Genomic DNA, 111,490 nt, shown 5'->3' on the forward strand with positions numbered 1-111,490 from the left:
GCGGCGGCCGGACGCGGGCCGTGCGCGGCGAACAGCTGCATCGAGGTCCCGGCGACGCGGACGACCTGCCCCGGCTCGAACGACTCGCCGTGCTCGAGCGGCACCGCCTCCTCGCTGCTCCAGAGCCGGGTGTACCCGGTGACCCCCTCGCTCTCGGCGAGGACCACCGAGGTGTCCGCCTCGACGCCGTGCACGATCAGCAGCACGCGGTCGAACTCCTCCGTCTCGGGAGTCGACGCCGCCAGGTACTGCAGCGTGCGGTTCTCCGCCGAGGTCCAGTCGTGCTCGGACATCGTCCGCCCGTGCGCGTCGAACCACTGCATGCTCGTCGCACCCGGCGTCACCGCACCGCCGCGCCCGTAGTGCGAGGGCCGCAGCGCCGGGTGCTCGCGGCGCAGGCGGATGAGCGTCCGCGCGTGCTCCCGCAGCTCGAGCTGCCAATCGCTGCGCCCGTCCCAGCGCAGCCAGGTGAGGTCCGAGTCCTGGCAGTAGGCGTTGTTGTTGCCGCGCTGACTGCGGCCGAACTCGTCGCCGGCCGTGATCATCGGCACACCGGCCGAGAGCAGGAGCGTCCCGAGCAGGTTCCGCATCGCCTTCCGCCGGCCCCGGTTGACGCCGTCGTCGGTGGTCGGGCCCTCGAAGCCGTGGTTGAAGGAGCGGTTGGTGTCGGCGCCGTCGCGGTTCGACTCGCCGTTGCCGATGTTGTGCTTGACGTTGTAGGAGACCAGATCGGCGAGCGTGAAGCCGTCGTGCGCCGTGACGAAGTTCACGGAGGCGAGCGGTCCGCGCTCGAGCGAGAACGTGTTCGACGAGCCGGAGAGCCGGGTCGCGAAGCCGCCGATGCCCACCGGCGCCGTTCCCGCGCGCCGGGCGTAGTCGATGTCGGAGAGCCAGAAGTTGCGCGCGCGGTCGCGGTAGCGGTCGTTCCACTCCGACCAGCCGTCGGGGAAGTTGCCGGTCTGCCAGCCGCCCATGCCGACGTCCCAGGGCTCGGCGATCATCTTCACGTCGGCGAGCGACGGATCCTCGACGGCCGCGCGCAGCAGCGGGTGGTCGCGCTGGAAGTGCGCGATCTCGTCGCGCCCCAGTGTCGCCGCGAGGTCGAGCCGGAAGCCGTCGACCCCGACCTCGTCGGACCAGTAGCGGAGCGAGTCGAGCACCAGGCGCTGCGCGACCGGCCGGCCGAAGTCGATCGTGTTGCCGCAGCCGGTCACGTCGATGTAGTGGCCCTCGTCGGTCTGGCGGTAGTACGCCCGGTCGTCGATCCCGCGCAGACTCGAGCGCGGACCCTGCGGTCCCTCCTCGGCGGTGTGGTTGTAGACCACGTCGAGGATCACCTCGAGCCCGGCCTCGTGCAGCAGCTTGACCATGCCCTTGAACTCGCGCAGCACCGCGGTCGGGCCGCCGCGCTGGGCGGCGGGGGAGGCGTAGGCGGCGTGCGGGCTGAAGAAGTTGAGGGTGTTGTATCCCCAGTAGTTGGTGAGCCCCTGGCGCAGCAGACGCTGCTCCGAGACGAACGCGTGCACGGGGAGGAGCTCGACGGCGGTGACCCCGAGGTCGAGGAGCGACGAGACGGTGGACTCGTGCGCGAGGCCGGCGTAGCTGCCGCGCAGCTCGACGGGCAGCGCCGGGTTGAGCTTGGTCAGGCCCTTCACGTGCGCCTCGTAGAGCACGGTGCGGTCCAGCGGCGTGCGCGGCTTCTCGGAGGAGCCCCAGTCGAAGGAGTCGTCCACGACGACGGAGCGCCACTCGTTCTCGGCGACCCGGTGCAGCCCGCGGGAGTAGGGCTCGAGCAGGGGGACCCGCGGGTCGAAGCGGCCGGGGACGCCCGAGGGCCCGTCCACCTTGATCGCGTAGCGGCGGCCGACGGTCAGCTGCGCGGCCCGGGCCGACCAGACGTCGTCCTCCCCGCGCACCAGCGGGACGGTGCGGGTGACCCAGCTCGGGTCCTTCTCGTCGTAGAGCAGCAGATCGATGGCGGTCGCGTGCTCCGACCAGACCCGCAGCTCACCGCCCTCCGCGTCCACGACGACTCCGAGGCGGGCCAGGGAGTCGCGTGTCTGCATGCGACCTACAGTAGTGAGGGGCCGGAGACCTGCTCCGCACCCCGGACGCGGGACGGAGGGCGCCATGATCTATCTCGACCATGCCGCGACCACCCCGCTCCGGGCCTCGGCGCTCGCCGCCTTCGCCGAGGCGTCCGCGCAGCCCGGCAACCCCTCGTCGGTGCACGGCTCGGGCCAGGAGGCGCGCCGCCGGCTCGAGGACGCCCGCTCGGCGATCGCCGTCGCGCTCGGCTGCGAGCCGATCGAGGTGATCCTCACCGCGGGCGGCACCGAGGCGATCAACCTGGCGCTCAAGGGCCTCTACTGGCAGCGCGTCGCGGAGTCCCCGGCGCGCACGCGCATCCTCTTGCCCGGCGGCGAGCACCACGCCACGATCGACAGCGTCGAGTGGCTGGCCGCGCACGAGGGCGCCCGGGTCGAATGGCTCGAGCTCGACGCCGAGGGGGCCCTGCGGCCCGAGACGCTGGCGGCGGCGCTCGCCGCGGACCCCGGCTCGGTCGCTCTGGTCTCCGCGCTCTGGGTGAACAACGAGATCGGCACGATCGCGCCGGTCGCCGAGCTGGCCGCGGTCTGCGCGCGGGCCGGCGTGCCGCTGCACCTCGACGCGGTCGCGGCGCTCGGCCACGTGCCGCTCGAGATCGCGGCGGTGCGGCGCGCCTCCGGCTCCCGCGACGGCGCGGGCCTCGTCGCGGTCAGTGTCTCGGGGCACAAGGTCGGCGGGCCGATCGCGACCGGCGCCCTCGTCCTGGCGCGCGACGCCCGGGTCGTGCCGGTCCTGCACGGCGGCGGTCAGCAGCGCGGGGTCCGCTCGGGCACCCAGGACGTCCCCGGGGCGGCGGCGTTCGCGGCGGCCGTGACGGAGGCGGTCGCGGAGCTGCCCGAGGAGGCGCTGCGACTGGCGGCTCTGCGCGACCGGCTCGTCGCGGGGATCCTCGAGGCCGTCCCCGGAGCGACGCTGACCGGGCCGGCCGTCGACTCCGGCCGGCGGGTCGCGAGCAACGCGCACGTCGCCTTCCCCGGCGCGCAGGGCGACTCGCTCCTCTTCCTCCTGGACATGGCGGGCGTCTCGGTGTCGACCGGATCGGCCTGCACGGCGGGCATCCCCGAGCCCTCGCATGTGGTGCTGGCGCTCGGCCGCAGCGAGGACGAGGCGCGCGGCGTGCTCCGGATGACGCTGGGCTGGACCACGACGGACGCCGACGTCGAAGCGCTGCTCGCGGCGCTGCCGGACGCGTACGCGCGGGCGGCCCGCGCCGGCCTGTCCCGCCGCGCCGTGCTCCCCGCCTGACGCCGCCTCCGCGCGGTGCCCACTCGTTGTGCAGGCGCTCGTCCGTTGTGCAGGCGTCCGGCGCGAGTCGCCCGATCCTCCGTGCAGGTCTGCGCCGAACGCACGCGATCGCCTGCAGATCGGACGCGACCGGGGACGGACCGCCGCGAATCGCGCACACCGCACGGCCGCCGCCCGCTCGTAGACTCGGACGGTGAAGGTTCTTGCGGCGATGAGCGGTGGAGTGGACTCGGCGGTGGCCGCGGCCCGCGCGGTGGAGGCGGGGCACGAGGTGGTTGGCGTGCATCTCGCGCTGAGCCGGATGCCCGGCACGCTGCGCACCGGCAGCCGCGGCTGCTGCACCATCGAGGACTCGATGGACGCCCAGCGCGCCGCGAACGTCCTCGGCATCCCCTACTACGTGTGGGACTTCTCCGAGCGGTTCAAGCTCGACGTGGTCGACGACTTCGTGGCCGAGTACGCCGCCGGCCGCACCCCCAACCCGTGCATGCGCTGCAACGAGCGGATCAAGTTCGCGGCCCTGCTCGAGAAGGCGCTCGACCTCGGCTTCGACGCCGTCTGCACCGGCCACTACGCCTCCCTCGAGACGGCGGCGGACGGCAGTCCCGAGCTGCACCGCGCGAGCGACGAGGCGAAGGACCAGTCCTACGTCCTCGGCGTGCTCACCACCGCGCAGCTGGAGCACTCGATGTTCCCGCTCGGCTCGACGCCGTCGAAGGCGGTCGTCCGCGCGGAGGCGGCCCGCCGCGGGCTGAGCGTCGCGAACAAGCCGGACAGCTACGACATCTGCTTCATCCCCGACGGCGACACCCGCGGCTGGCTCTCGGAGCGCGTCGCTCCCGAGACCGGCGCGATCGTCGACCGCGACGGCGCGGTGGTCGGCGCGCACGAGGGGGCCCACGGCTACACGGTCGGCCAGCGCCGGGGCCTGCACCTCGGCGTGCCCGCGCCGGACGGCCGCCCGCGCTTCGTGCTCGAGGTGCGGCCGAAGACCAACGAGGTCGTCGTCGGCCCGCGGGAGGCGCTGCGCATCGGCGAGATCGCCGGCTCGCGCTTCACCTGGGCCGGCGCGGCTCCGGAGGACGCGTCGACGCCGTTCCGCTGCGACGTGCAGATCCGCGCGCACGCCGATCCGGTCCCGGCGATCGCGGTCGTGTCGGAGGTGGATGGGAAGGTGGAGCTCGTGATCACTCCCGACTCGCCGCTCGACGGCGTCGCCCCCGGCCAGACGGCCGTCGTCTACCTCGGCACCCGCGTGCTCGGCCAGTGCACGATCGACCGCACGGTCGCGGCCGACCTCGTCGGTGCCTCCGCGAGCGGGGCGGTGCTCTGATGGCCGCGAAGTCCGAGGCGGGCGCGACGCCGGCGGCGGACCTCGATCCGGCGCAGCGCGTCGACGAGCTGCGTGCGCGGATCCGCTCCGCGAGCGAGGACTACTACGCGGCCGACGCCTCGCCGCTCGCCGACGCCGAGTACGACGCGCTGGTCCGCGAGCTCGCCGAGCTCGAGACGGCGCACCCCGAGCTGGCCACCGAGGACTCGCCGACGCAGACGGTGGGGGGAGTGGTCGCCGCCGGACTCGACCCGATCGACCACGCCGAGCGGATGCTCTCGCTCGACAACGTGTTCTCGGCCGAGGAGCTGCGCGAGTGGTGCGACAAGACCGTCGCCTCCGCCGCCCGCCCGGTCGCCTGGCTGACCGAGCTCAAGATCGACGGCCTCGCCATCTCGCTGCACTACGAGAACGGCCGCCTCGTCACCGCCGCCACCCGCGGCGACGGGCGCACCGGCGAGGACGTCACCGTCAACGCTCTGCGCGTGGCCGGCATCCCGCAGCAGCTGGCGGGCGAGGGGCACCCCGCTCTGGTCGAGGTCCGCGGCGAGGTCTTCATCCCCGTCGCCGAGTTCGCGGCGCTGAACGCCCTGCAGGAGACCCTGCGGGACGAGGCCGTCGAGGAGGCGCGCGAGCGCTGGTCGGCCCGGCCGAGCGCCACCCGCAAGCCCTTCGACGAGGAGCGGGTCCGCGACAGCGCCCTGCGCCGCTTCCCCACCTTCGCCAACCCGCGGAACGCCGCGAGCGGCGGGCTCCGCCAGCAGCTCGACAAGAAGTCGGGCCTCGACCTCCGCGCCGGCGAGGCGCGGGTCGGCTCGCTCGCGCTCTACGTGCACGGCATCGGCGCCTGGCCCGACCCGCCGGTGCAGAGCCAGTCCGAGGTCTACGGCCTGCTCGCCTCCTGGGGGCTGCCGGTCAGCGCGCACAACCGGGTGTCGGAGTCGGTCGACGAGGTCCTCGCCTTCGTCGAGCAGTACGGCCGCGAGCGACACTCGGTCGAGCACGAGATCGACGGCGTCGTCGTCAAGGTCGACGAGCTGGAGCTGCACGACGAGCTCGGCGCCACCAGCCGCGCCCCGCGCTGGGCCATCGCCTACAAGTACCCGCCCGAGGAGGTGCACACCAAGCTCCTCGACATCGTCGTCAGCGTCGGCCGTACCGGCCGGGCCACCCCGTTCGCGCAGATGGAGAAGGTCAAGGTCGCCGGCTCCGAGGTGCGCCAGGCCACGCTGCACAACGCGGACGTGGTGAAGGCCAAGGGGGTGCTGATCGGCGACACCGTCGTCCTGCGCAAGGCCGGCGACGTCATCCCCGAGGTGCTCGGCCCGGTGATCGAGCTGCGCGACGGCAGCGAGCGCGAGTTCGTGATGCCGACGCAGTGCCCCGAGTGCGGCACGACCCTCGCTCCCGCCAAGGAGGGCGACGTCGATCTGCGCTGCCCGAACGCCCGCTCCTGCCCCGCGCAGGTGCGCGGCCGCGTCGAGCACATCGGCAGCCGCGGCGCGCTCGACATCGAGGTGCTCGGCGAGGTGACCGCCGCGGCGCTGACCCAGCCGTTCGTGCCCGCGGAGCCGCCGCTCGTCACCGAGGCGGGCCTCTTCGAGCTGCGGATCGAGGACGTCTTCCCGATCGAGGTCGTCGTGCGCGACAGCGAGACCGGCCTGCAGAAGCTCGACGACCGGGGCGAGGCGAAGGTCGTCCGCCCCTTCAAGCGCAAGCGGCAGAAGCGCGACGGCGCCTTTGACCCGTCGGCGGAGGTGTTCGGCGGCGACGCCGAGTACGTGCCGTCGACGACCGGTCTCGCGCTGATCGCCAACATCGAGAAGGCGAAGACCTCGCCGCTCTGGCGCTTCCTGGTGTCGCTCAGCATCCGGCACGTCGGCCCGGTCGCCGCGCGCGCCCTGGCCGGGCACTTCGGCTCGCTCGACGCGATCCGCGCGGCCAGCCGCGAGGAGCTCGCCGCGGTCGACGGCGTCGGCGGCATCATCGGCGACGCGGTGCTCGCCTGGTTCGAGGTCGACTGGCACGCCGAGATCGTGGACCGCTGGGCGAAGGCGGGCGTGCAGTTCACCACGCCCGGCCACCCCGGCCCGGGTGCGGCCGATGCGGCGGGCGGTGTGCTCGCCGGGCTCACCGTCGTCGCGACCGGCTCGCTCGAGGGCTACAGCCGCGAGGGGGCGCAGGAGGCGATCCTCGCCGCGGGCGGCAAGGCCGGCTCGAGCGTCTCCAAGAAGACGCACTACGTCGCCGCAGGGCCCGGCGCCGGCAGCAAGCTCGGCAAGGCGGAGGCGCTCGGCGTGCGGATCATCACCGCCGCGGAGTTCCACCTGCTCGTGACCGAGGGGCCGGCCGCGATCGCGCTGCCCGAGGAAGCGGCCTCGGAGGACGCGGCCGGGGACGCGCCCGTGGCCGACGCACCCGCGGCCGACGGCACCGACCCGGTCGCCGCCGAGGCGCCGGCCGACGAGACCGCCGATGCGCCGACCGCCGATGCGCCCGCCGCCGAGGAGACCCCCGACGCGGATGCCTGACCGGCCTGGCGAGGAGCGGCGGGCCTTCCTCCGCCGCTCCTTCGCCGAGGCCGCCTCGACCGCGCTGGACGCCGCCGCCCGCGCCGTGCCGCTGACGCCGCGCGAGCGCGACGCCGCCGCCGCGCTGGCCCGGATCGATCACCTCGTCGTCCTGTCCTTCGCCGGCCGGCCGCGCGCCCAGGTCTTCGGTGCCCTCGACGGCGAGCCGGGCTCCGACTTCGCCGGCGGCACCGACGAGGTGCTGACCGCCCCCGGCCCCGGAACCGCGGGCGATCGGTTCGCCCCCGCGATGCTCCCCGTGCACACGCTGCTCGCCCGCTCGTTCGCGCGCGCCGACCACTGGCGCGCGGACGGCCGTGACCCGCTCCGGTCGCTGCTCGACTCGGCCCGGCACGCCGGAACCCCCTGGTCCCTGGTCGTCGACGATCGGCAGGGCGTCTCGACCACCCTCCTCGCCGATGCCGACCGGATGCACCGCGATCCCTCGGCGATCGCCGCAGCCGGAGGGACACTCCTCCCGCTCTCCGGTCTTGCGGCGGCGGCCGCCGCGGGCGCCCTGCCGCCGGTCGTCCTGGTCGAGCCCCGCTCGCTCGTCGACCCGGCCGACTTCGCCGCCGCCGCCGACCCGAGCGCCTCGCGCTCCGCGGACGCGCGCGCCGCCGAGCGGCTCCTGCACGAGACCGTCGACGCGGCCAGGGCGGCGGAGTCGGCCGGGCGCCGGGTGCTGCTGCTCGTCACCGCGCGGGGGCAGGCCGATCGCCCCGGCGACGTCCCGGCCCTCCTCGTCGCCTCGAGCGCGCGGCCGGGCGCGCGGCTGAGCGCCGCACTCGCTCCGACCACCCCCGCCCTCCTGCACCGCGCCCGCTTCGCCGCCGACCGCCGGGCGCTGGCCGACGCCGGCGTGCTCGCCGTCGCCGAGGCGCTGTCCGGACCCGCCCGGCCGCTGTCGCGCTACCCGCGCACGGCACCCGCCTTCGCGCCGGAGGGCCGGGAGCACTCGATCGGGCCGGCCCTGGCCGCAGCCATCGCCGCGGCGGGCGTCACCGCCGAGCCCGGCGACGTCGAACAGGCCCTCATGATGCTCCGAGCCGCCGCCCCGGGCGCGTCGCTACACTCCCCGGAGGCACGGATCCGCGGCACGCGGGAAGGGCGGAGCGCATGAGCGGCACCGACGGCGGCGGCGACCGCACCCCGCGAGACGACGCCCCCCGCTCCCGCTCCCGCCGCCGCTTCCTGGCCGGCAGCGCCGTGGCCGGCACCGCCGCCGCCGCGGGCCTCACCGGCGGAGCGATCGGCGCGGCCGTCGCCTCCGGCCGCGACCGCGAGGCCGAGTCGCCCCTGCCCGAGCGCAGCGAGCCCGGCTTCGACCACGTCGTCGTCGTGATGTTCGAGAACCGCTCCTTCGACAACATCCTCGGCCAGCTCTACGCGGCCGACGGCCCGCCCGCGGGCGAGACCTTCGAGGGCCTGCAGACCGGCGAGCACTCCAACACCACCGCCGCGGGCGACACCGTCGCCGCGCACGTCTACCAGGGCGCGACCGACACCGTCATGCGCCAGCCCGATCCCGACCCGGGCGAGGAGTACCCGCACGTCAACACCCAGCTCTTCGGCACGATCGACCCGCCGTCCAACGCCGGGGCGTCCGTCGGCGCGATGACGGCCCCCTTCAACGCGCCCGCCGACGCCTCCGCCCCGACGATGAGCGGGTTCCTCGAGGACTACGTGCAGAACCTCCGCCACCTGAAGAAGGGCGAGGAGCCCACCCGCGAGGAGTACAGCACGATCATGGGCGGCTTCTCGCCCGACATGCTCCCCGTCTTCTCGATCCTGGCCCGCGAGTTCGCCGTCTTCGACCACTGGTTCTGCGCCGTCCCCTCGCAGACCTTCTGCAACCGCTCCTTCTTCCACGCCTCGACCTCGCACGGCTTCGTCACCAACAAGCACGGCGGCGGCTACGAGAAGTGGCTCGCCGACGACCTCGCCGATGCGCCGACGGTGTTCAACCGCCTCGAGGAGGCCGGGAAGAGCTGGCGGGTCTACTTCGACGCGCTCCAGGTCGTCTCCTACACCGGGTTCCTGCACGCGCCGGTGCTCGAGAAGTACTGGAAGACCAACTTCGCCCCGATGGAGCAGTTCTACGCGGACGTCGCGAGCGGCGAGCTGCCCGACTACGCCTTCGTGGAGCCGCGGCTCGTCTTCGACCACAACGACATGCACCCGCCGACCGGCGTCCTGCACGAGGACGAGGTCGACGGGCAGCCGCTCTACGACAGCGCGCTGTCCGACGTGCGCGCGGGGGAGCTGCTGCTGCACGAGATCTACTCGGCGATCCGCGAGAGCGCGTCGACGACGGGCTCGAACGCGATCAACACCCTGCTGCTGGCCACCTTCGACGAGCACGGCGGGCTCTACGACCACGTGCCACCGCCTGCCGCGACCCCGCCCGGCGACGGCCGCGAGGGCGAGATGGGCTTCGGCTTCGACCGCCTCGGCTGCCGCGTGCCCGCCATCGCGATCTCCGCCTACACCCGGGCGGGCACGGTCCTGCACGACGAGATGCACCACGGCGCCCTGATCCGCACCCTCAGCCGCCTGCACGGGCTCGAGCCGCTCACCGCGCGCGACGCGGACGCGCCCGACCTCTTCGGCGTCGTCACGCTCGACACCCCGCGGCAGATCGACGACTGGCCGACCACCGTGCCGCAGTACCTGCCGCCGAACCCGGAGGCGACCCCGCCGCACCCGGCCAACGCGAACAGGGACAAGCCGCTCAGCCCACCGGCCCTCGGGCTGATGGGCCTGCTGCTCGCCCGCTACGGCGAGCCGGGCGACGACCTGCCGACCACGTACCAGGGCGCCTACGAGGCGCTGCTGAAGCACGGCACGAGCCTCTTCGGCACCGGCACGGTCACCGCGTCGCCCACCCCATCGCCCGGGGCCTGAGCGGAGGGAGCGTCGGTGCCCCTGGCTAGACTGGACGCCGATTCCCACGAACCACCCGACGGAGACGCATGTCCGAGATCACGGCCGACACGGTCGCCCATCTGGCCTCGCTGGCCAGGATCGACCTCACCACCGAGGAGATCGAGAACCTCACCCGGGAGCTCGGTCAGATCGTCGACTCGGTGACGGCGATCCAGGCCGTCGCCACGCCCGACGTCCCGGCCACCAGCCACCCCATCCCGCTCGAGAACGTGTTCCGCCCCGACGTCGTGGGCGAGACGCTGACCCTCGAGCAGGCGCTCTCCGGGGCTCCCGAGCACGACGGCAGCCGCTTCCAGGTCTCCGCGATCCTGGGGGAGGAGCAGTGAGCGCCCACGGCGACGAGCTCGTCCGCCTCAGCGCGTCCGCCCTCGCCTCGCGCCTCGCCGACGGCTCCGTCTCCTCGCGCGAGGCGACGCAGGCGCACCTCGACCGCATCGCCGCGGTCGACGGCGCCGTGCACGCCTTCCTGCACGTCGCGGGCGACGCCGCGACCGCGACGGCCGACGCGATCGACCGCCGCCGCGCGGAGGGCGAGTCGCTGCACCCGCTCGCCGGCGTCCCGCTCGCGGTCAAGGACGTCATCGTCACGAACGACATGCCGACCACCGCGGGCTCGCGCATCCTCGAGGGCTGGCGCCCGCCGTACGACGCGACCGTGATGCAGAAGGTCCGCGCGGCCGGCCTCGTGCCGATCGGCAAGACCAACATGGACGAGTTCGCGATGGGCTCGACCACCGAGCGCTCCGCCTACGGTCCCACCCACAACCCGTGGGACCTCGACCGCATCCCCGGCGGCTCCGGCGGCGGCTCGGCCGCGGCCGTCGCGAGCTACGAGGCGCCGCTGGCACTCGGCTCCGACACCGGCGGCTCGATCCGCCAGCCCGCGCACGTCACCGGCACCGTCGGCGTCAAGCCGACCTACGGCGGGGTCTCCCGCTACGGCGCCGTCGCGCTGGCCTCGAGCCTCGACCAGATCGGCCCGGTCTCGCGCACGGTCCTGGACTCGGCGCTCCTGCACGACGTCATCGCCGGGCACGACCCGCGCGACTCGACCTCGCTCCGCGACGAGTGGCCCTCCTTCGCCGATGCGGTCCGCCGCGCCGACGTGAAGGGCCTGCGGATCGGCGTGCTCAAGGAGCTCGACGGGGGAGAGGGCTTCCAGCCCGGTGTCCTGGCCCGCTTCCACGAGGCCCTCGCGGTGCTGGAGAAGGCCGGCGCCGAGATCGTCGAGGTCAGCGCGCCGAGCATCGAGCACGCCGTCGCCGCGTACTACCTGATCCTCCCCGCGGAGGCGTCGAGCAACCTCGCGAAGTTCGACTCCGTCCGCTTCGGCCTGCGGGTCACCCCGCAGGGCGGCGGCACCGTCGAGCAGGTCATGGCCGCGACCCGCGAGCAGGGCTTCGGCCCCGAGGTGAAGCGGCGGATCATCCTCGGCACCTACGCGCTCTCGGCCGGCTACTACGACGCCTACTACGGCAGCGCGCAGAAGGTGCGGACCCTCGTCCAGCGCGACTTCGACGCCGCCTTCGCCTCGGTCGACGTCATCGCCTCGCCGACCGCGCCGACCACCGCCTACCGGCTCGGCGAGAAGCTCGACGACCCGCTGGCGATGTACCGCGGCGACATCGCAACCATCCCGGCGAACCTCGCCGGGATCCCCGGCATCTCCGTCCCCGCCGGTCTCGCCGACGAGGACGTCCTCCCGGTCGGCGTCCAGTTCCTGGCCCCCGCCCGCCAGGACGTCCGGCTCTACACCGTCGGCGGCGCGCTCGAGGCGCTCCTGGAGGAGCAGTGGGGCCACCCGCTGCTCTCGCAGGCGCCCGATCTCGCCGCCGCCCAGCTCTCCGCCCCCCAGGAAGGTGCCGTCTGATGGCCTCCGCGCACGCGTCCGCCCCCGAGCTGATGGACTACGACGAGGTCTTCGAGCGCTTCGAGCCGGTCCTCGGCTTCGAGGTGCACATCGAGCTCAACACGAAGACGAAGATGTTCTCGGACGCCCCGAACATCGCCGGCTCCGAGCCGAACACCAACACGACGCCCGTGTGCCTGGGCCTGCCCGGCTCGCTGCCGGTCGTCAACGAGCAGGCCGTCCGCTACTCGATCAGCCTCGGCCTCGCGCTCGGCTGCTCGATCGCGCCGTCCAGCCGCTTCGCTCGGAAGAACTACTTCTACCCGGACATGGCGAAGAACTACCAGATCTCGCAGTTCGACGAGCCGATCGCGTTCGAGGGCTCGGTCGAGGTCGAGCTCGCCGACGGCAGCGTCGTGCACATCCCGATCGAGCGCGCGCACATGGAGGAGGACGCGGGCAAGCTGACCCACATCGGCGGCTCCACCGGCCGCATCCAGGGCGCGGAGTACTCCCTGGTCGACTACAACCGCGCCGGCGTCCCGCTGGTCGAGATCGTCACGAAGCCGATCCACGGCGCGGGCAAGAGCGCTCCGGAGTACGCCAAGGCCTACGTCGCCACCATCCGCGACATCGTCCTCGCGCTCGGCATCTCCGACGCGAAGATGGAGCGCGGCAACCTCCGCTGCGACGCGAACGTCTCGCTCAAGCCGATCGGCCAGGAGAAGCTCGGCACCCGCACCGAGACCAAGAACGTCAACTCGCTCCGCTCGGTCGAGCGCGCCGTGCGCTACGAGATCCAGCGCCAGGGCGCGATCCTCGCCGCCGGCGGCACGATCACGCAGGAGACGCGGCACTGGCACGAGGACACCGGCCGCACCTCGGCCGGGCGCCCGAAGAGCGACGCCGACGACTACCGCTACTTCCCCGAGCCCGACCTCCTGCCCGTGGTGCCGAGCCCCGAGCTGATCGAGGAGCTGCGCGCCGCGCTGCCCGAGAAGCCCGCCGCCCGCCGCCGCCGGCTGAAGGCCGACTGGGGCTTCACCGACCTCGAGTTCCAGGACGTCGCGAACAGCGGTCTCCTGGTCGAGATCAGCGAGACCGTCGCCGCCGGCGCCACGCCGCAGGCCGCTCGCAAGTGGTGGACCGGCGAGGTCGCCCGGCTCGCCAACGCGGCAGGGCAGGATCCGGCCGAGCTGGTGTCGCCCGAGCAGGTCGCCGAGCTCGCCGGGCTGATCGACGCGGGCACCCTCACCGACCGCCTCGCCCGTGAGGTGCTCCAGGGCGTCATCGCCGGCGAGGGCACCCCGCAGGAGGTCGTCGACGCCCGCGGGCTCGCGGTCGTCTCGGACGACGGCGCCCTCATCGAGGCGATCGACGCCGCCCTGGCCTCGCAGCCCGACGTGCTCGCGAAGATCCGGGACGGCAAGGTCCAGGCCGCCGGCGCGGTCATCGGCGCGGTGATGAAGGCGATGAAGGGCCAGGCCGACGCGGCCCGCGTCCGCGAGCTCGTCCTCGAGCGCGCGGCCGGCTGAGTCGATGCGCGGGGAACGGACGGCGGCGTGAGTACCCTGCCCGGCGACGCGTCCGTCCCCGCTCGGCTCGATCTGCCGGGCGGGGCGTTCCTCCGCCCGCTCGTGACGAGCGACGCGGATCTGCTGCACCCGGTGATCGGGCAGCGCCGCGGCTGGCTCGCCGCGCTGCTGCCGGAGGGCGACCCGAGCGGCCTGCCCTCCGCTTCCCCGGGTGACGACCTGCGCGCGCTCCGGCTGCTCGAGACCGCCGCGCGCGATCGGCGCCTCTTCGCCTACCTCCTGGTCGGCGCGGACTGGACCGAGGTCCTCGGTGCCCTGAGCGTCCGGCCCGTCGGCGACGACCACGCCGAAGCGTCCTGGTGGGTGGTGCCGAGCCTCGTCGGGTCCCGCCTCGAGGAGGAGCTCGATGCCTACGCGCGACGCTGGCTGCTGCTGCGCTGGCCGTTCGAGCGCGTCGAGACCCCCGACAACCACCCCGAGGAGCCGGCCGCCCTGGCCGGGGCCAACCTGCTCCCGCTGCTCCCCGACACTCCGGCGCGCACCCCGCTGCCCGAGCCGGACCTCGCGGCGGCGGAAGCGCTCTGGGCCGCCTACCGGGCCCAGGACCCGACCGCGCCCGAGGAACCGCCCCTCGTCGAGTCGTTCGGCGATTCGGTCGAGCTCGCGGACGAGCTGCTCGCCCTGGTGCGGCGCGGCGTCAAGACCGCGACGGCCTCGCTCGTCGGCGACGAGCCCGTGCCCCGCGTCGGCGACCACTGGATCGTCTGCGACGGCGCCGGTGTCGCCCGCGTCGTGCTGCGGACCGTCGAGATCCGTCTCGGTCCGCTCGACAGCGTGGACGACGCCTTCGCCTGGGACGAGGGCGAGAACGACCGCTCGCGGGAGTCCTGGCTCGCCGGGCACCGTCGCTACTTCGAGCGCGAGTCGCCGGGGGGCATCGGCACCGTCGTCTTCGAGCGCTTCCGCCTCGTCTGGCCGGAGGAGGACGCGCGGGCCGCAGCCGGCTTCTCCCGGCGGATCGCCTCCGAGCGGCCGGGCGGCACCCCCTAGCCCGGTTCGGGGGGTTCCCCTGATGCTCCACTCAGCGGCCCTGCGCCAGAGTGGAGGCATGGCTACTCTCGTGCGCCCCCGTCGGGGCAAGATCATCGCCGGCGTCTGCGCCGGCCTCGCTAACCGCTTCGGCTGGAGCCCCTTCCTGGTCCGGCTGCTCTTCGTGCTCTCCTGCCTGCTCCCCGGGCCGCAGATCATCGCGTACCTCGTGATGTGGGTGGTCGTCCCGAAGCAGAAGTGATCCCGGCGCTCCTCCGCCCGTCCGCCTCCCTCGGGAGCGGTGGCGGGGGAGCGTCTCTCTTCGCGTGGTGAACGTTCACGGCGACGTTCCGCGACACGCTTGACCCGCCTCCTCCCGCCGCCCTAGCGTGATGCGTGAACGTTCACGTCGACGACGCCGCGAAAGGGCCACGCATGACCGACTCCACCCCGACCACCGCCACCGCACCCGGCTGGGCGGTGCTCGGCCCCGGCAGCATCGCGCGCCGGTTCCTCTCCCAGCTCCCCGCGAGCAGCCGCGGCGCCCGACTCGTCGCGGCGGGCAGCTCCGATCAGGGGCGCGCCGCCGCCTTCGCCGCCGAAGCGGTCGAGCACGGCTTCCCGGACGCGACCGCGGGCGACTACGCCGCGGTCCTCGCCGATCCGCAGGTCACCGCGGTCTACATCTCCACCGTGCACACCGGCCACGCGGCGCTCGTCCTCCAGGCGCTCGAGGCCGGCAAGGCCGTGCTCTGCGAGAAGCCGCTCGCCGTCAACCACGGCACCGCGATGGCCCTCGTCGACGCCGCCCGCAGCGCCGGGCTGCCGCTGGTCGAGGCGTACATGTACCGCTTCCACCCGCAGACCGCCGCGCTGCTCGACCTCGTCCGCGACGGCGTGATCGGCGACGTCGTGCACATCGACGCCTCCTTCTCCTTCCGCACCGGGTCCCGCGAGGGCCGCCTCTACGACCTCGCGACGGCCGGCGGCGGCATCCTCGACGTCGGCGGCTACACCGTCACCGCCGCGGCGGCCGTGGTCCAGGCCGCGACCGGCGTCGCCGTCGCCGAGCCCGTCGAGTTCGACGCGCAGGGCACGCTCGGCCCGACCGGCGTCGACGAGTGGAGCGTCGCCCGCGCCACCTACCGCGGCGGCATCACCGCGGCCCTCCGCACCGGAGTGGCGCTGGACGACGTGAACGCCCTGACCGTCCACGGCACCCGCGGCCGTCTGCACGTGGCCGACCCGTGGTTCGGCGCCGCGGAGACGGGTATCGAGATCAGCGTCGTGGGCGAGGAGCCCCGCATCGTGGCCTTCGAGGGGGAGAGCCCCTACGCGCTCGAGGCGGACGCGACGACCGACGCCCTCGCCGCCGGCGCCGTCGAGGTGCCGCAGATGACCCTCGACGAGACTCTCGCCACCGCCCGCACGCTCGACCGCTGGCGCGCCGCGGTCGGCCTGCGCTTCCCCTTCGAGGCCGAGACCGCGGACATCCCGACCGTCTCCGGCCGTCCGCTGCGCGTCGCCGCGGACGCGCCGATGCTCTCCGGCGAGATCCCGGGCGTCGGCAAGCGGATGTCGCGGCTCGTGATGGGCGTCGACAACCAGCCCGACCTCGCGCACGCCTCGGCGATCTTCGACGCCTTCGTCGAGCAGGGTGGCACCGCCTTCGACACCGGCTACATCTACGGCGGCGGCGTGCTCGAGGGCCGTCTCGGGCAGTGGATCCGGAACCGCGGCATCCGCGAGGACGTCGTCGTGATCACCAAGGGCGCGCACACCCCGCACTGCGACCCGGAGTCGCTCACCCGCCAGCTGCTCGAGAGCCTCGAGCGCCAGGGCACCGACTACGCCGACATCTACCTGATGCACCGCGACAACCTCGAGGTGCCGGTGGGCGAGTTCGTCGACGTGATGGACGAGCACCAGCGCGCCGGGCGGATCCGCGCCTACGGCGTCTCGAACTGGACGCCCGCGCGCTTCGACGAGGCGCAGGAGTACGCCCGGGCCAACGGCCGGGCCGGCTTCCAGGCGCTGAGCAACCACTTCGGCCTGGCCGAGGCGTACGACGTGCCGTGGGACGGCTGCGTGCACGTCACCGACCGGGCCTCGAAGGAGTGGCTGGTCGAGCGGCAGATCCCGCTGCTGCCGTGGTCCTCGCAGGCCCGCGGCTTCTTCACCGGCCGCGCCCGCCCGGACGACACCAGCGACGCCGAGCTGGTGCGCTGCTACTACGGGCCGGACAACTTCGAGCGGCTCCGCCGGGCCGAGCAGCTGGCGGCCGAGCACGGCGTCGGAGCGACGGCGATCGCCCTGGCCTACGTGCTCGCGCAGCCGTTCCCGACCTTCCCGCTCTTCGGACCGCGCACGATCACCGAGCTGCGCTCGTCGATGCGGGGCCTGTCGATCGAGCTGACTCCGGAGCAGACGGCGTGGCTCGACCTCCGCGCCTGAGCGGTGCCGAGGCCGGCGGCCGCGCGACGATCCACGACGTCGCGGCGGCCGCCGGGGTCTCCCGCCAGACCGTCACCCGGGCGATGAACGGCATGCCGGGCATCAGCGAGGAGACGAAGCAGCGGGTCCTCGAGGCGGCGGAGCAGCTGTCGTACCGGCCGTCGCGCTTCGGCCGCGGCCTGGTGACGGGTGGCGAGCACCAGCTCGGGCTCGTCGTCGACGACCTGCGGAACCCGTGGTCGCCGGAGCTCGCCTCCGCCGTCGTCCGGGTCGCCGCGGCGCGGGGCTGGAACGTGTCGCTCGCGGACGTCGGCCTCGCCGCCGACTCCGACCGGATGATCCAGGCGCTCGGCGCGCAGACGGATGCGGTGATCGGCACCTTCGGCGATCGGGCCGCGGAGTGGATCGAGCGGCTCGGCTCCGTGCCCGTGGTGGAGCTCGATCCCACCGGCGACCCGCTGCGGGCCGCGGTCGTGCTCGACCACTCCGACGCGGTCGAGGCGCTGGCCGAGCACCTGGCCGGAGCGGGCGTGCGGCGTCCGGTGATCGTCGACGTCTCGGGGGACGCGCGGCCGAGCAGGCGGGCCCAGCTGCTGCTGGGCGCCTTCGCCGCGCACGGCCTCGAGCCCTCGGTCGTCCGCGCCGACGGCCCGACCGCGCAGGCCGCGGCGGAGGCGACCGAGCGGATCGTCGCGCGGCCGCGGGTCGCGGATGCGATCGTCGCCTTCAACGACCTCTGCGCGCTCGGCGTGCTCTCCGCCTGTCGTCGAGCCGGGGTCGACGTGCCCGGCGACGTCCGGGTGGTCGGCATCGACGGCCTCTCGATCGGCCGGCTGCTCGCGCCCACGCTGACGACCCTCGCCGTCGACCTCGACGAGCTCGCCCGGCACGCCCTCGACCTCGCCGTCGCCATGATCGCCGGCGAGCTCCCGAAGGGCGGCCCGTCGGTGCACCGCACCGTCCGCCACCAGTTCGTCCTCCGCGAGTCCGCCTGACCCCGCCGAGGAGGACTCGCGCCCCGCGCACCGCTCGCCGAAGAGGACTCGCGTGCCGCGAGCTGCGCTCCCCGTCGAGGTCTCGCGTGCCGCGAGCCGCGCCCTCATGCTGGTCGAGTAGCCCCGGAGGGGCGTATCGAGACCCGCCGTCGTCAGCAGTGCGGGACTGCAGACTCTTCTTCTGACGCTGGTGGATCTCGATACGCCCGCTGCGCGGGCTACTCGATCAGCATGAAAGGCGGGCATTCGTCTGAGGTGGCGCCCTCATGCTGGTCGAGTGGCCCCGGAGGGGCGTACCGAGACCCGCGCTCGCCCGCGATCCTCTGCGCTGGGCTCGCTCTGAGTGAACCCTCAGCGATCACCGCGGAGGGAGGCATAGCGTTGCGCTGTGCGTGGGCATCCTGCCGCGCCGAGGAGGAGATCATGGGATTCCTGGACCGACTGCTGGGCCGCGAAGAGCGACCCGAGGAGCGCCGCCCCGCCGCGGGCTACCCGGCCCCTGCGGCCGCGGAGCGCCGCGCCGACGCCCCGTCCTACGGCACCCCGCCCGCGCAGTCCGCGCGCAGCAAGGACGAGATCGCGATCGAGCGCTACCGCTACCTCCTCCGCACTGCGCCGCCCGAGGCGATCGAGCAGGTGCACCGCGAGGCGTTCGAGCAGCTCACGCCGGAGCAGCGCCAGCAGGTCTTCCGCGAGCTCAGCGAGGGCGCGCCCGCGGGCGACGCCCCGCGCGCCGACGACGCGCAGTCGCTCGCCCAGTCCGCGACCCGCAGCGAGCTGCGCCAGCCCGGCTTCATGGAGCGGCGCTTCTCCGGTGGCGGCGCCGGCGGCATGGGCTTCGGCGGCGTTCTCGCCTCGTCGATGCTCGGCACCATCGCCGGCTTCGTGATCGGCTCCGCCATCGCCGACGCGTTCATCCCCGACGGGGTCGGCGAGTCGGTCCAGGCCGAGGGCGCCGACGGTGGAGACGGCGGAGACGCGGGAGCGGACGGCGGCGACGCCGGTGCCGGCGACGCAGGAGGCGACTACGGCGGGGGCGACTACGGCGGGGGAGACTTCGGCGGCGGAGGCGACATCGGCGGTGGCGGCGACTTCGGCGGCGGCGACTTCGGCGGGTTCGACTTCTGACCCCCGCGAGTCCTGAGGCCGGCGGGGGACCGCCCGGCCTCAGGACTCGTCGAGCAGCAGCGCCTTCACCTCGCGGCGCAGCACCTTCCCGATCATGCTCCGTGGCAGCTCGTCGACGACGACGATCCGCTTGGGCACCTTGTAGGGCGTGAGCGCCTCGCGCACGGTGCGGCGCGCCTCCTCCTGATCGAGGTGGGCACCCGGCTCGAGGACGACCGCGGCAGCGACCTGCTCGCCGCTCCGGGCGTCCGGCAGGCCGACGACGGCCACGTCGCGGACGGCGGGCAGCCGGCGCAGCACCTCCTCGACCTCCGACGGCGAGACGTTGAAGCCGCCGGTGATGATCAGCTCCTTGATCCGGTCGACGATGGTGACGAAGCCGTCCTCGTCGATCGTCGCGATGTCGCCGGTGCGGAACCAGCCCTCGGCGGTGAACACCGCTGCGGTCTCGTCGGGCTTGCGGTGGTAGCCGCGGAACACCTGCGGGCCGCGCACGACCAGCTCGCCCTGGCCGCCGGCCTCGACCTCGGTCTCCGGGTCCTCCGGATCGACGATCCGCACGTCCGTCCACGGCAGCGGCAGCCCCACGGTGCCGGCCCGGCGCGCGGTGCTGACCGGGTTCGCCATCAGCACCGGCGAGGTCTCCGACAGCCCGTAGCCCTCGACGAGCGTGCCGCCGGTCAGCGCCTCGAACGACTCGACCAGGTCGGGATCGAGCGGCATGGCGCCCGAGATCGCGATCTCGATGCCCTGCAGCGAGACGCCCTTCTCCTTCGCGCGCAGCGCGAGCCGCTCGGCGATCGGCGGGACCGCGGGCAGGAACGTCGCCGGGTGCTTTCGGACCACCTTGAGGACCAGGTCCGGGTCGAACTTGGGGAACAGCACGAGACGTGCGCCCATGCTCATCGCGAAGGTGAGGCAGAGGGTCAGCCCGTAGGCGTGGAACATCGGCAGCACCGCGTAGACGACGCAGTCGCCGCGACGGACCGTCGGCACCCAGGCGCGGGACTGCGCGGCGTTGGCGGTGAGGTTGAGGTGCGTCAACTCGGCGCCCTTCGGGGTGCCGGTCGTGCCGCTGGTGTACTGGATGACCGCGAGGTCCTCCGCCGTCGGCCGCGGGTGCGCCGGGTCGAGCCGGCGGCGCAGCAGCGAGTCCCACTCGATCGCGCCGCGGACCTTCCCGGTCAGCGCGGCGCGCGACTCGCGTGCCTTGCGGATCGGCAGCCGGAGCGCCGCGCGCATCGGCGCGGGCATCGCCCGGGTCAGGTCGACGGAGACGATCGTCTCGACGCCGAGGTCCTCGGGGAGGTCCTGGACGAGCGGCACCACGCGGTCCCAGGCGATCGCGACCCGCGCGCCGTGGTCCTCGAACTGGTGCCGCAGCTCGCGCGGCGTGTAGAGCGGGTTGTGCTCGACGACGACCGCGCCGAGACGCAGGACCGCGTAGAAGGCGACCACGTGCTGCGGGCAGTTCGGCAGGATCAGAGCGACCGAGTCGCCGGACCGGACGCCGAGCCGGCGCAGGCCCTCCGCAGCCCTCTCCACGTCTTCCGCGAGCTGGGCGTAGCTGGTCGAGCGGCCGAAGAACTCGAGCGCGACCTGGTGCGGATAGAGCCGCGCGGACTCGGTGACGATGTCGACGAGCGAGCCGGTCGGGAGCTCCAGCTCCTCCGGCACTCCCTCGGCGTAGCTGCGGATCCAGGGGCGGGGCGGGTGAGTGCTCACCCGCCCCACTCTAGGTGCAGGGCTCCCGGCGCCCGACGGGCCGGTGAGCGCTCAGGCGCCCTTCGCGACCGCGTCCTCGATGGCGACGTCGCCCGAGACGATCTCCCAGGTCCTCCCGATAGAGGAGGGATCGGCGAGCACCGCGATCACGGTGGCGGCGACGTCCTCGCGCGGGATGCTGCCCCGCTCGACGCTCTCGCCCAGCTCGATCCGGCCGGTGCCCTCGTCGTTGGTCAGACCGCCCGGGCGGAGGATCGTCCACTCGAGGTCGGTGCTGCGCAGCGCCGTGTCGGCGTCGCGCTTGGCCTCGACGTAGGCGCGCCAGCCCTCCTCGGTGTCGTCGTCGAGCGGGGCGTCGACGCCGATCGCGCTGATCTGCACGAAGCGGCGGATGCCGGCGATCGCGGCCGCCTCCTGGCTGAGGACGGAGGCGCCGAGGTCGACGGTGCGCTTGCGCTCGGGACCCGAGTCGGGTCCGGCGCCGGCGGTGAAGACCAGGGCGTCCACGCCCTCCAGTCGCCCGGCGAAGTCCTCGGCGGTCGAGTGCTCGAGGTCGTGGACGAGCGGCTCGCCGCCGAGGCGGACGATGTCCTCCGAGTGGTCGGGGTTGCGGACGACTCCGACCGCTTCGTGTCCGGCGTCGTAGAGCAGATGGAGGATCTGCTGGCCGACCTTGCCGTGTGCTCCGATGACGGCGACGCGTGTCATGGGTGTCCCTTCCTCGTCGGGGCGCTGGGCCCCTGGTGCCGTCCGCGCGGTGGGCGCGGACCTCCCCATCCTGCCGTCGGCAGCCTGGGGTCGTTCTCAGGTGGTGCGGCTCGTGCGGCGCCGCTCAGGTGCCGCGGCTCAGGCGGCGAGGCGGTCGTCGCGTCCGGTGACCGCCAGCAGCCGGCTCTGCAGCGGCGCGGTGGCGTCGATCGGCACGGGCGCCGCGAACAGCCCGCTCGCGCGCAGCGTCTCCTCCTGCGGGGCGAAGAGCTCCCACACGGCGGCGACGAGGCCCTCCTCCATCGCCTCCTCGCTGCCGGTGGCCCGCGCGAGATCCCAGGTGTGCACGGTGATGTCGGCGACCTGCTCCTGCAGCAGCTCCAGGGCGGTGACGGTGTCGCGGCCGAGGCGGAGCTCCGCGGCGGGGTCGACCTCGCGGGACACCGCGCGCAGCAGGGTCGTGACCCGGGTCCACTCGCTCCGCAGATCGGCGGCGACGGGCTCGAGCCGGATCGGCGACTCGTCGCCGCCGGAGAGCAGCGTGTGCGCGCGCTGCTGCTCGCGGACGACGTGCAGAACGAGCGCGCGGGTGTCCCACTCGGTGTCGGGGGTCGGCGCCGTCCAGTCGACGACAGCGTCGAGGCGGACCTCGAACGCGGCGTGCGCGCGGGCCTGCAGGTCGAGCCAGAGGCTCAGGTCGGAGTCGGGGGAGGCGGGCTCGTGCTCGTGCGTCATGTCTTCTCCGATGGAGTGATCGTGGGTGCTCGGGTCAACCGCCTGAGCGGCGCCGCCATTCCCACCGGGGCGGGTCCGCGCGAGGGCGGCCCGGTGTCGGTGGTGCGTGCGACCATGATCCTCGGAAGCACCGCCGTCAGGGGAGCGGTGCGCCACTCGAGCAGGGCGGAACGTGAGCAAGCAGGACGGCAGCGGGCGGCAGGTCACCACCGAGCCCTTCGACGACCCGCGCGCGAGCATCCTGCACGTCGACATGGATGCGTTCTTCGCCTCCGTCGAGCTGCTCGAGCACCCGGAGCTGCGCGGCAAGCCGGTCGTCGTCGGGCACATCGGCTCGCGCTCGGTGGTCACCGCCGCCACCTACGAGGCGCGCAAGTACGGCATCAACTCGGCCATGCCGATGGCCGTCGCCCTGCGACGCTGCCCGCACGCGATCATCCTCGAGCCGCACATGGACCGCTACCGCGAGGCCTCGCGCCGGGTGATGGCGATCTTCGACTCCTTCACCCCGCTCGTCGAGCGGCTCAGCATCGACGAGGCGTTCCTCGACGTCGCCGGCGCGCGGCGCATCTCCGGCTCGCCCTGGGCCATCGGCACCGAGATCCGCCGGAGGGTGCACGACGAGCTCGGTCTCACCTGCTCCGTCGGCATCGCCAGCACCAAGTTCGTCGCCAAGCTCGCCTCCGGCCGCTCCAAGCCCGACGGCCTGCTCGTCGTGCCGTCGGACGGCGTGCAGGCCTTCCTCGATCCGCTGCCGGTGAGCGCGCTCTGGGGCGTCGGGGCCAGCACGGAGGAGGCGCTGGTGCGCCGGGGCCTGCGGACCGTCGCCGACGTGGCGACCACGCCGCTCGCCTCCCTCGTCTCGGCGCTCGGCGAGGCCACCGGCCGCCGCCTGCACGCGCTGTCCAACGGCGTCGATCCCCGCCCGGTCGACACCCGGCAGATCGAGAAGAGCGCCGGCCACGAGATCACCTTCGCGGACGACGTCGCCGACCCCGAGCTGGTCCGCCGCGAGCTGCTGCGCCTCTGCGACAAGGTCGCCGTGCGGATGCGCCGCTCCGGAGTGCGCTGCCGCACCGTCGCCGTCAAGGTCCGATTCGGCGACTTCAGCACCCTGACCCGCTCGCGCACGCTGCCCGAGGCGACGGACGTGGCGCGCGTGCTCTACGACGCGTCGTCCGCGCTCCTCGAGGCGGCCAATCCGCTGCGCCGGCCCGTGCGCCTGATCGGCGTCCGCGGCGAGCAGCTCGTCGAGGGCGACGACGTCGCCTTCTCGCTCTGGAGCGACTCCGACGACTGGCGCGACGCCGAGCTGGCGGTCGACGGCGTCTCGGCGCGCTTCGGCACCGGGGCCGTCCGGCCTGCGTCGCTGCTCTCGCGCTCCGCTCCCGAGTCGGCCAAGGGCATCGACATCAGCGACACCCTCGCTACGCGGAACCGATCGTCAGACTGATCGGCCGGTGGTCCGAGCCGTTCGGCGGCAGGACCTCGAGGGTCGCGGCGGGCACCCCGTCCGCCAGAGCGTGATCGAGCGAGACCAGCGGCAGCAGAGCCGGCCAGGTCGCCGGGAAGCCGATGCCGGAGGTGCGGACCAGCGCCGCCTGGTCGAGGACCGGCGCGAGCAGGTGGTCGTCGGTCGCGGTGTTGAAGTCGCCGACCACGAGCGTGCGGTCCGACGCGTCGTCCGCGAGCGTCGAGGCGAGGCCGCCCAGCATCGTGTCGCGCTCGGCGTGATCGCCGAGGCGGAACGAGGCGAGGTGCACCACGAAGAGCCGCGTCGCCCCGAGCGGGGTGTCGACGTCGACCGCGAGGGCGCGGTTCCAGTCCAGCCCGAGGTCGAGCGGCTCGCCGTTCGAGAGCACCGTGCGGCTCCACAGCCCGACCGTGCCGACCACGTAGGAGTGCGGGTACGCGTCCGAGAGCTCCGCGTCGACCGCCTCGCGGTCCTCGCCCGCGAGCTCCTGGAAGGCGAGCACGTCCGGCTCCCTCGTCGCCAGCTCCGCTGCCAGCGCTCCGGCGTCGTCGCCGGTGCCGAGGTTCTGGCTGATCACGGTGAACGATCCGGAGCGGACCGCCGGTGCGGGCAGCGCCACCGGGAGCACGAGCACGCCGTAGACCATCACGAGCACGGTCACCGCCGCCCCGGCGCCGCGCGAGCGCAGAGCGACCGCGGCGGCCACGAGGAGGAGCACCGCGAGTCCGGACCACGGGATCGCGGTCTCGACCACCGACAGCCAGCCGGCCGCGTCCCACAGCACGCGGTGGAAGGCGAGGAACGCCGCCAGCAGCAGGCTCGCGACCGCGACGGTCGCGGCGCGACCTGGTCGGCGGCGGCGCGGGCGGGACGGCATCCGACGATCATCGCAGCAGACCTCGGGGAGGAGGTGGGGGAGTCCTGTGCGCGCCGGTGCGCCGCTTGTCGCCCGTTCGGCCCGCGGAGTAGCGTCGGGCCATGCCCAACATCGCTGTCTCCCTGGCCGACAAAGTGACCTCCGCGGGTGCCGCGACGAGCTACGGAGACCCGATCGAGGTCGACGGCGTCTCGCTCGTCCCCGTCTCGCTGCGCTGGTTCGGCTTCGGCGGCGGCAGCGGCTCCGAGGACGGCCAGGAGGGCGGCGGAGGCGGCGGCGGCGGTGCCGTGGTCCCGATCGGCGCCTACATCAAGGACGACCTGGGACTGCGCTTCCAGCCGAACATCGTCTCGGTCCTCGCCGTCGGCGTCCCGCTGGTCTGGGTCTCCGGCAAGGCGCTCGCGCGGATCATCCGCGCGCTCAAGAAGTAGCGGCCCGGGCGCGGTCTCAGCGCTGGGGCCTTGCAGCGAACCAGGTCTTCTTCGTCCGGCCGAAGCCGACGATCAGCCGCTCGGCGTCGTTCGGCCGCCGCGGGTCGTAGATGACGGCGACGGGCTCGCCCGCCATCCAGGCGTCGCCCCGCCGCTGCGGGGTCTTCACCAGGTGCCGCTCCTCGCCGTCGACGAGGCGGTAGGCGACGAGAAGACGCCCGAGATCGCGAGCCGCCGAGGCGTCTCCGCGGGACGGATCCTGCGCGACCACCCGACCGGACACCCGCGTGCCGTAGCTGAGCAGCTCGCGGCGGATCCGGAAGCGGCGCCGCCAGAGCAGCACCTGCAGGAGCACCACGAGGACCGCGGCGAGGACGAGCACCACCGACCACGACATGCTGTCTATGATTGCTGACGAACACGGGAGTCCGGTGCACCGGGCTGAGAGGAAGGCAGCAGCCTTCGACCGTCGAACCTGATCTGGGTCATGCCAGCGAAGGAACGTTTCGATCTCCTCTTCTTCGACCCGTGCCCCGTTTCGCTTCCACGAAAGGGCACGTCAGTGCAGAACAACGCAGCGCAGAACTCAGCAGCGCAGAAGTCCGCCCCCTCCTCCGCCGGCCGTCCCCGGGACCTCCGCTGGCGGGTCGTAGACATCGTCGTGGCCAGCGTCGTGGCCGTCGCCGCCGGCATCGTCTTCTGGGCGTGGGGCATCGCGACCAACGTCCTCGGCGTCGCCTTCGAGTTCCTCCCCGGCCTCGGCGGCCTCCTCGGCGGCGGCTGGCTCTTCGCCGGCGTGCTCGGCGGCCTGATCATCCGCAAGCCCGGCGCGGCGCTCTACACGGAGCTGCTCGCGGCGGTCGTCTCGGCGCTGATCGGCACGCAGTGGGGCTTCGCCGTCCTGCTCTCCGGCCTCGTCCAGGGCCTCGGCGCCGAGATCGTGCTCGCCCTCTTCCTCTACCGCAGCGGACGCCCGCTCGTGGCGATGCTCGCCGGAGCGGGCGCGGGCCTCGCCCTCGCCGTCAACGACCTGCTGGTCTACTACCCCGCCGTCGACGACCTGTTCCGCACGGTCTACGTCGTGTCGTCGCTCGTCTCCGGCGCCGTCCTCGCCGGGCTCCTGCCCTGGTTCGCGGTGCGCGGCCTCGCCGCCTCCGGGGCGCTGGACCGCTTCGTCTCCGGCCGGGAGGGCCGCGTGGTCGAGGGGGCGGGCGCGGGCGCTCGATGAGCGGCGCGTCGATCCGGGCCCGCGGCTGGAGCTGGCGGCACGCAGGCCGGTCGACCGCGGCCGTCACGGGGCTCGACCTCGACGTGCGGCCGGGCGAGCGCGTCCTGCTCCTCGGCCCGTCCGGCGCGGGCAAGAGCACCCTCCTGCACGCGCTGGCCGGGGTGCTCGGCGGCGAGGAGGACGGCGCCGACGAGGGCGAGCTGAGCATCGACGGCGCCTCGCCTGCGGAGCGCCGCGGAGTGGCCGGACTCGTCCTCCAGGACCCGGACACCCAGGCCGTGCTGGCCCGCGTCGGCGACGACGTCGGCTTCGCCTGCGAGAACCTCGGTGTGCCGCGCGGGGAGATCCCGGCGCGGGTCCGGCGCGCGCTCGACGACGTCGGTCTCGACGTCGCCCTCGACCGATCGACCTCCGCGCTCTCGGGCGGGCAGAAGCAGCGGCTCGCCCTCGCCGGCGTCCTCGCGATGCAGCCCCGCCTCCTGCTGCTCGACGAGCCGACCGCGAACCTCGATCCGCTCGGCGTCGAGGAGGTGCGCTCCGCGGTCGAGCGGACCACGGCGCGCACCGGCGCCACCCTGATCGTCGTCGAGCACCGCGTCGACGTCTGGATCGACCTCGTCGACCGGATCGTCGTGCTCGGCGCCGACGGCACGGTCGTCGCCGACGGCGAACCCCGTCCGGTGATCGAGCGCGCCCGCGGCGTCCTCGTCGCAGCCGGCGTCTGGCTCCCGGGTGAGCACCCGGAGCGACGCGACGCGGCGACCGGACCGGCGTCCACGGCGCTGACCGCCACTGCACTCGATCTCGCCCGGCCGGTCTTCGGCCGCCGCACGCCGCCCCTGATCGCCGCCGACCTCGACCTCACGATCGCCGCTGGTCGGGTGACCGCCGTCCTCGGCCCGAACGGCGCCGGCAAGTCGACGCTCGCCCTGACGCTGGCCGGCCTGCTCCCGCCGGCCGGGGGCGAGATCGTCGCCTCTCCCGCGGTGCGCGACGGAGCCTCGCCGCACCCGCACCGCTGGAGCTCCCGGCAGCTCGCCGACCGGGTCGCCATGGTCTTCCAGGAGCCGGAGCACCAGTTCCTCACGGCGCGGGTGCGCCAGGAGCTGCACCTCGGCGCACGCGACGAGGCGGAGCGGCGCCGCGCCGACGAACTGCTCGGGCGCCTCGGCCTCGCGCACCTCGCCGAGGCGAACCCCTTCACCCTCTCCGGCGGTGAGAAGCGGCGGCTCACCGTCGCCTCGGCGCTGGTCCGGCGTCCCGCCGTCGTCGTGCTCGACGAGCCGACCTTCGGCCAGGACCGGCGGACCTGGGACGTGGTCGTCGATCTCCTGGCCGAGCTGCGCGCGGACGGCCGCGCGGTGCTCGCCGTCACCCACGACGAGCACCTGGTGTCCGCCCTCGCCGACGCGGCGGTCCGCCTCGGCGAGCCGACGGCGGTGACCGGATGACGCTCCTGGACGCGATCCCGGCCCGCGGCCGCATCGCCCGTGCCAACCCCGTCGCGAAGCTCGTCGCGAGCCTCGTCATCGCCGTCGTCCTGATCCTGACGGTCGACGTCGTGTCCGCGGCGACCGCGCTCGCGCTCGAGCTGCTCGTGCTGCCCTTCGTCGGGCTGCGTCCCGGCGACCTGGTGCGCCGCACTGCTCCGGTCTGGATCGCGGCGCCGCTCGCGGGCATCACGACCGTGCTCTACGGGCGCGACAGCGGCGCCGTGCTGGGGCAGTTCCTCTTCGTCTCCGTCACGGAGGGCTCTGTCGCGCTCGGCGCCGCGATCGCCCTGCGCGTGCTCGCCATCGGCCTGCCGAGCGTCGTGCTGATCGCGACGACGGATCCGACCGATCTCGCGGACGGGCTCGCGCAGATCCTCCGACTCCCGGCGCGCTTCGTCCTGGGCGGCCTCGCCGGGATGCGGCTCGTCGGCCTGCTCACCGACGACTGGCGCACCCTCGCGATGGCGCGCCGGGCGCGGGGCGTGGCCGATGGTCGCGGGCCGATCGCGGCGCTCAAGAGCCTCGGCGCCCGCAGCTTCTCGCTGCTGGTGCTGGCGATCCGGCGCGGCAGCCGCCTGGCCACGGCGATGGAGGCGAAGGGCTTCGGCTCGGACACGCCGCGGACCTGGGCGCGGGAGTCGCGTCTGGGCGCGTTCGACGGGCTGCTGATGCTGGGCGGCGCGGCGATCGCGGCGGTCGCGGTGACCGCGGCCGTGCTGACCGGCGCCTGGAGCTTCGTGCTGAATGGCTGACGCGCGGCACCTCACCGGGGCGACCGCGCGGATGCTCGCCGCCGCCGTGATCGCCCGCCGGGCGCGCACGGTGGTGCTCGACGGCCCGAGCGGCTCGGGGAAGTCGACGTTCGCGCTGGCGCTGCTGGCGGAGCTGCGGCGGTCCGCCTGCGCTCCCGCAGCCGCGCTCGTGCGGATGGACGACGTCTACCCCGGCTGGTCGGGGCTCGACCGCTCGGTCGCGATCGCGGCGGACCGGATCGTCCGGCCGCACGCGCTCGGGCTCGGCGCGCGCTGGCAGGCCTGGAACTGGGCCGCCGCCACGACCGCCGGCCCGCGCAGCGCCGAGGCACCGCTCCTCCTGCTCGAGGGCTGCGGCGCCGCGGGGGAGCGGAGTCGGCGCTTCGCCGACCTCACCGTCTGGATCGAGGCGGACGAGGCGCAGCGGAAGCAGCGCGCCCTCGCCCGCGACGGCGCGCTCTTCGAGCCGCACTGGGACTCCTGGGACGAGCAGTTCCGGCGCTACTGCGCACGCGAGCGCCCCCGCGAGGGCGCCGACCTGGTGCTCGACTCGAGCGACCCGGAGGCCATCGCTCCAGGTTGACGGGTCAGGCCCAGCCGAGCTCGTGCAGGCGGTCGTCGTCGATGCCGTAGAAGTGCGCGATCTCGTGCACGAGGGTGACGTGGATCTCGTCGCGCAGCTCGTCGAGGGTCTCGCAGGCGGCGAGGTGCGGCTCGCGGTAGAGGATGATCCGGTCGGGCATCTCGCCGAAGCCGTAGCGCTCGCGCTCGGTCAGGGCGACGCCGTCGTAGAGGCCGAGCAGGTCGAGCGAGCCGTCCTCGGGGCGGTCCTCGACCACGAAGACGACGTTCTCGAGCCCGTCGACCATGTCGTCCGGGAGGGCGTCGAGCTCGGCGACGACCAGCGTCTCGAACTCGGCCTCGTCGAGGGTGAGCATCGCCTGGCCTCTCGTCGTCGATCGGGTAGGGGAGCGGACGGATCTCCGGCGGCAGAACGACGGAAGGCCCGGAGCCATCGACTCCGGGCCTTCCGAGCTAGTTCTCGTACAACTGGGGTGAGTAACGGGGCTCGAACCCGCGACCTCCTAGACCACAACCAGGCGCTCTGCCAACTGAGCTATACCCACCAGGACGGTGTTCCGCGGGGCGAACCCGCGAAGCAACTGTACGAGAGTACTACATCCGCGAGGCGAACTCGTCCACGACAGCGGCCGAGACGGCCTGCACCTCGGCGGAGGTGGGGCCCGGCTCGGGGACGAAGACGGCCCGGCGGTAGAAGCGGAGCTCGCGGATGCTCTCGAGGATGTCGGCGAGGGCGCGGTGGCCGCCGTGCTTGGCGGGGGCGTTGAAGTAGATGCGCGGGAACCAGCGGCGGGCCAGCTCCTTCACGGTCGAGACGTCGACGTTGCGGTAGTGCAGGTGCGCGTCGAGACGCGGCATGAACTTGACCAGGAACGCCCGGTCGGTCCCGATCGAGTTGCCGGCGAGCGGAGCCTGCTGCTCGGCGGGGACGTGCTTGAGCACGTACTCGAGGACCTCGTACTCGGCCTCGGCGACGCTCACGCCGTCCGGGATCTCCTTCAGGAGGCCCGACGTCTCGTGCATGTTCCGGACGAAGTCGCCCATGTTCTCCAGCGCTGACGCGTCGGGGCGGATGACGATCGACAGCCCCTCGTCGAGGGGTTCGAGATCGAAGTCGGTGACGATCACGGCGATCTCGACGAGCTCGTCGACGGCGAGGTCGAGTCCCGTCATCTCGCAGTCGATCCAGACAAGACGGTCGGGGGCGCTACTCATGCGCCGAAGTCTATCCGCGGCCACCGACACGACCGCGGCGGCGGGGGAGCGCCTCCTAGACTCGTTCTCCGTGATGATCCTCGTCTGCGTGCTGCTGATCGCCAACGCCGTCTGGAACGCCGTCGTCTGGCCGCCGTTCCTCCGCCGGGTGCGCAAGGACCCGCGGGCCCGCGACGCCTCCGGCCGCGCCACGACCTTCCTCCGCGTCCACACGATCCTGATCGGGATCTCGCTGCTGCTCGCCGTCGTCTCCCTGGTCGTCGGCGTGCTGGGTCTCGTGCAGGGCGCCTGACCCGGCCCTGCTGCCGGCGCCGTGGCGAGACCGCCTCGTGGAGGCGCCGTAGTAGCCTGGCGAGACGCCCCCGTAGCTCAGCGGATAGAGCAGCAGCCTTCTAATCTGAAGGTCGATCTTTCGCCCTGAGTACGGGCGCGGGCTCGAAGTCGAAGAACCAGCTCCGCGGAATGCCAGCCAGCAGCTCGATCGACTTTGCCAGCGTTCCGAGGTTCTTCATCCTTGGCGTCGTGCGGTCGGTCTCGTACGCCGCAAGAGTGCTCGCGGTGATGTTCACGCGCGCCGCGAAGTCGACCTGGCTCAGCCCAGTGAGCGTCCGCGCCTTGCGGATCTTGTCGCCGAAGGTCCATTGAGGGACGCGAAGGTTCTCTGCTGCCGCTGATTCCATGGTCAACAGTATGCAGACCTAGACAAAGGTACGCAAGCGCAGGATTCCTGCGCCCACTTTGCTCCGTAAGGTCGCAGGTTCGCCTAAGTATGCGTAGTATCGCTGACCATGGAACCTACGCATACTTCGTTAGACGACGTATTCGTCGGCGTGGGCGAGGCTGCCCGGATCGCTCAGCTCAGCCAGGCGACCATCCGACGGTACTCGAACAGCGGCAAGCTGGCGCACTCGCGCACGCCCGGCGGTCAGCGTCGATTTCGCATCGAGGACGTCCGCGCTATCAACTCGTCCTCTCCGGTCAGCGGCGCCGCTCGGGTCGCTCCTGCCGCTGCAGGAACCGGTGAGGATGCCGCCGACGAGAGTGGAGCAGCTCTCGTCGGCTCGAGCGGCGAGGCCATCCCCCAGGCCTCGCCGCTCACCTCCGTCGAGGAAGGTGCAGCGTGAGCGCCGACCGTCGCCCGATCACCACGGGCCGGCTCGTCGGTCAGGACTTCGACGTCGACGTCATCGTCCTCCGAGCGGACATCGAGGAGCTGCTCGGCGCTCGCCGTGTGCGCACGCTCTACTCGCTGGTCCAGGCGCTCGAGGACCTCGCGGATCGCTACTACGAGACGGCCGAGCCGCACGCTCGCGCTGCCACCTCGGCAATTACGCCGGCGCTTGCCGAGTCCTGGGCTCGGCACGAGATCGAACTACCGATCCTCGACTACTCGCCCATCGACTACCACCGTCTGCTGCTGTTCGCCGCGGATGGCAGCGATCGCGAGGCGACTGAGGGCGGCGACCTCGCTGTCGATCCTGCCGAGGTTGGGCTTGCTCGCGAAGAGCAGGCTGTGGATCCGGCTCTCGTGCTGCTCGATCAAGCGGATGACGTGCGCGGGGTCCCCTCCGTGGTCGACGACTCCGCCGGCCTGCTTCCCGTTCATGGGCATGATGCTTCCTCTCCGGTTGACGGCACGGTGCTGACTACACCTGCCGTTGCGAAGACCGTAGAGGACGGCGCCGACAGGGGGCTCTCTGGCCACGTCGGCGCGAGCGGCGAGGCGACCCCCGACGCCTCGCCGCTCACCCTCGCGCCCGGATCCGGCGCGTGATCGCCGTGGCCGCCGAGCAGCTCGACGTCCCCGCCGTCTACTCGTTCCGATGGGTCGGCCGCGGCGTCGACGTCCGTGTCCTCTGGCTCCACGACGAGCCGACCATCCCCGCCGTCGACATCCTCCGCGCCCTGCAGCAGGACACCGCTACCTACGCGACCGACCCCGCCGCGTCCGCCGGCGCCACCCGCGAGCAGCTCGCGCACTGCATCGCCTGGGACCTCGAGCAGCTGCGCCTCGTCGCCGGCGCCCTCGGTACCGACCGCGCCTCCGCCTTCATCGACTGGGCCGACAGGCAGGCCCGCACCGTCGCCCACATCGAAGCCGCTCGCACCGTCCCCGCCGGCAGCAACCTCATTACCGGCCCCTGGTCGCCCGGCGCCTCCCTCCCCGCGCACACCGAAGACCCCTGGTTCTCCGTCGCCCAGGCCGCCGCGATCCTCAACCGCGACCCCGCCATCGACACCAACCAGAAGACCCTCTTCGCCTGGATGCACCACTCCGGCTGGCTCGACCGACCCGGCAACTCCTGGGAACCCGTCCGCGAGCTCATCGTCCTCGGCTACCTCACCGTCGTCACCCGCCGCGTCCGCGGCCAAGCCGAGCTCTACCCCCAGGTCGGCATCACCCCGCTCGGCCTCCAGAAGCTCCACCAACGGCTCGGCGGCGAAGGCGCCCTCGACCTCACCCGGCAGCACCTCACCCTCACCGAAGAAGGCACCGATGACCACTCCTAACCAGCCCGCCACCCGCACCACCGGCCGCACCACCACCCTCCTCATCGCGATCGCGATCCTCCTCGTCGTCGTCGGCATCCCCGCCCTCGTCGCCGCCGGCCCCCTCGCCGTCATCCTCGGCGCCACCGCCATCACCATCGCCTACCTCCTCACCGGCCGATGGACACGCTGACCCTCCTCCAGCTCCGCGTCCTGCGCCTCATGCGCACACGCCCTGCCCGGCCCCGCCGAGCACACCGCCCGCGCTACCGCCGCACCAGCCGATGACCCGCCGCGACTGGCTCACGGCGCTCGCCGTAGCCGCGCTGCTCCTGGCGGCGCAGGCGCCGATGCTCACCCTCACCCCCTGACCTTCCGAGGATCACCATGATCACCACCCGCCCCGCGTGGACTGTGCACGGCTACCCCGCCGAGCCCACGCCGGCCGTCGACGAGGCGGCCCTCCGCGTCCGCCGGTCGCAGGCGCGCTGCTGCTGGCGCTGCGGCATCGACTTCGCCGGTCACGACCACCTGCCCGCGAACGCCCCGTGCGGCGACTGCCGCCTCGTCCTGCGCACCCTCGAAGGCGAGACGACCCGCTGGCGCGGTACGGCTTTCGCCGACGTCGAGCGCACCTTCGACCCCACTCGCGCCCTCGTGGCCGAGGAGGTCGCAGCGTGAGCCTCCACGATCAGCCCGACCACCTCCCGAAGCTGCGCTGGGCGCGCGCCTCCGACCGCCTCCACGTCACCCTCTTCGCCGGCATGTGGCGCGTCATGGTCCGCGCCGACAACGTCGCCCTCGAACCGTCTCGCCGCCGCGGCGGCCGCCCGATCGTCGCCCGCTGGTTCACGAGCCGCGTCGAGGCGTACAGCTACGCGCGCCGCTCAGTGGCGCTGTGGCGCCGTCAGCACCCGCAGGAGCACCGAGCCTTCGCCGCGAGCCAGCGCGCCGCAGAGAAGCGAGCGGGGGGCCAGCGATGAGCATCCAGCACCTCGAGGCAGCCGCCGAGACCGACCTCCCCGCGTCCAAGAAGCTCGTCCTCATGGCGCTCTGCGACGACGCCAACAAGATCACCCGCCGCACCTACCCCGGCCGCGAGAAGCTCATCCTCTGGTCCGGCGTGAAGGCCCGCCGCGTCCAGGACATCCTCGACGAGCTCGTCGCCGAGGGCTACATCGCCCGCCTGACCTACGCCCAGCCGGGCCGGAAGGCGGAGTTCCTCGTCTTCCCGAACGCCGCCGAGATCGCCGCTTCGGCCGGCGCCGACACCACTCCGAGAGCACCCGCCGGGCCTGTGGATAACTCCGGAAATGCAGGTGCACTGGAGTGCACCCATACGAGTAACGGGTGCACTTTCGGGCCGAATGGGTGCACTCCAGAGTGCACCCCTCCCGGTAGTAACTCCCGTGACTTAACACTTCAGTCCTCTACGGAACCTCACCTAGAGGCACCTGTGGAGAACGACTCGACCGACGGGATCTCTCCCACCAACAACCTCCCGCTGCGCCCCACCCCTCGCCGCTTCGCCGACCGCCACGCGATCGACCTGCCGAAGTTCAAGAACGCCGTCGGCTGGGCCTTCGTCGACTGCGAGCTCTCCGACGAGCTGCTCCACCACCTCGCCCTTGAGATCGTCTCGAAGTCCCGCAGCGCCGTCATCGACTTCACCGCCTACGCCATCAAGGCCGTCCTCAACGACGCCCCCGAGTGGCAGCGCCGCGGGTTCGAGCTCGTGGCCGAGTCCCGCCCCGACGACGCCCTCGACAACGGAGCGGACTTCTGATGGCCGGCATCAAGCACGTCCCGAACCTGACCGTCGAGCAGTACCACGCGCTGCGCGCCAAGGAGACGACCGAGGCCGGCCTGCAGCGCGAGGTCGAGGCGCGCGCCGCGATCCACGGATGGATGAGCTACCACACCCACGACTCCCGTCGCTCGAACCCCGGCTACCCCGACCTGCACCTCGTCCACGTCCGCGGCCGGCTCTCGCTGTTCCTCGAGCTCAAGACCCAGACCGGCCGGATCCGCCCCGAGCAGGACACCTGGATCGAGGCGCTCCGGTGGGCCGGCCACCGCGCCTACTTCGTCCGCCCGATCCAGCTGTTCGACGGCACCGTCGACCACCTCCTCGATCCCCGCAACGCCGCGACCTGGCCTGGAGAGACCGCATGAGCCTCGCTGGCCGCGGAATCCCGCTCTTCACCACGGACGGAGGCATCGCATGACCATCACCGCCGACACCCGCCACGGCCACCCGTCCGGCTACACCGACGGCTGCCGTAGCAACGCGACCTGCCCGAACGCCGGCACCGACCAGATGACCTGCAAGGACGCGAGTGTCCGCTACGCCGGCGACTGGGCCTACCACCGCGCCGTCGACAACGGCACCGCCACCACCGACCGCGAGAACTTCGGCAAGGCCAAGCCCGCCGCCGGCGTCACCGCCACCCCGATCCCGACCGGCCAGCTCACCGTCGCCGAGCAGCGCGCCGCCACCAAGGCCGAGCCGAAGCCCCGACCCGTCCCGAAGCCGACCGCCGTCCGGCCCTCGCCCGAAGCGATCGCCGCCGCCGACCTCCCCGTTGCCTTCTCTCCGTTCGACGCGATCCTGCCCCCGACCCTGCCCCCGACCCCGACCCCGACCCCGACCCCGACCCCGACCCCGCAGCTCGAAGCCGAGCTCGCAGCGACGCCGGCAGTCGAGCCCGTCGCCGAACCGGTGCCGGCTCCCGAGCGTCCGAAGGCACCGGTTGCGAAGACCGACCCCAACGCGCTCGTCCTCTGCCAGTGCTCCCTCTGCGAGACCCGCTTCGCGATCCTCGACACCCTCCGCCGCGAGCTCGCCCGCCGCAAGACCGGCATCTGCTGCCCGCGCGGCCACTGGAACGTCTTCCCCGCCGAGCCCTTCGCCACCCGCGACCCCTCCATCGAGATCGTCTTCCCCCGCCGCAAGACCACCTGACGCACCACCCGCACGCGCGACGCCGTCGGGCGCCGCACGCTCACCCTCACCGAAAGGCCCACCATGACCGACAGCCCCCACGCCGGCACCATCGTCCGCGTCGACCCCAAGCTCCTCATCACCGACGCCGGCAACGTCCGCCGCGACCTCCGCCTCGACCCGAAGTTCATCGACTCCTTCCGCGAGCACGGCGTCCTCCAGCCCATCGTCGTCCGACCCGCCGACCTCTACCTCGGCAGCTACGAAGTCGTCATGGGACACCGCCGCACCGCAGCGGCGCTCGCCGCAGGCCTCACCGAAGTCCCCGTCTACGTCCAGACCCGCCACGACGGCGACGAAGAGACCATCCGCATCACCACCCAGGTCGTCGAGAACCAGCACCGCGCCGCCCTCGACACCCTCGACGAGGCCACCGCCGTCCAGCAGCTGTCCCTCTTCGGCATGCCCGCCACCATGATCGCCAAGAGCCTCGCCACCCCGATCTCCCGCGTCGGCGACGCCATCAAGATCGCCCGCTCCACCGCCATCCCGCGCGACCGCGCCCTCACCTTCGAGCAGGCCGCCGCGATCGCCGAGTTCGAGACCAGCCCCGCCGCCGTCAAGCGCATCATCGACACGGTCACCAACAACCCCAACAGCCTCCCGCACGTCATCGACGACCTCCGCAAGAAGGCCGAACTCGCCGACCACATCGCCGAGCTCGCGGCCGCCATCGACGCCGCCGGCTACGTCCGCCTCCCCGACCAGCAGTACGCCGTCAGCTGGACCGCCGCCCACAGGGGACGCGAGACCCGCCCCCTCGGCGACGTCGCCCTAGCCGCCACCCCGCACGAGAAGCTCACCCTCGACACCGTCCCCGACACCGTCCAGGTCGCCGCCCAGATCCAGAACGAATGGGAGACCGCCGACGGCAAGTACCGCGCATGGGCCGCCACCCACTACGGCGTCATCGCCCGCACCGCCGGCGTCCCCCTCGCCGACGCCGGCCTCGTCACCTGGACCTCCGCCCGCACCGGCGAAGACACCGTCCGCGACGTCGCTCTCAAGGCCGAGATCGCCGAACGCCACGCCGAAGCCGCCCGCCGCGACGAGAACCTGGAAGCACTCTGGGCCGAGAACCGCGCCGCAGCCGCCATCCGCGTCGCCTGGCTCATCACCTTCCTCCAGCGAACCCGCCTCCCGGACCTGACGGCGCTCGCCGCGTACGCGCTCGTTCACCTCGAGCTGAACACGGAGGCGCCGGAGGTCTTCAACCTGCTCGGCCTCGAGTACGACGAGGAGGGCAATCCGTGGCTCGAGCTGGAGTCGGAGGTGTTGAACCCTCGGCGATCCGCCGCGGTCCTCGGCGCGATCATCTTCGCCGCGTTCGAGGAGCACCTCGACAGTAGATGGGGCAACTACCCGCACGCGCCCGCCTACCTCGCATCGCTGCGCGAGTGGGGGTACGGCCTTTCCGACTGGGAGCTCGCCCTCGTCGAGCCGCCGGCCGCCGAGCCGGAGGACGAGTCCTGATGGATCCCGCCGCTGTCCTGGTCCACGTCTTCATCGCGGCCTGCTACCTCGTCCTCGGCGTCGCGATCCTCGTCGCCAGCGTCGTCACCTACATCGCGGTCGAGTCCGTGATCGCTGCCATTACTCACCGGAGGAACCGATGACCATCCCCGCTCTCGACTGGGCCGAGCAGATCGCCGTCCAGATCCAGGCGATGCCGACCGCTACCCACGGATCCGAGGCTGAGCTGCAGGCTGCCCTCGCCGCGCACATCGACGGCATGGCCCGCGCGGCCGTGACCGACGATCCCGGCGTCGTCCGCGAGGTGCCGCTGTCCGACGGTCACTCGCGGATCGACCTGATGGTCTACCCGGCGATCACCGGCGGCCCGTTCATCGGCGTCGAGGTCAAGGTGAAGGGCGCGCCGGCCGATGTCTTCCGGCAGCTCGCGCGGTACGCGGAGTGCGAGGAGGTGCATGGCCTCGTCCTCGTGACGACGTCGTCTCGGCACCTGCGCATGCCGCGCACCTTCGACAACGGGAAGCCCCTCGTCGTCGCGATGCTGCTGGAGGGTGGCCTGTGACGGGGGAGGCCGGCCGTACCTACGGCCGCTACCACTTCCAGGCGCCGCCGTTCGGGTCCCGCTCGCGCGGCACGTGGCAGCTCGAGCTCGAACCGCAGGTCCGCACGCGCGCCCGCCGCATCTTCGGCCGCCTCGCCACGACCCGCACGACGGTCCTCGAGGTCGCGGCGACGCCCGAGGTCGCCCGCGACATCGAGTGGCTGATGGACCGGTGGCCGCTCGTCCCCGCGTCCGCCCGCGACCAGCGCTTCCTCGAGCACGCTGCGGAGGAGCATCGCGTCGTCGAGCAGCAGGTCGGCGCGATCCTCGACGGCCGCCTCGACTTCGCCGCCGGCCGCACCCCGTCGAAGGAGGCGCGCGAGTACCAGCAGGCCGCGATCGCGCTGCTGCGCACCCGCGGCCGCATGCTCCTCACCGACGAGGTCGGCCTCGGTAAGACCTTCACCGCGCTCCTCGCCCTCAGCTACGAGGACGCCCTGCCCGCCCTCGTCGTCCCGCCCACACACCTCCCGCCGCGGTGGATCGCCGAACTGCAGGACGCCTTCCCGTGGCTCGACTTCGAGCTCGCCCGGTCGAAGCAGCCGTCCATCCGCGCCCGCCAGCGCAACCTCCGCGACGTCACGATCGTCCCCTACTCGAAGCTCGACGGGTGGGGCGCCTACATGCAGGGCCAGGTCCGGACCGTCATCTTCGACGAGGTCCAGGAGCTGCGCAACGGCGTCAACACCGAGAAGGGCAAGGCCGCCGCCCTCGCCGCGCAGGACGCCCGCTACGTCCTCGGCCTCTCCGCCACCCCGATCTACAACTACGGCGGCGAGATCTGGAACATCCTCGACATCCTCGCGCCCGGCGAGCTCGGCACCCGCGAGGAGTTCGGCCGCGAGTGGGGAGGCCTCACCCACTCCACCGGCCAGCAGTCGGTCACCAACCCGGCAGCGCTCGGCGGCTACCTCCGCGAGAACGGCCTCATGCTCGGCCGCACCCGCAAGGACGTCGGCCGCGAGCTCCCCGACACCGTCAAGGTCTCGCAGCTCATCGACCACGACACCGCCGAGCTCGCCGCCGCCACCCGCGAGCTCGCCGAGATCGCCCGCCGCATCCTCGCCGACGACTCCTCCAACCAGGAGAAGTTCCTCGCCGGCGGCGAGATCGACATGAAGCTACGCCACGCCACCGGCATCGCGAAGGCCCACTACGTCGCCCACTTCTGCAAGATGCTCCTCGAGTCCGAGGACAAGATCGTCCTCTTCGGCTGGCACCGAGACGTGTGGGACATCTGGCAGGAGCAGCTCGCTGACTTCCAGCCCGCCATGTACACCGGCACCGAGAACGCCACCCAGAAGGCCGAAGCGATCGACGCCTTCGTGAACGGCGACTCCCGCGTCCTGATGATGTCCCTCCGCTCCGGCGCCGGCGTCGACGGCCTCCAGAAGGTCGCCCGCGTCGCCGTGTTCGGCGAACTCGACTGGTCCCCGGAAGTGCACGAGCAGGCCATCGGCCGCCTCCGCCGCGACGGCATGTCCGAAGACCCGCCCGTCGCCTACTTCCTCAACATCGCCGAGGGCTCCGACCCCGTCGTCCTCGAGCGCCTCCACCTCAAGCGCCAGCAGGCCGAGCCGCTGCTCTCCCGCGACGGCGAACTCCGACAGAACTCCACCCCCGACCCCCACCGCGCACGCCGCCTGGCCGAGCAGATCCTCGGCATCACCCGGAAGGACACCCCATGACCACCTCCGCCCAGATCCTCAACTACCGCCAGCCCGGCCTCGCCGACTACCTGCGCACCACCGCGCTGCGCGAGCTGTTCCAGACCGGCAAGACCACCATCACCGACGGAGAGCTCGCACCCGACACGTCCTTCGCTCTCGGCAAGAGCATCACCAAGCACGTCGCGAAGATCGCCGCCGAAGCCACCCACGACTACCAGACCGCCCGCGCCCAACTCGCGACCGCGATCGCCGGCTTCCCCGCCAACACCGACCGCCGCCCGCAGTGGACCCCGCGCGCCCTCGCCCAGTTCAACGCCCGCTACGCCTCCCGCACCATCGACCACAGCACCCCCGAAGGCATCGAAGAGCTTGCCGACGTCGCCCTCGCCCTGCAGGAGGCCGCCGACCTCGACCCCTTCGAAACGATCGGCCTCTTCACCCTCACCGACACCGTCCGCAACGACCTCGTCGTGACCCTCCACGCCCGCGCAATCGCGCAGACGAGCGGCGACACCATCCCGGAAGCAGGCACCCTCTGATGGTCATCGGCATCCCCATCCCGCACCGCATCCTCCTCGACGCCACCACCAGCCCCCACACCGTCCAGGCGATCCGCGACGTCGCCGACAAGATCGGCCGCACGGCCACCTCTCTCCACGCCGACTTCGACCTCGGCCGGCCTGACGGCACCGGACCCATGACCCTGCCCCTCGCCCCGGTCGACGAGGACGAGATCCTCACCGCCCGCGAGATCAGCCGAGAGTTCGCCCGCATCGCAGGCTTCGCCGACAGCGCTGCACCGATCGCCCGCAGCAGCTGGTCCTTCCAGATCCTCTCCGAACTCTTCGCCGCCCTCGCCGTCGACGACGAGAGCACCCTCCGCACCGCCCTCGTCACCGTCGCAGCCGACATCACCCGCTGGGCTGCCGCCATCGACCGCCGCCTCCTCTACGCCATCAACGACGACCGAGCCGACCGGGGGACCGACCGATGATCCGCCTCACCCTCGTCCTCCTCGCAGTCGCCGCACTCACCATCAACTGGCAGCACGGACCCGCCCGACTCGCCCGCAAGCTCTCACGGCGCTCGCCGAAGGCCCGCTCGAGCGCACCGACGCTGACGACGAGCTCGACGTCGATCGTCGCCGACGTGCGCACCCTCGCCGCCCTGACCGGCACCGGACCGCTCGTGCTCGCCTTCTCGCCGTACCAGCCGCGGGGGAGCGTCAAGCACGTCCCGGCGATCGGCTTCGGCCTGCCGGCCCTCGTCGTGCACCCCGATCACCGCGCCGAGATCTCTCGAGCGCACGAGTACGGGCAGCTGCCCGAGCGCCTCCGCGTCTACTGACCCGACACCCCTGCACCACCCGCACAGGAAGACACAGCGTGAGCACCTACCCCGACTTCGTCACCCCCACCCTCACCCCTGACGGGCACCCGCTCACCTTCTGCGCCCGCCCGCACCGTGGCACGTCGGGGGAGGAGCTGCGCATCCCGGTCGCGCCCGGCACCGAGCTGTGCGCCGGCTGTCACGCCTCCCTCAAGCGCACCCTCCTCGACGTCATGCAGGCGATCCCGCACGTCCAGCACTCCGTCCTCGTCTCCCGCGGCGCCCGCGACAACGACCGCGTCGCGACGTCCGGCCACGGCGACGTCTCCGCCCTCTGGAACCCGACCGCCACCGCCGCGCTGCAGGAGATCGCCGACTGGACGTCCTACATCGCACGCATCCTCATCACGCAGACCCCGTCGGATCTCGTCGGCGGGAAGCTCGACCTGATCTACGACGTCGGCTACGTCGGCATGTACCTCGAGCGCCAGCCCACCACCCGGATCCTTCAGCAGACCGGACGCGCCCTCGCCTACATCGCCCACCACCACGCGACCTGGCTCACCCACTACCCGACCATGGGCGCCTACTGGGTGACCGACGCCATCAACCTCCGCCGCTACGCGCAGCGCGCCGAGGGCGCCGGCGGAGTCACCCGCGTCACCCTCCGCGACGCCCGCTGCCAGGCCGAGGTCGCCGAGCTCGACGGGGGAGGCGTCCTCATCTGCGAAGGCCAGCTCGTCGGCATCATCACCGAACCCGGCTCCGCCCGCCCCTCACGCATCATGTGCGCCGCCGACCCCTCCCACCGCCAGACCGCGCAACGCGACTGGCTCTCACTCCAGCCCGCCACCCCCACCCGATAGGAGCTCACCGTGCTCACTGAACCGATCACCCCCGATGCCGTACGCGCCCTGATCGCCCGTCTCGAGCGGCGTGGCGCACCGCCCCTCATCGCGAGGATCGGCGGGCAGGGGCCCGTCCCGGAGCAACCCGACCGCGTGCTCTTCCGAGATGCCGCCGCCGCCCTGTCCGCGTCCCTCCCGCGGGAGGACCTGGACCTCGACGCTCTCGAGCCTTTCCTCGTGCACGTCATCCGCGACGACATGCGACTCACTCCGGCTGGCCGTGGCGGCGCGGTCCGCACCGATCCGGCGACGCCCGGCCGAGGTGCCCTCGGCCAGCCGGGCGACAACCTGGTGCACGACTACGACGCCGCGGTGCAGGCGCTGCTCGGCCGGGTGCGCGCCGCGGAAGCTGAGCGGGACGCCGCACGAGACGAGGCGGGCACTGCCTACGCTGCCGGCTTCCGGGATGGGAAGGCGCAACGATGAGCGACACAACGCCAGAGCCCCTCGACCTCGACGCGATCGAGGCGCGAGCGAACGCGGCCACGGTCGGTCCATGGCGGATCATCGTCCAGAACAGCAGGGCCGCCGTCATCGGTTACCACCCGCTGGACCCGCTCCTGCGAGTAGTCGACCCCGACGAGATCACAGTCGGCACCATCTCCCGCGGGGAGGGACGCGACAACGTTGACTTCATCCTGAGCGCCCGCGAGGACGTGCCCGCCCTCGTCGCCGAGGTCCGTCGCCTACGCGAGCAGCTCGCGGCCGCGAACTCGACGTCCAGCTGGGACGAGCACGAGTACGGCGTCCGAGCAACCGGCGGCCGCGGCTACCTCGGCGCCCGCTACTCGCTCGCCGGCGCCGAGAAGATGGTCGGTCTCGCCACCCCCGGACGCTTCGAGATGGTCCGACGCGCCCGCATGGTCACCCGCACCTCCACCCCGACCGGCTCGCACCGCACAGCAGGCGAGTGGGGCGCGTGGGAAGTAGTCGCACCGGCGCAAGCTGACGAACCCACCCCTGAAGGCCGGGAGCTCACCGACACTGTGGACGTCTGCTCGCGGCCAATCCGGGTCGACAACCGCAAGCACTCGTGGCGCTTCGACAGCGACGACCCTCGAATCCTCTGCCTCGGATGCGGCGAGATGAGGGACGCGATCAGCGGGCGCGTGCTCAGCGTCCCCAGCGCTCCCGCGGAGCCCGACACTGCCCGCGAGTGCGGCGACGACAACCACCACGGCTACGGCACCGGCGACTGCCCCGACTGCGCGCAGGAGGCAGGGCAGTGAGCGTCTACGTGGACGACATGGACCGCCGCGCGACCGTCCCGAACGGCGCCCGCACCGTCACCGGTGTCTGGTCGCACATGTACGCCGACACTCACGAGGAGCTCGAAGCGATGGCCCGCACCATCGGCCTGCGCCCCTCGTGGATCCAGCACCCCGGAACGCTGCGCGAGCACTACGACGTCACCGCACCCAGGAAGGCCGCCGCGATCGCCGCCGGCGCCATCCCCGTCACTTGGCGCGAAGCCTCCCGCTGGCGATCCGAACGACGCAAGGCGACGCGAGCACTCGTCGCCGAGCCACCCGCAACCGAGCAGCTCGGCGCCTCGATCACCGGCGTCTGGCACGACGAAGCCGAGCGCTTCAAGCAGACCGGTCGCCTCGACCAAGGCCCCTGCTGGTGCTCCGACTGCATCGCCAAGGAGCAGTTATGCCAGTAGGAGCAGAAGAGCGCCTCGAGATCGACTACTTCCGCGTCGACGCCGACCGCTCGATCACCGTCACCCGACCCGCACCCGACGGCAACCGCATCTGGATCACCGCCCGCCCAGGACGCCACCGACGCGCCACCTGGCGCACCGGCGACCAGTACGGCTCCGGAACCTTCACCCACGCCACCACCCGGGAGACCACCCATGCCTGAACCCATCACCCGCGACCAGTTCGTCGCCACCTTCGGCCGCACACCCGACGTCGGCCTCGAGCGCCTCCGCAACGGTGCCGTCGTCCTCCACTGCAGCTGCACCGACCCCCACTGCCGCGGATGGGCCATGGCCTCAACCGGCGACCTCGACGGCGGCTTCTTCCGCCCCACCACCGAAGAACTCCACGCCGCCACCGCCCACCGCACCAACTACCTCCACACCACCACCCAAGACCCGACGGCGCTCGCCGTAGACGGACCGATCCTGAACCCTGAGTGCATCGTCGGGAAGCACGGCAGCTGTCACGAGGACGCCTGGGACAACGTGAAGGACGAGCCGGCCGACTGCCAGTGCTCCTGCCACCGAGAGGACTTCGACAACCGTGGATGACACCCCTCGCGAGCAGCGGCCCATCACCGTGACCGCACCGGACCTCCCCGTCCTCCCGCCCGTGCGAGTCGCCATCGTCGAGGACGACACCCGTACCACCGCCATCCACCTCACCCGGGCCGAGGCGGAGACCCTCGTCGACGCGCTGCAGGACTATCTCTTCGAGCGGTGGCCCCGAAGCGACTGCGAGGCCGAGCTCTGGTCATGGGACTACTTCCGCCACGGCCAGACCGATCCGTACTGGATGAGATGCAACAGCACCTGGCCTCACGAGGACGACCACGAGAACAGCGACACCGGAGCCCACTGGCCCCTCACCGAGGCCGAGGTTGCCGCCGCACGAGCAGCTCTTGCCTGAGCCGGAGCGGTGGATCCGCATCGACGCGGCCGCGGCGGGTCTCGGCGTCTCGATCCGACAGGCCTACCTCATTGCCCAGACAGACTGCTGGGCGAAGACCGGAGGCAGGCCGGCCAAGTTCGCGCTCAGCGACGTCCGCGCCACCCACGCGCGCAGGAAGGCCGAGCGCGAGGCGAGGGGCGAAAGTGATGACGCCGACCCTGATCGCGCGGGAGAAGCCGACAGGAGACTTCTCGTGAGCGCTTGACAAGCCCGCGAGAAGCCATAACAATTCAGATCACTAGGTTTGGGGTGTTCGGCACCCTGGACGCAGACTTGAAGGCCTCGCAGAGATGCGGGGCCTTCGTCGTTCCCGCGGCCACTGGAGGGTGAGCGCGGGACGCCCGGTGCCGACGAAGCACCGAAGACCCGCACCCTCGGCCTCAGGCCGCGCAGGAGCGGAAGAGGCCTGACGCCCTGCCTCGTGCGAAGCGGTCACAGGGCGGGCATCGCGTGATGCGCACCATCGCGCCGCGGTGCCCGCCCTCCCATCAGCTGAGAGGGACTGGTAGCTCGATGGTGCGGAAGAACACGCGGCGGATGCACGACCTCCGCAAGGAGTTCTTCAAGGAGGGCAAGGCTCTCGCCGAGCAGGGTGATCCGCGAGCGAACTGCTGGCTCGGCCCGCTCTGCTACCTCGGCGACGTCCCGATCGACTACGACGTCCCGGCTGGCGAGACCCGCGAGTCGCACAACCTGGACCACTACATCACCGTCTCCGACGACGAGGACATGCAGGAGGAGTGGACCAACTTCCGCCACGCGCACCGGTACTGCAACGAGAAGCGCAAGACCAGCATCCCCAGCGGCGGCCTCGGCGAGGCCGTGCCCGACTGGTGGTAGCCGACCGACAGGAGCTCGACAATGGCGCTGACCCTCGCCTCCACCACAGTCACCCTGCTCGCCCGCATCGGAGACGACGAGCCGACCGAGATCGGGACCATCGAGCTCGAGACGGACCTCACCTTCGACCGCGAGACCGGCATCGCCGCCATCAAGTCCGAGCCGCTCGTCACGCAGCTCGCCTCGGCCTTCCGCGAGGTCGCCGAGCGACTCGATGAGGGCACCGACTGATGGTCGGCCGCGCTCATCAGCGTCCGCCTGCACGCCCGACGCTGCCGTCTGGCAAGGAGCTGCGAGCGGACTTCATCCGACGGCAGCTGGAGACGCTCGAAGCGAAGGTGATCCCTCGCCGCGTCGGATACACGGTGGAGGGTCCGGGGCTCTGGGATGCCTGGCGACCGACCGCCGGCCAGGCCGAGGCGTGCGCATTGGTGCGTCTTCGCCGGCACCGGCGTCGGCTCGAGCGCGAACTGCGGTCGGTGCTGGGCACTGAGGTCGTGCGCGAGTGAACGTCGATGAAGGCGCCGAGGCGGTCCTCCCGCTTGCTGGTCCGCCGAGCGACGTCAGCATGCGTCTCCTCCGCACAGCCGCCGTCCGGCTCGGCATCACGCCCGAGTGCCAGCCGATCACCAGCGACCTCGCCACCTTCGCGGACCACGACGCTCCCGAGCCTGAGGTCACCGGTTACCTACTCACCTGCGCGACGTGCGGCTCCGAGCTGATCGTCGACGCGCCGGCCGCGCTCACCCACCTCGACGACGGACACGAGGTCCGGCCCCTCGAGGCACCCCGCAGCGGCGCCACCGGCGCCTGACCACCCCCTGCGGCCTGCCTCGGGCCGATCCGCCAGAAGATCCAGCGCGACGACGAGGGGCGGACCACCACCGGGGTGGGTGTTCCTCCCTCCCCGGCTCGAAGGGTAGGGGGGGTCGCGCGCGCACAGAAGGGAGGTCGGGCATGCCGACCCGCCGCCAGCCCCGCAAGCCCGACGCCTTCCCGCAGCAGAGCGTCCACGCCGCCCTCAACTCCGCAGTCCGAGGCTCGACCCACCTGTCCGACGACCAGCGACCGGTCGTCGCACTCGGCCGAGTGCTCGCGAAGCGCGTCGACAAGCTCGCCGCCTCCGGCTTCGTCGTCGACGGCCGCTTCGACAACGTTTCCGCCGGCATGCTCCTCAAGGTCTTCGACTCCCTCGGCCTGACCGTGAAGGGTCCCCGCGCTGCCCGCGTCCCGACTCAGGAGGAGTCCCTCGTCCCGTCCTCGTCCCCCGGTGAGAAGCAGCAGAGCGAAGCCACCGTCACGAAGCTCGACGGCTTCCGGAAGCAGGGCACCGCGTAGCTGACGGAGGCGAGCTTGACCACTCCGCAGTACGGAAAGACCGAGCCTCGCCTCTTCACGACGCCCCTTCGCGACCTCACCCCCGAGACGTCACGCGGATTCGAGGTCATCGAGTTCGCCCGCGAGATCCTCCACGTCCGGCTCTTTCCCTGGCAGGAGTGGCTCCTCGTCCACCTGCTCGAGCTCAAGCCGGACGGGACGCTCCGCTTCAGCAAGGCCCTCGTCATCGTCGGCCGGCAGAACGGCAAGACCGCGATCGCCGCGGTCCTCGCCGCCTTCTGGCTCTACGTCGACGCGGCCCGCTGGCCCGAGCAGCTGCCCGAGCAGGACTTCATCGTGGTCGGCGCCGCCCAGAAGCTCGACATCGCCATGAAGCCGTGGCGCCAGGTCCGCCGCTGGGGCGCCCCGGACGACGTCAAGGCGGGCATCGCGCACGACCGCATCCCCGAGCTGCAGCGTTTCACCTACCCGCCCCGCACCACCAACGGCGAGACCGAGCTCAAGACCATCGGCGGCGGCGCCTACCTCCCGCGCACCTTCGACGGCGCCCGCGGACACAGCGCCGCCCGCCTCATCCTCGACGAGCTGCGCGAGCAGTACGACTACGAGGGCTGGTCCTCGATTGAGAAGTCCGCGAACGCGATGTTCGACTCGCTCCTCGTCGCCTTCTCCAACGCGGGCACGAAACGCTCCCGAGTCCTCCGCGACGTCCGCGCGATCGCCACCGAGAGCCGCGACGAGCACGACGCGCAGTGGTTTCTCGCCGAGTGGTCAGCCGAGCAGGACGCCCCGCTCGACCACGCGCCCTCCTTCGCCCAGGCCAACCCGAGCGCCGGCTACCTGCCCGGCATGACGATCCCCGCGCTGATGAAAGCGGCGGCCGACGCCAAGGAGAAGAACGTCGAGCGTATCGAGGTCCTCGGCCAATGGGTCACCGCGACCGTCGACAGCTTCATCCCGCTCGAGGACTGGAAGGACGGCTACCTCCCGCCAGCCGAGATCGCCGCCGCCATTCCTCGAGGAGGCCGCACCGTCTGGGCCGTCGACATGTCCTTCAACCGTGAGACGACGTGGATCGCCGCGGCCGTCAGCACCAGGAACGGCGAGCCCTTCGTCACCATCCGAGAGAAGCGGGACGGCTGGTCCTGGGTCATCCCGCGGCTGATCGAACTCGCCCAGCAATCCGGGAACGTCGAGGTCGCCGTGCAGTCCAAGGGCGTCCCCGCCGTCGACTTCCTCAAGCCATTGCAGGACGCCGAGTTCCTCCTGAACGGGCGCAAGACCAAGTTCACGGTGCACGCCATCGACTGGTCCAGCTTCGCCCTCGCAACCGGCCGCCTCAGCGATCGCGTCCGCGACCGCGAGCTCGTCCTCGTCGATCAGCCCGACATTGCCACCGCCGTCGAAGGCGGAGTCGTCCGCACCTACGCCGAGAACACCGGATGGTCGCGAGAGAAGTCAGCGCCCGTCGACATCGCCGGCCTCTGCGCCGAGACCATCGCGCTCTACGCCCTCGAGGCGCTCGAGCCTCCGCAGAAGAAAAAGACGCCGCCGGCGCCGCTGCCCGTCCTGATCTCCGAGGGCACCGCCACCGATTCGACCGGCGAGAACTTCGCGTCGATGCACTTCTGAAAGGGGCACTCATGGCCGACGAACTGGGCTACCAGAATGGCGCCCTGCCGTCCTGGGGCAACCTCTACGCCGACGCGTTCGAATCCAACCCCGACCTGGTCCACCCCAAGTCGATCGAGGTCTACGACCGGATGCGCAGCGAAGACGCGCAGGTCCAGTCCGTCCTCCGCGCCGTCACCTTCCCGATCCTCTCCGCTGAGTACCTCATCGACCCGGCCGGCGCCCGCGACGAGGTCGTCGACCTGATCGCAGCGGACTTCGGACTGCAGGTGAAGGGCCGCCCGCCGACCACTCCGCTGCGTACCAAGGGCCGCTTCTCCTGGACAGAGCACATGCGCCTCGCGCTGCTCGAGCTCGTCTACGGACACAGCGTCTTCGAGCAGGTGTACGACGTGACCTCGGGCCAGACCCGCCTCGCGAAGCTCGCCTGGCGGCCGCCGCGCACCATCGCGAAGATGTCGGTCGCCGCCGACGGCGGGCTCGAGTCCGTCACCCAGTACGGCAAGGCCGGCAGCGCCAGCATCCCGATCCCAATCGACTTCCTCGTCGTCTACTGCAACGACCGCGAGGGCGGCAACTGGCTCGGACGCTCGATGCTCCGCTCGGCCTACAAGTACTGGAAGCTCAAGGACGGCGGCCTGCGCGTGCAGGCGCAGACCCTCGAGCGCAACGGGCTCGGCGTGCCGACCTACACAGCACCCCCCGACCCGCCCGATCTTGAAGGCGCCGAGCTCGTCGCCTGGCGTCAGCGCCAGCAGGACATGGGTCTTGCAATCGCCAAGGCCTACCGCTCCGGCGAGCAAGCCGGCGTCTCGCTACCACACGGCGCGAAGCTCGAACTGCAGGGCGTCACCGGGACTCTCCCCGACAGCGACAAGCCGATCCGCTACTACGACGAGCAGATCGCCCGAGCCGTCCTGGCCCACGTGCTCAACCTCGGCGGCGACAACTCCACCGGCTCGTACGCGCTCGGAGACACCTTCGCCCGCATCTTCGCCGACTCCCTCAACGCCGTCGCCGACCACGTGCTCACCATCACCAACCAGCACGTCGTCGAGGACCTCGTCGACAAGAACTTCGGCCCGACCGAGCCCGCGCCCCGCATCGTCTGCAAGCCGATCGGCGCGCAGGCCCCGGTCACTGCCGAGGCCGTCAAGACCCTTCTCGAGTCCGGCGGTATCACCTCCGATGCTGACCTCGAGGCTTTCCTGCGCCAGACCTACGGCCTGCCCATCAAGGCCGAGGGCGGGGGTGCGACGAAGTCCGATGCCGACACGGCCCGCGCCGCGGCGGAAGTCATCCAGAAGTCCTACCTCGGCGTCGGCAAGGTCATCAACGCCGACGAGGCCCGCGACCTCGCGCGCCGCGCCGGCGCGATCCTCATCGGGGAAGCGCCCGCCCAGCCGGAGCAGACCGCGATCGGTACGCAGGTGACCGACTTCTTCCATCCGCGCACCACTGAGGAGCAGCCATGAACCGACACGCCCGCAGCGAGGAGCGCACGCGCTCCCGCCCCGACATGAAGGACGCGAACCGGTACTGGGGGAGCCGCGAGCTGCCCACAGCGAAGACCCAGTTCTTCGACGCGGTGACGGTGCCCGGCTCGACCGAGGGCGCGACCACCGCAACGATCCGCCTCTACGGCCCGATCGACTCGTGGGGCGGCTACTGGGGCGTGTCCGCGAAAGACGTCGGTGAGGTCCTCGACGCGCTGCCCGAGAGCGTCGAGCAGATCATCCTCCGCATCAACTCGCCCGGCGGCGAGGTGTTCGAGGCGTCGACGATTCTTAACATGTTCCGCGCTCACCGCGCCTCGGTCCTGGCCGTCGTCGACGGGCTCGCCGCGTCGGCTGCCTCGTTCCTCGCCGCGGGCTGCGACGAAGCGGTCATGTCGCCGGGAACGACGATGATGATCCACTCGCCGTCGACCTTCACCTGGGGCAACGCCCGCGACCTGCGCAAGGACGCCGAGTTCCTCGACACCATCGAACGCTCGATCATCGACGTCTACAGCGCGAAGGCCGGCGAGAAGGACTGGGCCGCGCTGCTCGAGGCGGACACGTGGCTCACCCCCGATGAGGCAGTCGAACTCGGTCTCGCCGACCGCGTCGCCGTCATCCCCGACGCGGGCGAGACCTCGACCGTCGGCGAGGAGGAGCTCGAGTTGGTCCTCGCACCGGCCGAGAGCGACCCCGAGGACGCGTACGCGCGTCTCAGCCGCTTCGCGGCACACGCCCGAGAGGGCGCCCTCACACCTCCCGTCTCGTCCGAGCCGGGTACCCCCAACCGGAAGGAGCCCATCGTGGGCGACAACCTCAAGGCTGGCCTCAGCGAGCGGCTCGGCACGACCGACGCCGCCCTCACCGACGAGCAGCTCCTGGCTCTCGTCGACGAGAAGCTCGCCGGCACCAGCAACGCCATCCCCGAGAACGCCATCGTCGTCGACCGCTCGTCCTTCGAGCAGCTGCAGTCGGACGCCGCCGCCGGCGCCCGCGCGCTGGCCAACCAGGACAAGGCCCGCCGCGACGGCATCGTGACCGCCGCGCTCACCAGCGGCCGCATCACGACCGCGTCGCAGCAGTCCTGGCGGGACGCGCTCGAGAAGGACGAGGAGGGGATCGCCAAGATCCTCGGCGCGCTCCCCGTGACCGTGCCCGTTCAGGAGATCGGCCACAGCGACGACACCAGCACCCCCGAGGACAGCGCCTACGGCCGCGTCTTCGGCGAGACCAAGGAGGCCTAGCCCATGGACTACCTGCCCCTCTACCGCCCCGGCCAGACCGTCACGTTCGCCGTGACCACCGCCGTCACCGCCGGCCAGGCCGTCGAAGTCGGCGCGACCGACTTCTCCGTCGCCCCCGCCGCCGCCGCGTCCTCGAAGTACGTCGGCGTGGCCGGCCACGCCGCGGCCGTCGGCGACAAGGTCACCGTCGAGATCGGCAAGGTCATCCACGAGCTGACCGCCACCGGCGCCGTCACCCGCGGTCAGCGCCTCGAGCTCGCCGCCGCCGGCCGGGTCCGCACCCTCGCCGCAGGAACCGCCGTGTTCCTCGCCCTCACGTCCGCCGCCGACGGGGCTCCCGTCAAGGCCCTGCAGCTCTAGGAGATCCGATGAACACCTACCCCTTCACCGCGAGCCAGGTGCAGAACGCCTCGGCCACGGACGTCCTCGCCTTCATCAAGTCGCCCACGCTCCTCGCGCGGCGCCTGGGCGAGATCCTCACCGCGCAGCAGTTCATCGGGAACTTCCTGTTCTCGGGCCGCTACGCGATCCAGGGCGGCGCGATCGCCGTCCCGTCGAACGAGAAGTTCCGCACGCAGCGGACCGCCGAGACGGTCAACGCGGGCGCCGAGTACAAGCTCACCCCGCTCTCCGCCGAGGAGTGGGAGATCTACACCTCCCAGAAGCGCGGCCTCGCGACCGAGGTCACCGACGAGGAGGTCACCCGCAGCCTGCGCCAGCCGCTGGACGACGCGCTGACCTTCCTGCAGACCGAGCTCGTCTTCGACGCGAACGACATCGCGCTCGGCGTCGCCCAGTCCGCGATCACCCAGTCGGTCCCCGGCGGCGCGTGGACGAACGGGAAGCAGATCCTCAAGGACGCCGAGCGGATCAAGGCCCGCGCGCGCGCCCTCAAGCTCGGCATCTCGATCGACACCGTGGTCCTCAGCGGCGAGCAGTACGCCGAGGTGCTCCCCGAGCTCCTCGACATCCTGCCCGACAACTCCGACCTGGCCATCACCGGCAGCTTCCCGACCGTCGCCGGCATCACCTGGGTGTCCGCGGACGACGACGACTTCACCGACCCGATGTTCCTCGACCGTCGGATCTTCGGCGGCATCGCGCGCGAGCGCATCGCGTCGCCGGAGTACGTCGCGGTGGGTACCGACACCGGCGTGGAGATCGCCTCCATCCGCGAGCCGAAGGCGGACAAGACCCGCATCCAGGCCCGCAACCCGCACGTGCCCGTCGTGCGCGTCCCGCAGGCCGGCTTCCGCCTCACCGGAACGGGGGCCTGAGCATGGCGCACGTCGTCGTCAGCAAGGTCGTCAAGGTGACCATCGGCGCCGCCGGCGGCCACAAGATCGCGCAGATCCTCACCGCCGGCGTCGTCGTCCCCGACGGCGTCAGCGAAGCGCAGCTCGAGCACCTCATCGACCTCGGCTTCATCGCCGAGCTCGTCGTGCCCGAGGTCGAGTCCGACGAGGACCGCATCGCCCGCGAGCAGGCCGACTCCCAGGCCGCCTTCGACGAGGCCGTCCGGATCGCCGCCGAGAAGCTCGTCGCCGAGATGCCCGCCGCCATCGTCGAGCGGGAGGACGGCGCTGAGGTGCCGGTCGGCGAGGACGGCCTGCAGATCCTCGAGGCGACCGAGAGCGACGCGGCACCCGCCGCCAAGCCCGCCCGCCGCACCGCCAAGTAGCCGAAGGGGGCGATGGTGAGCATCACCAAGGAAGACCTCGCGCCGGTGCCCACGGACACCGCGCTGCGGATCCTCGCGTACGCGAACACCATCGCCCCTCTCGACTCGATCCCCGAAGCGGGCGACAAGAAGGCGACAGCGGTCGCGATCCTGCGAGCAGCCGCCGCCGAGATACCGAAGGCAGGGTCACGCCGCACCCGGTCGATGAGCCGCAACGGCACGTCGATGACCTTCGACGCGATCTCCTCTGCCTTCTCCTCCGAGGACCGGACAGCGCTGCGCGCGCTAGCCGGCGTCGAAGCAGCGGCGGGGCTCCCGGCCGGGTCCTTTCCGATCAGCCAGCTCGGCCGCATCTGGCCCGAGGGGGAGTACCGGTGAGCTGGGACGACGAGTTCTGGTACCCCCACACGGTGAACGTGCGGGACGTGTCCGCGAGCGGTGGCCGCGGCTCGAACTACGGAGCGTCCCGCACGATCGCCGCGGAGGTGAGAGACGAGCAGCGGCTAGTCCGCACCGCCGACGGATCCGAAGCGGTCTCCTCCACCAAGGTCACCGTTCCCCTCGACTCCGACGTCGCGCCCGGCGCACTCGTCACCGTCTGGGCAGGACGTTCGAGCGAGCGGGAAGCGGAAGTCCTCGCGGTCGCCCGCGAGGAGAACGCGGAACCGCTTGACTCGTTCCTCCTGCTTTCCCTCGCCTGAACGGAGGCAGCACATGAAGACCACCCCGGTCCTCACCCTCATCGAAGCCGCCGCGCAGGACGGACTCCGCGAAGCGGGCAAGGAGATCCTCGCCCGCTCCAACGATCTCGCCCCCCACCTGACCGGCGAGACCGAGGACAGCGGCTTCGTCGCCATTGACGACCTCACCCTGCAGGTCGGCTACCGCAGCCTCGTCGCTCTCCTGCAACACGAGAGCCTCGAGTACGAACACCCCCGCGGCGGCGAGTACAAGTTTCTCGAGTCAGCGCTCGCCGAGGTCGATACCCCGGCCATCATCGCGAAGCACACCGGCGCGATCGGATGAGGGACTCCGAGCTCACCGACATCGTCGCTCGAGCCTTGGGCGGCATCGAGGGGTGGGCCTACCTCGAGACGGCGGAGACGTATCCGCCCGACGACGTCGCGGTCTTCTATGGCGCGATCGGGTCCACGCCCCATCGCGCCGTCGGCGTCCAGGTCTACGGCGGGAGCGACCCGGACGAGGACGAAGGCCCCTCGTCCAGGCGGGTGCAGCTGCGCGTGCGCGGTCGTCCCCGTGACCGCGCCGACGCCGACGACATGGCCGACGAGGCCCGCCCGGTGCTCACCGGCATCTCCCGCCAGCAAGGAATCAGCAGCATCACCCGCCAGTCATTCGCCCGCCTGGGCGCCGACACCAACGGGCGCGAGCAGCGATCCGACAACTACCTCATCATCCTCGACAATCCGGAGGCATCCACATGAACCGCGTCACCCTTCCCGCCGGCTTCACGCTCGGCAAGTCCTTCGAGTACGGCATCGACGCCAACCTCGGCTCCCGCGCCAACCCGCTGTGGCAGCCGTTCCGCCGCATCAGCGGCTTCGGCGTCACCCCCACCCCGATCACGACCGACGCCGCCACCTACGACGACGAGGGCGCGCCCAACTCGCAGGTCACCGGATGGGGCTTCAACGGCGCCTTCACGGTGCAGGTGAACCGCAGCCTGATCACGGGCCTGTTCCTCCCCGAGGTCGAGGCACTGCTCGCCCGCACCAAGCCCTCCGCCACCGGCGACGACGCGGAGATCGACGTCCGCTGGTACCACAAGCCCAAGGAGGGCAAGCCGCACCCCCTCGAGGCGGGCCGCGGCAACGCGACCGTCGCTCTCTCCCGCGTCAACACGGGACCCGCCGGCGAGATCGACTCCTACGCCGTCACCCTCACGGGCGTCGGAGCGTACGAGGAGATCGCGAACCCGTGGCTGGGCAACGACGTCGACGCGCTGCCCGTCATCCTGGGCGTCACGACCGCCGACGGCGCGCCGGCCAACGACGGCGACCTGTTCACCGTCAACGGCCGCGCGCTGCTCGACACGCTCTCGCTCAAGGTCAACGCGATCTCGGTCCCGTTCACCGTCGTCAACGACTCGACCCTCGTCGGCGTCATGCCCGTCGGAGACGCCGGCGACGTCCCGATCACCGCGACCACTACCGCCGGCGTCTCGCAGGCGCTCGTCGTCCCGCGCGGGGCCTGAGCGAATGGGGGCGGTCGACTTCGAGGAGTGGGTCGCCCCCACCCTCGACATCACGCTCGGCGGCCGCACCTACCGGGTGCAGCCGCCGAGCGTCGAGAACGCCGGGAAGCTGCTCGCCGCAGCGATCCGCGGCGAGGTGAACCTGGGCCTGGTCAAGGGAGAGATCCCCGTCGAGGTGCAGCACGTCCTCGACACGATCCAGCCGGGGGAGCACCCCGCGCTCGGCGACGCCTACCGGCAGATGGCCGAGGACGGCATCTCAGGGCAGACCCTCGACCGGGTCGCTTACTACGCGATCTTCTACTGGGCGCGGAGCAAGGAGTACGCCGACTTCGTCGCGACAGTCCTCTGGACGCCCCGCGCCGTCGACGCTGTCGAGAGTGCGGGTACCGGCCCAAAAGGCTGACGACGGCAGAGGACTGGGCGCCTTACGGGATCGGCCAGCCCGACGCCGAGGGATGGTACCCGAACTACCGGCCCGTCCCGGACGAGCTCGCACCCGAGCCGCCCGATGTGCAACAGGCCGCCGCCGTCAAGCCGCCCGATGTCGACGGCTCGTGGCTCGCGATCGTCGGGCAGTGGCGACTCGTCATCGCTGAGCTGCGCGATCGCGGCATCGACCTCTACGACCCGGCCGTCCGCGCCGGATCGTGGCTCGGCGTGCGCGCCGCGATCTTCTCGCTCATCGACTCACCCTCGAGACTTCGAGGCGCTCTCACCCGGAGGTGACTCATGCCGCTGCGCGCTGCCGAACTCGAGGTGCTGTTCACCGCCAACACGACCGACATCGCGCGCGGCGAGAAGGACGTCAAGACCGCTGGCGAGCGGATCGAGAAGAAGCCGATCCAGGCGAAGGTCGACGTCGACACGAAGGACGCCCTCGCCGGGATGGCCCGGGTCGAGAAGGCCGCGAACAGCTTCGACGCCGTCTTCGACAAGCTGGCGCCGAGCGACCAGCAGCGACGCGATCTCATCCGTGGCTTCCTCGAGTCGGAGCGCGCGAGCAAGCAGTCCGCCGAGCAGATCGAGAAGGTCCTCACCAAGTCGTACGGTGTGGCCGGCTCGGCAGCGAAGCAGCTCGCGGCCGCGGCCAAGGGTGAGTTCAAGGACATCGAGTCCGCCGGTAAGAAGCTCGGCGCCCAGGACGTCACCGTCGAGGTGGAGGCGGAGACCGCTGACGCTCTCGCCGGGATGGACCGGGTCGAGAAGGCAGCCAAGAAGCTGGTCAACCAGCGGACCGTCGCCGTCATCGACGCCGACATCTCGAAGGCCGAGAAGGCGGTCGCCCGCACGCAGCAGAAGCTCGAGGAGCTGCAGGCGCGCGCGCTCGGCGGGCTCGACGTCACCGCAGAGACCCGCCGTGCGGAAGCCGCGCTGCAGAAGACCCAGCGCCAGCTCGCTGCGCTTACGTCGGCTCGCGCTCAGATCGAGGTCGAGGCCGACGTCCAGGATGCGATCGAGGGGCTCGACCAGGTCGACGCGAACGTGAAGCGTCTGGTCTCCCGCGAGATCGCCGTCCAGGTCGACGCGAACGTGAAGTCCGCACAGTCGGCCGTCACCCGCCTCGAGGCTCAGCTCGCGCAGCTCGCCGCCATGGAGCCGACCACTGAGGTCCGCGCCGAGACGTACAAGGCGGAGGCGCTACTCGAGGGCGCCCGCAAGAAGCTGCAGTCGCTCGAGGGCGCACGCGCGCAGATGGAAGTCGAGGTCGACACGGCCAGCGCCGAGCAGGGCCTCGACGCTGTCGCCGACCAGGCGGGCGAGGCCGGCAAGCGCGGCGGAGCCGACGCCGGCGGCAACCTCGCGACCGGGATCCTCACTGCGCTCGCGAGCATCCCGATCGCCGGTGCTGTCATCGGCGTCGGCAAGGCCGGAGCCGACGCGATCCTGCAGGCGTTTCAGGAGGGACTGCAGCAGGAGAAGAGCTTCGACCGGCTGCAGGGTCTGACGGGCATCAGCGAAAAGGATGCCCTGCGCTTTGGCCGGTCCGCGTCCGAGTCGTACGCGAACGGCTTCGGCGAGTCGATCGAGCAGAACATGGACACTGCCCGCCTCGGCCTGCAGTTCGACCTGATCGATCCGGAAGCCACGAACCGCGACGCGCAGCAGGTCATCTCCGGGCTGTCCGGGATCGCTGATGTCCTCGGCGAAGACGTGCAGCCCGTGGCCGTCGCGGTCACCTCGCTCCTGCGTTCTGGGCTGGCGAAGTCCGCGTCCGAAGCTTTCGACATCCTCGCGACCGGCGCCCGAGAAGGCGTGAACCGGAACGAGGATCTGCTCGATACCTTCACCGAGTACCCGGCGCTGTTCCAGCGGCTGGGCCTCTCCGGCCAGGAGGCTCTTGGCCTGATCAATCAGGGTCTCGAGGGCGGAGCCCGGAACAGCGACCTGGCAGCGGATGCTCTCAAGGAGTTCCAGATCCGGGCGACTGACGGATCGAAGGCCAGCGCCGAGGGCTTCGCAGCTCTCGGTCTCAACGCTGAGGAGATGACCGCCAAGATCGCGGCCGGCGGCGACTCCGCGAAGGAGGGCCTTGACCAGGTCCTCGACGGACTGCGCGCGATCGAGGACCCGGTGGCGCGGAACGCGGCGGCTGTCGCGCTCTTTGGCACCCAGGCGGAGGACCTCGGTGAGGCGCTCTTCAACATGGACCTGTCGACCGCCGTCGACCAGCTGAACGGCGTCGAGGGCGCCGCCCAGCGCATGTTCGATACCCTCGCCGACAACGATGCGTCGAAGCTCGAGCAGGCTCAGCGGAACATCGAGGTCGCGGCGGACGGCATGAAGGGCGCCCTCGCGGCAGCCTTCTCCGAGCCTCTCGGCGAGCTCGCTGAGTTCGTCTCCGAGAATCGCGGCCCGGTCCTGCAGTTCATGCTCGACCTCGCGAATGGCGCCCTCGACTTCGGGGACTCGATGATCGAGTCGTCGGCATCAGCGACGGAGTCCCTCGGGGAGTTCGTGTCCGGCGCCCTTCGGGACGCTGTGATCGGACTGCGCGACTTCCTCGAATGGCTGCCCGGCGACCAGGACCTGACCGGGCTGAACACCCTCATCGACGACATGGACGGCTTCGACGAGAAGGCGAACATCACCGCTGAGAACCTGCGCACCAACATGGGCGGGGCTCTCTCGGAGGCGCGGACCAAGCTGAACGAGTTCGGCGAGGGCGCTGTCGCCATGGGCTACCTCAACGACGCCAGCCTCCGACTCGCCGAGTCTGTCGACGCCGTCGGCTACTCCCTCGACGGGACGACACCGCTCGTCGACGCCTACACCGTCGCCCAGGACGGATCAGTCCAAGCCGGCTCCACGCTCGAGGGCCAGATCCGAGCCTCGATCGCGGCACTCGGCGACGAGGTGTCCGCGGCCGCGGCAACCGGAGAAGCGCAGGAAGCGCTGACCGGCCGCTACAACACGGCGACCGATGCCCTCGTCGGCCAGCTGACGCAGATGGGTCTCACCGAGGGCCAGGCGCGATCGCTGATCAACACGGTCCTGCAGACTCCCTCGTCCGCGACGACCGCGTTCTCCTCGAATGCTCCCGAGCAGCAGGGCAAGGTGCAGTCCCTCGCGGACCGCATCGTCACCCTGCCCGACGGATCCGTCGTCATCACCGCCGACACGGGCACCGCGTACGGGCAGACTCAGTCCTACCTCGACTGGGTCAACACCCGGTCCGCGACGATCAAGGTCAACGCGACCAACCCCAACATCGGCTTCGGGCTCGGCGACGGTCGCAAGGACGGCGGCCCCATCTACGGACCGGGCGGCCCGCGCGACGACCTCGTCCCCATCTGGGCGTCGCCAGGCGAGCACATGCTCGACGCCGAAGACGTCCGCAACGCGGGCGGGCACGAGGGCGTCTTCCGGCTCCGGCAAATGCTCGCGAGCGGGAAGCTCAAGTTCGCCGACGGCGGACCAGTCGAGATGCGCTCGATCCCGTCGAGCACCTGGCGTGTGGCCGAGGGAGCGCTCGCCGCGCCGATGCTGCAGCAGGACCCGAGCATGGCCGCGATCTTCTCGGCGCTCGAGCGCATCGGCACGAGCGGTACCGCAGGCGGAGGCGGGGACTTCGTGGGCGAGCTGGTCCTCGACTCCGGCGAGCTGGTCGCCCTCGTGCGGGGAATCATCCGGTCCGTTCACTCGGCCGATAGCAGACGAGCGAAAGCCCTGTCGAAGAGAGGCTGACCAGTGCGCGTCTTCATTACCGGGCCGGATGGCGTCAGGCACGACCTGTACCGCGGCGCCATCCGGCTCGCACCGGGCGGGCTCGTCGGGCTCCTCGGCGCTCCTCGCCCTCGCGTGTTCTCCCGATCGAGCGCGACTCGCGCCGGCCGACGCCGCACCGGCACGCAGCTCGCCGAGCGGGAGGGGACGGTCAGCGTGCTCCTCAACCGCGACGGAAGCCCACAGGATCTCCGGGCAGCGGAGCGGGCGTGGGCGAAGGTGTGGTCGTACGACGAGCCGGCCACGCTCGAGGTGCAGGTGAAGGACGAACCGAACCGCTACCTGTCGGTCTACTTCGACGGAGGCCCGCTCGACTTCACGCGCGACCCCGACAACTTCCGCTTCTACCGATCCGACGTCGCGGTCATCGCCGACGATCCGCTCTGGCGCGGCCCGCAGCAGGAGTTCCTCTTCGACTCGAACGAGCCGGACGCGGACTTCTTCGGCCGCGACGCGGTGCACGGCCAGGACGGAGGACCCGACTACTGGCTCTCGGCCGCCTACGCGCCCATCACGAAGCCGCTGCGCAACCCGGGGAACGTACCGGCGCCGGTGCGCTGGGTGCTCGACGGCCCGATCAGCGGCTTTGACACCATCATCGACGGCCGCTCTGTCGCCGGCAGCTTCCCGATCCCCGCGGGGCAGACGCTTCGCATCGACTCAGACAGCAACACGGCGCTGCTCTCGACCGGCGCGCAGGAGATCGACATGTGGCGGCAGCTGACCTCCTGGCAGTTCTCCCGCCTCGCGCCCGGCCAGACCTCGACCGTGTCCATCGAGCGTGAGGGCACCGGCTCCGCGCGCCTCGAGTGGACGCCTCAGTATCGGCAGGCCCGAGGGTGATCGTCTCGGCCGCGGACTACGGACTCGACATCACCGTCTGGGACCGAGCACTGAAGCGGGCCGCGCCCATCCCGCACTTCCGCTCCGTCGACGGCACGATCCGGCACCTCGCAGCCGGAACCCTCGACCTGGTCCTCGACGACGACGAGCGCGCGACGAAGGCGCTGCAGACACCCGGAGCTCGACTCGTCGTCCGCCTCGACGACCTGCACTTCCACTCCGGCCCGATCGTCTCCCGCGGCGGTTCGCTGCTCTCGGGGGACTCCGTGCGCTACACAGCCGGCGACGACTTCTCCATCCTCAGCCGCACCCTCGCGTGGATCGTGCCCGGCGGACCGATCGCACCGAAGTCGCTCGACGATCCGGCGCAGGCAGTCGTCACCGGCACGCTCCGGCGCGGCACGGTCGAGGGCCAGTCCGGAGTCATGGCCTGGCCGCAGGCGCGCATGCCAGTCGAGACGGCGGTGAAGTGGCTGCTCGGCGTGAACTTAGTGCAGCGACTCGGCCTGCCCGTGCAGATCCGCGACGACCAGCGACGGGGCGGCACAGTGACTCTTCCCGCAGTCGGCCGGTTCGCGACCCTCGAAGAGACCGTCGTCCCGATCCTCGACGCCGCCGGCCTCGGCCTGCGGGTGTGGTTCGAACCTGAGTCCCCGCTGATCAACGTCGACATTTACGAGTCGGAGGAGTATCCGCAGGTCATCGACGCGGAGTCCGGAATCATCGTGAAGGGCACGTGGAACCTCGACGCTCCGACCGCTACGCGAGTCGTCGTCGGCGGCCCGGGCGAGGACGCGGCCCGCGCGTTCGCGGAATACCGCGACGACACCGGCCTCGAGTCCGCGTGGGGCTTCGTCGCTGAGACATTCACGTCCGCGACCGGCGCGTCCCCGGATTGGCCCAAGGACCTCGATGACGCGGAGAAGGTCGAGAAGTACGCGTCCCTGCGTGGCGACGTCGCGGCCGAGTCGAAGACCGAGCTCGCCACAGCGCTCGAGAGTGCCGGGGCGAAGCATCTCGCCGAGGGCCGCCCTACCGCTGGCGTCGCCGCCGAACTGATGGAGGCCGGCAGCTTCTACTACGGCATCCGCGACGGGATCCGCGGCTTCCTCCGCGGAGACCGCGTCGCCATCCAGGCGGGCGCCGGCGAGCCGATCCGCGACCGCATCACCGAAGTGCACCTCGAAGTGCCCGAGGGCGGCGGCCGCACCGTCACCCCCACCGTCGGCGGCTTCGTCGACGACCCGGACCGAGAGATCCACGACGCGATCGGCGCCCTCGCGGCATCGAACGCACGACGAGAGAAGAGCACCTAGATGGTCGAGTACTTCGGCTTCGCCAGAGGCGGGCAGACCACCCGCGTCAACGAACGAGAAATGGCCCGTCTGCTCTGGGCGGCCGGCGACCACGGGCACGTGCTCACCACCGCCTCCTACCGGGTGACCGCGGTCGGCGGGAACAGGCGAGTCAACATCGCGGTCGGCCAGCTGTCCGGCTGCGGCGTCATCGCCGTCCGCTCAGGCGTCACGGACATCGACGTCGTCGACATCCCCACTCCACCCGCCGCCCGCGGCCAGTGGTCGCTACTCGTCACACGCCGCTCATGGGACGGCCGCGCGGACTCCTTCCTGCTGCTCCCGTCGGAGCTCACCGGAGCGGAGACGGCGACAACGCTGCCCCCTCGACCGCCGAGCGAGTTCCCGCCGACTCTGCAGCGCACGCCGGCAGTGACGTACGACATCCCGATCGCATGGGTGTGGACGTCCTACGCGTTCACCACGCTGCGGATCGTGGACCTGCGAGTCCTACCAGACAAGCGCCCCGCGTCGATGCCCGTCGACGGCGGCTTCTACGAGGCCGAGCGCGTGAAGGACGACCTGCTCGCCTCCGGCGAGACGGGCGCCGTCGTCGACAAGCAGTGGGAGGCGCCGCGCGGCGTCTACACCGTCACGTCGACCTCGGTCGTCTCGACAGGGGAGAACGCGAGTGCCATCGGCACCGCATTCCTGTCGGTCAACGGAGTCGAGGTCGCAGCCGTGCGCGACGACCAGGACTTCAGTGGTCAGCCGACCACACTCGTCCGGCTCATCTCGCATCCCGGCGGTCTGCTCCGCGTGCAGTCCGGCATCCGCGACATGACCCTCACCGCGCGAACCATCGCGACCTCGAACGTGCACGCCGCGTGGACGCGCCCCTTCCCCATCTGATCGAGGAGCACACCATGAGCCTCACCATCGTCCGCATCCCAGCCGCCGCCGCCAACCAGCCGGCCCGCCCGATCCACCGCACCCCCGTCGGTGCCGTCGATCACCACATGGGCGGATACCTCCTCGGCACGGACGGCATGTTCCAGAAGCCGTCGACCGGGTACTCGACCAACTACGGCATCGGCCTCGGCGCAGACGGGAAGGTGCGTGTCTCCGAGTACGTCGCCCCCGACCTGGTCGCCTGGGGTAACGGCAACGCCGACATGAACACGCGTGCCGTGTCCATCGAGCACGCCAACGACCGGTCGAAGTACCCCGACCTGTCCGCCAAGCCGACCGCGGAAGTGCATGAGGTGTCCGCGCAGCTGCACGCGCAGCTCGCGGTCCGCTTCGACTGGCGTATCGCCGGGAAGCTGCAGCTCGTGTACGCCGAGCTGTCCGACTACCCGAAGATCGGCCCGCACTTCTACGACCGATCGATCCCCGGCTTCGGCCGCGACTTCAACGTGATCCCGCACCGTGCCGTCGCGAAGAAGACGTGCCCCGAGCACCTCGACGTCCGATGGATCGTCGACCGCGCCAACCACATCATCAGCGAAGGCGTCGATGACGCCCCCACCCAGGAGGAAGACGACATGCCCACTGCCAAGGAAGTAGCCGAAGAGATCCTCCGCGGGTTCTCGTCGCAGGACCCGGCGTCGCCGGGCAAGCAGGCGCGCGACGCGATCGCTGCTGCCGCCGCGGACTTCACGCTCACACGCCTGGTGCCCGCGTCGGGCGACGGGTGGGGCAAGCAGGCTCGCGATGCAATCGGCAAGAGCTCCGCCGACTACGCGATCTTCGCGCTCGCGACCGCCGAGCCCGGTTCGGAAGCCGCGCAGGCAATTCAGCGCATCGCCGACGCCGCCAAGCAGTAGCCCCTCCTCGCCTCTGAGAGGGGGACCCGCCCTATGGACGTAGTCCTCGAAACCATCCTGAGATCCCCCGCGACACCGACCGGGCTCGCGCTGATGTTTGCGGCCGTTCTCGGCATCGCGTTCATCCGCGGCCAGGTCGTGCCCCGCTCAACGGTGGACATGCTCCTCGCCGTCGAGCGCACCCGCGCGGAGGACTACAAGGCCGCATGGGAGGCGGAACGGCTGCGCGGCGACAAGCTCACTGGCTACGTCGAGCGGCTTCTCGCCTATGCGGAAACCGCTGACCGCGTCCTCAAGGCGCTGCCGGAAGTGCAACACCAGCGCGAGGAGGCCTCGCCGTGAGGTGGTGGAAGCGCAAGATCGCCGCGGCTCAGCCCGAGGCGAACGAAGCAGCCGACGCCCGCGCAGCGTCCGAGCAGGCGCTGGACGACACCGCCCGCCTCGGCCCGAAGGTCGAGTCCGTGACGAGCTCCCTGGACGTGACTCGCACGAAGAACCACCTCGTCATCCGGATCGCGACCGCGTACGGCATGGCCCAGCCCGGGAGACCAGAGTGACCGATCTCGAGTCCAACATCATCACGATCCTGCTCGTCGCCGGACTCATCCCGATCGCAGCGTTCATCTACTTCTACCTGCGCTACTCGCCCTGGTGGGAGACCGGCATCGGCCGCACCCTCCTCGGCCAGAAGTTCGCCATGGGAGCGATGCTCAGCCTCTCGCTGCTGCTCCGCATCCTCGGGCCCGGGTACCCCTACCGCGCCCTCCTCAACGGAGCAGTCCTCTGTCTCCTCGTCTGGTTCTTCTGGAAGACGCTGCTCGAGCTGAGACGCGTCCAGAAGGCCTTCCCCCGCCAGGACGCCCTCAAAGCATTCGTCCGCCGCCACTTCACCCGCAAGGAGTAACTATGTCCACCACCGAGCCCACCGTGGCCCTCATCCCGAAGTCCCCGCAAGAGGTGACGAAGGCGATCCTCGTGATCGCCGTCACCCTCTTCGCGTCCATCCGCGCGTCGCTCGGCGGCGGCATCGTCCCCGTCGAGGGGCTGCAGCTGATCATCCAGGCCGTCACCCTCGTGCCCGTGTTCTTCCTCACCGGTACCGCCGTGAAGACCGCGGCCGCGTTCGGGCTCGCCGGCCTGCAGGCGCTCGTCGTCCCGTTCTCCGTCCTCGTCGGATGGAACGCCTGGGCGTCGATCAGCTTCGACGACTGGGCCGGCGCGATCATCGCCGCGTTCCTCGCGATCGGCATCGCCGTCGTCCCCAACTCGCCGCCCAAGATCGACGCGAAGCAGGACCCGGCCGGCGTCTACAACATCACCAGCCTGACCGTCGCCACCTCCGACGACATCGCCACCGCCGCAGCCGCCCTCGTAAAGTCGGACCTCGACCGCACCCCCGGCCCTGATCACCGGCGCGAGTGAGCTGGTCCCACGCTCGACCGCCCGCTGAGGCGGTCGAGCTCGGGCCCGGCGTCGCCTACTCCTGGCAACGCTGCGAGGCACCCGACCAGGACACCCACGAGCACACCATCAACTGCCTCTGGGTGTGGCACGACTGCACCGAGATCCTCGGCCCGCACACGGTCGCGCCCGGCGACACCTTCGGCTGGCGCCCCTCCGGCGTCAGCGCTCACACGCTCGTGCAGCGCTCGCCGCTGACCATCACCGCCTCGGCCTACTGGCCCGACTGCTGTGGGCTGCACGGCTTCATCACTGACGGACGCTGGATCGGCGTCTGACCAATCGCCCGCGACCGCGGGCATTACCTCTCGAGCTCCACCAGACCCCCGTCACTCCTGGCGGGGGTCTTCGCATCTCACGACCACGAGGAGCCCCTCATGCCCGCACCCGCCGTCACCCGCTCTGCTGGGCCGAACGGAACCCACTGGTTCTCGCGCACTCCCTGGAAGGGCGACATCGGGAAGGGGATCATTCCGAACGAGATCGAGGTCGACTGCAGCATCGAGGCCATCGAAGCAGCGGTCACGGCCTTCGAGACCGAGGGCGCCGCCATGGGTGTCCCGGCGCAGAAGGCGAAGGCCGGCGCCGCACTCGTCGTGCGCCCGGGCGTCCTCGTCGGTGGCAAGACGTCGCCCGCAGCCGGCGGCGCGGCGATCGTCTCGCGCACGATCCTCAAGGACATGGGCTCCGCAGCATGGGAGCAGAAGCTCCTGATCTGGCCGAAGGAAGGCGCTGACTCCGTTCGCGTCAACGGGCAGATCAGCTTCGACGGAACCAAGGGCATCGTCTGGGCGGGCATGTCGACCTTCGACCCGAACAACGAGCGCCGCTACGCGCGCGACGGAATCGAGATCAACAACTGCGAGGAGTTCGGCTGGGGTTGGGCGGAGTCCGCCGCGCCCCGCGTCAACGCCAACGCCGGCCGCCGCATCAAGAACGTCGAGCTGAAGGAGTTCGGCTGGGACGGGAAGATCACGCGCGACGGCGACTGGGGAGGGCTTGGCGTCTCCTCGACCGGGCAGGTCGACGGCCTGATCATCGAGGGCTTCGACATGCCCGCCGTCTACCACTACGTCACCGTCCCGTGGACGAAGCTGCCGTCTGAGGCGCACTCCGACTCGTGGCAGCTGTTCGGCGGTCAGAACGTCAAGGGCATCGTCTTCCGCGACGGCCGCGGCTTCGCATCCACCGAGGCTCTCTTCCAGCTGGCGTCCTACCCCGGCATCCTCGTCGACAACGTCGACGCCTACGGATCGCCCGTCAACGTCCGCGTCTACCCCTACGAGAACAACGAAGCGACCGACGGCAATCTCAAGGCGTTCTCCGGCGCCGCGCAGGTCACCGCCGTGAACAGCGATCTGGTCGGCTCCGTCACCAAGACCCAGTTCCAGCCGGGGACCACCGGCACGCAGATCTCCTACAACTGGACCGGAGCCAGCCGCGGGTTGGTCACTCCGAACCTCGCGCTGCAGAACCTGACTGCCTCCGACGTCTTCGCCCGCATGCCCCGCTTCACCGCCGCGCGCCGGACGGCGATCTTCGGAGCGTCGACCGCACCCGTCGACACGACGAAGCCGACCGCGTCGGTGCTCGGCGTGCCCGTCGTGTCCGGCCAGGACGTGCAGCTCGCATGGAGCGCTGCCACCGACGAGGGCACCGGCGTCGTCCGCTACATCGTCAAGCGCGACGGCACCGAGGTCACCACCTCCGCGCCGATCACCGGGACCACCTGGACCGACAGCGGGCGCCCTCGCGGCACGAACCCGACCTACACGGTCCAGGCGGTCGACGGCGCGGGGAACATCGCAGACCTCTCGAACCCCCGCACCGCATCCATCCCGCTCAGCGCATCCGACACGGTGAAGCCCACGGGCGCGATCATCTCGCCTGATGGGACTGTCCCTATCTCCGGCACCGCGGTCGTGCAGATCACCGCCGCGGACAACGTGGGCGTCGCCGGCGTGACGCTCTGGTCTGGCCCGCAGAAGCTCCCCGGCACCTTCGCCCTCGCGGACGGCGCGCTGTGGGAGGGGCGCCTGGACTCCACCAAGTACCCGGACGGCGTGTACCCGGTGGAGCCGCACATCGTCGACACCGCCGGCAACGAATTCGTCGGCTCGACGGTCGCGATCACCATCCGCAACCGGGTCGTCGTGGACGAGGACAAGGACGCGCCGAGCACGCCGGTGCTGACGATCGAAGCGACAGGACTGCACACCGCGAACGCGGCATGGACCCTGTCGGAGGACGCGTCCGGCGCCCAGGTGAAGTACCAGTTCGAGCTCGACGGCGACGTCGTGGAGAACGACATCACCGTACTCGCCCGCGCGCTCTCGGGGCTCGACTCGAAGCCGCGGCACACCGCTCGAGTCATCGCCTACGACCCCGCCGGGAACACCGCGTCGAGCGCGCTCGTCCCGTTCACGACCTGGGCGTTCGACAACAACGGTCCGGTCATCGTCCTCGACAAGCCCGCGGCCGGAACGCTGGCGATCGACCCCCAGCCGTTCCAGTTCAAGGCCACCGACATCGACTCCGGTGTCCTGTCGGCCGACATCTACTCCGGCGACTCGCTGCTCTCACCAGCCGCCACGATCACCGGGGAGGTGTGGGGCGCGTCCATCGCGTGGGCGCAACTGCAGGGCATCACCAGCTACCGGGTGCGCGCCGTCGACCAGGCAGGCAACGTGTCCTGGTCGGCGCCCGTCGCGATCGCCCTGCCGACGGTCACTCCGCCGGACACGACCGGCCCGGTCGTCGTCGTCACCCAGCCGGCCGGAGGCTCGGTGGTGCCGGATTTTCTCGAGCTGCTCGCGACCGTCTCCGACGCGCCCTCGGGCGTCTCCTCGGCAGAGGTTCGTCTCGCGGGTAGCGGGCAGAAGCTCGCGGACCTCGACCCGCTGAACGCCGCCGACAGCACGTGGGCGGCCCGCATCCCGCGCGCCATCCTCCTCGCTGCCGTCGGCGACGGCAGCACGCAGCTGTCGTTCGTCGTCCGCGGCTTTGACCGGCGCGGGAACTGGACCGACTCGGCAATCCGGACCGTGACCGTACCCGCTCCCGCGGAGACATTCACGGGCACGCTGACACTGACCCTTCCCGCCGGCGGATTCGTCGACGCGACCGGCCAGCGAATCAGCGACGGCCGCTACGTCATCGCGCAACGGGTCACGTTCCCGAACGCCGACCGAGTGGTCACCCAGGCCGCGACGGTGCTGATCATCGACGAGGGCGTGTGGCTCCGAGGGAACGAAGCGGTCACAGAGGTCGACCTCGAGATCCCGCCCGGAGCATCCGGCCTCCTCGTCGAACTCGAGGTGCCAGGAGTCTCGCCCGACCGTGCGCTCTACCTCCTGCCTGAGACGATCCCCGCCGATCGGCGCGTCTCGATCACGCAGCTGCGTCGCTCGGGCATCGCGGGCCAGTCCGAACCGCTTGTGTTCCTTCCCGCGGCAGCGGAAGCAGTCGAAGCGGCCGCGCGCGCTGAGGCGGCGGCCAAGCGAGCAGAAGCGGTACCAGCTCTTCCGTACTCCGTGACGTTCGATCCCTCGATCGGCGCCTACCGTATTACCGAGAGGACCAACTGATGGACGGACCTATCGTCGTCACCCGCGACCGGCTGCCCTTCGTCAACGGCGGTGACCTCGGGCTTGTGCCCGACGATGCCTCCGCCGCCGCCAAGAACACCGAGATCCTGCGCGAGCTGTTCCGCGGCGACCATGGGAAGTACGTGCTCCTCCCGCCCGGAAAGTACTGGCACAAGGGGCTACTGTCGATAGACGGCACCGACATGACCATCTGGGCCTACGGCGTCACCCTCTGGCTGACAGACATGGCGCGTGTCCACAACGTCACCTCGTCCACCACCATCGATCACGGCGACCTCACCATCATGGGTCTCCGCATCTACGGCAACGACGAGAACCAGGGCGACGAGGCGGCGGACGGCAACAACTACGACCGCTCTAAGGGCATGCTCCTGATGCGCGGCCGTCGCCTCACCCTCATCGACGTCACCGTGGAGCACACTCGCGGGCACGGCGTGAACTACTTCGGGTGGGACTACGTCTTTGTCCGCAGCTACCGCGTCATGCAGATGAAGAACCCCGTCTCCACCGCCGGCGCTCGCCGCCGGGACGGGATCACCGGCGCCGCCAAGCACGTCGACATCGACGGCGTCTCCGGCTACACCGCCGACGACCTGGTGGCGGTCGGCGTCGGCATTCGGTGGTCGCCGCTCGGCGCGACAGGTGCGGTCAACGCGGCCACCGTCAACATCCGCGGTGTCTCAGCGCAGGTGTGCGACACCGACTCCGAGGTGAAGGCGTGGCGGGGCGTCGCGCTGTACGCGATGAACGGCTACACCTTCGACTCGGTGTCCATCTCCAACGTCACCGGTCAGACGAAATCCGGCCACGTGATGCTCAAGTGCTACGCCGACGCGGGCGACACGGGCGCGGGCGTAAATACCGGCTACATCAAGTCGATCACCCTCGCCGGGGTGTCGGGATCGTCGTGGTCGTTCTCCGAGTTCGAGACGTTCCTCTCGATCTCGCAGATGACCATCGACAGCATCACCATCGACGGAGTGAGCCGGCGCGCGCCCGCGACGTCGTACGGCGGATCGACCCCGGTCCCCGCCTACCCGACGTTGCTGATTCGCAACGGCGCCCGCGTGAAGACGCTCATGCTCAAGAACGTCTCCTGCGTCTCCGAGGACACGGGCGCCGGCCGAGCGATGGACCTGGTGCACATCCGCGACGACGCCACCACCGTCGAACGCATCATCACCGACGCCGGCTCCCTCTCCCTCACGCAGCCGTACGCGAACACCCCCGGTGCGCTGTTCCTCCTACGGAAGACGTCGGCCTCCAGCGCGGCCACAGAGGTCACCGGCATAGGCCGAGATCAGACGGCGATCGAGAACGCGGCCGTCGTCATCTCCGGCGCGGCCCGCGGTGCCGGCGCTGACGCGAATCAGCTGACCAGCACGGGCGTCTACCAGGGCGACGGGACTGGCGCGAACTGGCCGGTCGTCACGGTCGGCAACCCGCAGCTGATGCTCGTCTCCCGAGGAGCCGACAACACGGTCCTGCAGTGGGTGCTCCGGAACAGGGAGGACCTGTCTCGCACCTACGTCCGCGCTCGGGACGCCTCCGGGAATTGGACCGACTGGCTACGGTCCGCGAACCCGGACGTCGGCACGTGGCGCACTGGGGTATCCCAAGTCGGGGCCGCCATCTCCCCGGAAACACTCGCGAACGTGATCAAGTACGTCACCGGCTACCAGGTGGCAGGCGTGGCCGGCGATGGCGTGGACGCGAACCAGCTGATCCGCGCGGGCGTGTTCGCGACCAAGACGGCGCCCTCGCCGAACTGGCCGTACACGTCGGGCAGCATGCAGATGACCGTCTCGCCGTTCCCCACGGGAGAGATCCTGCAGACCGTCGTTCGGCTCTCGTCGGGGAACCAGTCGATCCTCTCGTTCCGCACCTACAACGGCACGGCCTGGTCGGCGTGGACGAGCCTGAACGCCTTCGATGAGGCAACCTGGCGCACCGGGGTGTCGACCCTGGCCTCGATGCTCTCGCCGGCGACGCTCGCAGCGCTGATGGCTCCGCTCGGCGGCGGGTGGGGAGCTCGACCGAAGGGACCGGCCGCGGTCCTCTACCAGAAGTTCTCGTGCACGAACCTGACCCCGCCGCGGGACATCACCCTGTACGTCAAGGGCGCAGCGGTCGACGGCAGCGGAGACACGTGGCGTGACGGCGCCGGAACCATCATCACGAACAGCGGCCAGTAGAACAACAACGCCCCCTCACCTACTCCTTCGGGAGCGGGTGAGGGGGCGCTTTCGTTGTTCGATCTAAAGGTCGTAGTAGTGGTTCGTTGATGCGCAAGCGGTCGAGCAAAACGGGTCATGCCGTCGTGCAGATCTGACGCCGCACGCTTCGCAGGGCCGCTGCTTGCGGACAAGCAGCGCAAGTATGCGCCGGATCATGCGATGGCCGCTGAGGTGCCCCCGGCGCGATTCGAACGCGCGACCGACAGATTAGAAGGCTGTTGCTCTATCCGCTGAGCTACGGGGGCTGACCGCGACACTCTACCCGAGCGCCCCGGAACGGCGACCCGCGGGAGAAGCTCCATGGCGTCGCGGATCCGGTCCTCGGAGACGGTGACGTACCGGTTCAGGGACTGTAGATCCGAGTGCCGCATCGAGTGCTGAGCCACGATCGTCGAGACCCCCGCCGCGACGAGCTCGGTCGCGTGCCAGGCGCGCAGCTCGTGCGGCCGATGCTCGAGGCCAGCGCGCTTGAACGCTTTCGAAAGCACGTTGGACACGGTCTTCCGCGACACGTGCCCCTCGCCCCCGGGCGCCGGGAAGAGGTACCCCGTGGTCGGGTACTTGGCGAGCTCATCCCACACCAGCGAATGGATCGGGCGCCAGACCTCCTTGCCGCCCTTCCCGTCCTTCGAGAGGATCCTCTGACGCTCCCAGTCGATCGTCTCGCCGGCCACCGCAGCGATCTCGATCGCGCGGAAACCCTGGAAGGCGTAGAGCAGGACGTACAGCCGGGTCTTCGCGTAGATGCCCGAAGCGAGCAATCGCTCGATGTCGGTCGTCCGCACAGGGTTCGGCTCGGACCGCGGGATACGAGCTCGCGGCAGTCGCGCCGCCGGGTTGTCGAGGCGGAAGCCCTCGTCCTGCATCCACGTGAACAGGGTGTGATACATGCTCTTGTAGTTCTGCCGCGTCTTCGGCGACAGTGGCCGCGACAGGTCGGCGATCAGGTCTTGGCGCGTGAGGGTCAGCAACGTTCGGTCCGTCCGACGCATGAGGGCGCGGATGGCGATCGCGCGATCGCCGATCGTCGTCGAGGAGCAGCTCTCTGCCGCCTGGAAGGCAGCCCAGTAGTCCAGCAGTACATCGTCGTCCATCTCGGTCTCGGGTTTCGAATCGTCCGAGATCGCCGCAAGCCACCGGGGTCTGGGGTGGGAAGTGCCGACGTGACCGGCGAGCTCGGAAGCTCGGGGTGAGCGTCCCTGACGGTAACCCGCACCCCCCGTGTGTGGGGTCACAGGTTGACAACCTTTAGACGACGAGTGTTGAACACCCGTGCGGAAGCGTCTCCGCTGATCCGGCTCATCGTTCGACGATCGCGACGTGAGCCGCGGCGACCGCAGGCATAATCTCCGCGAACCCGATGCGCTCGTCGTCGAACGCCTCCCAACCCCACTCGTTCGCCAGCGCGGTGGCGACGTCGTCGAGCGTCCCGTGCACGTAGAAGCCGGCCTCGTCTACGACCGACGCGATGTAGGTCTTGGCGGCGCGCATCCGCTCGGCCTCGAGTGCCGCGATCTGCTCGGTCGGCGTGAGCTCGGCGGGCATCAGGCGCCCTCTCGCAGCGCCAAGCGGTGGTCCGAAAGGTACGCAATGGGGCGTGCATCGTCCGCGGAGTAATCTGACGGTCGCAGGTTCGAGTCCTGCCGGGGGCACTTCCTCTTCACGACGACCGCGGCGATCGTTCCGCCCGCCCGTCGGATCCTCTCTGTCGAGCCCCGTCCGCTCGTGCCACCCGGACGCGGGTGGGCAGGTCCCCCGGACGGGGCTCGCGGTCCGAGCGGTGCTAGCACAGTGCAGATATCTGAGCAACACCGGCGTGTTTCGCCGCATCGGCCGTTCCGCCCCTCCACCCGCCCCTAGGCTGGTCGAGCACCGGAATTACAACGACGTAAGAAACGGAGGTACGACCATGTTGCTCCTCGCCATCCTCGGCGGAATCGCCGTCGCGTGGACGATCATCGCGGCGCCCCTCGCTGTGCTGGTCGGTCGAGTCGCTCGTGCTCGAGATGCGCACGTCTGAGGCGTACGAACTGCACCACGGAGAAGGCCCCGATCGCACTCGCGATCGGGGCCTTCTCTTCTTCCCCGGGGACGGCTAGTCGGCCGGGCGGGTCGTCGCGGCGCTCTGATCGCGCTCGGCCGAGGACTCGTCCGGCTCCTCCGCGGAGTCCGCGTCCGTGCTCGTGGCGCGCTGCTCGACGGGCGGCAGCTCCTCGACGGGCCGCTCGCGCGACGGGACGTCGAGGCGGTCGACGTCGGCGAGAAGTCGGCGCGTTTCGTCGTTGTGCGGGCCGTCGGAGGCGGGCGGCAGGACGATGGTCGGCGTCGACGGCCGCTCGAAGGCGGCGGTCGGCTCGGTGCTCGACCCGGCACCGACGACCACCGGGGTCGCAGCAGCGGCAGCAGGGGTCGCAGGGGTCGTGCGGACGGGCTCGGGGGAGCGCTCGTTCGAGCCCTCCGTCGAGGCACCGGTCTTCGGCGTCTCGGGGCGCGAGGTCTCCGAGAAGCGCCAGCGCTCGAGGTCGGCGAGGAACGCCTTCCGGGCGCGGTTCGGCTTGTCGCGCCAGAGCACGAGGCGGTCTCGGAACTCGCCGACGCTCGCCTGCGTCTGGTACCCGCCGGTCGACGAGGTGTGCTTGAGGTCGGCGAGCTCGTGCGCGGCCCAGTTGGCGGCGACTCCCGAGCCCTTGACGGGGAGCAGGCGGAGGTGGGTCTCGGCCTGCGCGGCGGCGCGGTCGCTGAGGATGCGCTCGGACTGGCTGAGCACGTTCCAGGCGGAGGCGTCGACCGCGGCATCGATGAGCGTCGCGATGACCGCGTTCTTGCGCTCGTGCTCCTGCTGCCGGATGAGGCGCGCGATCGCCGAGCGGAGGACGAGCGCGGCCACGATCACCCCGACGATCACGGCGAGGAGGACGAGTGCGCCGACGAACACCGACTGGCGCCCTTCGGCCGTCTGGACCCAGGTCACGAATTCGTTCCACCACTGCATGAGCCGAACGTTAGCCCGGGGCCCGGCGGCACACCGGTCAGGCGCGCCGACCCCCGGGGGATCGGCGCGCCGAGCCGGGGCTCAGGCCACCCGGAAGACCTCGACGGCGTCCTCGACGCTCCAGAACTCGCCGATCTCGGCGCCGGCCGGCATGCCCGCGCGCAGCAGCCGGGCACGGTACTTCTCGCCCTGCGGGCCCTCGACGAGCTCGACGTGGCCGACGATCGAGCCGGCTCCGGTGCTCACGCGCCAGAGGCGGGCGTTCACGCGGGTGAGGGTGGGCGGGACGCGGGTGGCGTGAAGGGTGGTGAGGGACACTGCTTCCTCCTGCTGGTCGTCGAATGCGGGGGCACCCACCGGCCGAGTGCTCTCGCAGACTACGAGCGACCACCGACATCGCCGCCGGCCCGCGGCGGTCGGTTCGGCGACGTCAGCCGGGAGCGTCAGTTCAGCGACGTCCCGTGCACCGCGAACTCCTCGATCGCGGCGGTCTCCGACTCGGTCAGCGGTCCGGCCTCGAGGGCAGCGACGTTCTGCTCGAGCTGGGCGACGCTCGAGGCGCCGATGATGGCGCTCGTGACCGTCGGCACGCGCAGGACCCAGCTCAGGGCGAGCTGCGCGAGGGTCTGGCCGCGGCCCTCGGCGATCGCGTTCAGACCGCGGGCGCGCTCGAGGTACTTCTCGTCGATCCGGTCGGAGGAGAGGAAGCGCGAGGTCGCCGCGCGGGATCCCGCCGGGACCGTGCCGTCGAGGTAGCGGTCGGTCAGCAGGCCCTGCGCGAGCGGCGAGAAGACGATGCAGCCCGTGCCGATCTCGTCGAGGACCGGGAAGAGGCCGTCCTCGATGTGGCGGTCGAAGAGGGAGTAGCGCGGCTGGTGCAGCAGCAGGTGCACGCCGCTGCCGACCAGGGCGGCCTCGGCGGCACGGGTCTGCTCCGGGCTGTAGTTCGAGATGCCGACGTAGAGCGCCTTGCCCTGCTCGACGGCCGAGACCAGCGCGCCCATCGTCTCCTCGATCGGCGTCTCGGCGTCGGGGCGGTGCGAGTAGAACACGTCGACGTAGTCGAGTCCGAGCCGGGTCAGGCTCTGATCGAGCGAGGAGAGCAGGTACTTCCGCGAGCCGCCGTCGCCGTACGGGCCGGGCCACATGTCGTATCCGGCCTTGGAGGAGATGATCATCTCGTCGCGGTAGGGGCGGAAGTCCTCGGCGAACAGGCGACCGAACGCCGTCTCGGCTGCGCCGTACGGCGGACCGTAGTTGTTCGCGAGGTCGAAGTGGGTGATCCCCAGGTCGAACGCGCGGCGCAGGATCGCGCGCTGGGGGTCGAGGGGACGATCGGATCCGAAGTTGTGCCAGAGGCCGAGCGAGAGGGCGGGCAGCTTCAGCCCGCTCCGTCCTGCGCGTCGGTAGTCCATGGCGTCGTAGCGGGCGGGGGCGGCGTCGTAGCTCACGCGCCGACTCTATTCCAGCGCCCGAGCCGTGCGGAATGCGCACAGTGCCGGAGGTGTTGGATCGAGTGACGTGCCCGGCACCCCGGACGCGTCGATGCGACAGGAAGTGAGTCACACGCAATGCGCACATTCGTACTCGCCGGTGGATGCTTCTGGTGTCTGGACGCCGTCTACCGCGTCCTCGACGGCGTGACCGACGTCGTCTCCGGCTACACCGGCGGATCCACCCCGAATCCCGACTACGAGTCCGTCTGCACGGGCCGCACCGGGCACGCGGAGGCCGTCGCCGTCACCTTCGACCCCGACGTCATCCCGGAGCAGGTGATCCTCGACGTGTTCTTCACGTTGCACGACCCGCGGCAGCTCAACCGCCAGGGCAACGACGTCGGCACCCAGTACCGCTCGGCCATGTACTACTCCTCCGACGAGGAGAAGGAGCTGTTCGAGGCCGCCCGCGACCGCGCCTCGGAGTGGTGGGACGGCCCGATCGTCACCGAGATCGCGCCGCTGGGCGTCTATCACGAGGCCGAGGACTACCACCAGGACTTCTTCGCCAAGAACCCCGGCCAGGGCTACTGCCTCGCGGTGGCGCTGCCGAAGGTGAACAAGATCCGCAAGTCGTACTCCAAGTACATCCTCGCGTCCTAGCGCTCCTCCCCAGGCGACGATCTCGCCGGCTCTCCACCGAAGGGCCCGCCTCCAGCACGGAGGCGGGCCCTTCGTCGCGACACTGTCCCTGCGTCGCCCGGGTGGTTCCGGCCCCCTCCGCCCGGGCGGCGTCCCCGTCGCAGTCGCGTCGGGAGCAGAGGAGCGCCGCCCGTGGCGGCGACCGAGGAGAGGACAGCAGCATGACCGACACCCTGACCGTCATCGGAGTCATCGGCACCGAGCCGCGCAGCGTCGACACGGCGAGCGGCACCGCGATGACGACCTTCCGCCTGGCGTCCGCCCAGCGACGCTACGACCGCTCCACTCAGCGCTGGGTGGACGGCTCGACCAACTGGTACACCGTGAACGCCTTCAACGGGCTGGCCGGCAATGCCCTGGCCTCGCTCGCGCGCGGCGATCGCGTCCTCGTCACCGGGCACCTCTCCGTCCGCTCGTGGGAGTCCGGCGGCAAGACGGGGACCGACGTCAGCGTGATCGCCGAGGGCCTCGGCCACGACCTGGCCTGGGGGACGACCCGCTGCACCCGGACGGTCGGGCGGGCGAAGGCGGCAGCGCCCGAGGCGGCAGCGCCCGAGGCGGCAGCGCCCGAGGCGGCCACGAGCGGCGCGAGCGGCTGGAGCCCGGAGGCGCCGGCCGCCGTCGAGGGCGCGACCTCCGCGTCCTCCGGCGGCGACTGGGGCGCAGCGCGCGCCTCCGCGTCGGAGCCGTCCGAGGCCTCGTTAGACTCGGCCGACGCCCCGTTCTGACGCGGCGTTCGGCGCGCGTCCGGCCGCCGCGGGAGGGATTCGAGTGAGCACACGGACCGTCGTCCGCGCCGGCCTGCGAGCGGGAGCGGTGCTCGCGCTGCTGACCGGGATCGCCGGCTGCACGGCGCCCACCGCGCCGCCGGCCGCCGAGAGCCCGTCGGCGTCGGCCGCCCCGTCCACCGAGGAGCCCGCCGCCCCGGTCGCGCTGGTGCCCGGCGGCACCGCCGAGGAGAACCTCCCCTTCTTCCGGCAGATCGTCACCGCCGCCGCCGGCTCCGATCCGAAGACGCCCGGCCGGAGCGTCGTCGACGCTCTCGTGGCCGCCGGCTTCGCGAAGGAGTCGATGCAGCTCACCGCCGACGAGACCTCGGTCGGCCTCGAGGCCGACTCCGTGCAGGTCTCGGTGAAGGCGAGCGACGCCTGCCTCATCGGGCAGTACGGGCCGAAGGTGGACGGCGTCCGCGCGGTCGTCGCCGCGCCGATCGCGACCGGCGCCTGCCTCATCGGCAGCATCGTCCCGCTCGACAGCTGAGCCGCCGGCCGGAGCCGGAGCAGCGAGCCGAACGCTCCGCGCGTCCAGCCGGTATCCTCGGTACCGGCCCGGCCTCCGACCTTCCCGCCCGCGCTCCCGCGTGCGGTGGTCGATCACCGGCGACATTCCGGCCGAGGGGCACCCGACGAACGGGACGCCCGCGGCGGAGAGCGGGGCTCCGAGAACGTACGAGCGGTTGAGGGACTGAAGTGGCTGAATACATTTACTCGATGGTGCGCGCCCGCAAGGCGGTCGGCGACAAGCTGATCCTGGACGACGTCACGATGTCGTTCCTGCCCGGGGCGAAGATCGGCGTGGTCGGCCCGAACGGCGCCGGCAAGTCGACGATCCTGAAGATCATGGCGGGGCTCGACACCCCGAGCAACGGCGAGGCGCGGCTGAGCCCGGGCTACACCGTCGGCATCCTGATGCAGGAGCCGGAGCTCGACGAGACGAAGACGGTGCTCGAGAACGTCCAGGAGGGCGTCGGCGAGATCAAGGGCAAGATCGACCGCTTCAACGAGATCTCGCTGGCGATGGCCGACCCGGACGCCGACTTCGACACGCTCCTCGCCGAGATGGGCACCCTGCAGGAGGCCATCGACGCCGCCGACGCCTGGGACCTCGACTCCCAGCTCGAGCAGGCGATGGACGCGCTGCGCACGCCGCCCGGGGACTCGCCCGTCACCAGCCTCTCCGGTGGTGAGAAGCGCCGCGTCGCGCTGACCAAGCTCCTGCTGCAGAAGCCCGACCTGCTGCTGCTGGACGAGCCCACCAACCACCTGGACGCCGAGAGCGTGCTCTGGCTCGAGCAGTTCCTCTCCAAGTACCCCGGTGCCGTCCTCGCCGTGACCCACGACCGGTACTTCCTCGACAACGTCGCAGAGTGGATCGCCGAGGTCGACCGCGGTCACCTCTACCCCTACGAGGGCAACTACTCGACCTACCTCGAGAAGAAGAGCGCTCGCCTCGAGGTGCAGGGCAAGAAGGACGCGAAGCTCGCCAAGCGCCTGACCACCGAGCTCGAGTGGGTCCGCAGCAACGCGAAGGGCCGCCAGACCAAGTCGAAGTCGCGCCTCGCGCGCTACGAGGAGATGGCGGCGGAGGCCGAGAAGACGCGCGTCCTCGACTTCGAGGAGATCGTCATCCCGGTCGGCCCGCGACTGGGCTCGCAGGTCATCGACGCGAAGAAGCTGCACAAGTCCTTCGGCGACCGCGTCCTGATCGACGACCTCAGCTTCACCCTGCCGCGCAACGGCATCGTCGGCGTCATCGGCCCGAACGGCGTCGGCAAGACCACGCTCTTCAAGACGATCGTCGGCTTCGAGCCGCTCGACTCGGGTGACCTGAAGATCGGCGACACCGTCGACATCTCCTACGTCGACCAGACCCGCGGCGGCATCGACCCGAACAAGAACCTCTGGGAGGTCGTCTCCGACGGGCACGACTACATCCAGGTCGGCAAGACCGAGATCCCCTCGCGGGCCTACGTCTCGCAGTTCGGCTTCAAGGGCCCGGACCAGCAGAAGCGCGCCGGCATCCTCTCCGGTGGTGAGCGCAACCGCCTCAACCTGGCGCTGACGCTCAAGCAGGGCGGCAACCTGCTCCTGCTCGACGAGCCCACCAACGACCTGGACATCGAGACGCTCGGCAGCCTCGAGAACGCGCTGCTCGAGTTCCCCGGCTGCGCCGTGGTGATCACCCACGATCGCTGGTTCCTCGACCGGATCGCGACGCACATCCTCTCCTACGAGGGCACCGAGGAGGACCCGGCGAACTGGTACTGGTTCGAGGGCAACTTCGAGTCGTACGAGCAGAACAAGATCGAGCGCCTCGGTCCGGACGCGGCGAAGCCGCACCGCTCCGCGTACCGCAAGCTCACCCGCGACTGATGCGCCTGCACGTCGCCATCCCGCTGCGCTGGTCGGACTTCGACGCCTACGCGCACGTCAACAACGCCGAGATGCTGCGCCTGCTCGAGGAGGCGCGCATCCAGGCGTTCTGGCGCCCCGACTCCCCGGAGGCGGGCGGGAGGGCGACGGCGGTGCTCGACGCCCGGCCCGGCGCGCGCACGATCAGCCTGATCGCGCGGCAGGAGATCGAGTACCTCGCGCCGATCCCGTACATGCGCGCCCCGCTCGACATCGAGCTGTGGATCGGGCGGATCGGCGGCGCGAGCCTCGAGGTCTGCTACGAGCTGTACTCGCCGACCGGCGTGGAGCCGCGCGTGCTCTACACGAAGGCCGCGACGACGCTCGTCATGGTGACCGCTGCCACGGGTCGCCCCGAGCGCATCCCGGAGGAGCTCCGCGAGGTCTGGGCGCCGTACGTCGAGGAGCCCGTCGCCTTCTCCAAGCGGAGCTGACGCCGTCCCGTCCGGCGGGCGCTCCCGGCGCGAGCCGGACCGCTCAGCCGAGCGGGACGCGGACCATGCCCTCCTGGGCGACGCTCGCCACCAGGCGGCCGTCCCGGGAGTAGATCCGGCCGAGCGAGAGCCCGCGGCCACCGGAGGCGCTCGGCGACTCCTGCACGTAGAGCAGCCACTCGTCGACGCGCGCGGGGCGGTGCCACCACATCGCGTGGTCGAGGCTCGCGATGCGCAGTCCCGGGGTGATCCAGGCCGCGCCGTGCCGCCGCAGCGTCGACTCGAGGATCGTGTAGTCGCTCGCGTAGGCGAGCGCGGCGCGGTGCAGCAGCGCGTCGTCCGGCAGCGGACCGAGCGCGCGCATCCAGACGCACTGGTGCGCCGTGCGGCTCGGATCGGCGCGGAGGTACACCGGCTGCTCGACGTGGCGGACGTCGAACGGCCGCTGAGTGGCCCAGAAGCTGCCGACCGGATGGTCGACGCCCTTCAGCACCTCGGCGGTGCTCGGCAGCGACTCCGGATCGGGCACGCCCTCCGGCATCGGCGTCTGGTGGTCCAGGCCCTCGTCCTCGGTCTGGAACGACGCGATCATCGAGAGGATCGGCGCCCCGTTCTGATAGGCCTGCGTCCGCCGGGTGGCGAACGAGCGGCCGTCGTGGATCCGGTCGACCGAGAAGGTGATCGGCTGCGAGACATCGCCCGGGCGGAGGAAGTAGCCGTGCATCGAGTGCACGCTGCGCTCCTCGACGGTGCGGCCGGCCGCGATCAGCGACTGCGCCAGCACCTGGCCGCCGAAGACGCGGCCCTCCGGCATCCACTGCGAGGGACCGGTGGAGATGTCCTCGCTGGTGCGCGCGCCCGTGTCGACGAGATCGAGGGCGGTGAGGAACGAGGAGAGCGGATCGGACACGGGACCTCCGGGGTGTCTGCCGATCAGGAGAGCGGCCTCGGGTAAGTTTATCGACGCGATGATGTCGTCCTTCTCCCTGGCGGATCCGCCCAGCCTCTCCGATCTGCGCGTGTTCCTCGGCCGGTCCGCGCGTGTCGAGGACGGCGCCGTGCGCCTGCTCGCGCAGGATCGCATCCTGGCCGCGTACACCGCCATCCTCCAGCCGCGAGGCCTGCTCGACCGCTCCTCGACGGTGCTCGGCCTGCGCGTCTTCGCGCTCGACGAGCCGACCGCCTTCGACCGGGTGGTGCCGATCCGCGCGCTCTCCGACCGGCTCGCCCGCCTGCAGTGGGAGCCCGGGGGAGCGGACGGCAAGCCGGTCGTGCTGCCCGACGGCGACGACGCCACGGCGGGCGCCTGGGCCGGCATCTCGCCGCCGCGCGGCGGCTGGCAGCGGCGCGAGCCGGTCGACCCGGCGTTCCTCGAGAAGGTCGCCCGCGACGGCATCGACGAGATCGCCGCGGCGGTCGGCTCCGAGACCGGCGAGCAGATCGTCGGCCGCGTGCGCTCGACCGTCTGGGGCCGTCCGCTCGACGGTCTCGAGGACGTGCCCGCCGGCGCCGCCTTCGCGCTCTTCGCCCTCGGATTCCTCGGCGCCGACGACCCCGTCGCACTGCTCGAGAGCGGCCAGTGGCGGCGGCTCACCTCGCGGCGCGGGCACGTGCTCGTCCGCACCCCCGCCTGATCTCGGGCCGGCGGGAAGCGCCGAGCGCTACTCCTCGAAGGTGTTGACCATCGCGTGCGCAGCGCGCTCCAGGTAGTCCCAGAGCATCGCGTCGTCGGCCGGAGCCAGCTCCAGCTCGTCGACCGCGACCCGCATGTGCGCGAGCCAGTGGTCGCGCGCCTCCGGGTTCACCTTGAAGGGCTGGTGCCGCATCCGCAGGCGCGGGTGCCCGCGCTCCTGGCTGTAGGTGCCGGGGCCGCCCCAGTACTGCTCGAGGAAGCCGGTGAGCCGCTGGATCGCGCCCTCGAGGTCGTGCTCGGGGTACATCGGCCAGAGCACCTCGTCTTCGCGGACACCCTCGTAGAAGCGGCGAACGAGACGCTCGAAGGTCGGTCGCCCGCCGAGGTGCTCCCAGAAGGAGCGCATCGGGGGAGTGCCGCCGATCTGCAGCCCGCTCACGGGCGCGGTCCCGTCCGGGGCGGCACGGAGCCGCCGTCCGGCGGTCGCTGAGCGGGCGGCGCCTGCTCGGGCGCAGGCGGCGCCTTCGGCTTGCGCAGAGCACGCGGCAGGCGCACCGGCTTCCCGTGCTCGGTCGTGACCGTGGCGGTCGGCGTCGTGCGCGGTCCCTTCACGCCCCCGACGCTCGTCGCGCCCTCGAAGCCGCTGAGCACCACCGCGCTGAGCGAGGGCAGCTTGACGTCGAGGCTGTCCAGGGCGCGCTTGAGGCGGATGCGGAGCTCGCGCGCGACGTCGTCCTTGGCGGTGGTGCGGGTCTTCAGCACCACGCGGATGACCAGCGCGTCGTCGGCGATCGACTCGAGGCCCCAGAGCTCGGGCTTGTCGATGATCCGCGCCCGCCAGCGGCTGCTCGAGGCGAGCTCGTTCGCGGTGCTGAGGATCGTGCTCTGCACGGATTCGAGGTCCGTCTCGTAGGGCACGGCCAGGTCGATGATCACTCGCGACCAGCCCTGCGACATGTTGCCGACGCGGACGATCTCACCGTTGCGGACGAACCAGAGTGTGCCGTTGACGTCGCGGATCTGGGTGATCCGCACGCCGACGTTCTCGACCACTCCCGTGGCCTGGCCGGTGTCGACGACGTCGCCGACGCCGAGCTGGTCCTCCGCGACCATGAACAAGCCGTTGAGGACGTCCTTGACGATGTTCTGCGCGCCGAAACCGAGGCCGGCGCCGAGCGCGGCGGTCAGCAGCGCGAAGGAGCCGATCAAGGTGTTGTCGATGGTGTTCACGATCATCACGACGGCGATGACCACGATGAGGATCGAGCTGATGTTGTTGAGGATCGAGCCGAGGGTCCTCGTGCGCTGCACGACCCGGACGGCCGCGAGCGGGGAGGCGGCGATCGCCTGGGTGTCCTCGACGCGCTGGCGCTTCTTCACCCCTGAGACGATCTGATCGACGACGCGCCCGACGACGAAGTGCGCGATGACGCGGGCCAGCAGGGCGCCGAGCACGATCGCGAGGACGGCGACGCTCTTCCAGAAGAGCTGGGAGTCGAAGAAGGAGATGGTCGCGGCGACGGGGTCTGGGGTGGAGGTCTCGAGTAGCAGCATCCCGTCCAGGTTAAGGGACGCGCGCTGGCCGGCTCCGGTGACGCCGGAACGCCGCCGGGCGGCGTCCGGGGGATAGATTCGACGAGGGCCGGCACGGCCCCCGCACTCCGCACCCGAACTCCGCCCCAGGGGAAGGACGCCCGATGCTCCACTCCACCCGGACTCCCGCCGAGAAGCGCCGCCTCTTCCGCGAGCGGCTCGCGACCGGCGAGCTGCTGCAGCTGCCGGGGGCGTTCACCCCGCTGTCGGCGCGGCTGATCGAGGAGAAGGGCTTCGACGGCGTCTACGTGTCGGGTGCGGTGCTGTCGGCCGAGCTCGGCCTGCCGGACATCGGCCTGACCACGCTGAGCGAGGTCGCGGGCCGCGGCCAGCAGATCGCGCGGATGACCGACCTGCCCGTCCTGATCGACGCCGACACCGGCTTCGGCGAGCCCCTCAATGTCGCGCGCACCGTGCAGATGCTCGAGGACGCCGGAGTGACGGCCCTGCACATCGAGGACCAGGTCAATCCCAAGCGCTGCGGACACCTCGACGGGAAGGCTGTCGTCGACGAGAGCACCTCCGTGCGGCGCATCGCCGCCGCGGTCGACGCCCGCCGCGATCCGGGTCTCGTGATCATGGCCCGCACCGACATCCGCGCCCTCGACGGGCTGCAGGCCGCGATCGACCGGGCGAAGCGCCTCGTCGACGCCGGGGCCGACGCGATCTTCCCCGAGGCGATGCGCGACCTCAGCGAGTTCGAGGCCGTCCGCGCCGCGATCGACGTCCCGGTCCTGGCGAACATGACCGAGTTCGGCAAGAGCGAGCTCTTCACGACGCAGCAGCTCGCCGACGTCGGGGTGAACATCGTGATCTACCCGGTGTCGCTGCTCCGCATCGCGATGGGCGCGGCGATGCGCGCGCTCGACGCGCTGAAGGCCGAGGGCTCGCTGCAGTCCGAGGTCGCCGGGATGCAGACGCGGGCCGAGCTCTACGAGCTGCTCGACTACTCGTCCTACAGCCGCTTCGACGAGGGCGTCTTCGACTTCAGCCTCGCCAGCCACCACGGGGCCTGAGCCACGACCCACCCCGGCGGCTCCGGTCGCCGATCCGATCGCGAAGGAGCGAGCGATGAGCACCACCGAGCAGGACATCCGCAAGGGACTCGTGGGGGTCGTCGTCGACACCACGGCGATCTCGAAGGTCGACCCGGAGTCGAATTCGCTGCTGTACCGCGGCTATCCGGTGCAGGAGCTGGCGGCGTCCTGCTCCTTCGAGGAGGTGTCCTGGCTGCTGTGGAAGGGCGAGCTGCCGACTCCGGCCGAGACCGAGGAGCTCCGCGCCTTCGAGCGCGCGCACCGGGAGCCGGCGCCGGAGGTGCGCGCGGTGGTCGACCTGCTGCCGGTGACGGCGCATCCGATGGACGTGGTGCGCACGGCGGTGAGCGTCCTCGGCGCGCTCGAGACGGACCCCGAGGACGAGTCGCCGGAAGCGGTCCTGGAGCGCTCGATGCGGCTCTGGGCGGTGCTGCCCGCCGTCGTCGCCGCGATCCAGCGCCGCCGGCACGGGCAGGAGCCGATCGCCGCGCGCGACGATCTCGACTACTCGGAGAACTTCCTCTGGATGACCTTCGGCGAGCTGCCCGACCCGGTGGTCGTCGACGCCTTTCGAGTGTCCCTGGTGCTGTACGCCGAGCACTCGTTCAACGCCTCGACGTTCACGGCTCGCGTCGTCACCTCGACGCTCTCGGACGTCCACTCGGCCGTGACGGCGGCGGTCGGCGCGCTGAAGGGGCCGCTGCACGGCGGCGCGAACGAGGCCGTCCTGCACGTCTTCGACGAGATCGGCCTGGGGCCGGAGGCGGGTCCCCGCGCGCGGGTCTGGCTGGCGGAGGCGCTCGGGGCGAAGCGCAAGGTGATGGGCTTCGGCCACCGCGTCTACAAGTCGGGCGACTCGCGCGTGCCGACGATGGAAGCGGCGCTCCGGCGGGTGGCCGAGCAGGCCGGGGCGGACGACATGCTCGAGCTCTACGACGCGCTGGCCGCCGAGATGAGCGAGCGCACGGGCATCCTGCCGAACCTCGACTACCCGTCCGGTCCGGCCTACCGCCTGATGGGCTTCGACACGGAGCTCTTCACGCCGCTCTTCGTCGCGGCCCGCGTCGTCGGCTGGACCGCGCACGTCCTGGAGCAGCGCGCCTCGAACGCGCTCATCCGCCCGCTGTCGGCGTACGCCGGCCCGGCCCGCCGCGCTGTCCCGGAGCGCTAGCCCCCTCCCGCATGCTGGTCGAGTAGCCGCGCAGCGGCGTATCGAGACCCGCTCCTCCTGGTGGCGGGGGATCTCGATACGCGCGCTGCGCGCGCTACTCGATCAGCAGGGCTGTCGCGCTCAGAGCGCTGCGTCGCGCTCCTGCGCGCGCAGGGCGCGCTCGACGCCGGCCAGGTTCTCGATGACGAGGCGGCGCAGCGCCGGCACATCGGGGTTCGCGTCGAGCCACGCGCGGGTGGCGTCGACGATCGCGGGCGTCGGCGTCGCCGCCGGGTAGAAGCCGACGACGAGGTACTCGGCGATCTTGTAGCTCTTCGCGTCCCACAGTGAGCGGAGGGCGTCGAAGTACACCGGCACCATCGCCTCGAGGACGGCGGGGTCGCTGGTGTGCTGGAAGCCGAGCCCCGTCGCACGCACGATGGTGTTCGGCGCCGAGTCGTCGAGCGTCACCGAGTCCCAGGCCGCGCGCTTGGCCTCCGCCGTCGGGATCGCCGCGCGGGCGTTCGCCGCGGACTGCGCTCCCGTCGCGGTGTTGTCGGCAGCGAGGGCCGCGTCGATGTCCGAGGCGTCCGCTCGCCCGCCGGCCACGAGAGCGATGAGGAGCTCCCAGGAGAGGTCGGTGTCGATCTCGAGCCCCGGCAGCGTCGTGGTCCCGTCGCGCAGCGCCTGCACCGCGTCCAGGTGGGCGGGCGTCGTGGCGACGGCGGCGAGCACCTTCACGAACTGGAACTGCGCGTCGCTGCCGGCCTCGGCGCCCTGCGCGAGCGTCCACAGCCGGTCGCCCACCTCCGCGAGGACCTCGTCGCGGTGCTCCGGCGCGACGTACTGCGAGGCGGTGCTGACCAGCTGGCCGAGGACCGTGCGCAGCGTCGTCGACTCCGTCTCGTTCGCGATGTTGCCGAGCACGAGGCGGACGAAGTCGCGCGGCGCCGACTCGGCGTCGCGGGTCGCATCCCAGACCGAGCCCCAGACCAGCGAGCGCGCGAGCGGGCTGCTGATGCTCGCGAGGTGCTCGATCGCGACGGCGAGCGAGGCGTCGTCCAGCCGGATCTTCGCGTAGGCGAGGTCGTCGTCGTTGAGCAGCACCAGCGCGGGGCGGGTGCGGCCTATCAGCTCGGGCACCTCGGTGCGCTCGCCGTCCACGTCGAGCTCGAGGCGGTCGATGCGCACGAGGCGGTCGCCCTCGAAGTCGTAGAGGCCGATCGCGAGGCGGTGCGGGCGGATGGTCGGGTAGTCGGCGACCGCGCTCTGCAGGATCGCGAACGAGGCGATGGCGCCCTCCTCGTCGACCACGATCTCGGGGCGGAGTGTGTTCACGCCGGCCGTCTCGAGCCACTGCGCCGACCACTCGGACAGGTCGCGGCCACTGGTCGCCTCCAGCTCGACCAGCAGGTCGCGCAGCTCGGTGTTCGAGAACGCGTGCTTCACGAAGTACTCGTGCACGCCGGCGAGGAACTCCTTCTCGCCGACCCAGGCCACCAGCTGCTTGAGCACGGAGGCGCCCTTGGCGTAGGTGATGCCGTCGAAGTTGACCTGGACGTCCTCGAGATCGTTGATCGTCGCGACGATCGGGTGCGTCGAGGGCAGCTGGTCCTGGCGGTAGGCCCAGCTCTTCTCCATCGCGGCGAAGGTGGTCCAGGCCTCGGTCCACTCGGTCGCCTCGGCGGTCGCGAGGGTGGAGGCGTACTCGGCGAACGACTCGTTCAGCCAGAGGTCGTTCCACCACTTCATGGTCACCAGGTCGCCGAACCACATGTGCGCGAGCTCGTGCAGGATCGTGACGACCCGGCGCTCCTTGACCGCGTCGGTCACCTTGGAGCGGAAGACGTAGGTCTCGGTGAAGGTGACCGCTCCCGCGTTCTCCATCGCGCCGGCGTTGAACTCGGGGACGAAGAGCTGGTCGTACTTCGCGAACGGGTACGGCACCCCGAACTTCTCCTCGTAGAAGGCGAAGCCCTGCTTGGTCTTCTCGAAGACGTAGTCCGCGTCGAGGAACGGCGCGAGCGAGGCACGGGCGAAGACGCCGAGCGGCACGGTGCGGCCGTCGGAGGAGACCAGCGAGTCGGTCTCGACGACGTAGGGGCCGGCGATGAGCGCGGTGATGTACGAGGAGATCCGCGGGGTCGGCTCGAAGCTCCAGGTCGCGACGCCGTCGCCGGCCGGGACCGGCTCGGGGGTCGGCTGGTTGGAGACGACCTGCCAGGCGGCGGGCGCGGTCACCGTGAAGGAGAAGGCGGCTTTGAGGTCGGGCTGCTCGAACACCGCGAAGACGCGGCGCGAGTCGGGAACCTCGAACTGCGAGTACAGGTAGACCTCGCCGTCGACCGGGTCGACGAAGCGGTGCAGGCCCTCGCCCGTGTTCGTGTACAGCGCGTCGGCGTCGACGCGCAGCACGTTCTCGGCCGCCAGCGAGTCGAGGCGGATGCGCACGCCGTCGGCGACGTCGGCCGGGTCGAGCTCGACGCCGTTCAGCGTGACCGAGTGCACGGTCTTCGTGATCGCGTCGATGAAGGAGGACGCCCCCTCCGTCGCCGTGAAGCGCACGGTCGTGGTGCTGCGGAAGGTCTCGGCCCCCCGCGTGAGGTCGAGGGCGACGTCGTAGGCGTCGACCTGGATCAGCGAGGCGCGCTCCTGCGCTTCGCTCCGGGTGAGGTTGTCTCCAGGCACAGGGTGCTCCATCCGTTCGTCTCGGCGCTGCGGCTTCGGCGCCGGGGTGCGGGCGCCACCGATCCACCCTAGGGCCGCTCCGCACCCGCGCACCCGAGAGGCGCTGAGAGGCGTAGCGTTGCCTCATGACCGCCGTTGACTTCTGGTTCGATCCCTCCTGCCCGTGGGCCTGGATGACCTCCCGCTTCGTGGACGAGGTGACGGAGGGGCGCGACCTCGACGTCACCTGGCACATCATGAGCCTCGCCGTGCTCAACGAGGACCAGGACGTGAGCGACGACTACCGCGCGTTCTTCCCGCGCGCCCTGCGCTACACGCGCCTCGTCGCCGCCGTGGGCGAGCGTGAGGGGCAGGACAAGGTCAAGCCGCTCTACGACGCGCTCGGCACGCGGATCCACCCCGGCGGCCGCACGGACGTCGACGCGATCATCGCCGAGTCGCTCGCCGAGGTCGGCCTCGACGCGAACCTCGCCGCCTTCGCCGACACGGACGAGTACGACGAGCCGATGCGCGCCTCGCACTTCGACGGCATCGGCCGGGTCGGCCAGGACGTCGGCACCCCGGTCATCGCGATCGGCGACATCGCCTTCTTCGGGCCGGTCATCTCGCCCATCCCGCGCGGCGAGCAGGCGCTCTCGCTCTGGGACGGCCTCGTCGCCGTGGCCTCGTACGACGGCTTCTTCGAGCTCAAGCGCTCGCGCACCCGCGACCCGATCTTCGACTGAGCCGCGGTCCGCGCGGGCGACCCGGTCCTCTCCTGAGGACCGGGCCGCCGCGCGAGCGGTACCCTGACTCCCGGCCCCGGATCCACGGGCCACGAACGGCTTTCCGGAGGACGAGCACGTGCGCATCCACATCGCAACGGACCACGCCGGGCTGGACTTCAGCCGGCACCTGATCGAGCACCTCGGTGCCGCCGGCCACGACGTGGTCGACCACGGCCCCACCTCGTACGACCCGCTCGACGACTACCCCGCGTTCTGCATCAACGCGGCCGCCGCGGTCGTGCGCGACCAGGAGGCCGGCGTCGAGGCGCTCGGCATCGTCTTCGGCGGCTCCGGCAACGGCGAGCAGATCGCGGCCAACAAGGTCGCGGGCGTCCGCGCCGCGCTGGTCTGGAGCCTCAGCACCGCGGTGCTCGCCCGGCAGCACAACGACGCCAACGTGATCTCGATCGGCGCCCGCCAGCACTCGGTCGAGGAGGCGACCGACTTCATCGACGCCTTCGTCGCCGAGCCGTTCTCCTTCGAGGAGCGCCACATGCGCCGCATCGCGCAGCTCGCGGAGTACGAGACCACGGGCGACATCGCCGGCCGCACGGTCGACTCCGCCGCGAGCGGCCGCTAGGTGCCCGAGGGCCACTCCGTCCACCGCATCGCGCTGCAGTTCGAGCGCGACATCGTCGGCCACGCCGTCGCGACGAGCAGCCCGCAGGGCCGCTTCACCGAGGGCGCCGCGCTGCTGGACGGCCGCACCGTCCTCGAGTCGACTGCGGTCGGCAAGCACCTGCTGCTGCGCTTCGAGGGCGACGCGACGCTGCACGTGCACCTCGGCCTCTACGGCGCCTGGGACTTCCTCGGTCACGTCTCGCCGCTGTTCGATGACGGCAAGGCCGGCAGCAGCATCGGCGCGCCGCGCCGCCGCCGGGCCGTCCGGCTCTCCGAGACCGAGCACGAGACCGACAGCGACCTCGAGGAGTTCCCGCCGCCGCCGATCGGCGCCGTGCGCGTGCGCATCCAGACGGAGGAGACGGTCGCCGACCTGCGCGGCCCGACGGCCTGCGAGGTGATGGACGACTCGCAGGTGGAGGCGCTGCTCGCCCGGCTCGGTCCCGATCCCGCGGCGGACGACTCCGACGAGGCGCGCGACCGCTTCGTGAACCGGCTGCGCAAGACGGCCACGCCGGTGGGGCTCGTGCTGATGGACCAGTCGGTCGTCAGCGGCATCGGCAACATCTACCGCGCCGAGCTGCTCTACCGCGCCGGCCTCGACCCGCACACGCCCGGCAAGCTGGTGCCGCTCGAGCTCGCACGCGAGCTCTGGGCCGACTGGGCGCTCCTGCTCGAGGACGGCATCCGGACCGGGATGATGATCACGCGCCGGGGACTGACGAAGACGCAGCGCTCCGCCGCCGTGCGCAGCCGGGCCGAGCGCAACTACGTCTACAAGCGCGAGGGACTGCCCTGCCGGGTCTGCGGCACGAACGTCCTGCTCGAGGAGATCGGCGCGCGCAAGCTCTACTGGTGCCCGGTGTGCCAGTCGTGACCGCCTGAATCGCTCGTGATGAGCGACGACCGAGAGGACCCCGTGACCCCGAGCCTGCTCCTGCGCACCGCGCGGCTCCTCGGCCGCGACGAGCCGGTGTCGGTGCTGCTGCGCGACGGCCGCATCGAGGAGATCGCTCCGGACGGCGCTCTCGACGCCACCCGTTCGGGCGACGCCGAGGTGCGCGACCTCGACGGCCGCTGGCTACTGCCCGGGCTCTGGGACGAGCACGTGCACTTCTCCCAGTGGTCGATGACCGCTCCCCGCCTGGACGTCTCGACGGCGCGGTCGGCGGCGGAGACGGTGACGGCGGTCCGCGCGCGGCTCGCTCTCGCACCGGACTCGCCCGCGACCCTCGTCGGCTTCGGCTTCCGCGACGGGCTCTGGCCCGACCTGCCGACGACCGCGCTGCTCGACGCGGTGGCGCCGGAGCGACCGGTGGTGCTCGTCAGCGGCGACCTGCACTGCGCCTGGGTCAACTCCGCCGCGCTGCGCCGCTACGGCTTCGCGCCGCAGGACGACATCCTCCGCGAGGAGCCCTGCTTCCGCCTGGTCACGGCGCTCGGTGCGCTGAGCGACGACGAGCTCGACGAGCTGGCCGACGAGGCGGCGCGCCGTGCGGCCGCCCGCGGCGTCGTCGGCGTCGTCGACCTCGAGATGCGCTGGAACGCGGGGGACTGGACGCGGCGGATCGCCCGCGGCACCCGCTCGCTGCGCGTCGACATCGGCGTGTACCGCGACCACCTCGACCGGGCGATCGCGGAGGGCCTGCGCACCGGGGACGAGATCGCGGGCGGTGCAGGGCTGCTGCGGATGGGACCACTCAAGGTGCTCGTCGACGGCTCGCTGAACACCCGGACCGCGTACTGCGTGCATCCGTACGCCGGGCACGAGGGCCGCGGCGTCCTCACCGTGGACCCCGTCGAGCTCGACGAGCTGCTCGCCCGGGCGGCCGCGGCGGGCATCCGGCCGACGGTGCACGCGATCGGCGACGCGGCCGCGACGGTCGCGCTCGACGCGCTGGCCAAGGTCGGCGGCGGCCGGATCGAGCACGCGCAGCTGCTCTCCGACGCCGACCTGCCCCGCTTCGCCCGGCTCGGCGTCGTCGCGGGAGTGCAGCCGGCGCACGCGCTGGACGACCGGGAGGTCGCCGACCGCTACTGGGCCGGACGCACCGGCCGGGCCTTCGCGCTGCGCTCGCTGATCGACTCCGGAGCGACGGTCGTGCTCGGCTCGGACGCGCCGGTCGCACCGCTCGACCCCTGGGTGGCGATCGCCGCCGCCGTCTCCCGCGCCCGGGACGGCGACGAGCCGTGGCACCCGGAGCAGCGGGTCACGATCGCGGAGGCGCTCGTCGCGTCCACGCGGACCCGGCGGCTCGCTCCGCAGGGGGGAGACGCCGCCGACCTGGTCGTCGTCGAGCGCGACCCGCTCGCCTCCGACGGCGAGCAGCTGCGCTCGATGCCCGTCGCCGCGACGCTGCTCGCCGGACGCGTGACGCACGAGGTCTGACCGGGTCCGGAACGACGGACGGCCCGCCGGATCCGAGGATCCGACGGGCCGTCGCGGCGTGGGAGGCGCGTGCTCAGCTCTCGCTGACGTGCGCGAAGAGGAACCAGCGGTCCTTCTCGAGGCCGCGGCCGATCTCGATCGCGACGTCCTGGCTGCTCGCGTCGATGTCGGCGAGCTCGGCGATCGCGGTGTTGACCGTGGTGATCGCGACGTCCATCAGACCGATGACCTCGACGATGGCGTTCTCGGAGCGCTGGAAGCCCGGGGTGAGCGGGGCGGTCTGCGTGGCCGACGCGACGGTCTGGATGCGGGCGTCGACGGGGAGGCCGAGGGCGACGACGCGCTCGGCGGCCAGGTCGGCCCACTCGATCGCGTGGCCGACGACGACGTCGAGCAGCTCGTGCACGCCGATGAAGTTGGCGCCGCGCACGTGCCAGTGCGCCTGCTTGCTGTTGACGGCCAGGGCGGTCATCTCGATGACGACCGGGCTGAGGAACTGGGCGACTCCGGATGCGACATCCGGGTTCGACGAGGTGAGCGACGTGACGGATGCAGTGGACATCGTCTGTTCCTTTCGAGAGGGGGTGACTGATCGTCAACACTACGCCGCAGCCCAGTGCTCGCAAGGAAGTGCAGGCTCGGCTAAGGCGGGAGAAGGGGAGCCTGGCCTGTGCCGGCCCGGCACGGGCGGTGCGCTTCCGAGGCGGAACAGGGGGTCAGCCCCCGCGCTGCCGCGAAGGGTCGCCGGTACCCTCGAGAGGATGTCCGCGCGCCCGCGAGGACCGTGGGAGGAGGCTCGCGTGCCTGCAGCGCCGACCGCCCTCGGTGAGGCCTCCGCCGCCTACCTCCGGCTCTGGCGCGAGCTGCCCCGCGAGGCCCTGTCGCTCGTGGTCGCCGTGCCGCTGGCACTGGCGGGTGCGTTCGCCACCGGAGTCGCCCTCGCCCTGGGCCTCGGCCTGATCGGCGTGCTGATCGGCGCGGTCTTCCTCCCGCTGGCGCTGCACACCGCCCGGGGCTTCGGTCGGGCGACCCGAGCGCTCGACCGGCTCGCCGGCCGCCCTCGGATCGACGAGCCGCAGTGGCGCCGCCCGCCCGCCTCGGTCGCGCCCGCCACCTTCGCCCTCTACGGCCCGGTCGTCGACGGGCACTACTGGCTCGCGCTGCTGCACACGCTCGTCGTGGCGCCACTGCTCGCGCTCGTCTTCGCCGCGGTCCTCGGGCTCTGGAGCTGGGCCGGCCTCGGCTCGCTGACGGCGCTGCTCGCCGGCGACTCCTCGGCGATCGTCCGGTTCGTCGCCGGGCAGTCGAGCGCCGTCCTCGGCGTTCCCGGGCCGCCCACGGCCTTCCTGGTGCTGGCCGATGCCGCGCTCGTCGTCCTGTTCCTCGCGACGCTGCCGTTCGTCACCCGCGGGCTCACCCTCGCGCGATTCCTGGTCGATCGGCTGCTGCTCGGGCCCTGGGGCTCGGAGGCGCTGCAGCGCGAGGTCGCGGAGCTCAGCGTCTCCCGCGGCGCGGCGGTCGCCGCCGAGGACCGGGCGCTGCGCCGGCTCGAGCGCGACATCCACGACGGTCCGCAGCAGCGGCTGATCCGGGTGCAGATGGACCTCGGATCCGCTCTCAACCGGGTGCGCTCCGATCCCGACTTCGCGGCGGCGCTGATCGACGAGGCGCGTGAGCACGTCCGCTCGGCGCTCGACGAGCTGCGCGCGCTCTCCCGGGGAGTCGCGCCGCCGATCCTGCAGGACCGGGGCTTCACCGCTGCGGTGCACTCGCTGGCGGTCCTGAGCCCGGTGCCCGTCGAGGTGCTGGTCGAGCATCCGGTGGCGGAGGTGCCGCCCGAGGTCGAGCGCAGCGTCTACTTCGTCGTCGCGGAGCTGCTCGCGAACGCGTCGAAGCACGCGTCGGCCCGCTCGATCCGCGTGCATCTCGACGTGCGGGGGACGGGCGGACCGGAGCGCTGGCTTGACGTCTGGGTCGTCGACGACGGCGTCGGCGGCGCCTCGCCCCTGCCGGGTCACGGGCTCGAGGGGGTCGCCGGGCGCGTCAGCGGGCTGCGCGGGCTGTTCACCGTCGATTCGCCCCCGGGCGGCCCGAGCACGGTGGGTGTGCACGTGCCGTTCCTGCCCGCACCGCCGCCCGCCCTATCCTGAGGGCGTGCCGCCCGCCTCACCGATCCGCGTCGCCCTCGCCGAGGACTCCGTCCTCCTGCGCGAGGGCCTGGTCCGACTGTTCGAGGATGCCGGCTTCTCCGTCGTCGGAGCCCACGGCGACGCCGAGGGGCTGCTCGCGGCCGTCGCTGCGGAGCCGTTCTCGGTGGACGTGGCCGTGCTCGACGTCCGCATGCCGCCGACCTTCCGCGACGAGGGCGTTCGCGCGGCACTCGACCTCCGGCGCCTGCATCCCCGTATCGCCGTGCTCCTGCTCAGCCAGTACGTCGAGGTGACCTACGCGCACGAGCTGCTCGGCTCGGGCGAGGGTGGTATGGGCTACCTGCTCAAGGACCGCGTCGCCTCGGTGGAGGAGCTGCGCGACGCCGTCGAGCGCGTCGCTGCGGGCGGGACGGTGCTCGATCCGCAGGTCGTCGCGTCGCTGCTCCAGCGCAACCGCGACCCGCTGGCGCTCCTGACCCCGCGCGAGCGCGAGGTGCTCGAGGCGATGGCCGAGGGGCGCACGAACGCCGGCATCGCCGCCGCGCTCTTCATCGGCGTCGGCGCGGTCGAGAAGAACGTCACCTCGATCTTCCAGAAGCTCGGACTCGAGGACTCCGGCTCGGACCACCGCCGCGTGCTCGCGGTCCTCGCCTGGCTGCGCGCCGCCCGCTGAGCCGGCCCAGCAGTCGCGTCGCGTCTCGCTGCTGAGGGAAGATGCGGCGGCTTTTCCATGCTGGTCGAGTAGCCCCGAAGGGGCGTATCGAGACCCCTCGTCCTCAGCAAGCCGGATCTGCAGCCTCAGGTTCTGACGCCGGTGGATCTCGATACGCCCGCTGGGCGGGCTGCTCGATCAGCATGGGCCTCCGACGCGGAAGAGACAGCCCCCGCGCCTACTTCAGCGCCGTGCGCTCCGTGTCGTAGAGCGCCTTGACCTGGTCGGCGGTGAGGGCCGTGTCCCAGACCCGGATCTTCGCGAAGGTGCCCTTCGCGTAGTTGCCGGGGCCGGAGGTGAGCTCGACCGCGCCGACCGTGAAGTCGCCGGCGTTCGGGTTCAGGCCCTCGGTGAAGAGGTAGGGGTTCTTCGCGTAGGTCGCGCCCTTGTTGTCGACGAAGCGCGGGTAGGCGACGGAGGTGCCGTCCAGGTAGGAGACCGCGTAGGTCCCGTCGTAGGTGCCGACGTGCAGCTGCCAGGTGTACCGGGTGAACTTATTGCCCGAGGCCGAGTAGTCGCGGGAGTACGGGTAGCCGGGAGTCGGCCCGCCGGTGCGCGAGACGTGGAAGGCCGATCGCTCGTCTCCGCCGTAGAGGCCGAGGTCGTAGAAGAGGCCGTAGGAGCGGCCCGCGCGCTCGCCGTGCTCGTTCCAGGCGCCCGCGACGTAGCCGGTGCTGTCGTCGGTCATGTAGACCCAGCTCGCGACGGTGACCGCGTTGCCCGTGGCGCCGATCGTCAGGCGGCCCGCCGACTCCAGCGGCACCCGGAGGAAGCTCGTCCCGGTCATCGAGATCCCGGAGCCCCACGGCGTCGAGGTGGTCGTGGCCTTGGTCTTGCCCGCCTGGAGCAGGGGCAGGTCGTTCGCGGTGGAGTAGTACGGCGCGGCGGACTGGGTGAAGTCCCACTGCGCGAGCGGCGCCGGGACGCCGGGCACGGTGGGGGGAGTGGTGGGCGTCGCCGTGGGGGTCGGCGTCGCGGTCGGGGTGGCCGTGGGGGTCGCCGTCGGTGTCGCGGTGGCGGTCGGGGTCGCCGTGGGCGTCGGGGTCCTCGTCGGGGTCGCGGTGGGCGTCGGGGTCGCGGTGGGCGTCGGAGTCGCGGTCGGCGGCGTCGTCGGTGCCGTGGCCGAGACGGTCAGCGCGATCGAGCCGCTGCTGCCGATGTTGCCGGCGGCGTCGCGGGCCTTGGCGATGATCACGTGCGAGGTCACGGCGAGGCTCGAGGTGGTGAGCGACCAGTCCCCGGAGGCCTGCTGCACGGCGTTCCCGACCCGGGTGGAGCCGGACCAGAAGGAGAGAGCGGTGACTCCGATGTCGTCCGACGCGGTGGCGACGAGCGTCACGGTCCGCGGGACGGTGCTCCCCGTGGCGGGCGAGGTGATGCGCGCGGTCGGCTTCGTCGTGTCCGGCTTCGGCGAGCCCGTGGCGGTCGGCGTGGCGCTGGGGCTCGGCGCGGTCGTCGGGCTCGCGGTCGGCGAGGGGGTGGTCGTCGCGGTGGGCGTCGCCGACGGGACCGGGGTCTGCGTGGGGGAGGGACTCGTCGTCGGAACGGGGGTCGAGCCGGTGTTCTGCACGGTGACGCGCGTGGCGGCACTGTTGCCGATGTTCCCTGCCGCGTCCTTGCCCTTGGCCACGAAGACGTGCGAGCCCTCGGCCAGCGTCCGCGTGTCGAGCGGCAGCGTCCAGACGCCCGCCTGCATGGTGGCGTAGCCCAGACGGCGGGTGCCCTCCCAGAACGAGAGCTGGGTGGTCCCGACCGCGTCCGTCGCGGTCGCCGCGAGGGAGATCGTCCCCGCGACCGTCGATCCGCTCACGGGAGCGGTGATGCTCACCACCGGCTTCACCGTGTCGGCGGCGGCGCTCGCCGAGCTGCCGGGCGCGGTGGCCACCATCGGCACCAGGAGGAGGGCTGCGAGCGCTCCCATGATCGTCGCCCGTGCGGTACGTCGTCGCATTGCCGTCCCCTTGTTCCGTCGGTCACGGAAATCCCCCCGGACCGGGGTCAGCCTAGGTCGTGCCGCCTCCTCCGCGCGTGCCCCGGACGGGGACAGATCGTGATCAGGGTCCGACGACCGGCCAGGATCGCCGCCCGGGCGGTGCCCGACGCCCCTGCGACACTGGGATCCGGCGACCGCGGAGTCCGCCGAGGAGGAGGACCGATCGCATGGCACCAGGAGCACACCCGGACGCCCGATTGATCGCTCTTCCGGGCGGATCACCGGTCGTCGCGGACTCGGCCTGGGTGGCCCCGGGAGCGACCCTCGTCGGAGCGGTGGAGCTGGAGGAGGAGTCGAGCGTCTGGTATGGCGCCGTCCTCCGCGCGGAGAAGGCGCACATCCGGATCGGCCGCGGCAGCAACCTGCAGGACGGGGTGATCGTGCACGTGGACGAGGGGTTCGACGCGAGCCTCGGCTCGGGTGTCTCGGTCGGGCACAACGCCGTGCTGCACGGCTGCACCCTCGAGTCCGACGTGCTCGTCGGGATGAACGCGACCGTCCTGAACGGGGCGGTGATCGGCTCCGGGTCGCTCGTCGCCGCCGGCGCCGTGGTGCTCGAGGGCACCGTCGTGCCGCCGGGCTCCCTCGTCGCGGGCGTTCCGGCGAAGGTGCGCCGCGAGCTGTCCGAGCAGGAGCGGGACGGGATCCGCCGCAACGCCGCGTCCTACCTCGCCCTGTCCGATCTGCACCGGGGAGCGGCCGGCGCCGGGACCGACTGAGGCGGTCAGGGAGCGCCAGGGGACTGATCGGCGCCAGAAGTTCCCGCCTCTGGGGTGAGCGTCACTACCGTTCGGGAACAGGTTCCGCCGCGGCACTCCGGTGCGCGGTCGCCGCCCTCGGATCGACGGCTCGCCGATCGATCGGACACCTCTGACTCCGTCCCACTCTTCCCGAGGAGAATCGTGTCCCCGCACCGACCCCGCCGTTCCCCCCTGATCGTCCTCGGCCTCGCCGCGGCCGTGCTCGCGGGAGGGGTGATCGCGCCCGCCGCCGCCGCGACACCGTCCGAGCTGTCCGTCGTCGCCTTCGGCGATTCCATCACCCGAGGCGCCGCGACCTGCGGCACGGAGGACGACTGCCCGGTCAACTCCTGGTCGACCGGATCCGCGCCCGAGGTCCGCTCCATCGCGACCCGCCTCCAGGAGGTGTCTCCGCAGCGCACGGTCACGACCGACAACCGCGCGAAGTCCGGCAGCCGCATCGCCGAGGTCTCCGCGGCGGTCACAGCGGCGCAGGCGGCCGGGGCCGCTCCGGATGTGGTCACGCTCCTCATCGGCGGCAACGACCTCTGCAGCCCCGACGTCCCGGCCGGGCCGGACGGCTACGCGATGACGCCCGCCGCGGACTTCTCCGCGTCGGCGTCGAGTCTGCTCCGGCAGATCAGCTCGGCCTGGCCCCGGGCGACCGTGCTGCTCGGATCGGTGCCGGACATCGGGTCCGAGTGGGAGGTCGTCCAGGGCACACCGGGCAAGCTGATCTGGGGACTGTTCAGCATCTGCCGGACCACGCGCGGGGCCAAGGCCGACAACCACGTCCAGAGGGGGGCCGCCTTCGAGGCGGCGGTCGCCGCAGCCGAGGAGCGCACGGATCGGTACAACGAGGCTCTGGCCGCGGCCTGCTCCGCAGCGGGCCCCCAGTGCGTCTGGGACGGCGGTGCTCTCACCAGGACGCCCATCACGAAGGACGTCCTCTCGACGGTCGACTACTTCCACCCGAACGTCGCCGGTCAGGCGCTGGTCGCGAGCGTCCTGTGGGGCCCGGAGGCGGTTCCCGCGTGGGCGGTCCCGCACTCCGCGGGCGCTCCGGCTCCGGCTCCGGCGGACCTCCCGACGCTCGACGAGATCGGCATCGCCGATTCGACCAGTGGCGCCCCTGACGACTCGAGGACCCGGGTCGGCATGCGCGAGAACGTGACCGAGCGCGTGACGCTCGGCCGTCCGGCCGGAGCGCAGCCGTCCGAGGGGAGCCCGTCTCCGGCGGACCTCCAGCAGACCCCCGTCGGCGTCCGCTAGCTCAGGGGAGGCGCACCGGATCGGAGTGCGCCGAGTGGTCGAGGATGTGCACCCGTCGTCGATGTGCGCCAGGTGATCAAAGACCGACAACTGCTCAATGAATGCCAGTCGAGTCGATCCGTGCCACAAGTTGGCGGCCGGCGGAGGAGCGGAAATACCTTTCACCACGAGGTTCACCCGGCGTCGTCCGCTGACCTCTCCGCGGTCGGTCGACCGCTGGAGCCGACGGTCGAACGACCGTGCTCCGCCCTCCTTCGTCACCGTCCTTGAGAAGAGCCATGTCCCTCCGTTCCCGCCTGTCCACCGTCGCTCTCGCGGCACTGCTCCTCGCCGGAGGAGCAGCCGCCCCGTCCGCCACCGCCGCCGAGGCCCCCGCGCTCTCGGTTGCCTCGTTCGGCGACTCGATCACCCGCGCCGCCACCACCTGCGGAGGCCGGGGCGACTGCCCCGTCAACTCCTGGGCCACCGGCTCCGCACCCGCGGTGCACTCGGTCGCCACCCGCCTCCAGGAGCTGAACCCGGGGCGTACCGTCACGTCGACGAACTACGCCAAGTCGGGCAGCCGGATCGCGGGAGTCGCCTCGGCGGTGTCCGCCGCGGCGACCGCCGGGGCCCGGCCCGACGTCGTGACGCTGCTCATCGGCGGCAACGACCTCTGCCACCCCGATCTCCGGGCCGCCGCCGACGGCTACGCGATGACGCCCGCCGACGCGTTCGCCGCGTCCGCGACGAGTGCGCTGCAGCGGATCAGGTCCGCCTGGCCAGAGGCGACAGTCCTCGTCGGGTCGGTCCCGGACGTGGCGTCCGAGTGGGCCGCGGTGCAGACCGGCGCGGGCGCGAGGACCTGGCCGTCGGCCAAGCTGTGCCGGACGACGCGCGGGGCCCTCGCCGACAACGTCGTCCAGACCGGTGACGCCTTCACCTCCACCGTGGCGGCCGCGGCCGAGCGCACGCGGCAGTACGACGACGCCCTCGCCTCGGCGTGCGCGGCCGAGGGCCCGCACTGCGTCTGGGACGGAGGCGCCCTCAGTCGCACGGAGATCAGCCCCGAGATCGTCTCGAGCGTCGACTCCTTCCACCCGAACGTCCAGGGCCAGGCCCTGATCGCGAGGGTGCTCTGGGGTCCCGAGGCCGTCCCCGCCTGGGCCGCGCGGCTCACCCAGGGCGCTCCGGTCCCCCTGCCGGCGCCGGCGGTCACCGACGCTCCGGTGACGACTCCCGCCCCGGTGACGACTCCCGTCCCGTCGTCGAAGACCACCCCCGCGCCGAAGGCTGCTCCGGCCCCGGCGCGCCGAGCGACGAAGGCCGTGACTCCTGCGCGGCCGGCGACCCCGGCACCCGCAGCGACCCGCGCTCCGTCGCCCGTCAACACTCCGAGCACGACCCCGAGCCGAGGCCTCGCCGGTACGAAGGACACGACCGCGCCGACAGTGCGCATCACCGGCCCGCTCGCCGGCGATTCGGTCTCGGGGAACGTCGCCCTGGCCGCCGTCTCCGACGACGACACCGCCTCGCTCGTCTTCTCGAGCGAGGGTCGCCGCCTCGGTTCGGCGAAGCACGCGGCGAACGGCGGCTGGACGCTGACCGTGTCGACCAGGGGCTTCCCGAAGGGCGAGCACGATCTCGTCGCCACCGCGACCGACCGCTCGGGCAACACGGGGACGAGTGCCCCCGTCGCCGTCACGGTCCGCTGATCCGACCTCCGAGCCGCTCCGGCTCGTGACACCACCTCCGGCTCGCCGAAGCACCGCGCTTCCGCGAGCCGGAGGTGTCCCCGCGAACGGGAGCCGCTCGCTCTCGGGCAGGTGCGTGGTCTTGCCAGTCGACCGCCGCCACGCCATGCTCGTCCCGGGTCGAGTCCCTCGTCCTGCTCCGCTCCGCAGCGGACCACGTCCGGCGCAGCCCGGCCCCGTGCCTGCGCACCGACGCTCCATGAAGGCACCGTCATGCGCGTGCGACCGAACCGCCGCCCGCTCCGCGGCATCGTCGCCGTCGCGGCCGCGCTGCTGCTCCTCACGACCGCCGCCGTCCCGGTCGCCGCGGCCGAGCCCGCGACGATCACCGTCCTCGCGCTCGGCGACTCCCTCAGCCAGGGGAGAGCGAGCTGCACGACGAAGGCCGACTGCCCGATCAACTCCTGGTCGACCGGCTCGGCGACCGCCGTCCGCTCGATCGCCACCCGTCTCCAGGAGACTGCTCCGAGCAGCACGGTCCGCACGGCCAACTACTCGAAGTCCGGCAGCAGGATCCGGGGCGTCGCGGCGATGGTCACGACGGCGGCGGCGGAGGGCGCGTCCCCCGACGTGGTGACCCTCATGATCGGCGGCAACGACCTCTGCCACGGCGACCTCTACCCGGCGGCCGACGGCTACACCATGACGACCGCCGCGGCGTTCTCGACCTCCGCCTCGAGCCTGCTGCAGCAGATCGGCCGCACCTGGCCGACCGCGACGATCCTGCTCGGCTCGGTTCCGGACGTCGCGTCGGAGTGGGCGGGACTGCGCGGGGGACCGGCCGAGCCCGTGTGGGTGGCGAGCAAGCTGTGCCGGACGACCCGCGGAGTCACGGACACCGGAGGCATTCTCACCGGCGCGGCCCAGACCGCCTCGGTCGCGGCGGCGGCGCAGCGCACCGTGCAGTACGACGACGCGCTGGCGTCGGCGTGCGCGGCGGTCGGACCGCGGTGCGTCTGGGACGGCAGCGCCTTCAACGCGACGCCGCTCACCCCCGACATCGTGTCGACCCTGGACTGGTTCCACCCGAACGTGCGCGGTCAAGCTCTGATCGCGGACGTGCTCTGGGGTCCCGAGCGGGTCCCGGCGTGGGCCGCGCGCTTCGCCGCTCCGGCGCCCACGCCGCTCCCGACGACGACTCAGGAGCCGACCGCAACGTCGACTCCTGAGCCGACCGTGATCCCGACTCCCGAGCCGACGGCGACGCCGACGTCCGAGCCGACGGCGACCCCGACTCCCGAGCCGGGCGGCGGCCCTGCTCCGACGGGCACGCCGGTTCCGGAGACCACTCCCACGGCCGCAGCGCCCGCGGACCCCGGCACCACCTCCGCGCCGACTCCGCAGCCGACTCCCTCCGCGTCGTCGCCTGCCACGCCCGCGCCGACTCCCTCCGCGACGCCGACGCCGACGCCGACGCCGGTGCCGACTCCGACTCCCTCGTCCACTCCGGCTCCGTCGCCGGCGGCGACAACGACTCCTCCGGCGACGACCGCACCCACGGCGACTCCGCCACCGAGCAGCACGCCGACGCCGACCCGGACGCCGACCGCGACCCCCACGCCGACTCGCACGCCGACGCCGACGCCGTCGCCGACGCCGACACGCACGCCGTCCGCGACGCCGACGTCGACCAGCACGCCGTCGGCGACGCCGACTCGCACACCCTCCCCCTCTCCGACGCCGACTCCGGTCCGCGACACGACCGCCCCCGTCGCGCGCATCACCAGCCCGGCCGCGGGCAGCACCGTCGTGGGAACCGTCACTCTGGTCGCCGTGTCCGACCCGGACACCGCGTCCCTCGTCTTCTGGACCGGCAGGACCCGCATCGGCGCCGCCAAGCAGGCCGCGGACGGCAGCTGGACGCTCACGGTCTCGACGGCCGGATTCACGAAGGGGTCGCATCCGGTCACCGCCAAGCCGGTTGATCGCGCGGGCAACACATCGACGAGCGCCGCGGTCACCGTCACCGTCCGGTGACCAGCAGGGGCCGCCGCCAGGCGCCCGGAGGACCACGGCGGTCCTCGTCGGAGCGGTGCAGGACGCACCGAAGGATTCGACCCGTGCCGCGCCTCACCTATGGGGGGAGCTGGCCGGTCGTGAGGCGGTATCGCGGTGCTGCACCGTCGGCCAGGCTCTGAGCAGCCGGCACCGCCGGAGTGGCCGGGCTCCCTGAGCGGCACTTCTCCGGGCGGATCCGGCGGTTCCCCTCCCCGTCCCCCCGGTCGCCCGGTCGACGGAGCCCGTGGCCCCCGCCTCGCTCCCCGACCGCGGCACCACGTCGCCCCACGAGAGCAGAGTCATGCCCCCGCGCCCGGCCCGCCGTTCCCCCCTGTCCGTCCTCCTCCTGATCGTGCTCCTCCTCGCCGGCGCGGCCGCGGTGCCCGCCGCGGCCGCCGAGCCGGCCCCCACCCTGTCGGTCGTCTCCTTCGGCGACTCGATCACCCGCGGCGCCTCGAGCTGCGGCACCCGCGCCGACTGCCCGGTCAACTCCTGGTCGACCGGGACCGCGAGTGCGGTCCGCTCGATCGCCACCCGCCTCCAGGAGGTGAACCCGGGCAGCGTCGTCACCACGGCGAACTACGCCAAGTCGGGGAGCCGGATCAACGCCGTCGCGTCGACCGTGACCGCTGCCGCCGCGGCCGGCGCGGACCCCGACGTCGTGACCCTCCTCGTGGGCGGCAACGACCTCTGCCACCCCGACCTCACCGGCGCTGCCGACGGGTACGCGATGACGCCCGCCGCCTCCTTCAGCGCCTCCGCGTCGAGCCTGCTGCGCCAGATCGGCTCGACCTGGCCCCAGGCGACCGTCCTGGTCGGCTCGATGCCGGACATCGCCTCCGAGTGGGCCGGCCTGCGCGGGGGACCGGCCGAGGCGGGCTGGCCGGCGAACCGGCTCTGCCGCACGACCCGCGGGGCGACGGCGGACAACGTCGTCCAGACCGGTGACGCCTACGCCGCGGCGGTCACCGCAGCCGCGCAGCGCACCGGGCAGTTCAACGACGCCCTCGCCGCGGCCTGCTCCGCCGTCGGCTCCCGCTGCGTCTGGGACGACGGCGCCTTCACCGCCGCCACCGTCTCGCCCGACATCGTGTCCACCGTCGACTACTTCCACCCCAACGCCCGCGGCCAGGCCCTGATCGCCGACCTCCTCTGGGGACCCGAGGCCGTGCCCGACTGGGCGGCGCCCGAGCCGACGTCGACGCCCGTGCCGTCCGCGCCGCCGACCGCTGCGCCGTCGAGCGTTCCGACGCCCAGCGCCTCCCCGGCACCGACAGCCGTCCCCGAACCGTCCGATCCCGCCGCGACCCCGACCGCGACCCCCACCCCGACGGCCTCTCCGACCACCCCTCCGACTCCGTCTCCGTCCGCGACTGCTGCGCCGACGCCGACGCCGACGCCGACCGCGACCGCGACTCCGACCGCGACCGCGACCGCGACCGCGACCGCGACGCCGAGTGCGACCGCGACGCCAAGTGCGACCGCGACGCCGATCTCCACCCCGAGTCCGACTGCAACCGCGACTCCGACTGCAACCGCGACTCCGACTCCGACTGCTACTGCGTCCCCGACTCCGACTCCGACTCCGACTGCGTCGCCGACTCCGACGCGCACGCCGACGCCGACTCCGGCCCGAGACACGGCCGCACCGTCCTCGCGCGTCACCAGCCCGACCGCGGGCAGCACCGTCGTCGGAACGGTCACCCTCGTCGCGGTCGCGGACGCCGACACCACGTCCCTGGTCTTCTGGACGGGCAGCACGCGGATCGGGACGGCGAAGAAGGCGGCCGACGGCACCTGGAAGCTGACCGTCTCCACCAAGGGCTTCCCCAAGGGCGAGCACCAGGTCGTGTCGAAGGCGTCAGACGCCGCGGGCAACACCGCATCGAGCGCCCCGGTCGCCGTCACCGTCCGCTGATCGAGCAGCCCTCGCAGAGGGCGCATCGAGATCCACCCCTGCTGAGGACGGTGGATCTCGGTACGCCGCTGCGCGGCTACTCGACCGGCAAGAAGGAAGAAAGAATCGGAGGGGCTGACGAGAATCGAACTCGCATCATCTGTTTGGAAGACAGAGGCTTTACCACTAAGCTACAGCCCCGAAATCGGCAGTCCGGAGAACCCGCCGCGGGCCGCCCTCTCGGGCGGGGCCCGTCGTCTCGACCGGGCACCAGGACACTGTAGTACACGAGGCGAAGCGGCGGCGACGCCGACCCGCGAAGCCGCCCCCGCGCGCCTGTTCCGGCCGCAGGAGTGCGGTGCAGTACACTTGCGAAGGCCATTTCGGCGTGTCGCGCCAGTGACCGTGCAGGAAGGGCTCGACGAGAGTCCTCATCGGCACGGTGCACCGGCCCGCGCAACCGGGGCGTAGCTCAGCTTGGCTAGAGCGCCCGCTTTGGGAGCGGGAGGTCGCAGGTTCGAATCCTGTCGCCCCGACCACGAGTACTCATCGTGACGACATCGACCCGTGACGACCGGTCACACGGCGCCGACACCAACCAGCACAGGAGATCCCCTCACGTGAAGACCACGGTAGAAAAGCTGAGCCCGACCCGCGTCAAGCTCGCGATTTCGGTCACCCCGGACGAGCTCGGCCCCAGCATCACCCACGCCTACGGCCACATCGCCGAGCAGATCAACGTCCCCGGCTTCCGCAAGGGCAAGGTCCCGCCGGCGATCGTCGACCAGCGGGTCGGCAAGGCCGCCGTCCTCGAGCACGCCGTCAACGAGGGGCTCGACGGCTTCTACCGCGAGGCCGTCCGCGAGACCGAGGTGCGCCCCCTGGGCCGCCCGCAGGCCGACATCGTCGCCTGGCCGAGCGACAAGGACTTCACCGGCGACCTCGAGCTCGCCATCGAGGTCGACGTCCGCCCCGAGATCACCGTCCCGGCCTACGACGGCCTCGAGCTCACGGTCGACGCGGCCGAGGTGACCGACGCCGACGTCGACGCCGAGCTCGACAAGCTCCGCAGCCGCTTCGGCACGCTCGTCACCGTCGACCGCCCCGCGACGACCGGCGACTTCGCGCAGATCGACCTCATCGCGACCATCGACGGCGTCGAGGTCGACACGGCCAACGCCATCTCCTACGAGCTCGGCTCGGGCGAGCTGATCGAGGGCATCGACGAGGCGCTCGACTCGCTCACCGCGGGGGAGAGCACCACGTTCACCGCTCCGCTGCTCGGTGGCGACCACGCCGGCCAGCAGGCCGAGATCGCCGTGACGCTCACCGCCGTCAAGGAGCGCGAGCTCCCCGACGCCGACGACGACTTCGCGCAGATCGCCAGCGAGTTCGACACCATCGCCGAGCTGCGCGACTCGCTCAAGGAGCAGGCCGCCCAGCAGAAGACCTTCGGTCAGGGCGGCCAGGCGCGCGAGAAGCTCGTCGAGGCCCTCCTCGGCCTCGTCGAGGTCCCCGTCCCCGCCGCGCTCGTCGAGGACGAGGTGCACCGCCACCTCGAGGGCGAGAACCGCCTCGAGGACGCCGAGCACCGCGCCGAGGTCACCGAGGCGAGCGAGAAGACCTTCAAGACCCAGATCCTCCTCGACCACGTCGTCGAGCAGGAGAAGGTCCAGGTCAGCCAGGACGAGCTCACGCAGTACCTGATCCAGGGCGCGGCGCAGTACGGCATGGAGCCGAACGAGTTCATCAAGATCCTCTCCGAGAACAACCAGATCGGCCAGATGGTCGGCGAGGTCGCCCGCAACAAGGCGCTCGCCATCGTCCTGGGCAAGGCGAAGGTCACCGACACCGAGGGCAACGCCGTCGACCTGACCGCGTTCACCGCCGTGCCCGGCGACGACGCGGACGAGACCGCCGACGACACCGACGCCGCGACCGACGAGGTCGACGCGCCCGCTGCCGAGGCCGTCGAGGAGGCCGTCGTCGAGGAGGCCCCCGCCGCCGCCGAGGCGCCCGCCGAGGAGGAGGCCGCTCCGGCCCCCAAGAAGAAGCGCGCCCCCGCGAAGAAGAAGGCTCCGGCCGCCGAGGAGACCCCGGCCGCCGAGTAGTCCTCGACGCGAGAACGACAGGAGCCGCTCCCGGATCACCGGGGGCGGCTCTCGTCGTCCCGGCCCGCGTCCCGCCGCGGTCCGGCCCGCCGCTCGCATGCGTCACGCCCACCGCCCGCCCGCCGCCCCGCCGCAGTCCGCCCCGGGCGAACACCGGCCGCTCCGGCTCCGCCCCCGGCGAACACGGCCGGGTCGCCCGGGTGCCGTCCGATAGATTCGCCTCCGAAGCGACAACTGAAACGGAGCGACACATGGCCGATATGGCGATGCCCAACAGTGTTTTCGACCGCCTTCTCAAGGACCGGATCATCTGGCTCGGTTCTGAGGTGCGCGACGAGAATGCGAACGAGATCGCAGCGAAGCTCCTGCTCCTCGCGGCCGAGGACGCCGAGAAGGACATCTTCCTGTACATCAACTCGCCCGGCGGCTCGATCACCGCGGGAATGGCGATCTACGACACGATGCAGTTCGTCCCGAACGACATCGTGACGGTCGGCATCGGAATGGCGGCGTCCATGGGTCAGCTCCTGCTCACCGCGGGGACCCAGGGCAAGCGCTACATCACGCCGAACGCCCGCGTCCTGCTGCACCAGCCGCACGGCGGGTTCGGCGGCACCGCGTCCGACATCCAGACCCAGGCGCAGCTGATCCTCGACATGAAGAAGCGCCTCGCCGAGATCACCGCGAAGGCGACCGGCAAGACCGTCGAGCAGGTCAACGAGGACGGCGACCGCGACCGCTGGTTCAGCGCCGAGGAGGCCCTGGCCTACGGCTTCGTCGACCACATCCGCTCGTCGGCGACCGACGTCGCCGGCGGCGGCGGAACCGCCACCGACAGCTGAGTACCCCGACGCGCCGAGAGATCAGGAAGAGACAATGAACACACCCACCTTCGGCGGGACGGCCTTCGGCTCCGGAGCCGCGCCCTCCTCCCGCTACATCCTCCCCACGTTCGAGGAGCGCACGGCCTACGGCTACAAGCGCCAGGACCCCTACGCGAAGCTCTTCGAGGACCGCATCATCTTCCTCGGCGTGCAGGTCGACGACGCGTCCGCGGACGACATCATGGCCCAGCTCCTCGTGCTCGAGAGCCAGGACCCGGACCGCGACATCGTGATGTACATCAACTCGCCCGGTGGCTCCTTCACCGCGATGACGGCGATCTACGACACGATGCAGTACATCCGCCCGCACATCCAGACCGTCGTCCTCGGTCAGGCCGCATCGGCCGCAGCGGTGCTCACCGCGGCGGGCACGCCCGGCAAGCGCCTGGCGCTGCCGAACGCGCGCATCCTGATCCACCAGCCGGCGGTGCAGCAGGGCGGTGGCCAGGCCTCGGACATCGAGATCCAGGCCGCCGAGATCATGCGCATGCGCGAGTGGCTCGAGAAGACGCTGTCCTTCCACTCCAACCGCTCCCCGGAGCAGGTCAAGAAGGACATCGACCGCGACAAGATCCTCGGCGCCGACGACGCGCTCGAGTACGGACTGATCGACCAGATCCTGACCAGCCGCAAGGGCGTTCCCGCCCTCACGGTCTGATCTCGGGAGACCGACCGATCGTCGAAGGGCCGGGAGGCGGAGCGATCCGCCGCCCGGCCCTTCCGCGTGCCGGCGGGCGGATCCGCGCCGCCGGACCGTAGCAAACCGACACGGACGGGGCAATGGTCCGCCGATCCGGCTCGCCTGCCGAGCCCCCTCGGCTCAGCGGCTAGGCTCGGTCCTGAGTTCGGCGGTTCCGCATGACCGCCCTCTGCGAGACGCTCGACGGCACCGCCGCCCGAGAGCACCGACGCACGACAAGGAAGTGGGGCATCCCCGTGGCACGTATTGGCGAAAGCGCCGACCTGCTGAAGTGCTCGTTCTGCGGCAAGAGCCAGAAGCAGGTGCAGCAGCTCATCGCCGGTCCCGGCGTCTACATCTGCGACGAGTGCGTCGAGCTGTGCAACGAGATCATCGAGGAGCGCCTCTCCGAGTCGAGCGAGGAGACGAGCCACGAGTTCGACCTCCCGAAGCCGAAGGAGATCTACGGCTTCCTCGAGGAGTACGTGATCGGCCAGGAGCAGGCCAAGCGCGCCCTCGCCGTCGCGGTCTACAACCACTACAAGCGCGTGCGGGTGCGCAACACCATCACCGCCGCGGACGCGATCCACGACGAAATCGAGATCGCCAAGAGCAACATCCTGCTGATCGGCCCCACCGGCTGCGGGAAGACCTACCTCGCGCAGACGCTGGCCAAGCGGTTGAACGTCCCGTTCGCCGTGGCCGACGCGACGGCGCTCACCGAGGCGGGCTACGTCGGCGAGGACGTCGAGAACATCCTGCTCAAGCTGATCCAGGCCGCGGACTACGACGTCAAGCGGGCCGAGACCGGCATCATCTACATCGACGAGGTCGACAAGATCGCCCGCAAGGCCGAGAACCCGTCGATCACGCGCGACGTCTCGGGCGAGGGCGTGCAGCAGGCGCTGCTGAAGATCCTCGAGGGCACCGTCGCCTCGGTGCCGCCGCAGGGCGGCCGGAAGCACCCGCACCAGGAGTTCATCCAGATCGACACGACGAACGTGCTGTTCATCGTGGCCGGCGCCTTCGCCGGGCTGGAGGACATCATCTCGTCGCGTGCCGGCAAGCGCGGCATCGGCTTCGGCGCCCCGCTGCACAACAAGCAGGACGAGATCAACATCTTCAGCGAGGTGCTCCCGGAGGACCTGCACAAGTTCGGGCTCATCCCCGAGTTCATCGGCCGCCTCCCGGTGGTCACCACCGTCACGCAGCTCGACCAGGTCGCGCTGATGCAGATCCTGACCGAGCCGCGCAACGCGCTGGTCAAGCAGTACCAGCGGATGTTCGAGATCGACGGGGTCGAGCTCGAGTTCGACCGCGGCGCCCTCGAGGCGATCGCCGATCTCGCCGTGCTGCGCCAGACCGGCGCCCGCGGCCTCCGCGCCATCCTCGAGGAGGTGCTCGGCCCGATCATGTTCGAGGTGCCGTCCTCCGACGAGGTCGCCCGCGTGGTCGTCACCCGCGCCGCGGTGCTCGACAACGCCGCGCCGACGATCGTGCCGCACGCTCCCCGCCGCCAGGAGAAGAGCGCCTGAGTCGCCTCCGCCGGGCCGTCGCGTGACCAGTTCGCGCTGATTGGCCCGGCGTTCGTGCGCCCGGGCGCGACGCGGTTCCCTACTCTGGCGGAGCGCATCGCCGATGCGTCCGCCGGCCCGGCGCTCGGCCGGGTCAGCGACCGGAGGCCCCGTCATCGTCCAGCCGCTCCTCGCCGGGATCGTCGCCGCCCTCACCGGCTTCTCCAGCTCGTTCGCGATCGTCCTCGCGGGCGTCGTCGCCGTCGGCGCGACCGATGCTCAGGCCGCGTCGGGTCTGCTCGCGGTCTGCGTGCTGCAGGGCGTGCTCTGCATCGCGCTGAGTCTGCGCTACCGGGTGCCGATGACCTTCGCCTGGAGCACCCCGGGCGCCGCGCTGCTCGCCGCCACCGCGACCCTGCCCGGCGGTTTCGACCGCGCCGTCGGCGCCTTCCTCGTCGCCTCCGCGCTGATCGTGGTGACCGGGCTCTGGCCGGCACTCGGGAGGCTCGTGGCGCGCATCCCGCGGCCGCTCGCCAACGCGATGCTCGCCGGCATCCTGTTCCCGCTCGTGCTGGCGCCCGTGCGGGCCGCGGTCGAGATCCCGCTGCTCGCGCTGCCGGTCGTCGCGCTCTGGCTGATCCTGCTCCGCCTGCTGCCGCGCTGGGCGGTGCCGGCGGCGATCGCGCTCGCGATCGTGCTGCTGCTGGTCACGGACGGCGCCGCCCTCGCCGGGGCGCCGCTGCTGCCGGTCCCCGAGTTCGTCGTGCCGGTCTTCGAGATCGGCGCGATGGTCGGCATCGGCCTGCCGCTCTACGTCGTCACGATGGCGGGGCAGAACATCCCCGGCATCGCGGTGCTGTCGAGCTTCGGCTTCGAGGCGCACTCCCGTCCGGCGATCGTCTCGAGCGGCCTCGCCTCCGGCGTCTCGGCGGTGTTCGGGGGAGTGCCGGTCAACTACGCGGCACTGAGCGCAGCTCTCACCGCCGGTCCGGAGGCCTCGCCGCAGCCGGAGCGGCGGTGGATCGCCTCGGTCTCGGCGGGAGCGTCCTATCTGGTGCTCGGCGCGGTCGCGGGAGCGGCCGCGGCACTCGTCTCCTCCGCCAGTCCGCTGCTGATCGAGGCGGTCGCCGGGCTGGCGCTGCTCGGCGTGTTCGTCTCGTCGGTGCAGGCCGCGGTCGAGGACGCGCGACTGCGCCTCCCGGCCGCAGCGACCCTGCTCGTCACCGCGTCCGGCATCGCGGTCGCGGGGATCGGCTCCGCGTTCTGGGGCCTCGTGGTGGGGCTGGTCGTGCTGGCCTGGCTGCACCCGCGTCGGGTGGCCCGCCACTCCTGACCCCCGGGACGAGCCCTCGGATCAGGCCAGTCCGCGGCGCCGCAGCAGCGGCTCGGTGCGCGCGTCGCGCCCGCGGAACTCCCGGTAGGCGACGAGCGGATCGCGCGAGCCGCCGATCTCGAGGATCCGCCGCCGGAACCGCTCGCCGGCCGCGCGGTCGAGTCCGCCGTTCTCCTCGAACCACTCGACGGTGTCGGCGTCGAGGATCTCGCTCCAGATGTAGGAGTAGTAGCCCGCGGAGTAGCCGCCCGAGAAGACGTGCTTGAAGTAGGTGCTGCGGTACCGCGGCGGGATCGCAGGGTCCAGCAGTCCGGCGGCCTCCAGCGCGCGCGTCTCGAACTGAACGACGTCGGCGCGGTCGGCGGAGGCGGGAGTCTCGTGCCAGGCGAGGTCGAGCAAGGCGGCGGCCAGGTACTCCGTGGTCGCGAAGCCCTCGCCCCAGAGCGCCGCCGCCTCGAGCTGCTCGACGACGGCGGCCGGCAGCGGATCGCCGGTCTCGACGTGCCGGGCGTAGACGGGCAGCAGCTCCGGGTGCCGGATCCACATCTCGTTGACCTGGCTCGGGAACTCGACGAAGTCGCGGAAGACGCTCGTGCCGCCGAACCGCGGGTAGCGCGTGGTCGCGAAGAGGCCGTGCAGTGCGTGCCCGAACTCGTGGAAGAGGGTCTCGACCTCGTCGAGGCTGAGCAGCGCGGGCTCCCCGTCGCCGGGCGCCGAGATGTTCAGCGTGTTCACGACGACGGCGGAGTCGCCGAGCAGCGTCGTCCGGGTGCGGAGCGAGTTCATCCAGGCGCCGCCGCGCTTCGAGTCGCGCGTGAACGGATCGAAGAGGAACAGGCCGAGCGGGGTGCCGTCCTCCTCCGCGACCTCGACGACGCGGACGTGCGCGCTGTGCCCGACCAGGTCGGGCCGCTCCGCGAACCGGACACCGTAGAGCCCGGTCGCGGCGGCGAAGACGCCCTCGTGCAGGACGCGCTCGAGCTCGAAGTACGGCCGGAGCGCGCTGGAGTCGACGGCGTAGCGGGCGGTGCGGACGCGCTCCTCGTAGAAGGCGCGGTCCCAGGCCTCGAGCATGAAGCGCGGCCGTCCTGCGGCGTCCTGCTCGGTGTCGGCCTGCTGCTGCATCTGCGCGAGCTCGGCGCGGGCGTTGCGGGCGGCGGGGATCGCGAGCTCCTCGAGGAGGGCGCGGACGCGCTCGGGTGTGCCGGCCGTCTGGCCCGAGATCACGAACGCGGCGTGCGAGGAGTGGCCCAGGAGTGCGGCGCGCTCGGCGCGCAGGGCGACGATGTCGAGCAGGACCTCCCGGTTGTCGTGCGCTCCGCTCTCCCCGGCGCGGCCGAG

At 71.7% G+C, this 111,490-nt stretch carries 117 protein-coding genes, 4 tRNA genes and 1 riboswitch (2 of these 122 cut by a window edge); of the genes, 98 read left to right on the forward strand and 23 right to left on the reverse strand.

Annotated elements, in window-relative coordinates:
* Positions 1-2,066, reverse strand: partial view of a glycogen debranching protein GlgX gene (gene glgX / locus EDF35_RS09235; RefSeq protein WP_133962023.1) — the 5' portion only. Its footprint begins 7 nt before the window's first position; 2,066 of the gene's 2,073 nt are visible here — the first part of the coding sequence; the start codon lies at positions 2,064-2,066; its stop codon lies beyond the left edge, outside the window.
* 64 nt (positions 2,067-2,130) lie between these two features.
* On the opposite strand from glgX, the gene EDF35_RS09240 reads away from it, so the two are divergent.
* From EDF35_RS09240 to EDF35_RS09300, 13 genes are all read left to right on the forward strand, one after another.
* Positions 2,131-3,354, forward strand: coding sequence for a cysteine desulfurase family protein (locus tag EDF35_RS09240; protein ID WP_133962025.1), 1,224 nt, complete (start codon positions 2,131-2,133; stop codon positions 3,352-3,354).
* A gap of 193 nt (positions 3,355-3,547) precedes the next feature.
* Positions 3,548-4,687 carry a tRNA 2-thiouridine(34) synthase MnmA gene (gene mnmA / locus EDF35_RS09245; RefSeq protein WP_208323044.1) on the forward strand — a complete coding sequence of 380 codons (1,140 nt, stop codon included), beginning with the start codon at positions 3,548-3,550 and terminating at the stop codon, positions 4,685-4,687.
* Positions 4,687-7,218: an NAD-dependent DNA ligase LigA gene (gene ligA, locus EDF35_RS09250; RefSeq protein WP_133962027.1), complete on the forward strand. Its 2,532-nt coding sequence runs from the start codon at positions 4,687-4,689 to the stop codon at positions 7,216-7,218. Before mnmA ends, ligA begins: the two co-directional genes overlap by 1 nt.
* Positions 7,211-8,380 (forward strand): hypothetical protein, encoded by a 1,170-nt coding sequence (locus EDF35_RS09255; RefSeq protein ID WP_133962029.1) that lies wholly within the window; start codon positions 7,211-7,213, stop codon positions 8,378-8,380. The genes ligA and EDF35_RS09255 overlap by 8 nt, the downstream gene beginning before the upstream one ends.
* Positions 8,377-10,164: an alkaline phosphatase family protein gene (locus EDF35_RS09260; RefSeq protein WP_133962031.1), complete on the forward strand. Its 1,788-nt coding sequence runs from the start codon at positions 8,377-8,379 to the stop codon at positions 10,162-10,164. Before EDF35_RS09255 ends, EDF35_RS09260 begins: the two co-directional genes overlap by 4 nt.
* 68 nt (positions 10,165-10,232) lie before the next feature.
* Entirely contained in the window at positions 10,233-10,532 is a 300-nt protein-coding gene (gatC, locus tag EDF35_RS09265) for an Asp-tRNA(Asn)/Glu-tRNA(Gln) amidotransferase subunit GatC (protein ID WP_123445757.1), read from the forward strand.
* Complete coding sequence (gatA, locus tag EDF35_RS09270) at positions 10,529-12,076, forward strand: Asp-tRNA(Asn)/Glu-tRNA(Gln) amidotransferase subunit GatA (protein WP_133962033.1); 1,548 nt, start codon at positions 10,529-10,531, stop codon at positions 12,074-12,076. The genes gatC and gatA overlap by 4 nt, the downstream gene beginning before the upstream one ends.
* Complete coding sequence (gatB, locus tag EDF35_RS09275) at positions 12,076-13,590, forward strand: Asp-tRNA(Asn)/Glu-tRNA(Gln) amidotransferase subunit GatB (RefSeq protein WP_133962035.1); 1,515 nt, start codon at positions 12,076-12,078, stop codon at positions 13,588-13,590. The genes gatA and gatB overlap by 1 nt, the downstream gene beginning before the upstream one ends.
* Positions 13,591-13,617: 27 nt before the next feature.
* On the forward strand, positions 13,618-14,640 hold the full coding sequence (locus EDF35_RS21195) for an ASCH domain-containing protein (RefSeq protein WP_243839915.1): 1,023 nt from the start codon (positions 13,618-13,620) through the stop codon (positions 14,638-14,640).
* A gap of 58 nt (positions 14,641-14,698) precedes the next feature.
* Positions 14,699-14,881, forward strand: coding sequence for a PspC domain-containing protein (locus EDF35_RS09285; RefSeq protein WP_123445760.1), 183 nt, complete (start codon positions 14,699-14,701; stop codon positions 14,879-14,881).
* A gap of 173 nt (positions 14,882-15,054) precedes the next feature.
* A complete protein-coding gene (locus EDF35_RS09290; RefSeq protein WP_133962037.1) occupies positions 15,055-17,073 on the forward strand; it encodes an aldo/keto reductase in 2,019 nt (672 codons plus the stop codon).
* Positions 17,052-18,068, forward strand: a complete 1,017-nt coding sequence (locus EDF35_RS09295; RefSeq protein ID WP_133962040.1) for a LacI family DNA-binding transcriptional regulator — start codon at positions 17,052-17,054, stop codon at positions 18,066-18,068. Before EDF35_RS09290 ends, EDF35_RS09295 begins: the two co-directional genes overlap by 22 nt.
* A 423-nt stretch (positions 18,069-18,491) precedes the next feature.
* Positions 18,492-19,196, forward strand: a complete 705-nt coding sequence (locus EDF35_RS09300) for a hypothetical protein (RefSeq protein WP_133962042.1) — start codon at positions 18,492-18,494, stop codon at positions 19,194-19,196.
* A gap of 39 nt (positions 19,197-19,235) precedes the next feature.
* On the opposite strand, the gene EDF35_RS09305 is transcribed toward EDF35_RS09300, so the two are convergent.
* The 3 genes from EDF35_RS09305 to EDF35_RS09315 form a co-directional block, all read right to left on the reverse strand.
* Positions 19,236-20,921: a long-chain-fatty-acid--CoA ligase gene (locus EDF35_RS09305; RefSeq protein WP_133962044.1), complete on the reverse strand. Its 1,686-nt coding sequence runs from the start codon at positions 20,919-20,921 to the stop codon at positions 19,236-19,238.
* A 51-nt stretch (positions 20,922-20,972) separates the two neighbouring features.
* The gene (locus EDF35_RS09310; protein WP_133962046.1) at positions 20,973-21,629 is read right to left on the reverse strand and encodes an SDR family oxidoreductase; all 657 of its coding nucleotides are present in this window, start codon (positions 21,627-21,629) and stop codon (positions 20,973-20,975) included.
* Positions 21,630-21,767: 138 nt separating this feature from the next.
* Positions 21,768-22,364 (reverse strand): TIGR03086 family metal-binding protein, encoded by a 597-nt coding sequence (locus EDF35_RS09315; RefSeq protein WP_123703434.1) that lies wholly within the window; start codon positions 22,362-22,364, stop codon positions 21,768-21,770.
* Between the two features lie 172 nt (positions 22,365-22,536).
* Here EDF35_RS09315 and dinB point away from each other — a divergent pair, with 172 nt between their 5' ends.
* Positions 22,537-23,817: a DNA polymerase IV gene (gene dinB / locus EDF35_RS09320; protein ID WP_123736887.1), complete on the forward strand. Its 1,281-nt coding sequence runs from the start codon at positions 22,537-22,539 to the stop codon at positions 23,815-23,817.
* Here the strand turns inward: dinB and EDF35_RS09325 are convergent.
* Entirely contained in the window at positions 23,792-24,715 is a 924-nt protein-coding gene (locus EDF35_RS09325; protein WP_133962047.1) for an endonuclease/exonuclease/phosphatase family protein, read from the reverse strand. The genes dinB and EDF35_RS09325 overlap by 26 nt on opposite strands.
* Before the next feature lie 101 nt (positions 24,716-24,816).
* On the opposite strand from EDF35_RS09325, the gene EDF35_RS09330 reads away from it, so the two are divergent.
* Positions 24,817-25,146, forward strand: a complete 330-nt coding sequence (locus tag EDF35_RS09330; protein ID WP_123445768.1) for a hypothetical protein — start codon at positions 24,817-24,819, stop codon at positions 25,144-25,146.
* A 16-nt stretch (positions 25,147-25,162) separates the two neighbouring features.
* Here the strand turns inward: EDF35_RS09330 and EDF35_RS09335 are convergent, their stop codons facing one another.
* On the reverse strand, positions 25,163-25,543 hold the full coding sequence (locus EDF35_RS09335; protein ID WP_123736889.1) for a DUF3592 domain-containing protein: 381 nt from the start codon (positions 25,541-25,543) through the stop codon (positions 25,163-25,165).
* Positions 25,544-25,557: 14 nt separating this feature from the next.
* A riboswitch (TPP riboswitch) is annotated at positions 25,558-25,665 on the forward strand.
* 43 nt (positions 25,666-25,708) lie between these two features.
* On the opposite strand from EDF35_RS09335, the gene EDF35_RS09340 reads away from it, so the two are divergent.
* The 4 genes from EDF35_RS09340 to EDF35_RS09355 are packed head-to-tail and all read left to right on the forward strand — an operon-like array spanning position 25,709 to position 29,202.
* On the forward strand, positions 25,709-26,374 hold the full coding sequence (locus EDF35_RS09340) for an ECF transporter S component (protein ID WP_133962049.1): 666 nt from the start codon (positions 25,709-25,711) through the stop codon (positions 26,372-26,374).
* The gene (locus EDF35_RS09345) at positions 26,371-27,825 is read left to right on the forward strand and encodes an ATP-binding cassette domain-containing protein (RefSeq protein ID WP_133962051.1); all 1,455 of its coding nucleotides are present in this window, start codon (positions 26,371-26,373) and stop codon (positions 27,823-27,825) included. The genes EDF35_RS09340 and EDF35_RS09345 overlap by 4 nt, the downstream gene beginning before the upstream one ends.
* Entirely contained in the window at positions 27,822-28,619 is a 798-nt protein-coding gene (locus EDF35_RS09350) for an energy-coupling factor transporter transmembrane component T (RefSeq protein WP_127886441.1), read from the forward strand. Before EDF35_RS09345 ends, EDF35_RS09350 begins: the two co-directional genes overlap by 4 nt.
* Entirely contained in the window at positions 28,612-29,202 is a 591-nt protein-coding gene (locus EDF35_RS09355) for an ATP-binding protein (RefSeq protein ID WP_133962054.1), read from the forward strand. Before EDF35_RS09350 ends, EDF35_RS09355 begins: the two co-directional genes overlap by 8 nt.
* A gap of 4 nt (positions 29,203-29,206) precedes the next feature.
* Here EDF35_RS09355 and EDF35_RS09360 read toward each other — a convergent pair whose 3' ends face one another.
* From EDF35_RS09360 to orn, 3 genes are all read right to left on the reverse strand, one after another.
* A complete protein-coding gene (locus tag EDF35_RS09360) occupies positions 29,207-29,557 on the reverse strand; it encodes a metallopeptidase family protein (RefSeq protein ID WP_123445773.1) in 351 nt (116 codons plus the stop codon).
* A 113-nt stretch (positions 29,558-29,670) separates the two neighbouring features.
* Positions 29,671-29,746: transfer RNA gene (locus EDF35_RS09365), tRNA-His, on the reverse strand.
* 49 nt (positions 29,747-29,795) lie between these two features.
* Positions 29,796-30,416 carry an oligoribonuclease gene (orn, locus tag EDF35_RS09370; protein WP_123445774.1) on the reverse strand — a complete coding sequence of 207 codons (621 nt, stop codon included), beginning with the start codon at positions 30,414-30,416 and terminating at the stop codon, positions 29,796-29,798.
* A gap of 73 nt (positions 30,417-30,489) precedes the next feature.
* On the opposite strand from orn, the gene EDF35_RS09375 reads away from it, so the two are divergent.
* Positions 30,490-30,708: a hypothetical protein gene (locus EDF35_RS09375; protein ID WP_123445775.1), complete on the forward strand. Its 219-nt coding sequence runs from the start codon at positions 30,490-30,492 to the stop codon at positions 30,706-30,708.
* A 100-nt stretch (positions 30,709-30,808) separates the two neighbouring features.
* On the opposite strand, the gene EDF35_RS09385 is transcribed toward EDF35_RS09375, so the two are convergent.
* On the reverse strand, positions 30,809-31,096 hold the full coding sequence (locus EDF35_RS09385; protein WP_133962713.1) for a helix-turn-helix transcriptional regulator: 288 nt from the start codon (positions 31,094-31,096) through the stop codon (positions 30,809-30,811).
* A gap of 440 nt (positions 31,097-31,536) precedes the next feature.
* Here EDF35_RS09385 and EDF35_RS09395 point away from each other — a divergent pair, with 440 nt between their 5' ends.
* The 53 genes from EDF35_RS09395 to EDF35_RS09645 all read left to right on the forward strand — a co-directional run bounded on the left by EDF35_RS09395 (position 31,537) and on the right by EDF35_RS09645 (position 70,458).
* Entirely contained in the window at positions 31,537-32,190 is a 654-nt protein-coding gene (locus EDF35_RS09395) for a hypothetical protein (RefSeq protein ID WP_133962058.1), read from the forward strand.
* Entirely contained in the window at positions 32,187-32,927 is a 741-nt protein-coding gene (locus tag EDF35_RS09400) for a phage antirepressor KilAC domain-containing protein (protein WP_133962060.1), read from the forward strand. Before EDF35_RS09395 ends, EDF35_RS09400 begins: the two co-directional genes overlap by 4 nt.
* Complete coding sequence (locus EDF35_RS09405) at positions 32,914-33,099, forward strand: hypothetical protein (RefSeq protein WP_133962062.1); 186 nt, start codon at positions 32,914-32,916, stop codon at positions 33,097-33,099. Before EDF35_RS09400 ends, EDF35_RS09405 begins: the two co-directional genes overlap by 14 nt.
* A gap of 194 nt (positions 33,100-33,293) precedes the next feature.
* Complete coding sequence (locus EDF35_RS09410; protein WP_133962064.1) at positions 33,294-33,587, forward strand: hypothetical protein; 294 nt, start codon at positions 33,294-33,296, stop codon at positions 33,585-33,587.
* Positions 33,584-33,889 (forward strand): hypothetical protein, encoded by a 306-nt coding sequence (locus tag EDF35_RS09415; RefSeq protein ID WP_133962066.1) that lies wholly within the window; start codon positions 33,584-33,586, stop codon positions 33,887-33,889. The genes EDF35_RS09410 and EDF35_RS09415 overlap by 4 nt, the downstream gene beginning before the upstream one ends.
* Entirely contained in the window at positions 33,886-34,692 is an 807-nt protein-coding gene (locus tag EDF35_RS09420; RefSeq protein WP_133962068.1) for a helix-turn-helix domain-containing protein, read from the forward strand. The genes EDF35_RS09415 and EDF35_RS09420 overlap by 4 nt, the downstream gene beginning before the upstream one ends.
* Entirely contained in the window at positions 34,692-35,081 is a 390-nt protein-coding gene (locus tag EDF35_RS09425) for a VRR-NUC domain-containing protein (protein ID WP_133962070.1), read from the forward strand. Before EDF35_RS09420 ends, EDF35_RS09425 begins: the two co-directional genes overlap by 1 nt.
* Before the next feature lie 49 nt (positions 35,082-35,130).
* Complete coding sequence (locus EDF35_RS09430) at positions 35,131-35,871, forward strand: hypothetical protein (protein ID WP_133962072.1); 741 nt, start codon at positions 35,131-35,133, stop codon at positions 35,869-35,871.
* 63 nt (positions 35,872-35,934) lie between these two features.
* Complete coding sequence (locus EDF35_RS09435; RefSeq protein ID WP_133962074.1) at positions 35,935-37,383, forward strand: ParB/RepB/Spo0J family partition protein; 1,449 nt, start codon at positions 35,935-35,937, stop codon at positions 37,381-37,383.
* The gene (locus EDF35_RS20785; RefSeq protein WP_166674057.1) at positions 37,383-37,526 is read left to right on the forward strand and encodes a hypothetical protein; all 144 of its coding nucleotides are present in this window, start codon (positions 37,383-37,385) and stop codon (positions 37,524-37,526) included. The genes EDF35_RS09435 and EDF35_RS20785 overlap by 1 nt, the downstream gene beginning before the upstream one ends.
* Positions 37,523-37,945 carry a hypothetical protein gene (locus EDF35_RS09440; protein WP_133962076.1) on the forward strand — a complete coding sequence of 141 codons (423 nt, stop codon included), beginning with the start codon at positions 37,523-37,525 and terminating at the stop codon, positions 37,943-37,945. Before EDF35_RS20785 ends, EDF35_RS09440 begins: the two co-directional genes overlap by 4 nt.
* A complete protein-coding gene (locus EDF35_RS09445) occupies positions 37,942-39,672 on the forward strand; it encodes a DEAD/DEAH box helicase (protein WP_133962078.1) in 1,731 nt (576 codons plus the stop codon). The genes EDF35_RS09440 and EDF35_RS09445 overlap by 4 nt, the downstream gene beginning before the upstream one ends.
* Positions 39,669-40,193, forward strand: coding sequence for a hypothetical protein (locus EDF35_RS09450; protein ID WP_133962080.1), 525 nt, complete (start codon positions 39,669-39,671; stop codon positions 40,191-40,193). Before EDF35_RS09445 ends, EDF35_RS09450 begins: the two co-directional genes overlap by 4 nt.
* The gene (locus EDF35_RS09455) at positions 40,193-40,648 is read left to right on the forward strand and encodes a hypothetical protein (RefSeq protein ID WP_133962082.1); all 456 of its coding nucleotides are present in this window, start codon (positions 40,193-40,195) and stop codon (positions 40,646-40,648) included. Before EDF35_RS09450 ends, EDF35_RS09455 begins: the two co-directional genes overlap by 1 nt.
* Positions 40,645-41,001 carry a hypothetical protein gene (locus EDF35_RS09460; RefSeq protein ID WP_133962084.1) on the forward strand — a complete coding sequence of 119 codons (357 nt, stop codon included), beginning with the start codon at positions 40,645-40,647 and terminating at the stop codon, positions 40,999-41,001. Before EDF35_RS09455 ends, EDF35_RS09460 begins: the two co-directional genes overlap by 4 nt.
* Positions 41,002-41,039: 38 nt before the next feature.
* A complete protein-coding gene (locus EDF35_RS09465; protein WP_133962085.1) occupies positions 41,040-41,849 on the forward strand; it encodes a hypothetical protein in 810 nt (269 codons plus the stop codon).
* Between the two features lie 9 nt (positions 41,850-41,858).
* Positions 41,859-42,317 (forward strand): hypothetical protein, encoded by a 459-nt coding sequence (locus EDF35_RS09470; RefSeq protein ID WP_133962087.1) that lies wholly within the window; start codon positions 41,859-41,861, stop codon positions 42,315-42,317.
* Entirely contained in the window at positions 42,314-43,120 is an 807-nt protein-coding gene (locus tag EDF35_RS09475; RefSeq protein ID WP_133962089.1) for a hypothetical protein, read from the forward strand. The genes EDF35_RS09470 and EDF35_RS09475 overlap by 4 nt, the downstream gene beginning before the upstream one ends.
* Complete coding sequence (locus EDF35_RS09480; RefSeq protein ID WP_208323046.1) at positions 43,117-43,557, forward strand: DUF4031 domain-containing protein; 441 nt, start codon at positions 43,117-43,119, stop codon at positions 43,555-43,557. Before EDF35_RS09475 ends, EDF35_RS09480 begins: the two co-directional genes overlap by 4 nt.
* Positions 43,548-43,760 (forward strand): hypothetical protein, encoded by a 213-nt coding sequence (locus EDF35_RS09485; RefSeq protein ID WP_133962091.1) that lies wholly within the window; start codon positions 43,548-43,550, stop codon positions 43,758-43,760. The genes EDF35_RS09480 and EDF35_RS09485 overlap by 10 nt, the downstream gene beginning before the upstream one ends.
* On the forward strand, positions 43,753-44,151 hold the full coding sequence (locus EDF35_RS09490) for a hypothetical protein (protein ID WP_133962093.1): 399 nt from the start codon (positions 43,753-43,755) through the stop codon (positions 44,149-44,151). The genes EDF35_RS09485 and EDF35_RS09490 overlap by 8 nt, the downstream gene beginning before the upstream one ends.
* Positions 44,144-44,509 carry a hypothetical protein gene (locus EDF35_RS09495; protein ID WP_133962095.1) on the forward strand — a complete coding sequence of 122 codons (366 nt, stop codon included), beginning with the start codon at positions 44,144-44,146 and terminating at the stop codon, positions 44,507-44,509. Before EDF35_RS09490 ends, EDF35_RS09495 begins: the two co-directional genes overlap by 8 nt.
* Entirely contained in the window at positions 44,502-44,756 is a 255-nt protein-coding gene (locus EDF35_RS09500; RefSeq protein WP_133962097.1) for a hypothetical protein, read from the forward strand. Before EDF35_RS09495 ends, EDF35_RS09500 begins: the two co-directional genes overlap by 8 nt.
* A 308-nt stretch (positions 44,757-45,064) precedes the next feature.
* The gene (locus tag EDF35_RS09505) at positions 45,065-45,391 is read left to right on the forward strand and encodes a hypothetical protein (protein WP_133962099.1); all 327 of its coding nucleotides are present in this window, start codon (positions 45,065-45,067) and stop codon (positions 45,389-45,391) included.
* 21 nt (positions 45,392-45,412) lie between these two features.
* Positions 45,413-45,622 carry a hypothetical protein gene (locus EDF35_RS09510; protein WP_133962101.1) on the forward strand — a complete coding sequence of 70 codons (210 nt, stop codon included), beginning with the start codon at positions 45,413-45,415 and terminating at the stop codon, positions 45,620-45,622.
* Positions 45,622-45,900, forward strand: coding sequence for a hypothetical protein (locus EDF35_RS09515; protein ID WP_133962103.1), 279 nt, complete (start codon positions 45,622-45,624; stop codon positions 45,898-45,900). Before EDF35_RS09510 ends, EDF35_RS09515 begins: the two co-directional genes overlap by 1 nt.
* 59 nt (positions 45,901-45,959) lie before the next feature.
* Positions 45,960-46,205: a hypothetical protein gene (locus EDF35_RS09520; RefSeq protein WP_166674058.1), complete on the forward strand. Its 246-nt coding sequence runs from the start codon at positions 45,960-45,962 to the stop codon at positions 46,203-46,205.
* Between the two features lie 143 nt (positions 46,206-46,348).
* Positions 46,349-46,729 carry a hypothetical protein gene (locus EDF35_RS09525; RefSeq protein ID WP_133962107.1) on the forward strand — a complete coding sequence of 127 codons (381 nt, stop codon included), beginning with the start codon at positions 46,349-46,351 and terminating at the stop codon, positions 46,727-46,729.
* A gap of 15 nt (positions 46,730-46,744) precedes the next feature.
* The gene (locus EDF35_RS09530; protein ID WP_133962109.1) at positions 46,745-48,361 is read left to right on the forward strand and encodes a terminase large subunit; all 1,617 of its coding nucleotides are present in this window, start codon (positions 46,745-46,747) and stop codon (positions 48,359-48,361) included.
* Positions 48,362-48,372: 11 nt separating this feature from the next.
* Entirely contained in the window at positions 48,373-49,836 is a 1,464-nt protein-coding gene (locus EDF35_RS09535; protein ID WP_208323047.1) for a hypothetical protein, read from the forward strand.
* Entirely contained in the window at positions 49,833-51,104 is a 1,272-nt protein-coding gene (locus tag EDF35_RS09540; RefSeq protein ID WP_133962111.1) for a head maturation protease, ClpP-related, read from the forward strand. The genes EDF35_RS09535 and EDF35_RS09540 overlap by 4 nt, the downstream gene beginning before the upstream one ends.
* A 3-nt stretch (positions 51,105-51,107) precedes the next feature.
* Entirely contained in the window at positions 51,108-51,464 is a 357-nt protein-coding gene (locus EDF35_RS09545) for a capsid cement protein (protein ID WP_133962113.1), read from the forward strand.
* A gap of 8 nt (positions 51,465-51,472) precedes the next feature.
* Positions 51,473-52,381, forward strand: a complete 909-nt coding sequence (locus tag EDF35_RS09550; RefSeq protein WP_133962115.1) for a hypothetical protein — start codon at positions 51,473-51,475, stop codon at positions 52,379-52,381.
* A gap of 2 nt (positions 52,382-52,383) precedes the next feature.
* Entirely contained in the window at positions 52,384-52,785 is a 402-nt protein-coding gene (locus EDF35_RS09555) for a hypothetical protein (RefSeq protein ID WP_133962117.1), read from the forward strand.
* A 15-nt stretch (positions 52,786-52,800) separates the two neighbouring features.
* The gene (locus EDF35_RS09560; RefSeq protein ID WP_133962119.1) at positions 52,801-53,163 is read left to right on the forward strand and encodes a hypothetical protein; all 363 of its coding nucleotides are present in this window, start codon (positions 52,801-52,803) and stop codon (positions 53,161-53,163) included.
* Positions 53,160-53,486 carry a hypothetical protein gene (locus EDF35_RS09565; RefSeq protein ID WP_133962121.1) on the forward strand — a complete coding sequence of 109 codons (327 nt, stop codon included), beginning with the start codon at positions 53,160-53,162 and terminating at the stop codon, positions 53,484-53,486. The genes EDF35_RS09560 and EDF35_RS09565 overlap by 4 nt, the downstream gene beginning before the upstream one ends.
* A 13-nt stretch (positions 53,487-53,499) precedes the next feature.
* The gene (locus EDF35_RS09570; RefSeq protein WP_133962123.1) at positions 53,500-53,811 is read left to right on the forward strand and encodes a hypothetical protein; all 312 of its coding nucleotides are present in this window, start codon (positions 53,500-53,502) and stop codon (positions 53,809-53,811) included.
* A 35-nt stretch (positions 53,812-53,846) separates the two neighbouring features.
* Complete coding sequence (locus tag EDF35_RS09575; protein ID WP_133962125.1) at positions 53,847-54,230, forward strand: minor capsid protein; 384 nt, start codon at positions 53,847-53,849, stop codon at positions 54,228-54,230.
* Positions 54,227-55,000, forward strand: a complete 774-nt coding sequence (locus tag EDF35_RS09580; RefSeq protein WP_133962127.1) for an IPT/TIG domain-containing protein — start codon at positions 54,227-54,229, stop codon at positions 54,998-55,000. Before EDF35_RS09575 ends, EDF35_RS09580 begins: the two co-directional genes overlap by 4 nt.
* Positions 55,001-55,004: 4 nt before the next feature.
* Positions 55,005-55,406: a hypothetical protein gene (locus tag EDF35_RS09585; RefSeq protein ID WP_133962129.1), complete on the forward strand. Its 402-nt coding sequence runs from the start codon at positions 55,005-55,007 to the stop codon at positions 55,404-55,406.
* Between the two features lie 107 nt (positions 55,407-55,513).
* The gene (locus EDF35_RS09590; protein WP_133962131.1) at positions 55,514-55,729 is read left to right on the forward strand and encodes a hypothetical protein; all 216 of its coding nucleotides are present in this window, start codon (positions 55,514-55,516) and stop codon (positions 55,727-55,729) included.
* Between the two features lie 3 nt (positions 55,730-55,732).
* Entirely contained in the window at positions 55,733-59,188 is a 3,456-nt protein-coding gene (locus EDF35_RS09595) for a phage tail tape measure protein (protein ID WP_133962133.1), read from the forward strand.
* A gap of 114 nt (positions 59,189-59,302) precedes the next feature.
* Positions 59,303-60,070 carry a hypothetical protein gene (locus tag EDF35_RS09600; protein ID WP_133962135.1) on the forward strand — a complete coding sequence of 256 codons (768 nt, stop codon included), beginning with the start codon at positions 59,303-59,305 and terminating at the stop codon, positions 60,068-60,070.
* On the forward strand, positions 60,067-61,386 hold the full coding sequence (locus EDF35_RS09605) for a hypothetical protein (protein ID WP_166674059.1): 1,320 nt from the start codon (positions 60,067-60,069) through the stop codon (positions 61,384-61,386). Before EDF35_RS09600 ends, EDF35_RS09605 begins: the two co-directional genes overlap by 4 nt.
* Entirely contained in the window at positions 61,387-62,277 is an 891-nt protein-coding gene (locus EDF35_RS20790) for a hypothetical protein (protein WP_166674060.1), read from the forward strand.
* A 14-nt stretch (positions 62,278-62,291) separates the two neighbouring features.
* Positions 62,292-63,194 carry an N-acetylmuramoyl-L-alanine amidase gene (locus EDF35_RS20795; protein ID WP_166674061.1) on the forward strand — a complete coding sequence of 301 codons (903 nt, stop codon included), beginning with the start codon at positions 62,292-62,294 and terminating at the stop codon, positions 63,192-63,194.
* 33 nt (positions 63,195-63,227) lie between these two features.
* On the forward strand, positions 63,228-63,536 hold the full coding sequence (locus EDF35_RS09615; protein ID WP_133962141.1) for a hypothetical protein: 309 nt from the start codon (positions 63,228-63,230) through the stop codon (positions 63,534-63,536).
* The gene (locus tag EDF35_RS09620) at positions 63,533-63,751 is read left to right on the forward strand and encodes a hypothetical protein (RefSeq protein ID WP_133962143.1); all 219 of its coding nucleotides are present in this window, start codon (positions 63,533-63,535) and stop codon (positions 63,749-63,751) included. Before EDF35_RS09615 ends, EDF35_RS09620 begins: the two co-directional genes overlap by 4 nt.
* Positions 63,748-64,098 (forward strand): hypothetical protein, encoded by a 351-nt coding sequence (locus tag EDF35_RS09625; protein ID WP_133962145.1) that lies wholly within the window; start codon positions 63,748-63,750, stop codon positions 64,096-64,098. The genes EDF35_RS09620 and EDF35_RS09625 overlap by 4 nt, the downstream gene beginning before the upstream one ends.
* 2 nt (positions 64,099-64,100) lie before the next feature.
* Positions 64,101-64,616 carry a hypothetical protein gene (locus EDF35_RS09630; protein WP_133962147.1) on the forward strand — a complete coding sequence of 172 codons (516 nt, stop codon included), beginning with the start codon at positions 64,101-64,103 and terminating at the stop codon, positions 64,614-64,616.
* Positions 64,613-64,933 carry a hypothetical protein gene (locus EDF35_RS09635; protein ID WP_133962149.1) on the forward strand — a complete coding sequence of 107 codons (321 nt, stop codon included), beginning with the start codon at positions 64,613-64,615 and terminating at the stop codon, positions 64,931-64,933. Before EDF35_RS09630 ends, EDF35_RS09635 begins: the two co-directional genes overlap by 4 nt.
* A 99-nt stretch (positions 64,934-65,032) precedes the next feature.
* Positions 65,033-68,242, forward strand: coding sequence for a hypothetical protein (locus EDF35_RS09640; protein ID WP_133962151.1), 3,210 nt, complete (start codon positions 65,033-65,035; stop codon positions 68,240-68,242).
* Positions 68,242-70,458 (forward strand): hypothetical protein, encoded by a 2,217-nt coding sequence (locus EDF35_RS09645; protein WP_133962153.1) that lies wholly within the window; start codon positions 68,242-68,244, stop codon positions 70,456-70,458. Before EDF35_RS09640 ends, EDF35_RS09645 begins: the two co-directional genes overlap by 1 nt.
* 214 nt (positions 70,459-70,672) lie before the next feature.
* Here the strand turns inward: EDF35_RS09645 and EDF35_RS09650 are convergent.
* The 5 genes from EDF35_RS09650 to EDF35_RS09675 form a co-directional block, all read right to left on the reverse strand.
* Positions 70,673-70,745 (reverse strand) — tRNA-Arg (locus tag EDF35_RS09650).
* A gap of 1,054 nt (positions 70,746-71,799) precedes the next feature.
* Complete coding sequence (locus EDF35_RS09660) at positions 71,800-72,045, reverse strand: hypothetical protein (RefSeq protein ID WP_133962155.1); 246 nt, start codon at positions 72,043-72,045, stop codon at positions 71,800-71,802.
* A gap of 550 nt (positions 72,046-72,595) precedes the next feature.
* Positions 72,596-73,492 (reverse strand): hypothetical protein, encoded by an 897-nt coding sequence (locus EDF35_RS09665; RefSeq protein ID WP_133962157.1) that lies wholly within the window; start codon positions 73,490-73,492, stop codon positions 72,596-72,598.
* Between the two features lie 81 nt (positions 73,493-73,573).
* Positions 73,574-73,810 (reverse strand): hypothetical protein, encoded by a 237-nt coding sequence (locus EDF35_RS09670; RefSeq protein WP_123445777.1) that lies wholly within the window; start codon positions 73,808-73,810, stop codon positions 73,574-73,576.
* Between the two features lie 125 nt (positions 73,811-73,935).
* Entirely contained in the window at positions 73,936-74,943 is a 1,008-nt protein-coding gene (locus tag EDF35_RS09675; protein ID WP_133962159.1) for an aldo/keto reductase, read from the reverse strand.
* A 120-nt stretch (positions 74,944-75,063) separates the two neighbouring features.
* Here EDF35_RS09675 and msrA point away from each other — a divergent pair, with 120 nt between their 5' ends.
* The 5 genes from msrA (at position 75,064) to EDF35_RS09700 (ending at position 79,255) form a co-directional block, all read left to right on the forward strand.
* Entirely contained in the window at positions 75,064-75,591 is a 528-nt protein-coding gene (msrA, locus tag EDF35_RS09680) for a peptide-methionine (S)-S-oxide reductase MsrA (protein WP_133962161.1), read from the forward strand.
* Between the two features lie 200 nt (positions 75,592-75,791).
* Positions 75,792-76,358: a single-stranded DNA-binding protein gene (locus tag EDF35_RS09685; RefSeq protein ID WP_133962163.1), complete on the forward strand. Its 567-nt coding sequence runs from the start codon at positions 75,792-75,794 to the stop codon at positions 76,356-76,358.
* A gap of 43 nt (positions 76,359-76,401) precedes the next feature.
* On the forward strand, positions 76,402-76,890 hold the full coding sequence (locus tag EDF35_RS09690; RefSeq protein WP_133962165.1) for a hypothetical protein: 489 nt from the start codon (positions 76,402-76,404) through the stop codon (positions 76,888-76,890).
* A 209-nt stretch (positions 76,891-77,099) separates the two neighbouring features.
* Complete coding sequence (gene ettA, locus EDF35_RS09695) at positions 77,100-78,782, forward strand: energy-dependent translational throttle protein EttA (RefSeq protein ID WP_123445782.1); 1,683 nt, start codon at positions 77,100-77,102, stop codon at positions 78,780-78,782.
* Complete coding sequence (locus tag EDF35_RS09700; protein WP_133962167.1) at positions 78,782-79,255, forward strand: thioesterase family protein; 474 nt, start codon at positions 78,782-78,784, stop codon at positions 79,253-79,255. Before ettA ends, EDF35_RS09700 begins: the two co-directional genes overlap by 1 nt.
* A 43-nt stretch (positions 79,256-79,298) precedes the next feature.
* On the opposite strand, the gene EDF35_RS09705 is transcribed toward EDF35_RS09700, so the two are convergent.
* Entirely contained in the window at positions 79,299-80,165 is an 867-nt protein-coding gene (locus EDF35_RS09705) for an acyl-CoA thioesterase II (RefSeq protein WP_185019959.1), read from the reverse strand.
* A gap of 61 nt (positions 80,166-80,226) precedes the next feature.
* On the opposite strand from EDF35_RS09705, the gene EDF35_RS09710 reads away from it, so the two are divergent.
* On the forward strand, positions 80,227-80,889 hold the full coding sequence (locus EDF35_RS09710; RefSeq protein ID WP_308197316.1) for a hypothetical protein: 663 nt from the start codon (positions 80,227-80,229) through the stop codon (positions 80,887-80,889).
* A 27-nt stretch (positions 80,890-80,916) separates the two neighbouring features.
* Here EDF35_RS09710 and EDF35_RS09715 read toward each other — a convergent pair whose 3' ends face one another.
* Both EDF35_RS09715 and EDF35_RS09720 read right to left on the reverse strand, forming a co-directional pair.
* On the reverse strand, positions 80,917-81,294 hold the full coding sequence (locus tag EDF35_RS09715) for a globin (RefSeq protein WP_123446018.1): 378 nt from the start codon (positions 81,292-81,294) through the stop codon (positions 80,917-80,919).
* A 29-nt stretch (positions 81,295-81,323) separates the two neighbouring features.
* Positions 81,324-82,442 (reverse strand): mechanosensitive ion channel domain-containing protein, encoded by a 1,119-nt coding sequence (locus EDF35_RS09720; RefSeq protein ID WP_133962169.1) that lies wholly within the window; start codon positions 82,440-82,442, stop codon positions 81,324-81,326.
* A gap of 143 nt (positions 82,443-82,585) precedes the next feature.
* Between EDF35_RS09720 and prpB the strand changes: the two genes are divergently transcribed.
* The gene (gene prpB, locus EDF35_RS09725; RefSeq protein ID WP_133962171.1) at positions 82,586-83,497 is read left to right on the forward strand and encodes a methylisocitrate lyase; all 912 of its coding nucleotides are present in this window, start codon (positions 82,586-82,588) and stop codon (positions 83,495-83,497) included.
* Between the two features lie 55 nt (positions 83,498-83,552).
* Positions 83,553-84,689, forward strand: coding sequence for a bifunctional 2-methylcitrate synthase/citrate synthase (locus EDF35_RS09730; RefSeq protein WP_133962173.1), 1,137 nt, complete (start codon positions 83,553-83,555; stop codon positions 84,687-84,689).
* 120 nt (positions 84,690-84,809) lie between these two features.
* Here EDF35_RS09730 and pepN read toward each other — a convergent pair whose 3' ends face one another.
* Complete coding sequence (gene pepN / locus EDF35_RS09735) at positions 84,810-87,356, reverse strand: aminopeptidase N (RefSeq protein WP_133962175.1); 2,547 nt, start codon at positions 87,354-87,356, stop codon at positions 84,810-84,812.
* Positions 87,357-87,481: 125 nt separating this feature from the next.
* Here pepN and EDF35_RS09740 point away from each other — a divergent pair, with 125 nt between their 5' ends.
* From EDF35_RS09740 to EDF35_RS09755, 4 genes are all read left to right on the forward strand, one after another.
* Positions 87,482-88,081, forward strand: coding sequence for a DsbA family protein (locus EDF35_RS09740; protein WP_123703471.1), 600 nt, complete (start codon positions 87,482-87,484; stop codon positions 88,079-88,081).
* A 118-nt stretch (positions 88,082-88,199) separates the two neighbouring features.
* Positions 88,200-88,703: a ribose-5-phosphate isomerase gene (locus tag EDF35_RS09745; RefSeq protein ID WP_133962177.1), complete on the forward strand. Its 504-nt coding sequence runs from the start codon at positions 88,200-88,202 to the stop codon at positions 88,701-88,703.
* Positions 88,704-89,621: a DNA-formamidopyrimidine glycosylase family protein gene (locus EDF35_RS09750; RefSeq protein WP_123703475.1), complete on the forward strand. Its 918-nt coding sequence runs from the start codon at positions 88,704-88,706 to the stop codon at positions 89,619-89,621.
* 18 nt (positions 89,622-89,639) lie between these two features.
* Positions 89,640-91,133, forward strand: a complete 1,494-nt coding sequence (locus tag EDF35_RS09755) for an amidohydrolase family protein (protein WP_133962179.1) — start codon at positions 89,640-89,642, stop codon at positions 91,131-91,133.
* A gap of 73 nt (positions 91,134-91,206) precedes the next feature.
* Here the strand turns inward: EDF35_RS09755 and EDF35_RS09760 are convergent, their stop codons facing one another.
* The gene (locus tag EDF35_RS09760) at positions 91,207-91,695 is read right to left on the reverse strand and encodes a DNA starvation/stationary phase protection protein (RefSeq protein ID WP_123703478.1); all 489 of its coding nucleotides are present in this window, start codon (positions 91,693-91,695) and stop codon (positions 91,207-91,209) included.
* Positions 91,696-91,933: 238 nt separating this feature from the next.
* Between EDF35_RS09760 and EDF35_RS09765 the strand changes: the two genes are divergently transcribed.
* Together EDF35_RS09765 and EDF35_RS09770 are read left to right on the forward strand one after the other, a co-directional pair.
* Complete coding sequence (locus EDF35_RS09765; protein WP_166674062.1) at positions 91,934-93,283, forward strand: sensor domain-containing protein; 1,350 nt, start codon at positions 91,934-91,936, stop codon at positions 93,281-93,283.
* Between the two features lie 4 nt (positions 93,284-93,287).
* Entirely contained in the window at positions 93,288-93,956 is a 669-nt protein-coding gene (locus EDF35_RS09770) for a response regulator transcription factor (RefSeq protein WP_133962183.1), read from the forward strand.
* 217 nt (positions 93,957-94,173) lie between these two features.
* On the opposite strand, the gene EDF35_RS20800 is transcribed toward EDF35_RS09770, so the two are convergent.
* Positions 94,174-95,946: an Ig-like domain-containing protein gene (locus EDF35_RS20800; RefSeq protein WP_166674063.1), complete on the reverse strand. Its 1,773-nt coding sequence runs from the start codon at positions 95,944-95,946 to the stop codon at positions 94,174-94,176.
* A gap of 209 nt (positions 95,947-96,155) precedes the next feature.
* On the opposite strand from EDF35_RS20800, the gene EDF35_RS09790 reads away from it, so the two are divergent.
* The 5 genes from EDF35_RS09790 (at position 96,156) to EDF35_RS09810 (ending at position 103,649) form a co-directional block, all read left to right on the forward strand.
* Complete coding sequence (locus EDF35_RS09790; RefSeq protein ID WP_123732263.1) at positions 96,156-96,707, forward strand: gamma carbonic anhydrase family protein; 552 nt, start codon at positions 96,156-96,158, stop codon at positions 96,705-96,707.
* A gap of 183 nt (positions 96,708-96,890) precedes the next feature.
* Complete coding sequence (locus EDF35_RS09795; RefSeq protein ID WP_166674064.1) at positions 96,891-98,000, forward strand: GDSL-type esterase/lipase family protein; 1,110 nt, start codon at positions 96,891-96,893, stop codon at positions 97,998-98,000.
* A 278-nt stretch (positions 98,001-98,278) separates the two neighbouring features.
* Positions 98,279-99,694 (forward strand): GDSL-type esterase/lipase family protein, encoded by a 1,416-nt coding sequence (locus EDF35_RS09800; RefSeq protein ID WP_133962188.1) that lies wholly within the window; start codon positions 98,279-98,281, stop codon positions 99,692-99,694.
* 252 nt (positions 99,695-99,946) lie between these two features.
* Positions 99,947-101,710, forward strand: a complete 1,764-nt coding sequence (locus EDF35_RS21395) for an SGNH/GDSL hydrolase family protein (RefSeq protein ID WP_133962190.1) — start codon at positions 99,947-99,949, stop codon at positions 101,708-101,710.
* Positions 101,711-102,032: 322 nt separating this feature from the next.
* The gene (locus tag EDF35_RS09810; RefSeq protein WP_133962192.1) at positions 102,033-103,649 is read left to right on the forward strand and encodes a GDSL-type esterase/lipase family protein; all 1,617 of its coding nucleotides are present in this window, start codon (positions 102,033-102,035) and stop codon (positions 103,647-103,649) included.
* A gap of 109 nt (positions 103,650-103,758) precedes the next feature.
* On the opposite strand, the gene EDF35_RS09815 is transcribed toward EDF35_RS09810, so the two are convergent.
* Positions 103,759-103,829: transfer RNA gene (locus EDF35_RS09815), tRNA-Gly, on the reverse strand.
* A 260-nt stretch (positions 103,830-104,089) separates the two neighbouring features.
* Here EDF35_RS09815 and EDF35_RS09820 point away from each other — a divergent pair.
* The 6 genes from EDF35_RS09820 to EDF35_RS09845 all read left to right on the forward strand — a co-directional run bounded on the left by EDF35_RS09820 (position 104,090) and on the right by EDF35_RS09845 (position 110,149).
* Positions 104,090-104,167, forward strand: a tRNA-Pro gene (locus EDF35_RS09820).
* A gap of 81 nt (positions 104,168-104,248) precedes the next feature.
* Positions 104,249-105,739 carry a trigger factor gene (gene tig, locus EDF35_RS09825; RefSeq protein ID WP_123732268.1) on the forward strand — a complete coding sequence of 497 codons (1,491 nt, stop codon included), beginning with the start codon at positions 104,249-104,251 and terminating at the stop codon, positions 105,737-105,739.
* 200 nt (positions 105,740-105,939) lie between these two features.
* Positions 105,940-106,581 carry an ATP-dependent Clp protease proteolytic subunit gene (locus tag EDF35_RS09830; protein WP_260300538.1) on the forward strand — a complete coding sequence of 214 codons (642 nt, stop codon included), beginning with the start codon at positions 105,940-105,942 and terminating at the stop codon, positions 106,579-106,581.
* 34 nt (positions 106,582-106,615) lie between these two features.
* Complete coding sequence (locus EDF35_RS09835; RefSeq protein ID WP_123445811.1) at positions 106,616-107,281, forward strand: ATP-dependent Clp protease proteolytic subunit; 666 nt, start codon at positions 106,616-106,618, stop codon at positions 107,279-107,281.
* A 278-nt stretch (positions 107,282-107,559) separates the two neighbouring features.
* Positions 107,560-108,837 carry an ATP-dependent Clp protease ATP-binding subunit ClpX gene (gene clpX, locus EDF35_RS09840; RefSeq protein ID WP_123445812.1) on the forward strand — a complete coding sequence of 426 codons (1,278 nt, stop codon included), beginning with the start codon at positions 107,560-107,562 and terminating at the stop codon, positions 108,835-108,837.
* Between the two features lie 103 nt (positions 108,838-108,940).
* Positions 108,941-110,149, forward strand: coding sequence for a benzoate/H(+) symporter BenE family transporter (locus EDF35_RS09845; protein WP_133962194.1), 1,209 nt, complete (start codon positions 108,941-108,943; stop codon positions 110,147-110,149).
* 21 nt (positions 110,150-110,170) lie between these two features.
* Here the strand turns inward: EDF35_RS09845 and EDF35_RS09850 are convergent, their stop codons facing one another.
* On the reverse strand, positions 110,171-111,490 hold the 3' portion of the coding sequence (locus EDF35_RS09850; RefSeq protein ID WP_133962196.1) for a M3 family metallopeptidase. 744 nt of this gene lie beyond the right edge of the window; 1,320 of the gene's 2,064 nt are visible here — the last part of the coding sequence; the start codon falls outside the window, past its right edge; its stop codon occupies positions 110,171-110,173.

It is taken from the genome of Rathayibacter sp. PhB151 (assembly GCF_004366415.1).
GTDB classification, from domain to species: domain Bacteria; phylum Actinomycetota; class Actinomycetes; order Actinomycetales; family Microbacteriaceae; genus Rathayibacter; species Rathayibacter festucae.

What these genes read in the sequence shown, in the direction of transcription:
- EDF35_RS09240 (WP_133962025.1), top strand. Translation starts at nt 2,131, where the DNA reads ATGATCTATCTCGACCATGCCGCGACCACCCCGCTCCGGGCCTCGGCG.
- ligA (WP_133962027.1), top strand. Translation starts at nt 4,687, where the DNA reads ATGGCCGCGAAGTCCGAGGCGGGCGCGACGCCGGCGGCGGACCTCGAT.
- EDF35_RS09255 (WP_133962029.1), top strand. Translation starts at nt 7,211, where the DNA reads ATGCCTGACCGGCCTGGCGAGGAGCGGCGGGCCTTCCTCCGCCGCTCC.
- EDF35_RS09260 (WP_133962031.1), top strand. Translation starts at nt 8,377, where the DNA reads ATGAGCGGCACCGACGGCGGCGGCGACCGCACCCCGCGAGACGACGCC.
- gatC (WP_123445757.1), top strand. Translation starts at nt 10,233, where the DNA reads ATGTCCGAGATCACGGCCGACACGGTCGCCCATCTGGCCTCGCTGGCC.
- gatB (WP_133962035.1), top strand. Translation starts at nt 12,076, where the DNA reads ATGGCCTCCGCGCACGCGTCCGCCCCCGAGCTGATGGACTACGACGAG.
- EDF35_RS09285 (WP_123445760.1), top strand. Translation starts at nt 14,699, where the DNA reads ATGGCTACTCTCGTGCGCCCCCGTCGGGGCAAGATCATCGCCGGCGTC.
- EDF35_RS09290 (WP_133962037.1), top strand. Translation starts at nt 15,055, where the DNA reads ATGACCGACTCCACCCCGACCACCGCCACCGCACCCGGCTGGGCGGTG.
- EDF35_RS09300 (WP_133962042.1), top strand. Translation starts at nt 18,492, where the DNA reads ATGGGATTCCTGGACCGACTGCTGGGCCGCGAAGAGCGACCCGAGGAG.
- EDF35_RS09310 (WP_133962046.1), bottom strand. Translation starts at nt 21,629, where the DNA reads ATGACACGCGTCGCCGTCATCGGAGCACACGGCAAGGTCGGCCAGCAG.
- EDF35_RS09315 (WP_123703434.1), bottom strand. Translation starts at nt 22,364, where the DNA reads ATGACGCACGAGCACGAGCCCGCCTCCCCCGACTCCGACCTGAGCCTC.
- EDF35_RS09325 (WP_133962047.1), bottom strand. Translation starts at nt 24,715, where the DNA reads ATGCCGTCCCGCCCGCGCCGCCGCCGACCAGGTCGCGCCGCGACCGTC.
- EDF35_RS09330 (WP_123445768.1), top strand. Translation starts at nt 24,817, where the DNA reads ATGCCCAACATCGCTGTCTCCCTGGCCGACAAAGTGACCTCCGCGGGT.
- EDF35_RS09335 (WP_123736889.1), bottom strand. Translation starts at nt 25,543, where the DNA reads ATGTCGTGGTCGGTGGTGCTCGTCCTCGCCGCGGTCCTCGTGGTGCTC.
- EDF35_RS09345 (WP_133962051.1), top strand. Translation starts at nt 26,371, where the DNA reads ATGAGCGGCGCGTCGATCCGGGCCCGCGGCTGGAGCTGGCGGCACGCA.
- EDF35_RS09350 (WP_127886441.1), top strand. Translation starts at nt 27,822, where the DNA reads ATGACGCTCCTGGACGCGATCCCGGCCCGCGGCCGCATCGCCCGTGCC.
- EDF35_RS09355 (WP_133962054.1), top strand. Translation starts at nt 28,612, where the DNA reads ATGGCTGACGCGCGGCACCTCACCGGGGCGACCGCGCGGATGCTCGCC.
- EDF35_RS09360 (WP_123445773.1), bottom strand. Translation starts at nt 29,557, where the DNA reads ATGCTCACCCTCGACGAGGCCGAGTTCGAGACGCTGGTCGTCGCCGAG.
- orn (WP_123445774.1), bottom strand. Translation starts at nt 30,416, where the DNA reads ATGAGTAGCGCCCCCGACCGTCTTGTCTGGATCGACTGCGAGATGACG.
- EDF35_RS09375 (WP_123445775.1), top strand. Translation starts at nt 30,490, where the DNA reads ATGATCCTCGTCTGCGTGCTGCTGATCGCCAACGCCGTCTGGAACGCC.
- EDF35_RS09385 (WP_133962713.1), bottom strand. Translation starts at nt 31,096, where the DNA reads ATGGAATCAGCGGCAGCAGAGAACCTTCGCGTCCCTCAATGGACCTTC.
- EDF35_RS09405 (WP_133962062.1), top strand. Translation starts at nt 32,914, where the DNA reads ATGACCACTCCTAACCAGCCCGCCACCCGCACCACCGGCCGCACCACC.
- EDF35_RS09410 (WP_133962064.1), top strand. Translation starts at nt 33,294, where the DNA reads ATGATCACCACCCGCCCCGCGTGGACTGTGCACGGCTACCCCGCCGAG.
- EDF35_RS09420 (WP_133962068.1), top strand. Translation starts at nt 33,886, where the DNA reads ATGAGCATCCAGCACCTCGAGGCAGCCGCCGAGACCGACCTCCCCGCG.
- EDF35_RS09425 (WP_133962070.1), top strand. Translation starts at nt 34,692, where the DNA reads ATGGCCGGCATCAAGCACGTCCCGAACCTGACCGTCGAGCAGTACCAC.
- EDF35_RS09430 (WP_133962072.1), top strand. Translation starts at nt 35,131, where the DNA reads ATGACCATCACCGCCGACACCCGCCACGGCCACCCGTCCGGCTACACC.
- EDF35_RS09435 (WP_133962074.1), top strand. Translation starts at nt 35,935, where the DNA reads ATGACCGACAGCCCCCACGCCGGCACCATCGTCCGCGTCGACCCCAAG.
- EDF35_RS20785 (WP_166674057.1), top strand. Translation starts at nt 37,383, where the DNA reads ATGGATCCCGCCGCTGTCCTGGTCCACGTCTTCATCGCGGCCTGCTAC.
- EDF35_RS09440 (WP_133962076.1), top strand. Translation starts at nt 37,523, where the DNA reads ATGACCATCCCCGCTCTCGACTGGGCCGAGCAGATCGCCGTCCAGATC.
- EDF35_RS09450 (WP_133962080.1), top strand. Translation starts at nt 39,669, where the DNA reads ATGACCACCTCCGCCCAGATCCTCAACTACCGCCAGCCCGGCCTCGCC.
- EDF35_RS09455 (WP_133962082.1), top strand. Translation starts at nt 40,193, where the DNA reads ATGGTCATCGGCATCCCCATCCCGCACCGCATCCTCCTCGACGCCACC.
- EDF35_RS09460 (WP_133962084.1), top strand. Translation starts at nt 40,645, where the DNA reads ATGATCCGCCTCACCCTCGTCCTCCTCGCAGTCGCCGCACTCACCATC.
- EDF35_RS09475 (WP_133962089.1), top strand. Translation starts at nt 42,314, where the DNA reads ATGAGCGACACAACGCCAGAGCCCCTCGACCTCGACGCGATCGAGGCG.
- EDF35_RS09485 (WP_133962091.1), top strand. Translation starts at nt 43,548, where the DNA reads ATGCCAGTAGGAGCAGAAGAGCGCCTCGAGATCGACTACTTCCGCGTC.
- EDF35_RS09490 (WP_133962093.1), top strand. Translation starts at nt 43,753, where the DNA reads ATGCCTGAACCCATCACCCGCGACCAGTTCGTCGCCACCTTCGGCCGC.
- EDF35_RS09505 (WP_133962099.1), top strand. Translation starts at nt 45,065, where the DNA reads ATGGTGCGGAAGAACACGCGGCGGATGCACGACCTCCGCAAGGAGTTC.
- EDF35_RS09510 (WP_133962101.1), top strand. Translation starts at nt 45,413, where the DNA reads ATGGCGCTGACCCTCGCCTCCACCACAGTCACCCTGCTCGCCCGCATC.
- EDF35_RS09515 (WP_133962103.1), top strand. Translation starts at nt 45,622, where the DNA reads ATGGTCGGCCGCGCTCATCAGCGTCCGCCTGCACGCCCGACGCTGCCG.
- EDF35_RS09520 (WP_166674058.1), top strand. Translation starts at nt 45,960, where the DNA reads ATGCGTCTCCTCCGCACAGCCGCCGTCCGGCTCGGCATCACGCCCGAG.
- EDF35_RS09525 (WP_133962107.1), top strand. Translation starts at nt 46,349, where the DNA reads ATGCCGACCCGCCGCCAGCCCCGCAAGCCCGACGCCTTCCCGCAGCAG.
- EDF35_RS09535 (WP_208323047.1), top strand. Translation starts at nt 48,373, where the DNA reads ATGGCCGACGAACTGGGCTACCAGAATGGCGCCCTGCCGTCCTGGGGC.
- EDF35_RS09540 (WP_133962111.1), top strand. Translation starts at nt 49,833, where the DNA reads ATGAACCGACACGCCCGCAGCGAGGAGCGCACGCGCTCCCGCCCCGAC.
- EDF35_RS09545 (WP_133962113.1), top strand. Translation starts at nt 51,108, where the DNA reads ATGGACTACCTGCCCCTCTACCGCCCCGGCCAGACCGTCACGTTCGCC.
- EDF35_RS09550 (WP_133962115.1), top strand. Translation starts at nt 51,473, where the DNA reads ATGAACACCTACCCCTTCACCGCGAGCCAGGTGCAGAACGCCTCGGCC.
- EDF35_RS09555 (WP_133962117.1), top strand. Translation starts at nt 52,384, where the DNA reads ATGGCGCACGTCGTCGTCAGCAAGGTCGTCAAGGTGACCATCGGCGCC.
- EDF35_RS09570 (WP_133962123.1), top strand. Translation starts at nt 53,500, where the DNA reads ATGAAGACCACCCCGGTCCTCACCCTCATCGAAGCCGCCGCGCAGGAC.
- EDF35_RS09580 (WP_133962127.1), top strand. Translation starts at nt 54,227, where the DNA reads ATGAACCGCGTCACCCTTCCCGCCGGCTTCACGCTCGGCAAGTCCTTC.
- EDF35_RS09585 (WP_133962129.1), top strand. Translation starts at nt 55,005, where the DNA reads ATGGGGGCGGTCGACTTCGAGGAGTGGGTCGCCCCCACCCTCGACATC.
- EDF35_RS09595 (WP_133962133.1), top strand. Translation starts at nt 55,733, where the DNA reads ATGCCGCTGCGCGCTGCCGAACTCGAGGTGCTGTTCACCGCCAACACG.
- EDF35_RS20790 (WP_166674060.1), top strand. Translation starts at nt 61,387, where the DNA reads ATGGTCGAGTACTTCGGCTTCGCCAGAGGCGGGCAGACCACCCGCGTC.
- EDF35_RS20795 (WP_166674061.1), top strand. Translation starts at nt 62,292, where the DNA reads ATGAGCCTCACCATCGTCCGCATCCCAGCCGCCGCCGCCAACCAGCCG.
- EDF35_RS09615 (WP_133962141.1), top strand. Translation starts at nt 63,228, where the DNA reads ATGGACGTAGTCCTCGAAACCATCCTGAGATCCCCCGCGACACCGACC.
- EDF35_RS09630 (WP_133962147.1), top strand. Translation starts at nt 64,101, where the DNA reads ATGTCCACCACCGAGCCCACCGTGGCCCTCATCCCGAAGTCCCCGCAA.
- EDF35_RS09640 (WP_133962151.1), top strand. Translation starts at nt 65,033, where the DNA reads ATGCCCGCACCCGCCGTCACCCGCTCTGCTGGGCCGAACGGAACCCAC.
- EDF35_RS09645 (WP_133962153.1), top strand. Translation starts at nt 68,242, where the DNA reads ATGGACGGACCTATCGTCGTCACCCGCGACCGGCTGCCCTTCGTCAAC.
- EDF35_RS09660 (WP_133962155.1), bottom strand. Translation starts at nt 72,045, where the DNA reads ATGCCCGCCGAGCTCACGCCGACCGAGCAGATCGCGGCACTCGAGGCC.
- EDF35_RS09665 (WP_133962157.1), bottom strand. Translation starts at nt 73,492, where the DNA reads ATGCAGTGGTGGAACGAATTCGTGACCTGGGTCCAGACGGCCGAAGGG.
- msrA (WP_133962161.1), top strand. Translation starts at nt 75,064, where the DNA reads ATGCGCACATTCGTACTCGCCGGTGGATGCTTCTGGTGTCTGGACGCC.
- EDF35_RS09685 (WP_133962163.1), top strand. Translation starts at nt 75,792, where the DNA reads ATGACCGACACCCTGACCGTCATCGGAGTCATCGGCACCGAGCCGCGC.
- EDF35_RS09700 (WP_133962167.1), top strand. Translation starts at nt 78,782, where the DNA reads ATGCGCCTGCACGTCGCCATCCCGCTGCGCTGGTCGGACTTCGACGCC.
- EDF35_RS09710 (WP_308197316.1), top strand. Translation starts at nt 80,227, where the DNA reads ATGTCGTCCTTCTCCCTGGCGGATCCGCCCAGCCTCTCCGATCTGCGC.
- EDF35_RS09715 (WP_123446018.1), bottom strand. Translation starts at nt 81,294, where the DNA reads ATGCGCTCCTTCTGGGAGCACCTCGGCGGGCGACCGACCTTCGAGCGT.
- EDF35_RS09720 (WP_133962169.1), bottom strand. Translation starts at nt 82,442, where the DNA reads ATGCTGCTACTCGAGACCTCCACCCCAGACCCCGTCGCCGCGACCATC.
- prpB (WP_133962171.1), top strand. Translation starts at nt 82,586, where the DNA reads ATGCTCCACTCCACCCGGACTCCCGCCGAGAAGCGCCGCCTCTTCCGC.
- EDF35_RS09730 (WP_133962173.1), top strand. Translation starts at nt 83,553, where the DNA reads ATGAGCACCACCGAGCAGGACATCCGCAAGGGACTCGTGGGGGTCGTC.
- EDF35_RS09740 (WP_123703471.1), top strand. Translation starts at nt 87,482, where the DNA reads ATGACCGCCGTTGACTTCTGGTTCGATCCCTCCTGCCCGTGGGCCTGG.
- EDF35_RS09755 (WP_133962179.1), top strand. Translation starts at nt 89,640, where the DNA reads ATGAGCGACGACCGAGAGGACCCCGTGACCCCGAGCCTGCTCCTGCGC.
- EDF35_RS09760 (WP_123703478.1), bottom strand. Translation starts at nt 91,695, where the DNA reads ATGTCCACTGCATCCGTCACGTCGCTCACCTCGTCGAACCCGGATGTC.
- EDF35_RS20800 (WP_166674063.1), bottom strand. Translation starts at nt 95,946, where the DNA reads ATGCGACGACGTACCGCACGGGCGACGATCATGGGAGCGCTCGCAGCC.
- EDF35_RS09790 (WP_123732263.1), top strand. Translation starts at nt 96,156, where the DNA reads ATGGCACCAGGAGCACACCCGGACGCCCGATTGATCGCTCTTCCGGGC.
- EDF35_RS09800 (WP_133962188.1), top strand. Translation starts at nt 98,279, where the DNA reads ATGTCCCTCCGTTCCCGCCTGTCCACCGTCGCTCTCGCGGCACTGCTC.
- EDF35_RS21395 (WP_133962190.1), top strand. Translation starts at nt 99,947, where the DNA reads ATGCGCGTGCGACCGAACCGCCGCCCGCTCCGCGGCATCGTCGCCGTC.
- EDF35_RS09810 (WP_133962192.1), top strand. Translation starts at nt 102,033, where the DNA reads ATGCCCCCGCGCCCGGCCCGCCGTTCCCCCCTGTCCGTCCTCCTCCTG.
- EDF35_RS09835 (WP_123445811.1), top strand. Translation starts at nt 106,616, where the DNA reads ATGAACACACCCACCTTCGGCGGGACGGCCTTCGGCTCCGGAGCCGCG.
- EDF35_RS09845 (WP_133962194.1), top strand. Translation starts at nt 108,941, where the DNA reads ATGCGTCCGCCGGCCCGGCGCTCGGCCGGGTCAGCGACCGGAGGCCCC.